The organism is Marseilla massiliensis (assembly GCF_016899955.1).
Lineage (GTDB): Bacteria > Bacteroidota > Bacteroidia > Bacteroidales > Bacteroidaceae > Prevotella > Prevotella intestinigallinarum.
In genome coordinates this window covers 1-107,909 of the sequence record NZ_JACJJL010000014.1, presented here as the reverse complement: position 1 = coordinate 107,909, position 107,909 = coordinate 1, and the positions used below count along the sequence as shown (strand labels likewise).

At 54.3% G+C, this 107,909-nt stretch carries 87 protein-coding genes; 47 read left to right on the top strand and 40 right to left on the bottom strand.

Annotated features, from left to right (window positions below; translation table 11 throughout):
• Positions 1–518: 518 nt before the first annotated feature.
• Positions 519–989: a hypothetical protein gene (locus H6B30_RS09555; RefSeq protein WP_205109978.1), complete on the top strand. Its 471-nt coding sequence runs from the start codon at positions 519–521 to the stop codon at positions 987–989.
• Between the two features lie 632 nt (positions 990–1,621).
• Here the strand turns inward: H6B30_RS09555 and H6B30_RS09550 are convergent.
• From H6B30_RS09550 to H6B30_RS09525, 6 genes are all read right to left on the bottom strand, one after another.
• Positions 1,622–2,467: an aldo/keto reductase gene (locus tag H6B30_RS09550; protein WP_205109976.1), complete on the bottom strand. Its 846-nt coding sequence runs from the start codon at positions 2,465–2,467 to the stop codon at positions 1,622–1,624.
• Positions 2,468–2,488: 21 nt separating this feature from the next.
• Entirely contained in the window at positions 2,489–3,181 is a 693-nt protein-coding gene (locus H6B30_RS09545) for a flavin reductase family protein (protein ID WP_239483839.1), read from the bottom strand.
• Positions 3,182–3,304: 123 nt separating this feature from the next.
• On the bottom strand, positions 3,305–3,538 hold the full coding sequence (locus H6B30_RS09540; protein ID WP_205109974.1) for a hypothetical protein: 234 nt from the start codon (positions 3,536–3,538) through the stop codon (positions 3,305–3,307).
• A 1-nt stretch (position 3,539) separates the two neighbouring features.
• Positions 3,540–5,411, bottom strand: a complete 1,872-nt coding sequence (locus tag H6B30_RS09535; RefSeq protein ID WP_205109973.1) for an alpha/beta hydrolase-fold protein — start codon at positions 5,409–5,411, stop codon at positions 3,540–3,542.
• A 284-nt stretch (positions 5,412–5,695) separates the two neighbouring features.
• Entirely contained in the window at positions 5,696–6,226 is a 531-nt protein-coding gene (locus H6B30_RS09530; protein ID WP_205109971.1) for a flavodoxin, read from the bottom strand.
• A 636-nt stretch (positions 6,227–6,862) separates the two neighbouring features.
• Positions 6,863–7,669, bottom strand: a complete 807-nt coding sequence (locus H6B30_RS09525; protein ID WP_205109969.1) for an AraC family transcriptional regulator — start codon at positions 7,667–7,669, stop codon at positions 6,863–6,865.
• A gap of 195 nt (positions 7,670–7,864) precedes the next feature.
• Here H6B30_RS09525 and H6B30_RS09520 point away from each other — a divergent pair, with 195 nt between their 5' ends.
• Positions 7,865–8,875 carry an aldo/keto reductase gene (locus tag H6B30_RS09520; protein WP_205109967.1) on the top strand — a complete coding sequence of 337 codons (1,011 nt, stop codon included), beginning with the start codon at positions 7,865–7,867 and terminating at the stop codon, positions 8,873–8,875.
• A gap of 94 nt (positions 8,876–8,969) precedes the next feature.
• Entirely contained in the window at positions 8,970–9,677 is a 708-nt protein-coding gene (locus tag H6B30_RS09515) for a dihydrofolate reductase family protein (RefSeq protein ID WP_205109965.1), read from the top strand.
• A gap of 581 nt (positions 9,678–10,258) precedes the next feature.
• Here H6B30_RS09515 and H6B30_RS09510 read toward each other — a convergent pair.
• On the bottom strand, positions 10,259–11,014 hold the full coding sequence (locus H6B30_RS09510; protein ID WP_205109963.1) for an inositol monophosphatase family protein: 756 nt from the start codon (positions 11,012–11,014) through the stop codon (positions 10,259–10,261).
• 878 nt (positions 11,015–11,892) lie between these two features.
• On the opposite strand from H6B30_RS09510, the gene H6B30_RS09505 reads away from it, so the two are divergent.
• From H6B30_RS09505 to H6B30_RS09495, 3 genes are all read left to right on the top strand, one after another.
• The gene (locus H6B30_RS09505; RefSeq protein ID WP_205109961.1) at positions 11,893–12,669 is read left to right on the top strand and encodes a dihydroorotate dehydrogenase electron transfer subunit; all 777 of its coding nucleotides are present in this window, start codon (positions 11,893–11,895) and stop codon (positions 12,667–12,669) included.
• On the top strand, positions 12,657–13,568 hold the full coding sequence (locus H6B30_RS09500) for a dihydroorotate dehydrogenase (protein WP_205109959.1): 912 nt from the start codon (positions 12,657–12,659) through the stop codon (positions 13,566–13,568). Before H6B30_RS09505 ends, H6B30_RS09500 begins: the two co-directional genes overlap by 13 nt.
• A gap of 527 nt (positions 13,569–14,095) precedes the next feature.
• On the top strand, positions 14,096–18,196 hold the full coding sequence (locus H6B30_RS09495; RefSeq protein WP_205109952.1) for an autotransporter-associated beta strand repeat-containing protein: 4,101 nt from the start codon (positions 14,096–14,098) through the stop codon (positions 18,194–18,196).
• A 329-nt stretch (positions 18,197–18,525) separates the two neighbouring features.
• Here the strand turns inward: H6B30_RS09495 and H6B30_RS09490 are convergent, their stop codons facing one another.
• Positions 18,526–19,404 (bottom strand): tetratricopeptide repeat protein, encoded by an 879-nt coding sequence (locus H6B30_RS09490; protein ID WP_205109950.1) that lies wholly within the window; start codon positions 19,402–19,404, stop codon positions 18,526–18,528.
• 156 nt (positions 19,405–19,560) lie between these two features.
• Here H6B30_RS09490 and H6B30_RS09485 point away from each other — a divergent pair, with 156 nt between their 5' ends.
• The gene (locus H6B30_RS09485; protein ID WP_205109948.1) at positions 19,561–20,148 is read left to right on the top strand and encodes a helix-turn-helix domain-containing protein; all 588 of its coding nucleotides are present in this window, start codon (positions 19,561–19,563) and stop codon (positions 20,146–20,148) included.
• Between the two features lie 435 nt (positions 20,149–20,583).
• Entirely contained in the window at positions 20,584–22,539 is a 1,956-nt protein-coding gene (locus H6B30_RS09480; protein WP_205109946.1) for a heavy metal translocating P-type ATPase, read from the top strand.
• Here H6B30_RS09480 and H6B30_RS09475 read toward each other — a convergent pair.
• The 3 genes from H6B30_RS09475 to H6B30_RS09465 are packed head-to-tail and all read right to left on the bottom strand — an operon-like array spanning position 22,508 to position 25,188.
• Positions 22,508–23,179, bottom strand: coding sequence for a hypothetical protein (locus H6B30_RS09475; RefSeq protein WP_205109944.1), 672 nt, complete (start codon positions 23,177–23,179; stop codon positions 22,508–22,510). The genes H6B30_RS09480 and H6B30_RS09475 overlap by 32 nt on opposite strands.
• Before the next feature lie 9 nt (positions 23,180–23,188).
• Positions 23,189–24,595, bottom strand: coding sequence for a C1 family peptidase (locus H6B30_RS09470; protein ID WP_205109942.1), 1,407 nt, complete (start codon positions 24,593–24,595; stop codon positions 23,189–23,191).
• A 44-nt stretch (positions 24,596–24,639) separates the two neighbouring features.
• Positions 24,640–25,188 (bottom strand): NUDIX hydrolase, encoded by a 549-nt coding sequence (locus tag H6B30_RS09465; protein ID WP_205109940.1) that lies wholly within the window; start codon positions 25,186–25,188, stop codon positions 24,640–24,642.
• Between the two features lie 201 nt (positions 25,189–25,389).
• Between H6B30_RS09465 and H6B30_RS09460 the strand changes: the two genes are divergently transcribed.
• A complete protein-coding gene (locus H6B30_RS09460) occupies positions 25,390–25,977 on the top strand; it encodes an outer membrane beta-barrel protein (protein ID WP_205109938.1) in 588 nt (195 codons plus the stop codon).
• Positions 25,978–26,379: 402 nt separating this feature from the next.
• On the opposite strand, the gene H6B30_RS09455 is transcribed toward H6B30_RS09460, so the two are convergent.
• Together H6B30_RS09455 and H6B30_RS09450 are read right to left on the bottom strand one after the other, a co-directional pair.
• On the bottom strand, positions 26,380–28,587 hold the full coding sequence (locus H6B30_RS09455; RefSeq protein ID WP_205109936.1) for a S8 family serine peptidase: 2,208 nt from the start codon (positions 28,585–28,587) through the stop codon (positions 26,380–26,382).
• 129 nt (positions 28,588–28,716) lie between these two features.
• Complete coding sequence (locus H6B30_RS09450; protein WP_205109934.1) at positions 28,717–29,124, bottom strand: hypothetical protein; 408 nt, start codon at positions 29,122–29,124, stop codon at positions 28,717–28,719.
• Positions 29,125–29,413: 289 nt separating this feature from the next.
• Between H6B30_RS09450 and H6B30_RS09445 the strand changes: the two genes are divergently transcribed.
• The 7 genes from H6B30_RS09445 (at position 29,414) to H6B30_RS09415 (ending at position 37,133) form a co-directional block, all read left to right on the top strand.
• On the top strand, positions 29,414–30,040 hold the full coding sequence (locus H6B30_RS09445) for an FKBP-type peptidyl-prolyl cis-trans isomerase (RefSeq protein WP_205109991.1): 627 nt from the start codon (positions 29,414–29,416) through the stop codon (positions 30,038–30,040).
• 154 nt (positions 30,041–30,194) lie between these two features.
• Positions 30,195–31,271, top strand: coding sequence for a chorismate synthase (gene aroC / locus H6B30_RS09440; protein WP_205109989.1), 1,077 nt, complete (start codon positions 30,195–30,197; stop codon positions 31,269–31,271).
• A 913-nt stretch (positions 31,272–32,184) separates the two neighbouring features.
• Positions 32,185–33,027, top strand: a complete 843-nt coding sequence (locus H6B30_RS09435) for a prephenate dehydratase (RefSeq protein ID WP_205109932.1) — start codon at positions 32,185–32,187, stop codon at positions 33,025–33,027.
• On the top strand, positions 33,008–34,204 hold the full coding sequence (locus H6B30_RS09430) for a pyridoxal phosphate-dependent aminotransferase (protein ID WP_205109930.1): 1,197 nt from the start codon (positions 33,008–33,010) through the stop codon (positions 34,202–34,204). Before H6B30_RS09435 ends, H6B30_RS09430 begins: the two co-directional genes overlap by 20 nt.
• 97 nt (positions 34,205–34,301) lie before the next feature.
• Positions 34,302–35,366 carry a bifunctional 3-deoxy-7-phosphoheptulonate synthase/chorismate mutase type II gene (locus H6B30_RS09425; protein WP_205109928.1) on the top strand — a complete coding sequence of 355 codons (1,065 nt, stop codon included), beginning with the start codon at positions 34,302–34,304 and terminating at the stop codon, positions 35,364–35,366.
• 135 nt (positions 35,367–35,501) lie between these two features.
• Entirely contained in the window at positions 35,502–36,293 is a 792-nt protein-coding gene (locus H6B30_RS09420; RefSeq protein WP_205109926.1) for a prephenate dehydrogenase/arogenate dehydrogenase family protein, read from the top strand.
• Between the two features lie 51 nt (positions 36,294–36,344).
• On the top strand, positions 36,345–37,133 hold the full coding sequence (locus H6B30_RS09415; RefSeq protein ID WP_205109924.1) for a DnaJ domain-containing protein: 789 nt from the start codon (positions 36,345–36,347) through the stop codon (positions 37,131–37,133).
• Positions 37,134–37,586: 453 nt separating this feature from the next.
• On the opposite strand, the gene H6B30_RS09410 is transcribed toward H6B30_RS09415, so the two are convergent.
• Positions 37,587–41,036 (bottom strand): DUF5689 domain-containing protein, encoded by a 3,450-nt coding sequence (locus H6B30_RS09410; RefSeq protein ID WP_205109922.1) that lies wholly within the window; start codon positions 41,034–41,036, stop codon positions 37,587–37,589.
• Positions 41,037–41,720: 684 nt separating this feature from the next.
• Here H6B30_RS09410 and ffh point away from each other — a divergent pair.
• The 9 genes from ffh to H6B30_RS09365 all read left to right on the top strand — a co-directional run bounded on the left by ffh (position 41,721) and on the right by H6B30_RS09365 (position 50,221).
• On the top strand, positions 41,721–43,067 hold the full coding sequence (gene ffh / locus H6B30_RS09405) for a signal recognition particle protein (protein WP_205109920.1): 1,347 nt from the start codon (positions 41,721–41,723) through the stop codon (positions 43,065–43,067).
• A gap of 14 nt (positions 43,068–43,081) precedes the next feature.
• Positions 43,082–43,960 (top strand): bifunctional methylenetetrahydrofolate dehydrogenase/methenyltetrahydrofolate cyclohydrolase FolD, encoded by an 879-nt coding sequence (folD, locus tag H6B30_RS09400; protein ID WP_205109918.1) that lies wholly within the window; start codon positions 43,082–43,084, stop codon positions 43,958–43,960.
• Positions 43,961–43,973: 13 nt separating this feature from the next.
• The gene (locus H6B30_RS09395) at positions 43,974–44,153 is read left to right on the top strand and encodes a tetratricopeptide repeat protein (protein ID WP_205109916.1); all 180 of its coding nucleotides are present in this window, start codon (positions 43,974–43,976) and stop codon (positions 44,151–44,153) included.
• Positions 44,154–44,193: 40 nt separating this feature from the next.
• Complete coding sequence (locus H6B30_RS09390; RefSeq protein ID WP_205109914.1) at positions 44,194–44,424, top strand: 4Fe-4S dicluster domain-containing protein; 231 nt, start codon at positions 44,194–44,196, stop codon at positions 44,422–44,424.
• A gap of 5 nt (positions 44,425–44,429) precedes the next feature.
• Complete coding sequence (locus tag H6B30_RS09385) at positions 44,430–45,512, top strand: 3-methyl-2-oxobutanoate dehydrogenase subunit VorB (protein ID WP_205109982.1); 1,083 nt, start codon at positions 44,430–44,432, stop codon at positions 45,510–45,512.
• A 12-nt stretch (positions 45,513–45,524) separates the two neighbouring features.
• Positions 45,525–46,283 (top strand): thiamine pyrophosphate-dependent enzyme, encoded by a 759-nt coding sequence (locus H6B30_RS09380; protein WP_205109912.1) that lies wholly within the window; start codon positions 45,525–45,527, stop codon positions 46,281–46,283.
• 48 nt (positions 46,284–46,331) lie between these two features.
• Positions 46,332–46,874: a 2-oxoacid:ferredoxin oxidoreductase subunit gamma family protein gene (locus tag H6B30_RS09375; protein WP_205109910.1), complete on the top strand. Its 543-nt coding sequence runs from the start codon at positions 46,332–46,334 to the stop codon at positions 46,872–46,874.
• Positions 46,875–47,908: 1,034 nt separating this feature from the next.
• On the top strand, positions 47,909–48,817 hold the full coding sequence (locus H6B30_RS09370; RefSeq protein WP_205109908.1) for a helix-turn-helix domain-containing protein: 909 nt from the start codon (positions 47,909–47,911) through the stop codon (positions 48,815–48,817).
• Between the two features lie 12 nt (positions 48,818–48,829).
• On the top strand, positions 48,830–50,221 hold the full coding sequence (locus H6B30_RS09365) for an aldo/keto reductase (protein ID WP_205109906.1): 1,392 nt from the start codon (positions 48,830–48,832) through the stop codon (positions 50,219–50,221).
• 636 nt (positions 50,222–50,857) lie between these two features.
• Here the strand turns inward: H6B30_RS09365 and cobC are convergent.
• The 4 genes from cobC to cobU form a co-directional block, all read right to left on the bottom strand.
• Positions 50,858–51,388 (bottom strand): alpha-ribazole phosphatase, encoded by a 531-nt coding sequence (cobC, locus tag H6B30_RS09360; protein ID WP_205109904.1) that lies wholly within the window; start codon positions 51,386–51,388, stop codon positions 50,858–50,860.
• Between the two features lie 23 nt (positions 51,389–51,411).
• Positions 51,412–52,209: an adenosylcobinamide-GDP ribazoletransferase gene (locus tag H6B30_RS09355; RefSeq protein ID WP_205109902.1), complete on the bottom strand. Its 798-nt coding sequence runs from the start codon at positions 52,207–52,209 to the stop codon at positions 51,412–51,414.
• A complete protein-coding gene (cobT, locus tag H6B30_RS09350; RefSeq protein ID WP_205109900.1) occupies positions 52,184–53,230 on the bottom strand; it encodes a nicotinate-nucleotide--dimethylbenzimidazole phosphoribosyltransferase in 1,047 nt (348 codons plus the stop codon). The genes H6B30_RS09355 and cobT overlap by 26 nt, the downstream gene beginning before the upstream one ends.
• 63 nt (positions 53,231–53,293) lie before the next feature.
• A complete protein-coding gene (gene cobU / locus H6B30_RS09345; protein ID WP_205109897.1) occupies positions 53,294–53,821 on the bottom strand; it encodes a bifunctional adenosylcobinamide kinase/adenosylcobinamide-phosphate guanylyltransferase in 528 nt (175 codons plus the stop codon).
• A gap of 201 nt (positions 53,822–54,022) precedes the next feature.
• Between cobU and H6B30_RS09340 the strand changes: the two genes are divergently transcribed.
• Together H6B30_RS09340 and H6B30_RS09335 are read left to right on the top strand one after the other, a co-directional pair.
• A complete protein-coding gene (locus H6B30_RS09340) occupies positions 54,023–55,171 on the top strand; it encodes an OmpA family protein (protein ID WP_205109895.1) in 1,149 nt (382 codons plus the stop codon).
• 349 nt (positions 55,172–55,520) lie between these two features.
• Positions 55,521–55,691, top strand: coding sequence for a hypothetical protein (locus H6B30_RS09335; RefSeq protein WP_205109893.1), 171 nt, complete (start codon positions 55,521–55,523; stop codon positions 55,689–55,691).
• Between the two features lie 127 nt (positions 55,692–55,818).
• On the opposite strand, the gene H6B30_RS09330 is transcribed toward H6B30_RS09335, so the two are convergent.
• From H6B30_RS09330 to H6B30_RS09315, 4 genes are all read right to left on the bottom strand, one after another.
• Positions 55,819–58,230: a glycoside hydrolase family 2 TIM barrel-domain containing protein gene (locus H6B30_RS09330; protein WP_205109891.1), complete on the bottom strand. Its 2,412-nt coding sequence runs from the start codon at positions 58,228–58,230 to the stop codon at positions 55,819–55,821.
• 220 nt (positions 58,231–58,450) lie between these two features.
• Positions 58,451–60,553, bottom strand: coding sequence for a TlpA family protein disulfide reductase (locus H6B30_RS09325; RefSeq protein ID WP_205109889.1), 2,103 nt, complete (start codon positions 60,551–60,553; stop codon positions 58,451–58,453).
• Positions 60,550–60,771 carry a hypothetical protein gene (locus H6B30_RS09320; RefSeq protein WP_205109887.1) on the bottom strand — a complete coding sequence of 74 codons (222 nt, stop codon included), beginning with the start codon at positions 60,769–60,771 and terminating at the stop codon, positions 60,550–60,552. Before H6B30_RS09320 ends, H6B30_RS09325 begins: the two co-directional genes overlap by 4 nt.
• Before the next feature lie 10 nt (positions 60,772–60,781).
• Positions 60,782–62,674 carry a TlpA family protein disulfide reductase gene (locus H6B30_RS09315; RefSeq protein ID WP_205109885.1) on the bottom strand — a complete coding sequence of 631 codons (1,893 nt, stop codon included), beginning with the start codon at positions 62,672–62,674 and terminating at the stop codon, positions 60,782–60,784.
• A gap of 968 nt (positions 62,675–63,642) precedes the next feature.
• Between H6B30_RS09315 and ilvD the strand changes: the two genes are divergently transcribed.
• The 5 genes from ilvD (at position 63,643) to ilvC (ending at position 70,015) form a co-directional block, all read left to right on the top strand.
• Positions 63,643–65,448: a dihydroxy-acid dehydratase gene (gene ilvD / locus H6B30_RS09310; RefSeq protein WP_205109883.1), complete on the top strand. Its 1,806-nt coding sequence runs from the start codon at positions 63,643–63,645 to the stop codon at positions 65,446–65,448.
• Positions 65,449–65,640: 192 nt separating this feature from the next.
• Positions 65,641–67,353: a biosynthetic-type acetolactate synthase large subunit gene (gene ilvB / locus H6B30_RS09305; protein WP_205109881.1), complete on the top strand. Its 1,713-nt coding sequence runs from the start codon at positions 65,641–65,643 to the stop codon at positions 67,351–67,353.
• A 6-nt stretch (positions 67,354–67,359) separates the two neighbouring features.
• Positions 67,360–67,923 (top strand): acetolactate synthase small subunit, encoded by a 564-nt coding sequence (ilvN, locus tag H6B30_RS09300; protein ID WP_205109879.1) that lies wholly within the window; start codon positions 67,360–67,362, stop codon positions 67,921–67,923.
• Between the two features lie 163 nt (positions 67,924–68,086).
• Positions 68,087–68,848, top strand: a complete 762-nt coding sequence (locus H6B30_RS09295; RefSeq protein WP_205109877.1) for an acyl-[acyl-carrier-protein] thioesterase — start codon at positions 68,087–68,089, stop codon at positions 68,846–68,848.
• Positions 68,849–68,965: 117 nt separating this feature from the next.
• On the top strand, positions 68,966–70,015 hold the full coding sequence (gene ilvC / locus H6B30_RS09290) for a ketol-acid reductoisomerase (RefSeq protein WP_205109875.1): 1,050 nt from the start codon (positions 68,966–68,968) through the stop codon (positions 70,013–70,015).
• Positions 70,016–70,156: 141 nt separating this feature from the next.
• Here the strand turns inward: ilvC and H6B30_RS09285 are convergent, their stop codons facing one another.
• The 3 genes from H6B30_RS09285 to H6B30_RS09275 all read right to left on the bottom strand — a co-directional run bounded on the left by H6B30_RS09285 (position 70,157) and on the right by H6B30_RS09275 (position 75,447).
• Positions 70,157–71,998, bottom strand: a complete 1,842-nt coding sequence (locus tag H6B30_RS09285; protein ID WP_205109873.1) for a rhamnogalacturonan lyase family protein — start codon at positions 71,996–71,998, stop codon at positions 70,157–70,159.
• Between the two features lie 804 nt (positions 71,999–72,802).
• Positions 72,803–74,005 (bottom strand): C1 family peptidase, encoded by a 1,203-nt coding sequence (locus H6B30_RS09280; RefSeq protein WP_205109871.1) that lies wholly within the window; start codon positions 74,003–74,005, stop codon positions 72,803–72,805.
• A 50-nt stretch (positions 74,006–74,055) separates the two neighbouring features.
• On the bottom strand, positions 74,056–75,447 hold the full coding sequence (locus tag H6B30_RS09275) for an aminopeptidase P family protein (protein WP_205109869.1): 1,392 nt from the start codon (positions 75,445–75,447) through the stop codon (positions 74,056–74,058).
• Between the two features lie 111 nt (positions 75,448–75,558).
• On the opposite strand from H6B30_RS09275, the gene H6B30_RS09270 reads away from it, so the two are divergent.
• Positions 75,559–76,407, top strand: a complete 849-nt coding sequence (locus H6B30_RS09270) for a patatin-like phospholipase family protein (RefSeq protein ID WP_205109867.1) — start codon at positions 75,559–75,561, stop codon at positions 76,405–76,407.
• Between the two features lie 3 nt (positions 76,408–76,410).
• Here the strand turns inward: H6B30_RS09270 and H6B30_RS09265 are convergent, their stop codons facing one another.
• The 5 genes from H6B30_RS09265 to pheS all read right to left on the bottom strand — a co-directional run bounded on the left by H6B30_RS09265 (position 76,411) and on the right by pheS (position 81,166).
• Positions 76,411–76,971, bottom strand: a complete 561-nt coding sequence (locus H6B30_RS09265) for a DUF805 domain-containing protein (protein ID WP_205109865.1) — start codon at positions 76,969–76,971, stop codon at positions 76,411–76,413.
• A gap of 130 nt (positions 76,972–77,101) precedes the next feature.
• Positions 77,102–77,776 (bottom strand): tRNA (guanosine(37)-N1)-methyltransferase TrmD, encoded by a 675-nt coding sequence (gene trmD, locus H6B30_RS09260; protein WP_205109863.1) that lies wholly within the window; start codon positions 77,774–77,776, stop codon positions 77,102–77,104.
• A 548-nt stretch (positions 77,777–78,324) separates the two neighbouring features.
• Positions 78,325–78,768 carry a (deoxy)nucleoside triphosphate pyrophosphohydrolase gene (locus tag H6B30_RS09255; RefSeq protein ID WP_239483827.1) on the bottom strand — a complete coding sequence of 148 codons (444 nt, stop codon included), beginning with the start codon at positions 78,766–78,768 and terminating at the stop codon, positions 78,325–78,327.
• A gap of 9 nt (positions 78,769–78,777) precedes the next feature.
• Positions 78,778–80,031: an MFS transporter gene (locus H6B30_RS09250; protein ID WP_205109861.1), complete on the bottom strand. Its 1,254-nt coding sequence runs from the start codon at positions 80,029–80,031 to the stop codon at positions 78,778–78,780.
• Positions 80,032–80,128: 97 nt separating this feature from the next.
• Positions 80,129–81,166: a phenylalanine--tRNA ligase subunit alpha gene (gene pheS / locus H6B30_RS09245; RefSeq protein WP_205109860.1), complete on the bottom strand. Its 1,038-nt coding sequence runs from the start codon at positions 81,164–81,166 to the stop codon at positions 80,129–80,131.
• A 234-nt stretch (positions 81,167–81,400) separates the two neighbouring features.
• Here pheS and H6B30_RS09240 point away from each other — a divergent pair, with 234 nt between their 5' ends.
• Genes H6B30_RS09240 through H6B30_RS09230 form a run of 3 tightly spaced genes read left to right on the top strand, consistent with a single transcriptional unit; the run spans position 81,401 to position 84,035 of the window.
• Positions 81,401–82,246, top strand: coding sequence for a DUF4348 domain-containing protein (locus tag H6B30_RS09240; RefSeq protein ID WP_205109858.1), 846 nt, complete (start codon positions 81,401–81,403; stop codon positions 82,244–82,246).
• Between the two features lie 17 nt (positions 82,247–82,263).
• Complete coding sequence (gene murB, locus H6B30_RS09235; protein WP_205109856.1) at positions 82,264–83,277, top strand: UDP-N-acetylmuramate dehydrogenase; 1,014 nt, start codon at positions 82,264–82,266, stop codon at positions 83,275–83,277.
• Positions 83,274–84,035, top strand: coding sequence for an MBL fold metallo-hydrolase (locus H6B30_RS09230; RefSeq protein WP_205109850.1), 762 nt, complete (start codon positions 83,274–83,276; stop codon positions 84,033–84,035). Before murB ends, H6B30_RS09230 begins: the two co-directional genes overlap by 4 nt.
• A gap of 648 nt (positions 84,036–84,683) precedes the next feature.
• Here H6B30_RS09230 and H6B30_RS09225 read toward each other — a convergent pair.
• From H6B30_RS09225 to H6B30_RS09215, 3 genes are read right to left on the bottom strand one after another with little or no spacing between them, the layout of a single operon-like run.
• Positions 84,684–84,944, bottom strand: coding sequence for a hypothetical protein (locus H6B30_RS09225; RefSeq protein WP_205109848.1), 261 nt, complete (start codon positions 84,942–84,944; stop codon positions 84,684–84,686).
• Between the two features lie 20 nt (positions 84,945–84,964).
• A complete protein-coding gene (locus tag H6B30_RS09220; protein WP_205109846.1) occupies positions 84,965–85,315 on the bottom strand; it encodes a phage holin family protein in 351 nt (116 codons plus the stop codon).
• Between the two features lie 43 nt (positions 85,316–85,358).
• Positions 85,359–85,571, bottom strand: coding sequence for a YtxH domain-containing protein (locus H6B30_RS09215; protein ID WP_205109844.1), 213 nt, complete (start codon positions 85,569–85,571; stop codon positions 85,359–85,361).
• Between the two features lie 222 nt (positions 85,572–85,793).
• On the opposite strand from H6B30_RS09215, the gene H6B30_RS09210 reads away from it, so the two are divergent.
• The 10 genes from H6B30_RS09210 (at position 85,794) to coaW (ending at position 95,652) form a co-directional block, all read left to right on the top strand.
• The gene (locus H6B30_RS09210) at positions 85,794–86,291 is read left to right on the top strand and encodes an SPOR domain-containing protein (RefSeq protein WP_205109842.1); all 498 of its coding nucleotides are present in this window, start codon (positions 85,794–85,796) and stop codon (positions 86,289–86,291) included.
• A 35-nt stretch (positions 86,292–86,326) separates the two neighbouring features.
• Complete coding sequence (gene ruvX, locus H6B30_RS09205; protein ID WP_205109840.1) at positions 86,327–86,755, top strand: Holliday junction resolvase RuvX; 429 nt, start codon at positions 86,327–86,329, stop codon at positions 86,753–86,755.
• 27 nt (positions 86,756–86,782) lie between these two features.
• A complete protein-coding gene (gene def, locus H6B30_RS09200; protein ID WP_205109838.1) occupies positions 86,783–87,346 on the top strand; it encodes a peptide deformylase in 564 nt (187 codons plus the stop codon).
• A gap of 9 nt (positions 87,347–87,355) precedes the next feature.
• A complete protein-coding gene (locus H6B30_RS09195) occupies positions 87,356–89,329 on the top strand; it encodes a tetratricopeptide repeat protein (protein WP_205109836.1) in 1,974 nt (657 codons plus the stop codon).
• 1,141 nt (positions 89,330–90,470) lie between these two features.
• Positions 90,471–92,432: a threonine--tRNA ligase gene (gene thrS, locus H6B30_RS09190; protein ID WP_205109834.1), complete on the top strand. Its 1,962-nt coding sequence runs from the start codon at positions 90,471–90,473 to the stop codon at positions 92,430–92,432.
• A gap of 142 nt (positions 92,433–92,574) precedes the next feature.
• Complete coding sequence (gene trxA, locus H6B30_RS09185; RefSeq protein ID WP_239483823.1) at positions 92,575–93,084, top strand: thioredoxin; 510 nt, start codon at positions 92,575–92,577, stop codon at positions 93,082–93,084.
• 164 nt (positions 93,085–93,248) lie between these two features.
• Complete coding sequence (gene infC / locus H6B30_RS09180) at positions 93,249–93,941, top strand: translation initiation factor IF-3 (RefSeq protein ID WP_205109830.1); 693 nt, start codon at positions 93,249–93,251, stop codon at positions 93,939–93,941.
• A gap of 92 nt (positions 93,942–94,033) precedes the next feature.
• Complete coding sequence (gene rpmI / locus H6B30_RS09175) at positions 94,034–94,231, top strand: 50S ribosomal protein L35 (RefSeq protein ID WP_205109828.1); 198 nt, start codon at positions 94,034–94,036, stop codon at positions 94,229–94,231.
• A 33-nt stretch (positions 94,232–94,264) separates the two neighbouring features.
• A complete protein-coding gene (rplT, locus tag H6B30_RS09170) occupies positions 94,265–94,609 on the top strand; it encodes a 50S ribosomal protein L20 (protein ID WP_205109826.1) in 345 nt (114 codons plus the stop codon).
• A gap of 200 nt (positions 94,610–94,809) precedes the next feature.
• Positions 94,810–95,652 carry a type II pantothenate kinase gene (gene coaW / locus H6B30_RS09165; protein WP_205109824.1) on the top strand — a complete coding sequence of 281 codons (843 nt, stop codon included), beginning with the start codon at positions 94,810–94,812 and terminating at the stop codon, positions 95,650–95,652.
• Positions 95,653–95,817: 165 nt separating this feature from the next.
• On the opposite strand, the gene H6B30_RS09160 is transcribed toward coaW, so the two are convergent.
• The 7 genes from H6B30_RS09160 to pyrB all read right to left on the bottom strand — a co-directional run bounded on the left by H6B30_RS09160 (position 95,818) and on the right by pyrB (position 104,679).
• Positions 95,818–95,991 (bottom strand): hypothetical protein, encoded by a 174-nt coding sequence (locus H6B30_RS09160; RefSeq protein ID WP_205109822.1) that lies wholly within the window; start codon positions 95,989–95,991, stop codon positions 95,818–95,820.
• Between the two features lie 386 nt (positions 95,992–96,377).
• Positions 96,378–98,528, bottom strand: a complete 2,151-nt coding sequence (locus H6B30_RS09155; RefSeq protein WP_205109820.1) for a Tex family protein — start codon at positions 98,526–98,528, stop codon at positions 96,378–96,380.
• 130 nt (positions 98,529–98,658) lie between these two features.
• Positions 98,659–100,425: a DUF4026 domain-containing protein gene (locus tag H6B30_RS09150; protein ID WP_205109819.1), complete on the bottom strand. Its 1,767-nt coding sequence runs from the start codon at positions 100,423–100,425 to the stop codon at positions 98,659–98,661.
• A gap of 15 nt (positions 100,426–100,440) precedes the next feature.
• On the bottom strand, positions 100,441–101,142 hold the full coding sequence (locus H6B30_RS09145; protein WP_205109816.1) for a DNA alkylation repair protein: 702 nt from the start codon (positions 101,140–101,142) through the stop codon (positions 100,441–100,443).
• A gap of 194 nt (positions 101,143–101,336) precedes the next feature.
• Entirely contained in the window at positions 101,337–102,617 is a 1,281-nt protein-coding gene (gene glyA, locus H6B30_RS09140) for a serine hydroxymethyltransferase (RefSeq protein ID WP_205109814.1), read from the bottom strand.
• A 658-nt stretch (positions 102,618–103,275) separates the two neighbouring features.
• Positions 103,276–103,731 carry an aspartate carbamoyltransferase regulatory subunit gene (gene pyrI, locus H6B30_RS09135; protein ID WP_205109812.1) on the bottom strand — a complete coding sequence of 152 codons (456 nt, stop codon included), beginning with the start codon at positions 103,729–103,731 and terminating at the stop codon, positions 103,276–103,278.
• Between the two features lie 3 nt (positions 103,732–103,734).
• Complete coding sequence (gene pyrB / locus H6B30_RS09130) at positions 103,735–104,679, bottom strand: aspartate carbamoyltransferase (RefSeq protein WP_205109810.1); 945 nt, start codon at positions 104,677–104,679, stop codon at positions 103,735–103,737.
• Between the two features lie 161 nt (positions 104,680–104,840).
• Here pyrB and H6B30_RS09125 point away from each other — a divergent pair, with 161 nt between their 5' ends.
• Entirely contained in the window at positions 104,841–107,153 is a 2,313-nt protein-coding gene (locus H6B30_RS09125) for a transglycosylase domain-containing protein (protein WP_205109808.1), read from the top strand.
• The last annotated feature ends 756 nt before the right edge of the window (positions 107,154–107,909 follow it).

Below are 107,909 nucleotides of genomic sequence, written 5' to 3'. Positions count from 1 at the left end.
TGAACACTATAAAGTTACAACAATTTTCGCTAATCACCAAATTTACAAATAGTTATAATTCATCGAACTCACGTTAATTAGAATATTGGTGATAAGGACTTTTTTTCTAACTCTCTGTTTTTCCAAAGCTACGACAAACATACATATAACTTTCAGACGTATTACAGCTTAGGGAAAATCTATAGATATGATTATAGTTATTATTAGTTTTTCTAAAGCGGTACTGCATGACCTTTTTGTGTACTATATGTTGATACTCTATGTAGCCATAAGTAAATGCAAGGCAAAAGAAAGGAAGTATCCACGATACAGGATAATTCCTAAATTAGTGGGGAGTAACCAAGTTGTCTGCCTCTTATGGAACATATAACACTATTTGCGCCACCTTTATAATTCCTCAAAAATGCGGAATTCTGCTACAGGGGGGAGGGTAAATTGTAGCTGTTATTATTATTTGAACTTACAGATATTAGACAAGGCAGATAAAGATAAGATTATTCAAATTAATATATGGTGGAATGAATATGTTAAAGACAAAAAACAAAATAAGTAAAGCTATACAATATATAATTGTTTGCATGATAATGGCAGGATGCACAGATAACTCCATTTCTTTTGACTTTAACAGAAATGCGGTATATACACAAGAAGGGAATGGTATATACAATTTGTTTGTAGAAGAAGAAGGATTAAATCTCATGGCATATAGTGTGGAATGGAGAGAAGGTTCAGAAGCAGCTAATGTATTCTATTTCAATCGACATAATCCATCTTACAAAGTTGTTAAGAGGAATACCCCAGAAATACCAATGATAAAGCTCAAACCTTTAACAACATACACAATAGAAAACCACTCAAATGGAGATATAAATCCCGGTGTTGTGTTTTTCAAAACCGATTCGTTAGGAAGACCATTGGTTAACACATACAAAGAATTGAATAGAGTCGATGAATATTCTTTGCATTGGAAGGAAATGAACGGCAATTAGAGTGGGGTAATACTCCAAATCAGGAGTTGAGTTTCTATGTCCTCATTACGGTTCAACGGAATCCGCTAAAAGTAGGAAGAATCGTATGAATATAGAGGAACAAGAGTCGGTTTTGGGGGGGACTGCTCTTGTTCCTTCTATGTAGTCTCACAGTTGGTTGGTGTTCAAAATATGTAACAAGGAAAATGTTACTATGATAAGATAATCTTTACGGCAATGGCTGTTCTATTGTCTTAATAACAGTCCTGCCCTCCTTATCAAGGAAATACCATCGCAGTGCATGAAACGGTTGTTCTTGATGTGTAACACCCCGATAGGTAATATGTAGTTTCCATCCGGAGAAGTCGGCTTTAGGAATATTGGAGAACAATGCCGACCTCCATTCGGTATTTATTCTCATCTGCCGTTTAATTTTGAATAGCTACTTAATGGAGCCCCCATGTGTGTATCATTACGTGATGCAGCAAAGAGGGTGCGCCCGATTGAGCGCACCCTCTTGCATTTTGTACTGATATTAATCATTCTTATTCCTGCAAATGAGAGCAAAGCGGTTTTGTTTGGTTATGCATCATTTGTCATGACAGGTGTTGGCGGTTGACTTTGCCTTGCCGTTGAATGCGCCTTTTGCGGTTTTATCCGTATGTCTCAATCAGGAATTTCACCAGCTTCGGGTCTCCGAAATCAACCGTTCCCGTATCGTGGCGGTTTAGTGCCGCAATGCTTTTCATTTCCTCGTCGGTCAGCGAAAAGTCAAATATGTCAATGTTCTGCCGCATACGCTCTATGTGCGTGCTCTTGGGTATGGCTATGATGCCACGCTGCATGAGCCATCGCAGTGCCACCTGTGCGGCGGTCTTGCCGTAGCCTTTGCCAATAGAGGCGAGCAGCTCACTGTTTACCACGCCTTCGGCACCCTCTCCGCCGAGCGGCCCCCATGCCATCATTTTGGTGTTGTGTTCGGCGAGCAGCGGCTCGATGCCTTGTTGCTGTACGAGCGGATTGCATTGCAACTGGTTCACCATAGGCTTGATGTCGGCATAGTGGGCGAAGTCGTAGAAGCGCCCCGCCTGGAAGTTGCTCACGCCGATGGCACGCACCTTGCCCGCACGGTAGGCTTTCTCCATGGCCCGCCACGAGCCGAACACGTCGCCGTAAGCCTGATGGATGAGCAGCAGGTCGATGTAGTCGGTCTGCAGCTTGCGCAGGCTCTCGTCTATGCTTGCCGCCGCTTTCTCCTCGCCGGCATTTGAAATCCATACTTTTGTCACCAGGAAAATGTCCTGCCGGGAAATTCCGCTCTTGCTTATGGCGTTGCCCACTCCTTCTTCGTTGAAATACGCCTGTGCCGTGTCAATCAGGCGGTAGCCCACGTTCAGGGCGTCGCCTACGCACCGTTCACATTCATCCGGGGCCACCTTGAACACTCCGTAGCCCAATAACGGCATTTCCACGCCGTTGCTAAGTTTGATTGTCTGCATTTTGTTGTTTTGTTGTTTGGTTCATTGAAACTTTTTGCCGGAATGCCATGCCTGGCCCACGCTGTCGCCCACGGCACGGTAAATCAGCGCCGACGAGTCGAAAATGATTGGCCGGAGCTTGCCCAAGTCCACCTTGCCGTCGGCATTGAGAATGCTCTCGTCGGCGCTCCAGTTCACCACCTCGCCGACCACGCGTGCGCCGCCATCGGCATTTTCGTCAATTTCAACCGCACGGCACTCCAGCGTGAGCTTGTATTCGTTGACGATTGGTGCATCCACATTGGGGCTGGGGGTCACGGTAAAGCCGGCTCGCTTCACTTTGTCGGGAACCTTGTTGCCGCTCACCAGTCCGAAATAGTCGGATTCGGCCATGTAGTCCTCGGTGGCAAAGCTCACCGTGAAGGCTTTCTTCCGCTTTATGTTCTCTGTGGTCTTGTGCGCTCCCAACTCAAAAGTGATTTTGTTGTAATCGCACTGTCCGCCCCATGCGGCCATCATCACGTCGGGCACTTGGTCCTCGTTGTAAGTGGCTATCATGATGCAGGGCTGCGGTGTCATTACCGGGTGCTGCGCTCCGAAATTGCGGCGCCCGGCCACTTCTTTTACATTTTCTTTTCCGTTCATGTCTATACTTGTGTTGTTTGGTTTGTTGTTTTCGTTGCATGCCATCACAACCGACAGCAAGGCTGCCGCCATCATCATAGATTTTCTCATATTTCATTTTTGTTGTAAGTTTTCATTATAATGGGTATTTGCATTCTTTTTGTTGAATGTCTGCAAACGTCAGCAGGTTCATTGTTTGTCGGCAACCGCCTGCTGCGCATTTAACATAAAATGTTAAAGGCGACAGCAGTAACAGCCTTGCTTAATTGTTTCATATTCAGCGCGTTGCAAAACGGGCCGTTCAGGCTTCCCAATCGGCACGTTTTGGCCTGCAAAACGGGCCATGTTGCAAAGCAATACAGGCCGTTTCGTCATGCGATGTCGCCCTTGCTGGAAATCGGCGTAGCGTACGCCGCTTTTTAGTTGCATATTTGTAAGCATGTGAATGGTGTAATCATCAATCTTCACATCAGTTGTTTGTTTGTGCTTCCCAAAAGCCTACGGCGTCTGCCAGCCATCCTTCGGCCACCGTACCGGTGCCCAGTCCGAAGCCGTGAGGAAGCCCCTCGTAGGCATGGAATTCTGTCGGAATGCCGAGCTCGGCAAGCCGTTGCAGCCTGTTTCGCATGGTGCGCCACGGGGCTATGCCGTCGTTGGTGCCTACACAGGCGTATGTGGGGGCGTCTTGCCGGCTTACTGAGCCATACCCCGTATACTGCATGACCACGGCCGATGCTTGCGGTATGTCGTTGCGTCCCGTCAGTTGGCGCAGGCCGTCGGCGTTGCCGAGTGCAGCCGCCATGCGGGCCCCCGCCGAACCGCCCCAGAGCGAATAGCCCGAGGCCCTCACTCCCAGTGCGTCGGCATTGTCGTGGATATAAGTGATGGCTCGTGCAAGGTCTTCGTAGGCATGGTCTGGGCGGTAGATGAGCGCAAAGGCGTTGTATCCGAGTTTGGAAAGTTCGAGGGCATGGGGAAAGCTGTCGTGCATGGCCCCGACGTAAGCGAATGCTCCGCCAGCGTTGCATATGGCGAAGGGGGCGCCATGATTCCCTCTGAAAAAGAACAGGCCTGTGTTGCGTTTCTGCGGGTCGGCCTGTTTTTCGGCCTCTGTGTAGATGTCGATAAATACGCTGTCGGCGTGCGACTTGAGGTAATTGCATATCTCGACTGTCTTGTCCGGGTCGATGTAGTTGTACCAGGCCATACGCAACTGCCCAAGGGTTTCGCCGCTCCAGTACCCATCGTCCACGGGGAAAACCAGCCGGCCCCAATCGCCGAAAGCCGGGTCGTCCATCACGTCGCTTATGCGGCTTGTGCTGGTAAACGCCTGCCCGGTTTCTGCCGGGAAGAAGAATGGCAGGGCGTTGTAAACAAACTCGACCACGGAATTATAGTCGTGGAGCCCTCCCTCCCTCTGATGGTAAGAGAAATTGTGCGGTGTGAACACGTCGGTAAGCTGCATGCAGGCCATGGCCTGGTTGTGGGTCTGGTAGAATCGCGCGTCACGCGTTCCCACGGCGTGCCATACATGGAAGCCGTTGTCTGTGCCGAAGGGTGAAGACCGTACGACAGTGGCAAGGAAACGCGCCGTCTGTTCGGGTGCCGTCTGCCCGCCGAAAGTCGCCACGTGCCAGCTGTCGCCGCTCATGGGCAGGAAGAAGCGTTGCAGGTCGAAGCAATGTTCGAATACATACCACGTCGTGACGCTGCCCAACGAGAATCCGCCGAAAGCCCGGTGGTCGCGCGAAGCCACGATGCCGGCCCTGTCGGTCGTTTCGGCGAATGTGGCAAACCGGCTCTCGACGACCGGAATCAGGTCGTTCTCATATTCATTGTGGAACACGGCAATTTCCTCGCACGACTCGCCCCAGCCTTTCGCCTGGTTGTCTTTGTCCCATGTTGGTGAAACGACTATCACCGGTTGGCAGTCGCCCTGCTGTATCATCCAGTCAAGTATGTTCTTCTGTGCTCCGCCCAAAGCTCCGAATGTGTCTTCGGCCGTGCCTGTCCAGCCGTGCATCAGGTAGACCACATTGTACTGCCGGCTTTCGTCATAGCCGTAAGGCAGGTAGACATAGGCCGGTTTCCTGGTGGCAGGACGGTCGTCACGGGTGTAGTCTTTCGATTCATACTCTATTCTCACAACCTGTCCCTGTTGGGTTGCCTCCGACAGGTATTGGCCGGGAACGGCCCTGGTCATGTCAATTCTGAAACTGTCGTTTGCAGATGTTGCGTTCCCATCTCCATCGGTCTGCATCACGGTCTTGTCCGTGCAGCCGCATAGCGCTGTGGTCATGGCGGCCATCATGACAGCAATGCTGGTCATTATCTTCATCATTCCATGTAATTATACGGTTGCAAATTTCGACAAAATTCTTGTGGTGCATGTTACAATAAATGCCGCCATTGCCTACAATTTTACGGATAGTTCGCCTCATACGCTTAGCCGTGCCTTATATATAGGCTGCCGTTTCACTGCTTGTAAAGTTGGCGGCATGGGCGTGCCGCATGCGTTTTGAGGTTGCGGCACGCCTGTGTTAATCGGCTTTTCTGTCAAAGTGAATGCAAGCAAACGCCATGCCTGCCTGCCAGCCATCTGTAGTTATCATTGCCTACACGCCATTAAAGCTTGCTCAGCCATTCGTTTATGCTTTCCTTTGCACGGGCCCGCTCATTCTGTGCCGTGGCTCCTCTCAGTGCAATCCCCTTCAGTAGGGTCGCCCCTTGGCATGCGGTTTTCAGTTTGTGTTCTGTTCCCGACAGCCCGCTGCCTTCATGTGTGCAGAAAGGTATTACGGTCTTGCCTTGCCAGCGGTGTTTTTCTATGAGTGTATACACGGGCATCGGCAAGTCGCCCCACCAGTTGGGATAACCTATGAAGATGGTGTCGTAATCCTCGACTGCGGCATCGCCCTTGACTGCCGGGCGCGCCTTGGCGGCCAATTCCCGCTTGGCCACCTCCGTGCATTGCGCGTAGTCTTCTGGATAAGGCGTTTCGGGGGTTATCTGGAAGATGTCTCCGCCTGTTTCGTCGACTATCATGTCGGCAATGATGCGGGTGTTTCCCTCGGCTATGTTTCCCACTGCGTAATTCTCGCCTGCGCGTGAGAAGAATGCCACAAGTGTTTTCTTTGCTTTCATGTTATGTTCCATTGTTCTGTTGGTTTGTTTGTTTGCTGTTGATGCCAATGCGGAAAACAGCTGGGAGAAGATGGGTATGACCACACGTCACGTAGTTACACATTATTATATTACGGCCGGTTTGGGCTGCAAAACCATCTGCTGCGTGGCCCAACCATACTCCCCCCGGGTGTTATGTCCGATACGGTTGCAAAGTTAATCCGATTTCGGCAAACTGTCGTTATACAAAACACGGACACGATTAACACATCCACAGATTCTTTTCCCGGTAGCAATCATACTGTCATGCAAAGGATGCAAAGTGCTCATACGCATTACAATAACACGTGGCTTGTTCAATGCTGTCTGCAAAAGCCTATAATGACATTTACCTTTGTGGCGGCATTCATTATGGCAAAGTGGAAGAAACGTATGATGAATATGTCGCTCTGGCGGCCTGATTAAAAAAGAGACAGGCAGTACTGCGTTGGGATGCATACAACAAAAGACAAGCGGCGTGGCATAAGAACGGTTGCCCATACCCTGCAATACTTCCGGCATGGTATACTACAATCAGGCTTCCCATTAGCCGCAACATTTCACAAGGGGGTGCAACAAGGTTGCAGGCATGGCGCCTAATTGGCACGGGGGACATTTGTAAAACGAACGTCAGCCCCTGTACTCCGTCGGACTCACGCCCAGATGTTGCTGTACATAACGGCTGAAATAGGCAGGCGAAGAGAACCCAAACATGTCGGAGATGCGCACGAAAGTAAGTGACTTGTCGCGCAACAGGCGTGAAATGTCGAGCACGGTGTAGAGGTTTATCCAGTAGTTGGCCGGATAGCCGCTAACCTTACGGGAAACTTCAGACAGGTATTTGGGCGTTACGCATAGCTTGTCGGCAAACCATTTCACTTCACGGTGTTCGCGGTAGGTTCCATTCTCAAGCATATTGAGGAACCGGCTCATTATCGCTGCGCTTTGCAGCGGTATGTTGTCAACTCCGTAAAGATGTGAGTGGAAATCGAAAAAGTCGATGATAAGCAGTTGCACTGAGGCTATAAGCAGGTCGCGACGGAAATGGTGGTCGGTCTGAGCAAGCCTTTCTTCCACCATTTCGAAGTCTTTGCGGCACAGTTCAAGCTGCCCTGCGTCCAGTTTCATTACTGGGTCGAGGAACAGGGCCAGCTGTCCTTTCATGCCATAGTTGCTCAGTGGCGTGGAGAGCTCAATGAACTCGGAGGCTACATATATCACTTTCACCCTGAAATCTTCCGCCGGGCGTATGCGATCAACCAGCTTTCCCTTGCGTACAATCATCAGGTTGCCCGCCTGCAGCTGTCGTTCCTCACCGTTGTATTTCAGCTTGCAACTGCCAGCCAGGCAAAGTGCATGGGCCAGGTAATTGCCATAAGCATCAGTGCCAAGTCCATCAAGGCTGTCCTTTATTATGATGTTATCGGTTTCTGCCATGTTTCCAACACTTTCATTTCTTTTGCAAAGATACATATTTCGGGCCGATAACCATTGTTTGGCCGGCTAAAAACGCGTGCATTCTTGCCCGTTGCAGGCAAAAACGGAAATAAGTGCATGGCTAACCGCAATCCTTGTAAAGCGGCTTTTCACCGGCCATTGTAATTTTGCAACGTCATAACAAACAAACTGAATATGGACTACAGAACATTAGGACAGAGCGGACTGAGAGTGTCCGCCATAGGCTTGGGATGCATGGGCATGAGCCATGCCTACGGTGCACCGGCAGACCGGCGCGACATGACCGAGTTGCTTGCCGATGCGGTGGATATGGGTTACACGTTTTTTGATACGGCAGAATCGTATGGAACGGTCGACAATCCACATGACAATGAGGAGTTGTTGGGTGAGGCCCTGAAGCCTTTTCGTGACAAAATCGCCATAGCTACCAAATTCGGCATCACGTTTGAGAATTTGGCTGCGCCCGGTGTACACGCTGTTGTCACCGATTCGCGCCCGGAGGTGATACGCCGTTCGGTTGAAGGGTCGCTGCGACGGCTGCAGACCGACCATATAGACCTGTACTACCAGCACCGTACAGACCCGCGGGTAGAGCCCGAGACGGTTGCGTCTGTCATGGCCGAACTGATCAAGGAAGGCAAGGTTCTGCATTGGGGCCTTTCGGAAGCAAGCGTTGAATACCTGCGCCGGGCACACAGCGTATGCCCAGTGACAGCTGTACAAAACCGCTATTCGATGATGGCACGGTGGAACGAGGCTCTTTTCCCTGTGCTCCAAGAGCTTGGCATAGGTTTCATTGCGTTCTCTCCGCTTGCCAACGGCTTGCTTTCGAGGTGCTATACGGCAACCGACCATTTCGATGTGGCAAACGATTACCGTGCTTACATGCCGCAGTTCCAGGAAGACAGTTTCGGGAAAAACAAGGCCCTGTTCTCTCTGCTCGACGAGCTGGCCGAGCGGAAGCACGCCACACCCGCGCAAATATCGCTTGCCTGGATGTTGTGCAAGAAGCCGTGGATAGTCCCGATTCCCGGCACACGCAAGCTGTGCAGGTTGAAGGAGAACATCGGAGCGGCAGACATCAGTCTCTCTGCCGAGGAGATAAAAGGCATTGACGAAGCCCTTGATGCCATGCACATGAGCGATGTGTTCAGCGGTTCGCTTGTAAAGAGCAGGGCTATATGAAAAGAGCTGTATTGTCGTTTGCTTGTTTGTTGCTGGGCTTGGCTGTAATGTATTGAAGGCATGACACAAGAAACTCATATAAAAAAGAATCAATATGCATCCCAAAGTAATCTGCCATATAATGTCGTCTGTTGACGGTCGGCTGCTGACCGACCGCTGGACGCTTCCCTTCGACGGCAAACCTAAAGGCGAGCTCCTTGGCGTTTATGCCGCCATAGGCCGCAATCTGGGCACCGATGCCTGGATGTTTGGAAAGAACACACTGACGGAAGGCTTCTTCCCAAGGAAGTTCCACGCTGCTGTTACCGACCCGTCGCCACGGCCCGAGGCATACGTTGCTCGCCGATTGTCTGGCCGTCTGTTTGTCGTGGCCGACCCCGAGGCCGACATCATGTATGACTCTTCAGACGTGAGGGGCGACAACATCGTGGCCATCTTGCCCGAGACGGCCCCTGCTGTTTATCTGGAGCACCTCAGGCGGCGCAATGTCTCGTATCTGTTTGCAGGCCCTGACGGTGGCGATTTGCCTCTGGCCATGCGTGAACTCGCCGAAGTGTTCGGGGTGAAATGCCTGTCGTTGCAAGGCGGGGGCATCATCGATGGGGCGTTTCTGCAATTCGGGCTGATAGACGAACTGAGCCTTGTGGTATATCCGGGCATCGACGGTTGGGCTCTGTCGCCATCCGTCTTCGAGTATATGGGGGCAGACACGATGCCTGCGCGGGGGCAAAGCCTCGAACTGCTGTCGGCTGAAACGTTGAATGACGGGGTGGTCTGGTTGCGGTATAAATTCCATAAGTGAATCCAAGCGCAAGCGGCCATCCGGCCGCCGGGGATGTGGCTTGGTTGCCGTTCGCGGCTTTCCAAATGCTTGCGTCTTGTTGCCGGCATGTTGTTGGCCGCATTGTCTCGGCTTTGCCCGCTACGCCTCAGGCAAAGGCTACTGCCTATCTGCGTGTCAGCATCATGGAGTCGCTTTGGCTGCAAAAGGCCGGTTTGTGCAGGAAAAGTAAATGATGGCAGGAAAGGCAGGCTTACATGTTATTGGCGCTGCCACGCATCATTGGTTGTGGCAGCCGCATCCGTCGCTGCCGGTGAGTGCGGCTGCCAAATCATTTCCGTATCTGCGCCGTTGCAAGGCCATTGCCACGGCGCGCGGCCTTGTCCAGTATGGCAAGCCATCGGGGCCGCCGGCATTCCCGCATCATGCCGCTTCCCGGTGGTGCCCCTCTGTAGGCTGTCATGCAGCGGGGCGTCGGTAGGTAGTTGCCACCATCGGCATGCCATGCCAAAAGCGCGGCCGCCAACTCTCGCCCGCAGCCTCTTGGAACACATTGCAGGGCGTTGCCGTGGCCAGAAAGCGAGCCTGTTGCCTTGGCAGTTTCATGCCAACAGCCTCAGCAACTCGTCGTGCACATTTCCGTTTGTGCCGGCCACTTGGCTTCCTTGCGCCGGGTCAAGGTTTTTGCCACGCCAATCAGACACGGTGCCTCCGGCTTCCAGTACAATCAGCATCCCCGCCGCATAATCCCAAGGATTCAGGTATGCCTCGAAATATCCGCCTTGCCGGCCACATGCGGTGTATGCCAGTTCCAGGGCGGCAGAGCCAATCCTTCTGATGTCCTGCGAGTTTTCATATACCCTTAGAAACCTTGCGAAGTTGTCTTTTGCCTGTTCACGTTTTGCTGTGCCTACGCCAATGATGGTTTCCGAGAGCTTTTGTGCGGATGAAACATGAATGGGCTTGCCGTTCAAGAAGCTCCCTTCGCCTTTTACTGCCGAGAACAGTTCTTCGTGAAACGGGTCGTATATAATGCCTGCCACAATCTCGTTTCGTTGGCAGAGAGCCAGCGAGACCACGCTGTGCTGATAGTCGTGCATCAGGTTTGTGGTGCCATCGACAGGGTCGAGAATCCAGTAGCTGTCGGTGTTCATCTGCTGCAAGCCCGTTTCCTCGCCAAGGAACTGAATGTCTGGGGCAAGTTTGTATAGCGCGTCTTTCAGAAATTCCTGTACTGTAATGTCCACTTGAGTGACGTAATCGGCAACGCCTTTCTCTCTTACATGGGCAACCATTTCCCTGTTTGTTATTATCCCCTTCGTCTCTCTGACCAAGGTGGCTATGTGTTGTATATCCATGTTTGCTTAAATATTGTGGTTTTATCGTTTCAGCAGCGTATATGTAATCAAACAAAAGTGCTCTGCTGCAAATATAGTTATTTTTTCCCTACCTTGTCACTTTATTGTGATTAATTCTGCTTAATACGGTTCTCTTAAAGTTAAATTGTCCGTTTTGCTGCCCCGGGTACTTTAACCCGGCAAGCAATATTGGCGCCATGCCCTTGGCAAGGGGGGCGTGGCCGGGTTTCGATGGAATGAATGTCTGCAAACAGCCATGCGCTCGGCGCCTGCCATCGGGCCCGCGCCTGCGCCAGCGTTGCTCTTGTTAAAGGCAACCATACGGGTTGCCACTGTCAACAGGCTGATAGCCAGTGGTTTGCAAAACAGGCCGTTTTGCATTGCGATATCTGCCGTTTTGCAAGTTGAAACGGGCCGTATTGCAATGCCAAACGGCCCGTTTCAAGTCCGACATGCCATGCTGCTGCCATGGCGTCCGGCTCAGACGCCATACACATTATACATATGTACATGGCCCGAGCGGCGGCCTTTGGCACCGTGAGCTTTGCTTGCGGGCAAATGGCGCTTGCCGGTTGCTGTCGCATTTGGCCAAATGTAGTGGCGTAGTCACTGCCGTTGGGCGCATTGTTCATTTTTTCGTTGGTCTTAGGGTTTTGTGTCCTTAAAAAGTTGTATCTTTGCAATGCGATAACAGCTTGGCTCATCCCGATGGCTGTGGCGTGGCTGTTTCAGAGTGTGGTTGTGCGCAACTGCATTCAGTTATGTTAGGGGTCTATTAATTGTTCCGCTTTGCCCCCGCTTCCAGGCAGGGGCGGCAGACAAGCTCCGTAAGTGTAACCATGGCAGGGGATTAATAGTCTCTGCCCGTAAAGACAGACATGAAGAAGTACGTTCTTGACCTTACGGTTAGCGCCGTAGAAAGGATTAATGAGAAGTATGTGCTCATACGGCTTGCCGACGACAAGCCGTTGCCGGACATGTTGCCCGGCCAGTTTGTCGAAGTCCGCGTTGACAATTCGCCAACGACGTTTCTTCGGCGTCCTATCTCCATCAGTTTCGTCGACCGCAGCCGCAACGAGCTATGGCTGCTTGTGGCAGCCATAGGCGACGGTACGCGCGCCATGGCCTCGCTGGCTGTGGGCAGCCGCCTCAATTGCCTGCTGCCGTTGGGCAACGGGTTTACCATGCCATCGTCGGCGTCAGAGCGGGTGTTGCTTGTCGGCGGCGGTGTCGGTGTCGCCCCTTTGCTCTATATGGGTGCCGAGATGCGCCGTTGCGGTTGCGAGCCCACCTTCTTGTTGGGTGCCCGCCGGTCGGCCGACCTCTTGCTGCTCGACCATTTCCGGCGTTACGGCCGCGTGTTTGTCACCACCGAGGATGGCTCGGCGGGCGAGCGGGGCTTTGTCACCAACCATTCTGTTTTGCAGTCAGAGCATTTCGACCGCATACAGACCTGCGGGCCGAAACCAATGATGGTGGCAGTGGCCCGCTATGCCGCGGCGGCGGGCATCGACTGCGAAGCCTCGCTTGAAAACATGATGGCGTGTGGCGTCGGCGCTTGTCTTTGTTGCGTAGAGAAGACCACCGAGGGCAATTTGTGTGTGTGCAAGGAAGGTCCGGTGTTTAATATCAATAAACTGTTATGGCTGAACTGAAAGTCAAGATAAACAACTTAGAGTTGAAAAACCCCGTGATGACCGCTTCGGGCACGTTCGGATACGGCATCGAGTTTGCCGACTTCATTCCGCTCGACGGCCTCGGGGGCATCATTGTAAAGGGAACCACGCTAAGGCCTCGCGAGGGAAATGACTATCCGCGCATGGCCGAGACGGCTTCGGGAATGCTCAATTGCGTGGGTCTGCAGAACAAAGGCGTCGATTATTTCTGTGAGCATATATATCCGCAAATAAAGGATATAGACACCAATATGATTGTCAACGTCAGCGGCTCGTCGCCCGACGACTATGCCGAGTGCGCCTCGCGCATCGACGCCCTCGACCGCATCCCGGCCATAGAGCTCAACATCTCGTGCCCCAATGTGCATGATGGCGGAATGGCTTTCGGCGTTACGTGCGCCGGTGCAGCCAGTGTGGTGCGTGCGGTGCGCCGCCGTTATTCGAAGACGCTCATCGTCAAGCTGTCGCCCAACGTCACCGACGTGGCCGACATTGCCCGTGCCTGCGAGGCCGAGGGAGCCGACAGTGTGTCGCTTATCAACACGCTCATGGGCATGTCCATCGACATTGAGCGGCGATGCTCGCGCCTTAGCATAGGCACCGGCGGCCTCAGCGGCCCGGCGGTCAAGCCAGTTGCCGTGCGCATGGTGTGGCAGGTGGCCCGTGCGGTGGGCATCCCGGTCATCGGCCTCGGGGGCATAATGACAGCTGCCGACGCCATAGAGTTCATCATGGCCGGGGCAACGGCGGTGCAGATTGGCACGGCCAATTTCATCGATCCTACAGTGACAATCAAGGTGCGCGACGGCATCGACAGCTGGCTTGATGCCCACGGGTGCAGGTCGGTGGCAGAAATCATCGGTGCCGCCTGCCACTGAAGCCCACCGCTGTTAGCTTTCAGATGTGTGCCCCCCTCGTCGCCTGCCCGCCGTTTGTTGCCGGCAGGCGATGGGGCGGGGTGTTTATCCCGGCTGTTTGCCCACGCCCTTGTTGCCTGATGATGTCGGGCAAACGGCATTGAAGCTTTTTCCGCCTTCACTCTTGGGCAGCATGATGTTGGCTTGATGGGTGTTTGGCCTATCAGCATCCGGCTGTAAGACGTTGCCAACTTGTTGGGTTGTACAGCTTGACATACCCGTGTCGAGGCCGTATTGTTGCCTTGTGCGCCGCTATGTCACCATTGTTTCCAGCGTTTGCTTGCCATGCCACTCGTGAAGCGCCATGCCGTGAGGTCGGATTTGTGGCCGCATGGCTTTTCAATGCCGTTTTTACGGCCCGGCCGGGTGCTGTTTGCATGCTTAGTTTTATGCTTTTTTTTCATTGAATTTTGATGCTGGTGTTTCACGGCCCGTGGTTTTTCATTACCTTTGTCACAATTATCAATTCGCTTAAAACTATATTATTCATGAACACAAAGACAACTAACCTGTTACTGGGCTTGTTGCTTACTGGCAGCAGCCTTAGTGTCAGTGCTCAGCAGTTGGCCTTTCCTGGTGCCCAGGGCTGGGGGCGTTTTGCCACCGGAGGGCGCGCGGGCGAGGTTTACCATGTTACAAACCTCAACGACAGTGGCACGGGTTCGCTGCGCGATGCCATCAGCAAGCCAAACCGAATCATCGTTTTCGACGTGTCGGGAGTTATCAACATTGACAGCCGTCTGGTTTTCAAAAACAATCTCTACGTGGCCGGACAGACTGCTCCGGGCGAGGGAATAACCGTCTATGGCAACGGAGTGTCGTTTTCGGGGGCCAGCAACATCATCGTGCGATACGTGAGATTCCGCATGGGCAGCGGCGGCGACTCCGGGAAAGACTGCGCCGGCATAGCCAACGGAACAAACATGATATTCGACCATTGTTCGTTTTCGTGGGGATTGGACGAGACGTTCTCCATCAATCCCGACGGCAAAGGAACCGACCCGAAGGACATAACCATATCGAATTGCATCATGGGCCAGGGTCTGCTGCAGCACTCGGCAGGCGGACTTATGCAGGCCGACAACATCACACTCTACCGTAATCTGTATTGCGACAACTCAACCCGGAACAACAAAGTGAAGGGAATACAGCAGTATGTCAACAATATTGTATACAACTGGTCTAACGGTTGCTACCTCATGGGAGGCGACTCGCAGGGCCAGTCGTATGTCAACGTCACCAACAACCTGTTCATCAACGGCCCGTCGGGTGGGGGCAACGCCATCACCAGCGGCAACTCAGACTTCCATATCTATGCCACCGACAACTGGCAGGACCGCAACCGCAACGGCGTTTACGACCCGTATGAGATTCCGCGCGACGAGTATACAGGCGGACCGACGTTTGAGGAAGAGCCGTTTGCTTACCCAGAGCTCGACACTTGGACTGCCAACGAGCTTGTAGACAAGCTGCTGCCCGATGTCGGTGCAACGCTTCCATACCGCGACATGGTAGACTTCTATATGGTTCACCAGGTCAAGTCGTTCGGAACGGAGGGCGCTTTGATTTCTACCGAAGAGCAGTTGCCGTTCGGGGTTCCGTCGTCTTGGACTCTCAAGGAGTTTGACAAGCCGGTTGATACCGACGGCGATGGCATGCCCGACGACTGGGAGCAGGCCAACGGCACAGACCCGTCGATGGACGACGCCATGGAGATTGCGGCCAACGGATACGCCAACATTGAGAACTACGTGAACAGTCTGACCAAGGACAACCGTCCGTTATTCCTCCGTACGCCTGTGATGGTGTCCGCGACAGAGTCGTCTTCAACGGGCATCACCATCGGTTGGTCTGACTATACCGAAGGCGAAGATGGCTTCATCGTTGAGCAGAAGGATGGCGAATCGTGGAAGGAGATAGCCCGTGTGGCAGCCGAAACAGAGACGTTTGCTGTCGATGGGCTCACCGCCGGGACGTCATATCAGTTCCGCTTGTGCGCCTTCAAGGGCGACCAGCGTTCCGATTACGCCGAGCTTGAGGCAAAGACAAAGCCAGAGCCTGTCGAGATGGTCGACTGCGAGACCTTTGTCGGCGACGAGAACAACTGGCTCATAGCCCCCGCCGAAGACTCTGTGGTCACACTTGAAGGCTCTGTCGAGAAGGAGGCCGTGGTAGTGCGCACCGATGCCGATGTGACTATCACAGGCGAAGGCTCGCTCGACGGCACGGCATCGCTCAACAAGACGTGGGCCGGCAAGCTCACCGTCGAGACGCTCAACGGCTACACCGGCCAGACAGTGCTGCACAACGGGGTGTTTTCTTTCAACACCCTGAAGGACGGAGGAGAGAAGAGTGCCATCGGAGCATCGTACGAATTCGCCCAGAACTGGATATGGGACGGCGGCGTGTGGAACTATACCGGGCCGTCGACCAGCACCAACCGCAGCGCCATGATATACAAAGACACAGAGTTCAACATTGAGAATGAATCTACGGTGGGCATGTCCGGCAGCATTGAAGGCGACGCAAACCTCACCATCAGCGGCAATGGCACGGTTGAACCGGCATCGCCCGACTTCTTCAAATACAACGGAAACACTGTGCTCAAAGACGGCGGCACGCTCAATCTCACCTATGTCAAGCAATTGGCAGACAAGGCCGTGTATCTCGACGAGGCCGATGCCATGCAGTCGCTTGTGATGGCCGGCGGCAACTTCAAGGTTGAAAACGGCAACGGGCTCAACCTTACTTACTGGTTCCCGATAGAGGTCAAGGAGGGCACATACTCCACTTTCGCCATCAACAAGAACGCAACGCTCAAGAACGATGTTACCGGTACCGGCACTCTCGAATACAGAATACCTTACGTTCGTGAGTATCTTGAGGGCGACTGGACAAAGTTCTACGGCACGCTTGTGGCCAACGGAGTGGGCACCGAGAAAGACGGCAGCCAGCTGATGTTCCAGAAAGGGTTCAAGGGAATGCCCAACACGAGGGTCTACCTCAAGGGCAATGCGCGCGTGGTTTGCTGGAATACCAACGACGAACAGTATATTGGCGGACTCAGCGGCGACAAGGGCACATATCTGAGCGCTTCGTCGAAGAACACCACCAACGCCAAGATGATATGGCATGTGGGCGGTGCCAACTCCGACGAGACCTTCAATGGTGTGATTGACAACAAGACCTCGGCCAACAAAGACGCCAACACGTCTATCGTCAAGGAAGGTTCTGGCATCTGGCGCCTCAATGGCAACAATGTGTACAAGGGCACGACGACGGTCAACGGAGGTTCGCTCGTGGTCAACGGCAAGAACTCCGGCACTGGCAATTACACCGTCAACGCCGATGCCACGCTTGCCGGCGAAGGCACGGTGGGCGGTGCTGTCACACTGAAAGAGGGGGCCATAATAGAGGGCGGCGACACTGTTGTCGACCGCAACATTGGTCTTACGCTCGACAAGGCTCTCACGCTCGAGGGCGGGGCCATCGTCAATGTGAAGGCAAACCGGACCGAGAGCAATACCATTTATACCGCAGGGGCGGTCAACCTGGGCGAGGGCGCCATACTTCAGATAAACGGTGGCGTCATCGATGAGGCTCCGTATGACAAGACTGAGTATCATGTGTTCACATCGAGCAACCTCAGCGTGAACGGTACGTTTGCCGAGATACAGCCGGCAACGCCCGGCGAAGGGCAGACATGGGACACGTCGTCTCTCTATACCGAAGGCATACTGCGTGTTGTTGGCGGTGAGGCCAACCCCAATCCGGGCGAGGGCGGCGAGGAGAACCCCGACGTACAGGAGTACCGCAAGTGGGATTTCACAGCATGGAGCGACGCCACGCAGACAAACCTTGAGGCCGAAGCAAGCCAGTATACCTCGGAGCCTTGGCCGGAGAAGGGCACCGAAACAGGATGGCGCCGCTATGAGAAAGACGGTGGGCCGACCGAGACCGACGGACTGAAAGCCCCGAACACCATCTATTGGTATGGCAGCAAGATTAGCGAACCAGCGGCACTCAAGGCCAACGGCGTTGTAATACCAGAGACCGAAGGGCTGCTTTTCAACAATGTGACCAGCCTCAACAACACCGTGGCCATAGCCATCGACTATCCCAATACGAGCATAGGCACGTACTCGGGAGGCTCATACCTGTGGCTCAACGGCAGCGACATACAGTTTACTATACCCGGTGTTCAGCCCGGACAGAAGATTCTGATGGAAGTAGAGTCGCACAAGAGCAGCGAGGGCCGTGGCGTAAAGCTCTCTGTAGACGGAGAGGAGATAGGCAGCTGTGAGCCCAAGGGCAAGACTTCGTTTGAGTGGACTGTGCCCCTCAACCTTGGCACTGAGCTTGTCGATGTGCTCGTGTCTACATCGGCTGGGTGCCACATCTACCTCATCGAGGTGGGCAACTCCGACCTCATCAGCACCGGCATTGCCAGTTTCGAGGCCGATGGCGGCGTGCTCAAGAGCAACGTTTACACCACCGGCGGTGTGCTCGTGCGCAAGGCGGGCGACACATTGAAGGGCTTGGCAAAAGGCGTTTATATCATTGGCGACAAGAAGTTTGTAGTCGACTGACGGCCTTGCCTCATTGACTGATGTACGGCGGCATCCGGCTTTAATCCGGGTGCCGCCGTTTTGTTTTGTCCGTTCGGTGGCGTGGAAAAACAGCCTTGGCATTTCCCTGCCAGCCCTCCCAAGCCACGTTGCCGTATGTTTTTTGCTATACATGAAGCCGCCTCACCCCATACACAAAAGGTTCCTGTAGGGGTGAGGCGGCAGTTGGTTGCGTCTTTCAGCTTGTCATAGCCGGACGAACCGCCGGGCAATGCTTTGCCAAAGGCAGCCTATGGCGCTGCCCACGGCGTGGTGGCGGTGGCGGCATTGCGGTTTTCGGCGCGGCCGTATTACAGTCCGAGCGGGTTGATGTTTCTGTAGGCTTGCCTTGTTCTTTGCTCAATGCCTTCGGCAGAATACTCACCGTTGACGGCTTCCATGTCCTTTGGTTCCAGTTCCATGGCGTGTTGTGCGTCTTCCTTGGCGCCAGCCATGTCGCCCTTCTCATATCTTAGCGCCCCCCGCTCCTTGAAGGCGTCGATGCAGAACGGGTTGGCGTCTATCACCCTTCCGTAGGCCTCGATGGCTGCGTCGGCGTTGCCCTTGGCCCGTTCTATTCTCGCTTTGAGCATCAGCACGTCTTCATTTGTGGCGTAGTCGGCCAAGAGACGCGTGCAGTCGCCGTCGGCACCGCTTGCATCGCCCATTTTCAGCAGTGTCTGTCCGCGCAGAAGGTAGGCCTCGGCCATGTCGTCTTTCAGCGTGATGGCTTTGGTAAGCATGGCTATTGCGTTTATCATGTCTTCCTGCCCGATGCAGGCTTGCGCGTAAAGATAGTGGGCCCGGGCGTTCTGGTTGTCAATGAGCAGGGCCCGTTCGCAGGCTTGCGCCATGGCCGTATAGTTTTCCATCATGTGCGCCACCTGCGCCATCTGTATGAATATGGCTGTGTTTTCTGGTTCGGCAGCTGCCAGAGTCTCCAGCTGCTCGTAGGCTTCGGCCAACTGGCCGGTGCGTATGAGCGATTGCGCCAGGTAGTCGCGCACCTCAAGGTCTTCGCGTATCTTGAGCGCTTCTTTGTAGCATTTCACTGCATAGTCGTGCTGTCCCATCTTGGCCGCCTTCACTCCGTCGTATTTGAACATGTCAAACTTGCGGGTCTCGTCGGCCTGTTGTTTCTGTTCGGGTGTCTCTTCGCTGCCACCGAATAAAGCTTTGAAAAAGTTCATGTCGTAAATAGTACCGTTGTTTTTTTATGGCAAAAATACGTATTTATTTTGAAAAGGCAATGCCATCAACTCTATTTTCGCGGCTTTTTGTTACTTTTGCAGTCAACAACGGCGCATGGCCCGGCGTTGCGGTGTGCCGTTAGCGTTTTTTTGTTTATGTCAGATACTACATTATATATAAAGAACATGGTGTGCGACAGGTGCCGCATGGCGGTAGCCAACCTGCTATCGGGCATGGGCGTCAGGCCCCTGTCGGTTGAGCTGGGGGTGGTGACAGTGGCCGGCAGCTTGCCCCCCGGGCTCCGCGCTGAGCTGTCGGAGGCGCTCGGCAGGCTTGGTTTTGAACTGCTTGGCGACCCTCGGGAGCAGACTGTCGACCGCATACGCACGGCCATCATCCATCTGGTGCATTATCGCGGCGGGCTGCCCGACGTGAACCTCTCGGCTTACCTGTCAGCTCGTTTGGGCTCCGACTACAGCGCTTTGAGCAAGCTTTTCTCCGAGGTGACGGGCGTTACCATCGAGCGCTACTTCATATTGCAGCGTGTGGAGCGGGTTAAGGAACTGCTGTTTTATGGCGAAAAGTCGCTGGCCGAGATTGCATTGGAGCTCAATTATTCGAGTGCCGCTTACCTGAGCACGCAGTTCAAGGCCGTCACGGGCATGACGCCGTCGCAGTTCAAGGCCAGCAAGGGAAGCGGTTTGCGGGCTATCGATGATGTGGGGCGTGGGCAGCAAGGCTGAGGCCGGGGCATGATGTCACACCGCAATGTGTAAGTTTTTTTGCCGTTAGTGCCCCGCCGGCGCAACAGCCTGTGCCCCAGTGGGTTGGCGGCAACATCGCAACGCTTTCCAAAACAGCCCGTCTGGATGGCCCGTATGGCCCGTTCGGTTGCGCCGTTCGGCCTGTTTTGAGTTGCAAAACGGCCCTTGTTGCAACGCAGCAAGGCAAATGTCAAATTTGTTTTGCATTCCCGCCTGTCTGTGGGGCGGCCTCCTTGCCCGCCAAAGGGGGCATTCCATAAACTTGTAATTCTTTTCCATCATTCCGTAACAAGGCAACGGTTTATTTTCATTAATTTCGCAACCAGAAAGCTGCCGCGCGCCCATTGCATTTGCTAAAAGCCGTGGGGCGATGGCGCTGGCAACTGTAATTGACAATATAACGAAAGGACTGAAATGGAAAAAAAGACAATTGCCGTTCTCGGCATGATGTGTGCCGGGTGTTCGGCCAACGTAGAGCGCAAGCTGCGTTCGCTCGACGGGGTGGCCTCGGCCGCCGTAAACCTGCCTTCGAGAACCGCCCTCGTTGAGTACGACCCGCAGCGCATCACGCTCGAACGTATGAAAGAAGAGCTTGGGGCCATTGGCTATGATATGGTGATTGAGGAAGACCGCAACGTAGAGGCCATCGAACGCCGGGGCTATGTGTTGCTGCGCCGCCGCGTGATTGCCTCGTGGCTGTTTGCCGTGGCCACCATGTGCCTGTCTATGAGGTGGGTGAGCGTTGGCGGAACCGACGCCGCCAACCAGCTGATGATGGTCATCTCGCTGCTCAACCTTGTATATTGCGGGCGCCAGTTCTACGCCACCGCATGGCGCCAGGCGCTGCACGCATCGGCCGGCATGGACACCCTTGTGGCCATGAGCACCTGCGTTTCGTTTCTGCTCAGCGTGTTCAACACTTTCTGGGGCGACGCTTTCTGGGGCTCGCGTGGCATAGAGTGGCATACGTATTATGACGCCTCGGTGATGATTGTCACCTTTGTGCTCTCGGGAAGGCTCATGGAAGAGCGTGCCAAGAAGGGCACGGCCTCGGCCATAAGGGCGCTGATGGGGCTTGCGCCGAAGACGGCCCACCTGGTAGACGGCGGCATTGTGGCCGACGCCCCCATTTCCGCGTTGCAGCCGGGCGACACCGTCGAGGTGCGCGCAGGCGAGAAAGTGTCTGTCGACGGCACCGTGGTCGGTGGCGAGGCACGCATCGACGAGAGCATGATAAGCGGCGAGCCGGAGCCCGTGGCCAAGGCTAAGGGAGCGCGGGTGCTGGCCGGAACGGTGGTGCGCGAGGGCTTGTTCCGATTCAAGGCCGAGGCCGTGGGGTCAAAGACGGTGCTTGCCAACATCATAAAGATGGTGCAGGAGGCCCAAGGTTCCAAGGCTCCGGTGCAGCGGGTTGTCGACCGCATTGCGCTCATATTTGTGCCGACGGTGCTGGCCATAGCCGTGGTTACGCTTGTGGTGTGGCTCGCCGTGGGTGGCATGGCCATGATGCCGCGTGCCATTCTCTCGGCCGTCTCGGTGCTGGTGATAGCCTGCCCGTGCGCCATGGGGCTTGCCACGCCAACCGCCCTGATGGTGGGCATAGGCAAGGCAGCCCGACTTGGCATACTGATAAAAGACGCCACGGCCCTGGAAAACCTGCGCAAGGTAGACGCGATGGTGGTCGACAAGACCGGCACACTGACCATCATATCTGATGGCGGATGTCAGCCCGATACCCGCGATGGCGGCGGTGGCGGCGAGGATGGTGGCCGAGTGTCGGCCGGCGCACACAGCTACGACCCGCAGCTGGAAAGCCGCGAGACGCTGAAACCCCACGCCCGCGAGGCCATCGAGGAACTTAAGGCAGAGGGAATAAGCATATACATGATGAGCGGCGACACCGAAGAGGCAGCCGCCTACTGGGCGGCAAAGGCCGGAATAGGGCACTATCGCAGCAAGGTGATGCCGCAAGACAAGGAAGACTTGGTAAGGAAATTGCAGTCGGAGGGCCGCAAGGTGGCCATGGTGGGCGACGGCATCAATGACAGCCAGGCCCTTGCTGCCGCCGATGTGAGCATTGCCATGGGCAAGGGAACGGACATTGCGATGGACGTTGCGCAGGTGACGCTCATGGGAACCGACCTGCGCCGCATACCCGAGGCCATAAGGCTGTCACGCAAGACGGTTGGCATGATTCGCCAAAACCTCTTTTGGGCGTTCATATATAATGTGGTTTGCATACCGCTGGCTGCCGGGGCGCTTTATGGCGTGGTCGATTTCCAGATCACACCGATGTGGGCCAGCGCGCTGATGGCCATGAGCAGCGTCAGCGTTGTGCTCAATAGCCTGCGCCTGAAGTACGTGGCGTAGGCATGAATCTGTGGGCGTCGGGCACCCGCTGGTGCCAAACGCTGACCCCGATGCTGAACGACCGGTTGACGTTGTAACGCACTTCAGCCCCTATCTTGTCGCCGAAGTCGCCCATGTAATACAGTGGCATGGGCATCTTCGGCGTCATTATCGACTTCTGTCCGAAGAGATACGCTTCCCAATGTTCGTTGAAGCGGTAGCCCAGCACGGCCGTAAGGCCTGCGTCGTTGAACTGGGCCGGGCCCCAGTTGAAGTGTGAGTAGTAGCCGCCGAAGGCCAGCGATAGCCTTGGGGCCAGTTCGGTGGCGTACATCATTGCCACGCTTTGGGCGAAACCCGAGCCCGCGTTGTCGCCCAGGCCCACCGTGGCCGACAGCGACAATGAGGCGTTAAGCCCGTTGTGCAGGCTCCAGTCGTTCCACCCTCCGAACGGTCCCCACAGCGTGTAGCGCGATATTGTGCCGCGCTCTGTCAGCTGTGGCAGTGCCAGGCTGTCCGTCGTGCTCATCGCCACGGCCTCGGGCTGGGCCTCCAAGCGATGCTCTGGTTGCGCGGGCAGCGGCTTTTCTATTGTCTCCTGCGCGCTTGCAGTGAGCGCGCAGGAGATAAGTGCAAGTGCAAAGAGTTTCTTTTTGCCCATAGTTTATGTTTATTTGTCTTCGGCAAAGAGCGGGTCTTCGGGCATTACCATTATGGGTTCTTGCTCGCTCAGCTTCAATATCTTTGCCGGAACGTACTTCTTGTTGACCACCAGGCGGAACATATATTCGCGGAACCATGTGTCCGACATTATCAGATACCCCTTTTGCTGGCTCCACTCAGCGCCCCAGCTGTTTTCCACCTTCCATTTCTTTGCCTTGCCGTTGCTGTCCAGGTCGACTGCGGTAAGGGTCATGGCGTGGGTCGATCCGCTGTCGTACGTGCTTATGCGGGCCGCCTTGTCCATGCCGAAAGTGGTGCCCATGAGCGATGCGTAGTCATAGTTGGCAGGGTCGGCATAGCCGCGTTTGCGGTCGAGGAACTTGCCCACGTCGTATGAACTGTACAGTTTGCGCCCGTCTTTGAGCGACGCTATGGCCATCTGCTCTATGTCGTCCATGGGCAGGTTGATGTATTTCCAGTTGTGGCCGTCGTATGTGTGGCGGTCATACTCAACCTCGTAGGTCTTGTAGTAGGGCCTGCGCGGGTCGTTCATCGCCATGATGAACGTGCCGTTGATGGGCCCGCCGACCACCTCTTTGTAGAATTCGAGTGGCGTGTATGTCTTTGCCTGTCCCACCGTGCGGCCTTCCTTGTTCTTGAAGGCATAGCTGAAGCTGGCTGGGGGCTCGCCTATTGTAAGCGAGAGTATATGGTATATGGTGCCGAGCATGCCCTTCTTGGCTGTCTCTATGTCTTTGGACGACTTCCCTTCGGCCACCATATTGCGCAGTTCCAGGCCGTATTCGCGCAGCTTTGAGGCCACTATAGACGCCATGCGGCTGGTGTTGTCGCTTGAAAAGGTCTCGGGCATCACTTCTTTCGGCACGAGCCCGTACTTGTCGGCAAGGTCTGCCACTCCGCAGAAGGTGCCTCCGTCGCTTATCGGGTTCTTGAAGAAGAACTGAACGCGCGTGTCGTCCATCGGCTTGTCGGCGTTGTCGACCACTCCTTGCAGGAAGAGGTTGGCTTTCTCCAGCTGGTCGTAGAAGAAGAGATAGGCCTGCGAGAACTCCACCCTTAGCGAGTCGGTGCGCTGGGCGAAGGCCGACCTGAGCACGTTCATGCCGCTGAACATCCAGCACCGGCCCGACTGTTGCTGGTCGGTGATGCTCTGTGCGGGCGTCTCAACGCTGAAGTAAGTGTCTATTGCGCCTGCATTGGCATGGTTGCGGGCCAGTGTCTCGATAGAGTTGGCGGCAATGGCGTTGGCCAATGCGCGGTCGCTTGTGGTCATTTTCTGGCTGCTGCGTATCTCGTCGAGCATTGACTTGGATATGCCTCCCGCCTTGTTCTGGGCGTTTGCCGGGGCAGCCAGAGCTATTGCCACGGCGAAGAATAGTTGCTTTTTGTTCATTGTCGTATAATAAATAATGTGGTTCGTTGGCATTGGCGGCGCTGTCATGGGTTTTCGGCGAAGTACCGCCACAGTGGCGCGGCCATGAGCGCTTGCTTTATTTCCCCCTGTTCGAGCATGCGGCGCATCTCTTCGCGGCTAACCAAGCATACTTCTATGTCTTCCGTCGGGTCAAGGTGCTGGCTTCCGATGCGCTCCACTCCGGTGGCCACGAAGCAGTGGGTGACGTTTGTCACGGTGCTGGCATTGGGCGAGACGACCATTGTTTCGCGCCACGTGCCGCCCCCGAAGCCCGTCTCCTCCATCAGTTCGCGGCGTGCGGCGGCCTCGGGCTGCTCGCCCTGCTCCATCACTCCGGCCACTATCTCGTGGCATGTCTGACCTATGCCGTGGCGGTATTGCCTGACAAGCACAAACATTCCTTCGGCTGTGATGGCGATGACGTTGATCCAGTCGGGGTATTCCAAAACATAATATTCATCGTTGACGGTGCCGTCGGGCAGTTCTACCGTGTCGCGCCGTGCCGTCAGCCACGGTCTGCGAATGATGTAGTCGCTCTTTATAGTGCGCCATTTCATGTCACGTTTGTCCATAAGTTGTTGTCGGTTATTGATTTTCAAAGTTAGTCAAATATCGCGAAACGGGCAAGCAAAACCGGCATTTTAAACATTCCTTAAAGCAATTGAAGCAATAAAAACATATTGTATGAAAAAATATTTAAATTAAATTTTGTCGATAAAAATAACTTGTTTATCTTTGCATCACACTTATACATTCAACAAATAGTTTAGATTATGAAGAAAGTAATGATGATGGTTGCGCTTTTGGTTGCAACAGTTGCAGCAAGCGCACAGGTTTATGTAGGAGGCGGAATCGGCATCGGTTCAAGCAAGGAAGCCCATGCCGAGGGCGTGGATGTTGATGCTAAGACAACGTTTTACATTACTCCTGAGATAGGTTATAACCTCAGCGACAACTTGGCAGTTGGTATAGGGCTGGGCTACAACCACTCTAAGAAAGGTGATTTCAAGACCAACGGTTTCTCCATCGAGCCTTATGCACGTTGGACTTTCGTCAAGTGGGAGCGCGCGAGCCTGTTCCTTGATGGCGGGATTGGCTATGCTACCAGCAAGCAGGAGACTTCGACAGACTTGGGCAACGGCAAGACTGCGTCTGTGGAGACCAAGAACAGCAGCTTCTACATTGGCATTCGTCCGGGTGTTAAGGTGAACCTGACTGGCAAGCTGGCCCTCATCACAAAGGTGGGATGGTTAGGCTACAAGTGCATCATGCCCGACGGTGATGGCATGAAGAATGGTTCTGAGTTCGGCTTTGAGCTCAACGGCGAGGATCTTTCGTTCGGTTTGCAGTACACATTCTGACGTAAGCAAGTTTATTTGATACGTGCCCGGGCTTTCAGTCCGGGCTTTTTTTATTTCAATGGTTACGTCGGCCGTGTGGGGTAGGGTGTGTTGTCGGGCGGTGAACGGGCGTGGCGTTTTCCTTGCACTGGCCGCATGTCCGTACTGTTCGCAAGTTTTGCAATGCCCGAACGGGCCGTATTGGACTGTAAAACGGCCCGTTCGGGCTTGCAATATGGCTCATTTGGCGCAGCAAAACGGTATGTTTTGCAACGTGTTGACAATCAGATGGTTGGCTGGCGCCTGCCGGACGGCAATGGCGACTTGCCTTTGCAAGTCAGTTGCAGCGCCCTACTGGTAAGGCGTCGGTGGGCTATGGTGCGTTGCCGTTGGCTGAGGTGGCAGCCGCGTCGGGCCCGTCGCTCATCGCCTTACAAGTATCGACCCGCTCACGCCTGGCTCTTCGCTGTTTGCCTGCAGGGCGTAAATGCCGTGGGGCAGTGAGGATACGTCGATGCTGAACGTGTTTGTCTGCCCGGCATCCAGCGTGTGCTCCATCACCGATTGGCCGTTGATGGCGAACAGCCGCAGGCTTATTCGTCTCGCCGGGGCTTTGTCGAGGCATAGCTTTAGCATTCCTTCGGGGGATATGGCTGCACGCAGGCGAGCAGGCGAATTGGTGGCCAGGCCTTCAATGTCGTCGATGCCGAGCAGGTAGAGCAGCCCGTGGTGAGTGTCAATCTCGCCGTGGCCGTATTGGTTGTTGGGATAGTCGAGCCCGTCCTCCGGGCGGCGGCACGTATGGCTGAGCACGTCTTTGACATCGGCCGGCGTCAGCCGTGGGCACGCCTGCAGCCACAGCGCTATTGCCCCGGCAACAACCGGGGTGGCCATAGATGTGCCGGTGTTTGAGTTCCAGGCGTAAGTGCGCCCATTGAAGCCGAAGCGGGCCACGTCGGAGCGTATGTCCGATGCCTCGGGATTGCTCTCTTCATAGTAGCTGCTGTATGCCGACACGATGTTGTCGCCCGGTGCCATGGCGTCGGGCTTGGTCAATCCGTCCATCGTGGGGCCCACAGAAGAGTAGTATGAGCGCACCCCGTCGTTGCGGCCGGGCTGGCTGTAGTCGAAGTATTGGCCTTGGTAGTTGGTGAATCCCGTGCGGTGGATGGTGGCCCCTACGGCCACAACAGCCCCGAAGCATGCCGGTGCGTGTATGTTGTGGCTCGTTTCGGCGTCGGCCGGGGCGCCCTCGGCCATGCCGTTGATAAACATCGCGGGCGAATAGCACCGCAGCGATGCGTCGGTTGCGGCCCCGCTCACCGTCACGGCCAGCACCCCGGCAGAGCTGAGCGGCGTGTCGCATGCGATAGCCACGTGGTAGATGCTGTCGCGGGTGGCCGTGGCCGCGGCGTAACGCTCTATGGTGGCCGTGCATCCATGGCTGCCGTTGCCGAGCCTGATGCTTACCACGGTGGCGGAGTCGGGCCGGCATTGCCATGAACCAACGGTGGTGGTGTCGTTGGCGGGGCTTCCGCAGGATATGAAATTGAGGCAGAACGGGCCGTTGGCCTCGACGAAGAAGCCGGCCTGGTTTTCTTGGCTGTATAGGCAGGAGCCGGCTTCGGGCCTGCCGGCAGGCTTGTCTACATAGTTGAGGTAGACCGACTCGTTGCCTGCCGAGGCCACGATGATGCGCCCCGGGCCGGTCAGTCGCTCGAGATATCGGCTGTAGAGGCTGTCCGAGCGGTTGTATTCCGGCACCGAGCCTTCGCTGAACGATGCCACGCAGGGCATCCCGCGTGTGGCTGCATAGTCGAAGATGTACTTGAAACCGAGCGCGTCGGTGGCCGATGTATACTTGTATGTGTCGTCGGGGGCAATCAGGTTGAGGTCGTTGCTTACGGCGTTGCTCACCAGGCAGAGGACGCTCTCGTATGCCATTCCGCGGTATGGCGAGTCGTAACCGCTGCCAGCCGCAATGCCGGCGGTGTGGGTGCCGTGCGTCTGTTGCAGCCCGTCGGTTGAGTGGCCTTTGCCAATGATGGCGTCGGTGCCCCTGTATTCGCGCCCCACGGGCAAGCGGCTTGTGTCCGTCTCGGGGTCAAGCTGGTCCCAGAATGCGCTTATGCGGTACTTGGTGGCGGTGGAGTCGTAGAACGTAGGGTGGGTAACGTCAAAGCCGATGTCCATCACTCCGACCACAACGCCGTCGCCGGTGTATGCCTGTGGCAGCCACAGGCCATCGTATACTGGCGTAGCCCCGACCAGCGTTGCCGTGGTGTCCATCGACGCGCGGCACGGTCGTGAAGCCTCGATGCGCCTTACGCAGGCAGCCGACGCAAGCGACTCGAGCCGGCCGACAGGCACGGTCACGATGTAAATGTCTTCACTCCTGTCGTAGACACGGCACCCGTTGGCTGCCAGTATGCTGTCGGCGGCAGTGGTGTCTATGCTCACAAAGGCCGTCATGAGCATTTGGCCCTCACCCGGGGCAGCCTTTTTCTTTGTTTTCGACATGGCTGCCGCCTCCCTCACATAGGCCGACATCTTGTCGGTCACAGCCAGTATGGCCACCGCCTGCAATGCTGCCCACCATGCGGCAAGCATTGCGATGAATATCTTTCTCATGCTTGTAATCTTGTGGTTGATGCTGCAAAAGAAGCAAAAAAAGCTGAGACCGGCAAGCAAAATGCAAAAAAGAGCCGCCACAATCCAGGCTGTGACGGCTCTCTTCGTTATTTCTTTTCACTGTGCGGCCTATTTTTCCAGTCCGCGGTTTGCCAGTGTTGTGTTGATCAATGTTTGGTACTTGTCAAACTGTTCGGGCGTCAGGACGTAGCTCATGTACTTCATGTCTTTCTCAACGGCGCTGTCCATGAGGGCCTTGCGGTTGGCTTTGTCGGCCTCGACCGCCGTCTTCAGGTCGCCGCGGAAAATGCGGTTGAGCGCCTCTACGCTGTTCATCTGGTCGAGGGTGAGCCCGAGTGTCTCGCCCAGTCGGCGCAGGTTGTAGCTGATGTCGTACGAGGCTGTGCTGTCGGCTTTGGCCATTGTGGCGCTCGTTGCGGCTGTGTTGGCTCCGGCTGCGTCCATTCCGTTCTTGTCTCCTGCAAATGTCATGGTCATGCTGAGCAGTGCCACGACTGTTAAATACAATCTTTTCATCTTTGTTACCCTTTCTTTTTTACTTAAATTACTACTTACTTAAACTCTGGCCGGTCAGTTTTCTGTGTTCTCTCTTTATCGATTTTCCACTGCAAAGATACGCCGAAATGCGGTCAAAGCAATGAAACTTGCTTATTGTGTGCGCAAACAGCCATTTTAATTGATACAAGTCAAATAAGTGAAAGGATAACGGTTTTTTAATGGTTTCGCATTAACAATGGTCTTTTGCGTTTGTTTTCGAAATAAAATGAGTAACTTTGCAAGCAGTATCAAACCACATATCAAGATAATGGACAAACCACAGAACAAGTACATTGCCGTTGCTTACAAGCTTTACACGGCAGAAAACGGAGAGAGCAATTTGGTGGAAGAGGCAACCGAAGAGCGCCCCTTCCAGTTTATCAGCGGTTTCGGGGTAACACTCGATGCCTTTGAGAAAGAGATAGCCGGGCTGGAACAAGGAGCCGAGTTTGACTTTGAACTGACCAAGGACGAGGCATACGGCGACTACGAAGAGGCCCACGTGCTCGACTTGGACCGCGAGATGTTTTGCATCAACGGCCATTTTGACCACGAGCATATATTCAAGGATGCAGTAGTTCCGCTGCAGAATGCCGACGGCAACCGCTTTTTCGGGCGCGTGCTCGACATCAGCGACGACAAGGTGAAGATGGACCTGAACCACCCGCTGGCCGGTCAGACGCTGCAGTTCAAGGGCCGTGTGCTCGAAAGCCGCGAGGCAACCAACGACGAGATACAGGCCATGATCAACCGCCTGAGCGGTGAGGGATGCGGTTGTGGCTGCGGCAGCTGTGGCGGAGACTGCGGAGACGGCTGTGGCGACGGTTGCGGCGAGCACGGCCATCACCATCATGGCGACAATGGCGGTTGCTGCGGAGGCCACTGCCACTCATGAGCCAAGGGCTTGTACGAATGTGACGGGGGTGGCCGTCGGCGGCCACTGCATGGCGAGGCCGGCCTTTAGGCAGGCCCTCTTGCCGTGAGTGACGGCCAGCATCCACCCCCGGCTGCCCTCAGTATCTTACATTTCACTTTTAAACATTACTATGATGCGCAATACTTTTGGCAATGTTTTCACGCTGACATCATTCGGCGAAAGCCATGGCGAGGCCGTGGGCGGTGTGATAGACGGCATGCCTGCCGGCATAGAGATAGACAAAGAGTTTATCCAGCATGAGCTTGAGCGCCGCCGCCCGGGGCAGAGCGCCCTGACAACGAGCCGCAAAGAGCCAGACCAAGTCGAGCTGCTCAGCGGGGTGTTTGAGGGCAAGTCGACCGGCGCCCCCATCGGTTTCGTGGTCAGGAACACCAATCACCACTCGCAAGACTATGAGAACTTGCGATGCCTGTTTAGGCCGTCGCATGCCGATTACACATATTATAATAAGTATGGGCTGCGTGACCATCGTGGCGGGGGGCGTTCGTCGGCCCGCATAACCATAAGCCGCTGCGTGGGCGGAGCCCTGGCTAAGCTGGCGCTGCGGCAGGTGGGAGTGAGCATTGCTGCCTATACGTCGCAGGTGGGCGACATCTGCACAGACCCCGACTACCGCCGTTACGACATTGCCGCCGCCGAGACCAATCCCGTGCGCTGCCCCGACAGCGAGGTGGCCGCGCAGATGGAGCAGCTCATAAGGAAGGTGAAGGCCGTCGGCGACACCATCGGCGGCGTTGTCACCTGCGTCATCAAAGGCTGTCCGCCGGGCCTGGGCGAACCCGAGTTTGGCAAGCTCCACGCTGCGCTTGGGGCGGCCATGCTTAGCATCAATGCCGTGAAAGGCTTTGAATATGGCGAAGGTTTTGCCGGTGTTACGGCGAGAGGCTCGCAGCAGAACGACGTGTTTGTCAACCGCGGCGGGCGCATTGCCACGGCAACCAATCACAGCGGCGGCATACAGGGCGGCATAAGCAATGGCGAGGACATTTACTTCAGGGTGGCGTTCAAGCCTGTGGCCACGGTGCTGATGGAGCAGCAGACCGTAGACATGGGCGGCGAGCCTACGCGGTTCACGGCCCGCGGGCGCCACGACTCGTGTGTTGTGCCGCGTGCGGTGCCCGTGGTCGAGGCCATGGCGGCCATGACGCTGCTCGACTATTACCTCATTGCCAAGACAGTGAGGCTGTAGCCTCGGCTTGAGGTGGGCCTCAGGCCCGTGAGGAATGGGCCGTAGCCATTTGTGCAGGGGCGCTTGCCGTTGTGGGCGTACACCGAATTTTGATTCAAAAAACATAGCAAAATGCTTGCTAATTTCGCAAAACGTTCGTATCTTTGCATACGTAATATCATGGATTTGGGAAAATCCAGATACGACATTAGTTAAGTCTAGTTTAGTTTTTGTGTTGGTTGAGGGCGGTCGGAAGGGCTGCCCTCATTTTTTGTGTGGCGTCTTCTGCGGCATGGCGGCAGCCCCGTCCCATGCCTCCGGGCGCGTTGCCGGCCCTGAAAGTTTACCGTAACATTGTTTTACATATGCCGTTTGGCTGAGGCAGCTGCATTGAACACCGTTGCGAAACAGGCCGTTCCGTATTGCCAAAAGGCCCGTATTGCATTGTGAAACGGGCCGTTCGGCACCTCGATACGGCCCGGATTGCAAGCCGCTGGCGCTCAGGTGGTTGGGCGGCAGGGCAATGGCGGTAATGCTTTATTACAAAAGTGCGTAGGCAGCAAGTGGCAGCCCCATTACCTGCCACTGTTGTTGCAGCATGCCCCGGCGGTGAAGGCAGCCTTTGGCATGGCGTCTGATAAAATGTGAAGTCGACAATAAAAAACTTTCGATTTATTTGTATAGTTCGCAAAAATGTTATACTTTTGCAGGCAGATAAACTACAAACGAATAGTCATGAGTAAGTTGAACGCAACTTTTTACTACTTTTTTTATTTTTACTTTGCAAGGAATTGTGAAGCGGGAAGTTGCGTGTAAATTTCAACTTATGGCAAGATAAAACCAATGAAGGTTTACAGTCAGAATCCCGCTCCATCGACGATGAGGCGGGATTTCTCGTAAGATACGTAATGAAACAAAACATCATAGACACAAAATGAAGAGAGTAGCAATACAAGGATTCGTAGGGTCGTTCCACGACATAGCGGCTCATCAGTACTTCAACGGCGAACAACTGCAGCTTGTTTGCTGCGCAACGTTCGAAGAAGTGTTTGATAACTTGGCCAAAGACCCCACGATGATTGGCATGACGGCAATAGAAAACACCATCGCCGGCAGCCTGCTGCACAACTACGAGCTGTTGCGCGAATCAGGGCTAACGGTGGTTGGCGAGCACAAGCTGCACATTTCGCACTGCATCTGTTGCCTGCCAGACGACTCGTGGGAGACGATAAGCGAGGTCCACTCGCACCCGGTGGCCCTCATGCAGTGCCGCCAGTTCCTGTCGGGCCATGCCGACCTGAAGGTGGTTGAGTGTGAAGACACGGCCGGCGCGGCCAAGGACATCGCCGTGGCAGCACGTCGCGGGTGTGCCGCTATATGCAGTTCGTCGGCTGCCCACATATATGGCATGAAGGTGTTGGAAGACCATATCGAGGACAACAAGCACAACTTCACGCGCTTCCTCGTGTCGTGCAATCCCGGCAAGGCCGATTTCCTGCGCCCGCTCGAGAAGGCCAACAAGGCCAGCCTTGTCTTTGCGCTGCCCCACGAGGAAGGTTCGCTGTCGCAGGTGCTTAGCATCTTGTCGTTCTACAAGATAAACCTGACCAAGATTCAGTCGCTTCCCATCATCGGGCACGAATGGGAGTATCTGTTCTACGTGGATGTCACGTATGACAACCTGACGCGATACAGGCAGAGCATCGATGCGATAACGCCGTTGACAAGGGAACTAAAAATATTGGGAGAGTATCAAGATGGAAAGCAATCAGCATAAAGGCATACAGCCGGCCGAGCGGCTCGGGCACGTAAGCGAATATTATTTCAGCCGCAAGTTGAAAGAGGTGGCGCGCCTCAACGCCGAGGGGAAAGACATAATAAGCCTCGCGATAGGCAGCCCCGACATGCCTCCGTCGGAGCAGACGGTGGCCAAGCTGTGCGAGGTGGCGCGCCAGCCGGGCGCCCACGGCTACCAGCCCACGATGGGTACGCCCGAGCTCCGGCGGGCCATGGCGGGCTTCTACCGCCGCTGGTATGGCGTGGAGCTCGACCCCGAGACCGAAATACTGCCGCTGATAGGCAGCAAGGAGGGCATACTCCACGTTACCCTGGCCTTCGTCAACCCCGGCGACGAGGTGCTTGTGCCCAACCCCGGCTATCCCACTTACACCTCGCTGAGCAAGATTCTCGGGGCGAAGGTGGTGAATTACGACCTCAACGAGGCCGACGGGTGGCAGCCCGACTTCGACAGTCTGGAGCGCATGGATCTCAGCCGGGTAAGGCTCATGTGGACAAACTATCCCAACATGCCCACCGGGGGCAACGCCCGCATGCAGACATACGAGCGGCTCGTGAGGTTCGCTCGCGAGCATTCGATAGTCGTGGTCAACGACAACCCGTATTCCTTCATACTCAACGACCACCCCATGTCGCTTCTGCAGGTGCCGGGGGCAAAGGAATGCTGCATCGAGTTCAACTCTATGTCGAAGAGCCACAACATGCCCGGGTGGCGCGTGGGGCAGTGCTCGTCGAACGCAACGTTCATAAGCTGGATCCTGAAGGTGAAGAGCAACATCGACAGCGGAACGTTCAGGGGCATCCAGCTGGCCGCCGCCGAGGCTTACGCCAACGATGCCGAGTGGCACAGGCAGGCTAACGTCGAGACTTACAGGCGCCGCCGTGTGTATGCCGAGAAGATAATGGCGGCGCTGGGGTGCACGTTCGACAGTTCGCAGGTGGGCATGTTCCTGTGGGGGCGCATACCCGATGTGTACCAGGATGCCGAGGAGCTAACCGAGATGGTGCTGCATGAGGCGCGTGTGTTCATCACGCCAGGCTTCATATTCGGCTCAAACGGAAGGCGGTACATACGCATATCGCTTTGCGCCAAAGACGAGAAGCTGCAGGAAGCGCTGTGCAGAATAGAGCAGATGGTGGCCGGGCGGCCACGCTGAGCCGGCACCGTAACAGGGCGATGGGCGCATGGATGCGGCATGGCCCGGGTGGCAGTGCCGAAAAGGATAAAACAAACAATAAAATGAAATAACGACTATGGAACTTGAATTAGAACCGTTGAGACTCCCCAGCGACACCGAGCGGCCCTTCGTCATTGCCGGCCCGTGTTCGGCTGAGACAGAAGAACAAGTGATGGAAACGGCCAGGCTGCTGGCCATGAAGGGATGCCGCATGTTTCGGGCGGGGGTGTGGAAGCCCCGCACAAAGCCCGGAGGGTTTGAAGGCAACGGCGAGAAGGCCCTGCCGTGGCTCGTGCGCGTAAAGCAGGAGACGGGCATGCTCGTGGCCACCGAAGTGGCTACGCCGGAGCATATCGAGCTTGCCTTGAAGTACGGGATAGACATTCTGTGGGTCGGGGCGCGCACTTCGGCCAACCCGTTTGCCATGCAGGCCATGGCCGACGCGCTCAAGGGCGTAGACATCCCCGTCTTTGTGAAGAACCCGGTAAACCCCGACCTGGAGCTGTGGATAGGCGCGATGGAGCGCATCAACCAAGCCGGGATAAAGCGGATGGCCGCTGTTCACCGCGGATTTTCGAGCTATGACAAGAAGATATACCGCAACCTGCCCATGTGGCAGATTCCAATCGAACTGCACCGGCGCATACCCGAGCTACCCATGATATGCGACCCGAGCCATATAGGCGGCCGCCGCGAGTTGATAGCGCCGCTGTGCCAGCAGGCTCTCGACCTCGGTTTCGACGGCCTTCTCATCGAAAGCCACTGCGATCCCGACAAGGCTTGGAGCGACGCCAAGCAGCAGGTGACGCCCGATGTGCTCGACTACATACTCAGCTTGCTTGTCGTTCGCAGCGAGACAAACACGACAGAGGGCATCGCTGTGCTGCGTAAGCAGATCGACGAGATAGACAACCAGCTCATGGAACTGCTTGCCAAGCGCATGCGTGTGTGCCGCGAGATAGGCCAGTATAAGAAAGAGCACAACATGACGGTGCTTCAGTCGGCACGCTATAGCGAGATTCTTGACAAGCGCGGGGCACAGGGCTCGCTGTGCGGCATGAGCCCCGAGTTTGCAACAAATGTGTTTGAGCTTATCCATGGCGAGTCGGTAAGGCAGCAGATGGAGATAATTAACAAGTAGGCAGCGCCCATGCAGGGGCTCCGGTTGGTGTGTTCCGATGGTGCACCGTGGCGTGGCTGTTATCGCGCCGGTGCGCGCCCGGGCCATGCCGGGGCTGTATTGTGGCGTTGCATCAATCATTAATATATAAGTAATATGAGGATTCTGGTTATGGGAGCCGGCAAGATGGGGAGCTTTTTCCTTGATTTGCTGAGCTTCGACCACGAGATGGCGGTGTATGAAAAAGACCCGGTTAGGATGCGGTTTACTTACAACTGCCGCAGGTTTACGTCGTTGGACGAGATAAAGGAGTTTCGCCCGGAGCTCTTGATAAATGCCGTGACGGTGAAATACACCATTTCTGCCTTCAAGGAAGTGATGCCGTATCTGCCCGACGACTGCATCGTGAGCGACATAGCCTCGGTGAAGACCGGGCTGAAGGAGTTTTACCAGCAGTGTGGCCACCCCTATGTCTCAACTCACCCGATGTTCGGTCCCACCTTTGCCAACCTGCAGCAGCTGAGCGAAGAGAACGCCATCGTGATCAGCGAGGGCGACTACATGGGCCGCATTTTCTTCAAAGACCTGTACAGGAGGTTCGACCTGAGTGTCTATGAATACACTTTCGATGAGCACGACCGTACCGTTGCCTATTCGCTGAGCATACCATTTGTGAGCACATTCGTCTTTGCTGCCGTCATGAAGCACCAGGACGCGCCGGGAACGACGTTCAAGCGCCACATGAAGATAGCCAAAGGCGTGCTCGGCGAGGATGACTATCTGTTGCAGGAAATACTGTTCAACCCATACACCGGTTGCCAGGTGGAGCGGATAATGGATGAGATGCGCGAGCTGCTGGGCATCATCGAGCACAAGGATGCCAAGGCGATGAAGGCCTATCTCACAAAGATTCGTAATAATGTGAAAAAGGATTTAGACCTGAATTGACCGCAATGCCGTTGGCATGGATTTTGTATTGTAAGATGAAAAAGAACATATATGGCAGCAGGTAAATGGATTGGCAGCTTCCTTGGATGGATGGCTGGCGGCCCGCTCGGAGCATTGGCGGGCCTGGTGATAGGGGCAATGTTTGATTACGGCATGGATTCCGTAAACACGCCCGATACGGGAGGCGGTGCCACGGGCGGCTCACCTTATGGCAGCGGGCGTGTTTACGAGGGCCAGCGCAACAGTTTCCTGTTTGCCATGTTGGTGCTCGTGTCTTATGTAATCAAGGCCGACGGGCGCGTGATGCATTCGGAGATGGAGTTTGTGAGGCGCTTCTTGCGCAGCAACTTCGGCGAAGGGGCGCTCAGGCAGGGCGAGGAGATACTCGGAAAACTGTTTGAAGAGCATAAGCGGGTGGGCAACGTGGCTTTCCGCAACACCGTGGCCGACTGCTGTGCTCAGATGTCTGCCAACATGGACTACGCCCAGAGGCTCCAGCTTCTGAACCTGCTCGTGCTGCTGGCAAAGGCCGACGGCACTGTGGTGGGCGAGGAGGTAGAGGCCATCAGGGAGTGTGCCGCGTGGCTGCGTATGGCCTCTTCGGATGTCGACTCCATGCTCAACCTCGGCGGCGACAGCCTTGAGGCTGCCTACAAGGTGCTCGGGGTGCCGCCCACAGCCACCGACGACGAGGTGCGCAAGGCCTATCGCAAGCTGGCCCTTGAGCATCATCCCGATCGCGTGGCGGCCTTGGGCGAAGACATCAGGAGAGCCGCTGAAAAGAAATTCCAGGAAATCAATGAAGCCAAAGAGCGCATATACAAGGCCCGGGGGATGTAAACCCCGGGTCTTTTTTGTTGCCCCGTGCCCATGGGGGATGTTGTTTTGCAATGGGAGAATGCATTTTGCATATACTTGAATATAGCTGACTAAAAAGTGCTGTGGCCGCCGCCGGTTTGCTGCATGTGTCGTTCTGCATCGCCGTTTGGCTCGTTTTGCGCTGCAAGACGGGTCGTTTCACAGTCTGAAACGGCACGTTTGGCAACCGGGAACGGCCGATGTTGCAACCCATTGGATGCCAGAAGGTTATGCAAGGCCGGCATTGCTGTTGCCTTTTACATAATAATGTTAACGCCAAAGCGGCCGTCATGCTGTTGCGGTTAGTGTGGGCTTGCCGGATGGATCAGGGCCGTGTGAAAACAAAAACTCCCGGTGTGACCATGCTGTCACACCGGGAGCGTTGTTTGGCCTGTGGCCTTCAATCTTCACGACCGAAGGCAGCAAGCGTATGTTTTAGTCAATCTTCACCTTGTTGACGGTGATGCCAGTCAGGGCAGTGCGCTTGATTACGTATATGCCTGCCGGCAGTCCGTTGGCAGCTTCGGCCGGTGTCACGTTGGCCTTGCTGCGTACCAGGCGTCCGTTGATGTCGAAAATCTCGATGTCTCCCGGCTCTGTGCCTATGCTTCCAATGCCGTCTGCAATGGTGTTGTTGACCGTTAAGGGCACATATATGTCTGCTGCGCCGCGAGAAGCCAGCTTGACATAAGCCTCATGCACGCCTACGTCTTTAGAGTTGAACGACACTGTGAACGAGCCGCCCGTTGCAGGCAGGGTGGCCGTAGACACCTTGAACTTGCTCTTGTTGGGGCCTCCAACAGTCAGCTTGATAGGCTCCACGAGGTTGGTTGCCGTCACTTCCACAGCGTCGGACACGGCGTCTTCGCCTTGTACGGCCACAAAGGCCAGGTTTTGCATCGAAGTCCTGATGGTGCCGAGGTCGGTTCGGCCATAGCTAACGTCGTCTATGTAATAGGTGGCAGAGTTGTTACGCCCGCGCGTGCTCTTGAAGCGGAAGGCCATGAAGAACTCGTCGGCTATGTTCTGCCCGGTCAGGTCGATGTGGAACTCTTGCCACTCGCCGCTTTGGTCGGCCAGGTAAGGCATGTTGAACCCGTCTACCGGACCCACATACATGTCACCATCGGCAAGGTCGATGTAGCATAGCTCGAGCTGGTCTGTCTGGTTGTCTCTCAGATAGTCGCCCCTGACCCTGAACGTGAACATCTTGGTTGCAGAGTTGGTGAAGTCGAGCGGCGGTGTGACAAGCATCATCTCGCAGTCTTCCTCGTTGCCTTCGAGCACGTTGCTGTCGTAAGCAGTGACCTTTGCGGCGCGCTCTCCGGCCCACTCATCCTCTGCCGGGAACTCATAGCCCCACCATGCACGCTTGCCCTTCATGGCCAGGTTCTTCCATCCGCTGATAGACAGCGGCTTGTTCTTGGTCACTCCGTCGAATTGCTCATTGAGCAGTTTTACGGGGTTGGAAGCGTCGAGCGGCAGGTCGTCGCCCTCTTTGCCGGGTTCGGGCTCGGTGCTTTCTACGGCCTTGCCCTTGAGCTTCACGCGCACGGTGTCTATGGCGAGGCTGTATATCACAATCTCGTTCTCATAGTCGCCGACGGCTTTCGGGGCGAAAGTAACCTTCACTTCGGCCTTTCCGTCTTTCATTAGCATCGACGTGCCGAGTATGAACGAGCCAGCGTCTTTCATCTTGAGGTATGCATAGTCGGGCAGGTAGGCAGTGGTGACCGCTATAGTCTGTTCTTGCCTTTCGCCAACCTTGGCTTCAAACTGTGGCACCTCGGCCGGCTCGACAGTGACCCTTGGCGGGTTCTGCTCGTCGGTGGCATAGGCCGAAAGGCTGATGGCCTGGTAAACGTCGGGCATCTGCGGACAGTCGATGAGCAGCCTTGCGCTGTGCTTGCCTATGGCAACGGGGTTGTAGGAAACCACTACGTCGGTCTCGCTCGTGCCTGCCGGTATCGTTGTTTCAGACAGGCTGAACAGCTTGCGGTCGGTGCCGGTTACCTCAAGGGTGGTAGGTGCCGGCATGTTGACGGCGCTGATGTGTACAGTGCCAACCACAGTGGACTTTCCGATGAAGCCGGCCGCCATGTCAAACTTGTTGGGCGACACCGTGAGCGAGGGCTCGGCAACCACGGCGGGTGCTATGTCGGCTGCGCTTCGCGGCGCTATGAGCACGGCACCGGTCGACGTTGACAGGCCCGTTATGTTGACAGTGCCTGTAGGCACGGGCGTGCCTATTAGCGAAGTGCCGTCGAATATGCGTATCTTGCCTTCGCCGGTAGCGTCGGTAACGGTAGGTTGCGCCATTCCTTCTTCAAAGGTTGCGCCTTCGTCCACGCCGGTTATGGTGGCGTTCTCCACCCTCACAAGCCTGTTGACGTAATCCTTCGGGCTGGCTTTGAGCGCAGCCAAGGTGACTGTTGTGGGATCAGCCGTGTTGCCTTCGGACACAACCTGGCCCAGCGTGGATGATGTGGGGATGAACGACATGGCGCCGAACACCGACGTGATGTTGCCGATGAACCCGGTGAGCTTGTCGCCCTCTTTGTATGTAGCCTGCAGATACTGGTAGTCGTCTCTTACGAGCATGCCTCCCGTTGCGTCCTGGAGGTAATACTCCGGCATGCCGTTGCCCTTGTTGACGAAGGTAACCACGGCCTCGCCGGTGTAGCGGTAGGTGAGGTAGTCGTCGGGGTTTTCGGCGGCAAACTCACTCAGTGTGGCTATTGGCTTTACGGGCATGGTAATCCATGTGGCTTCCATCTCTACGGCATCACGGCCCGGTGTGCTGAAGGTTATGGTGGCCTTGCCGTTCTCTGTCACCGGCGTCAGCGTGAACGTCACGTCCTTTCCCTGCTCGGTCTGGGCCTCTGCGGCTGTTACAGTGGTGACAGACGGCTTCAGTTCGTCGCCCGTTACGGCGATGGTTATGTCGCCCTGCAGCTTGTCGCCCCTTACGTTGACTACAGCTGTCTGCGGGTCGCCGCTGTAGACATAGCTGAAGTTGAGCGCGCTCTCGCTCAGTGTTATTGACGGAGCGTCGTCGTCGGGCTCGTCGTTGCCGGTGAACAGGCCGGCGTAAGTGTCGGCCACGCGCAATGCACCGACCAGAAGCGTGGGCGCTGTGCCTTTCGACGACGTTCCCTGGCGGAGCTCAATGCCCTGCAGTCCGTAATTGGACACGCCCGAGCCCGACTTGTTCGGGTCGATGGCGGCGTCGGCCTGGGCCGGCTCTTCGGTGTAGCTGGCCGGGTTGACAAACAGCGACACACCGTCTTGCCGCTCGCCTGCAGCTCCAATCTCATACTTTACCACAATTAGGTAAGTCTGCCCTGTGCTGAAAGTTTGCCCGGCAAATGTCGGGTCGGCGGCTCCACGCTCCACTCCGAGGCGGTATTTGCCTTCTTCGTCGGCCTTGTCTATGTAGAGCCTTCCGAGCTCGGTGCCGGTCTTTCCGTCGGCCACGGGAGAGCTTTTCGTGCGTACCACGAGCGACATGACGTAAATCGGGCCGGTTGGTTCCTTCGACACGTTGATGAGCGCCGAGTAGTACAGGTTGCCCTCCTTGACGCCGTCGTCGTTCGGGTCGAAGCGTGCCACGAGGTCTTCTGCCGTTTTCTCCGGCCCGAGCTCAATGCTCTTGCCCTTCACCCCGCCCGGGTAACCGGCGTAGTCGAGCGTCTTGTCTACAACTTGTATCGGCGAGTCGGGGTTGGTTCCATACTTTACCCATGGGCCTTGGCCGTATAGTGCCCCCACCGGGTAGTTGAAATTGTCTTGCCACGATAGCTGTGCACCGACGTCGGCGGGCACTGCAAACAGCATGGTCAGCAGCAGTGTGGCATAAGCTAACGTTTTGTTTAGTTTTCTCATAAACTAGTTTTAAAATGAAAGATAAGTAAGAAGAAGACCTCTCACCATGAAGTCTCGTTTGCAAATATAGTGATTTTATGATATGAAAACAAATATTTTGAGTATAAAATGAATCATTTTCTCATGTTTTATACAATTGTGCCTGCGTTTCGTGTTGACTGTGCCGCCACGGCCGTTGTTGGCGCACGTAGATTTTGCAGGCCGTCAATGCCTGTGCCACCACGGCGCCGTTGGGGCGGGCCGGCTTTGTCTTTGTCTGTCAATATCAGTCGTTTAGCATCGCAAAACAGGTCGTTTCGCCATGCAAAATGGCCTGTTTTACAACATGAAACAGGCCGTTTTATAATGCGTTGACAGCCAAGCTGTTATGTTGCCGCTCACCCGTGGCCGCCTTTGCCGTGCGAGACAGCGCCGCCGCCCCGCCCGCCGCTCCCACCCGGGCAATCGGCTTGCGGGTCGGCTCCGCCGTGTTGCACACCTCAAATGTTTGTGCGCAATTTGGCTCCCCGGCGTTTTAAAATACTTTAAAACATCTTTTCCAAATTTGCTTTTCTTGATAATATAGATTATCTTTGCATAAGATAGGTTGCGTTCGGCGTGCACTGACATCCAGACATTGCAGCCGTTTGCGCGATAATTGCAGGGCATAATGCATTAAGACAACAGATTATACATAATCATAATATGTTTGAGAACTTAAGCGACAGACTTGAACGCTCATTCAAGATACTGAAGGGCGAAGGGAAGATAACCGAAATCAACGTGGCGGAGACACTGAAGGATGTTCGCCGCGCACTGCTCGATGCTGACGTAAACTATAAGGTTGCAAAGACATTTACCGACACCGTCAAGCAGAAGGCTCTCGGCATGAACGTGCTGACGGTCGTGAAGCCTGGCCAGCTCATGGTTAAGATAGTCCACGACGAACTGGCCGAGCTCATGGGAGGCAAGGCCTCTGACTTGCACCTCGATGGCAAACCGGCAATAATACTCATGTCCGGACTGCAGGGCTCGGGCAAGACAACTTTCAGCGGCAAGCTGGCCAACATGCTGAAGGCAAAGAACCGCAAGAACCCATTGCTCGTGGCATGCGACGTTTACCGTCCGGCAGCCATCGAACAGCTGGGTGTCGTTGGGCAGACAGTGGGCGTGCCGGTGTATTCGGAGCCCGGAAACAAGGATGTGGTGGCCATTGCCAACAATGCCATCCGCGAGGCGCGGGCCAAGGGCAACGACGTGGTAATCATCGACACCGCGGGCCGTCTGGCCATCGATGAGCAGATGATGGACGAGATAGCTGCGCTCAAGCAGGCCGTAAACCCCGACGAGACGCTCTTCGTGGTGGACGCGATGACCGGACAGGATGCGGTGAACACAGCCAAGGAATTCAACGACAGGCTCGACTTCGACGGCGTGGTGCTCACCAAGCTCGACGGCGACACCAGGGGCGGAGCTGCACTGTCGATACGCACCGTGGTGACGAAGCCAATCAAGTTTGTGGGTACCGGCGAGAAGATGGAGGCCATTGATGTGTTCCATCCCGACCGAATGGCCGACCGCATACTTGGCATGGGCGACATCGTGAGCCTTGTTGAGCGTGCCCAGGAGCAGTTCGACGAGAAGCAGGCCAAGGAACTCGAGAAGAAGATACGCAAGAACCAGTTTGACTTCAGCGACTTCCTCAACCAGATACAGCAAATAAAGAAGATGGGCAACCTTAAGGACTTGGCTGCCATGATACCCGGCCTCGGCTCGAAGATAAAGGACATCGACATCGACGACAGTGTGCTCAAGAGCATCGAGGCCATAATCAACAGCATGACGCCAAAGGAGCGCTCAAACCCGAAAATCATCAACCAAAGCCGCAGGATGCGCATAGCCAAGGGGTCGGGCACTACATTGCAGGACGTCAACAGGCTCATGAAGCAGTTCGACCAGATGCGCACGATGATGAAGCTCGTCACCGGCACGTCTAACAGCAAGATGATGCAGATGGCCAACGCCATGCGTCAGATGAAAGGAAAACTATGATAACCCAAAACGATATGCAACTAATTGACGGAAAGGCTACTGCAGCCAAGATTAAGGAAGAGATAGCAGAAGAGGTCGCCCGCATCGTCGCCAACGGCGGAAAGCGCCCGCATCTCGCGGCCGTACTCGTGGGGCACGACGGCGGTTCGGAGACTTATGTCAAGAACAAGGTCATAGCTTGCGAGGCTTGCGGGTTCAAGTCGTCGCTCATACGCTTTGAGGACAGCGTGACGGAAGCGGAGCTGCTGGAGTGTGTGGCAGGGCTCAATGCCGACCCGGACGTTGACGGCTTCATAGTGCAATTGCCCCTGCCGAAGCACATCGACGAGCAGAAGATTATAGAAGCAATCGACTATCGCAAGGACGTCGATGGCTTCCATCCAATCAACGTGGGGCGCATGGCCATCGGGTTGCCGTGTTTCATCTCTGCCACACCGCTCGGAATATTGACACTCTTGCGCCGTTATGACATTGAGACCAGCGGCAAGAAGTGCGTCATTCTGGGGCGGAGCAACATCGTTGGCAAGCCTATGGCGCAGCTTATGATGCAGAAGCAGTATGGCGACGCAACCGTGACGGTGTGCCACAGCCATTCGGCCAACCTGAAGGATGAGTGCCGCGAGGCCGACATTATAATAGCCGCAATAGGCCGCCCAGACTTCGTCACGGCCGACATGGTGAAGGACGGCGCCGTAGTCATTGACGTTGGCACCACACGTGTGCCCGACCCGACACGCAAGAGCGGCTTCCGCCTCAATGGCGACGTCAAGTTCAGCGAGGTGGCGCCTAAGTGCTCGTTCATCACTCCGGTGCCCGGTGGGGTGGGGCCGATGACGATTTGCTCGCTCATGAAGAACACATTGGCCGCAGGAAAGAAAGAATACTATAAATAAGGAGAACCTAAACATGACCGCAGAAGAATATTACAAGCTCGGCAATCGCTACCGGCAGGAGGGTAACTGGCAACTGGCCATCAACAATTACGTGGCCGCCGTGGAGCAGGATCCCGAAAGTCCGGCCGCCGAAGCAAAGAGAATGCTCGACGACATATTGAACTTTTACAATAAGGATGCCTATAATCCTTAGTCAGATAGCTTAAACCAGATTAAAGAAAGGAGAATACTTTATGGGTAAAATCAGAGGCGCTATTGTAGTAAACACAGACAGATGCAAGGGATGCGGGCTCTGTGTGGAATCCTGTCCGCAGGATGTCATTGCGCGAGGAAAGAGAGTTAACGTCCACGGATACCCATTTGTGGAGGTAGTGAAAGGCGATGCTTGTATAGGATGCGCGTCATGCGCCATAGTATGTCCTGACGGATGCATCACTGTTTACAGGAAAAAAATGGAGGAATGAAAGCTATGGCAGACAGAGAAGTGACACTGATGAAAGGCAACGAGGCGATAGCCCGTGCCGCTATTCGTTGTGGAGTTGACGGATATTTCGGCTATCCTATCACACCGCAGAGTGAGGTCATCGAGACATTGGCTCTCGAAAAACCCTGGGAGACCACCGGCATGGTGGTGCTGCAGGCAGAGAGCGAGGTGGCGTCAATCAACATGTTATACGGCGCCGCCGGTGCCGGCAAGCGGGCCATGACGTCGTCGTCAAGCCCAGGTGTGGCCCTGATGCAGGAGGGCATTGCCTACATGGCAGGTGCTGAGCTTCCCGGCGTCATAGTCAACGTACAGCGCGGAGGCCCCGGCCTCGGCACCATCCAGCCGTCGCAGAGCGACTATTTCCAGGCCACACGTGGCGGTGGCAACGGTGATTACTACGTGATAGTGCTTGCACCAAACTCTGTTCAGGAGATGGCCGACTTCGTTGACCTTGCCTTTGAGCTTGCTTTCAAGTACCGTATACCGGCAATGATACTGAGCGACGGCGTCATTGGGCAGATGATGGAGAAGGTTGTGCTGCCTCCGTTCAAGCCTCGCCGCACGGAAGAGGAAATAATGAAGGAGTGCCCATGGGCCACGTTTGGCTGCATAGGTGGCAGGAAGCCTAACATAATAACGTCTTTGGAGCTGCAGCCCGAAGCAATGGAGGCCCACAACATCCACCTGCAGAAGAAGTATGATGAGATACGCCGGACAGAAGTTCGCTATGAGACACAGCAGTGCGATGACGCAGACTACATCATCGTGGCGTTCGGCAGCGCGGCCCGCATAGCCCAGAAGGCCATCGAGATTGCCCGCGAAGAGGGCATAAAGGTTGGTCTTTTCCGCCCGATAACGCTGTGGCCTTTCCCGTCAGAGCAGGTAGATGCCGTGGCAAGGGGCAAGAAGGGCGTGCTCGTGGCCGAGATAAATGCCGGCCAGATGGTAGAGGACGTGCGCCTGGCCATAAACGGCAAAGAGCCCGTTGAGCATTTCGGACGCTTGGGCGGCATTGTGCCCGATCCGGATGAGATAGTGAATGCACTGAAGACAAAACTTATGTAAGGAGGCTATAAGATGGAAAATATAATTTCGCCTGACAATCTTGTCTATAAGAAACCGACGTTGATGAACGATGTCCCGATGCATTATTGCCCGGGATGCAGCCACGGTGTGGTTCACAAGCTGGTGGCTGAAGTGATAGAAGAGATGGGCATGAGCGACAAGGCCATTGGCGTCAGCCCTGTGGGGTGTGCTGTGTTTGCCTATCGCTACATTGACATTGACTGGCAGGAGGCTGCCCACGGGCGTGCTCCAGCCGTAGCGACAGGCATCAAGAGGCTGTGGCCCGACCGTCTGGTGTTTACATACCAGGGCGACGGCGACCTTGCCTGCATAGGCACAGCCGAGACGGTGCACGCGCTGAACCGTGGCGAGAACATCACCATAATATTCATAAACAATGCCATATACGGCATGACCGGAGGCCAGATGGCGCCCACGACGCTGCTCGGCCAGAAGACCAGTACCTGCCCATACGGGCGTGAGGCGTCGCTGCATGGCTATCCGTTGAAAATCACCGAGATGGCTGCGATGATGGAAGGGACATGCTATGTGACCCGCCAGAGCGTGGATACGGTGGCTTCAATACGCAAGGCGAAAAAAGCGATACGCAAGGCTTTCCAGGCCTCGATGGAAGGAAAGGGAAGCTGCCTTGTTGAAATTGTCGCTACATGTAACAGCGGTTGGAAGCTCACCCCGGTGCAGGCCAACAAGTGGATGGAAGAGAACATGTTCCCGTTCTACCAGAAAGGCGACCTCAAGGATACTATCTGATGGTGTTTGCTCCTAACTATTATCAATGTTTTTTAAAGCAGACTTATTATGAAGAAAGAGATTATAATATCGGGCTTTGGCGGACAGGGCGTGCTGTCGATGGGTAAAATCCTTGCTTATTCGGGCCTGATGGAGGACAAGGAGGTTACGTGGATGCCGGCATACGGTCCGGAGCAGCGCGGTGGCACAGCCAATGTGACGGTCATTGTGAGCGACGACAAGATTTCATCGCCTATATTGAGCACTTACGATGTTGCCATTGTGCTCAACCAACCGTCGCTCGAGAAGTTTGAACCGAAGCTGAAGCCCGGTGGAATACTGATATACGACGGTTATGGCATCATCAATCCGCCGACGCGGAAAGACATCACCGTGTACAGGATTGACGCCATGGACAAGGCTGCCGAGATGAAGAATGCCAAGATATTCAACATGATTGTGTTGGGCGGATTCCTAAAGGTGTGCCCCATCATCAGCAACGATGGCATAGAGAAGGCCCTGAAGAAGACTCTGCCCGAGCGTCACCACGGTCTCATTCCGCTTAACATGCAGGCTCTCGAAGAGGGTGGCAAGATTATAAAGCAGATGTGACGATGACTCAATATGGCTGTCATGCAGCCTGCACAGACTGTTGCATGGTTGCTTGCCGGCATTGATTTAATGCACAATACCGCGGCCGCAAGTGCTCATTGAAGCGCTTGCGGCCGTATTTTTTTCCCAATACGGTGGTTTGCGCCCACCGTGGTCACACCCGATAGGCGTGCGAATTGGTTGCAGTATTTGGCTTTGGTGTGGCGGCTTGCGTCGAGATGAACCGGCAGGGAAGATGCCGCGTGCAGGCATTGAGCATTTGAATGGCTTGATATAAATATTCAGACAGCCACCCAGCGGTCTGTGGGCTTATTGTGGTATGGTGTGTTTGCCTGGTTTTCCCCGTCTTGCCATTGCCGTTGGTGCGGCAGCCAGCCCATGCCATCCCACCCCCGTCGGCCGTCTCCGCCAAGCCGTTCGGGCGTTTAACGTCCGGGCGGCGGGCATTATTCTTGGCGTAGCAGCCGTTGTATAGGTGCCGCCCCGCAACCTCCATGCCACGGTGATGGCGGATGTTTCTGTAAATGTTGTTTCCTTATCGGCCTTGTGGCGCAACCGGCTGAGCCATAGTGGCTTGCCGGCACCATGCCGTCGATGGTGCCGAATGGGCTGTTTCGCAATGCAGTATGGCCTGTCTTGCATTGCCAAACGGCCAGTTTTGCGTTGCCAAACGGCCAGTGTTTCGCAACCATGTCGTTTTGTATTGTTTCCCGAAGCTTATTTTCCCCCTCACCGCAAAGCGTTTCCGATAGGATGCCACACTGTATGTGATCCGGTTCAACGGCATAGCCTGCGTTGCGGAAAGTGGCGGGGTGGGCCAGCCACGCCACATTCTTGCTGCGCAGGCTGGGTTCGACTTGGCCTGAATGCGTATGCGTTCGCAATCATAAATGCAGTGTTCCGATTCGTATAACATTTTTTCTTTTTTGGTTAATGGGCTGCAGCCGAAATTGAATTACATTTGCACAGGCTTACAGTTTCACGCCCGTATAGTGTGGGCGTTGCTGCCGCCATGTTTTAAAACGTGAAACATCATGCAAGCAAAAAGCGACGATATAATTACGGTAAACACCGTCGGAGAATATGCCGACCTGTTTGGTTGCCCTCAGGCGCGGCATCCCCTGTTCTGCACATGCCGACTGTCGGATGTCAGGGATTACGTCCCGGTAGGCAAACCTGTACGGTTGAACCTTTATTCTGTAGCGATAAAGGACGGCACAACCTGCAATGCACGTTACGGGTGGCGCAGCTACGACTTTTCCAGTGGGGCAATCAACTTCTTTGCCCCGGGCCAGATGCACTGTTGGGACGAACATACCGCCAACTCCGGCAGGTGGGGGTGGCTGCTGGCATTCCATCCCGACTTCGTGCGGAAATATCCGTTGGGTGAAAAGATACTTCGCTTGAGGTATTTCTCTTACGAAGTGGACGAGGCGTTGCACATCTCTGACAGTGAGCGGAAAACGGTGGAAGGCATCATGGATGGCATTGAAGGCGAATACCTGCAAGGCGTAGACCGGCACACGCAGGACATCATAGTTGCGCAGCTCGACGTGCTGTTCTGCTATGCCGAGCGTTTCTACGACCGCCAGTTCCGTATGCGCAGCAACGCCGAACCCGACATACTGGTGCGTGTGCAGCGCATGTTTCGGCAGCATCTCGACGAGCGTCGTGGCGAGTTCCTGTCCGTCAGCGCCGTCGCCAGCGAACTCAACATGTCGCCCCATTACCTCAGCGACCTGTTGAGAAGCCAGACGGGGATGAACACCAAGCAGCACATTCATGCTTATTTGGTTGATTGCGCCAAGGTGTTGCTGGCCAACACGCAGTTGTCGGTGAGCGAGGTGGCATATAGGTTGGGCTTTGAATACCCGCAGCACTTCAACCGGCTGTTCAAGAGGAAGACCGGTATAACGCCTTCGGAATACAGGAAACTTACATGAAAACATACGGCTATGACAAACATCGAGACAAATGGGCGCATTTCACGTCGCACGTTCCTGAAGCAGCTGGGGTTGGCGGGGGTATTGGCAGGAGCCCCCTCGTGTGTGCGGAAGGGTGATGGCGACAGGCCTGGCCACGGCCCTATGACTTGCCGGACAGACCCAAAGACCGGACGGGCTGTATCAGTTTTGGGATATGGATGCATGAGGTGGCCGCCCGCTGCCGAGCCTTCGGCCGACGGTTGCCCCATAGACCAAGACACTGTAAACCGCCTTGTGGACTATGCCATGGGGCATGGCGTCAACTATTTCGACACGGCTCCCATCTATTGCCAGGGGTGGTCGGAGCGGGTAACGGGCATTGCGTTGAAGCGCCATCCGCGCGACAGCTATCTCGTGGCCACCAAGATGTCTGCCTCTGACGACCTTTCGCCAGAGAACATGACGGCAATGTACCGCCGTTCTCTTGCCGACCTGCAGGTTGACTACATCGACCATTACCTTTTGCACGCCATTGGTGGCGGGGGCATGGACATGTTCGAACGGCGCTTTGTGGCCAACGGCATGCTCGACTTTCTGCTGGCAGAGCGCGAGCATGGGCGCATCCGACATCTCGGGTGGTCGTTTCACGGCGATATCGACGTGTTCAAACGGGTGTTGGACATGCACGACACCATTCATTGGGACTTTGTTCAGATACAGCTAAACTATGTAGACTGGCGGCATGCGGCGGCATACAACTCCGACTGGCAGGCTGCTTTGGGCGACAACGCCAACGCTGAGTATTTGTATGGCGAGCTGGCCCGGCGCAACATACCGGTCTTTGTGATGGAACCTTTGCTCGGGGGCAGGCTGGCAAATGTAGACCAGAACGTGCTGGCCGACATGAAACAAAAGCGCCCCGGGCACACCGCCGCTTCGTGGGCAATGCGCTTTGCAGGTTCGCTGCCGGGCGTCCTGACCGTATTGAGCGGCATGACATACATGGAACACCTAAAAGACAATCTGTCTACCTGTTCGCCTCTCGAGCCGCTATCGGTAGAAGAGCAGGGCTTTTTAGAGGATGTTGCGGTGCGGATGGCCGGAAACCGTTACATACCATGCACCGATTGCAAGTATTGCATGCCCTGTCCTTACGGCATAGACATACCGGCTATATTCCTGCATTACAACAAATGCGTCAACAACGGGATGCTGCCCGAGAGCAGCCGGCACGACGGATATGGGCAGGCACGCCGCGCTTTCCTCATTGGCTACGACCGCAGTGTGCCCCGCCTACGCCAGGCCGCCCATTGCATCGGCTGCGGCCGGTGTGCCTCTAAATGCCCGCAGGGCATCGACATACCGTCGCAGATGCAGTCTGTCGACAGGTTTGTAGAGAGGCTGCGGCGGGATGAGCCATGAGGTGTGGCGTTGGTTAGTCGGCCGGATGCACAGTCTCAGCCGTGGGCGGTCGGGCCATTGTCAGGCTTGGCGGCCGTGGACAGCAGTAGGTCTACATGTTTCGTCGATGTCTTCAGTTGGTCTTTCGTGTTGGAAAATTATGGTGGTGCCTCTTCACAGCCCCAATCCGACAGGGCAATGCCCCGCCGTTTGACGGCTTTGGTCTGCCCAACTATGCCGCATATTGCGGCCTTTTCCGCGTCTGGAATGTGGCGTAAATGCTTTTCGCGGACCATCGTAGTGCAGCCGGCCTATGACGCCTGCAAGCCTGTCTGCTGCTGGTCGGAGGCGTATCCTGCCCATTTGCAAGGCTCTTGACCATAGAAAAGCCATGCGCGGCAGCCGCCACGGACGATTGTTTTGTAATGATTTGTCTCTGAGTTTGCCACGTTGCGCAATCCGTTGAGGTTTAGTTGGTTGGCCCGCTACAGCAGTCTGCTGTCGCAATTTGTGCCGTTTGGGCGTGCAATATGTGCCGTTTTGGCCAACAATACAGGCCGTTCGGGAATGCCGAACGGCCTGTATTGCCTCGCCATGGCGTTTTGTAAATAAATCGATAGTGCTGTAGCCCGGCCTTCACCCGGCCGTGCCCTTTGGCTAAATCTCTATGCGCTCTATGCCGCCGCAGTCTACAAGATGCTCGAAGCAGCCTTCGGCAGGGAACAGTCCGCCGTAGATGCCGGCGCAAATCAGCACCCCGCCGTGTGCAAACACAGCCACCCTGCTGTAGTCTTTGCGGCGCAGTTCGTCGAGGAAGTCGGCCACTCGGCTGTACAGTTCAGGAAAGCTTTCGCCCCCGGTCGGTGCCAAGTGCATGTAGTCATCATACCATTTTTGCAGGTTTTCGTCTTTTATCTCGTCAAACTTCTGCATCTCCCATTCGCCCATGTTCATTTCCTTTAGGCGCGGGTCGGTGGTGGCGTCGGCGTGGCCGCAGTAAGCCGCCAGTTTGGTGGCGCGCGTCAGCGGCGACGAGTATGCCCGGTCGAACGGTTCAAACCTTGCGAGGTTGGCCTTTGTCACGGCGGCCTCTTCTTCAAAAGTGTCGGCCACGGGCACGTCGGTCCATCCGTAGCACGTGCCTTTTTCCACACCCACGTGGGTGTGCCTGATTAGTATCACTTCCATCTGTCGGTTCTATGTTATGTTGTTCAGTATTGGCTGTAGCAGCAGCTCACGGTGATGTATACCGTCAGTTCTACGAGAAGGAACATCGCCCCGCAGCAATCGCCGGTGTATCCGCGCAGTCGGTGCCATATAAGCAGGTAGAGAGCGTACATCACCAGGCACGGCATGAATATGACATACTGCCAGTCGGTGTAGCCCCTGGTTAGGTAGATGAATGCCGCCATGGGCAGCAATCCCTGCAGGGCCATGCCCACTCCGGCCTTGATGCCGGGGCGCCGGTATACGGTCTTGGCCTTCGACTCTTCTTCGGTGCGTGCGTAAGGCATCATCATTATCACCTGCCCGGCCACCATCTTGGCAAAAGGGTCGGCAGCGAATACCGTGAGCGCCGCCACCATGGGTGGCAATGAGAGGAGCGAGGCCACAAGCAACAGTTCGTAGACCACCAGGCCCACCACACCGTAAGTGCCTGTCCGCGAGTCTTTCATTATGGCGAGTATGCGGTTGCGATCGGTGCCTCCGCCGCCGAAACCGTCGAAAAAGTCACACAACCCGTCTTCGTGCAGCGCGCCTGTAAGCAGCAGCCGTATGGCCACGGCCAGCAATATTGCCACGGAATACGGCATTGCATGGTGACCGAAGAATATGACGGCAGCCGTGATGCCGCCGGTGAGCCACCCCACCAATGGCCAGTACTCAACCACGGCGCGGTAGCACTGGCGCGGAGGCTGGTGGATTCGCCACAGCGGCAGGCGCGTGAAGAAGATCAAGGCAGCCCAAAGGTTGTCGTACCATTTAGAAGTATTTAGTGATATTTGCATGTTCAAAGTCGTTCATTTCGTTCATCATTCTAACCGCACTGTCTATTATCGGGAAAGCGCAGAGCGCCCCTGTGCCTTCGCCGAGCCTCATGCCGAGCTGCAGCAGGGGCTCGGCGTGCAGCAGCTGCAGCAGCCTGCGATGGCCGTTCTCGTCGCCCTGGTGCCCGAATATCATGTAGTCGCGGGCTTCCGGAACCAGTTTTGTGGCGGCAAGGGCGCAGGCCGACATTATGAATCCGTCGACCATCACAACCAGGCGGCGTTCGGCGGCGCCGAGCATGAGCCCCACGGCGGCAACCATCTCGAAGCCTCCGAAGTATCGAATGCAGTCGGTCACGCCGGCGTCGGGTTTCCATCGGTGGTAGCGCCCGGTGGCCTCGGCCAGCACTTTGCGCTTGTGCGCCAGTCCGGGGCTGTCGAGTCCGGCCCCGGCCCCTATGCATTCGTCGAGCGCAACGCCCCCGAGCTCGCTCATCCATACGCTCGATGCCGAAGTGTTGCCTATCCCCATCTCGCCTATGCAGATGATGTCGGAGCCCTCGTCAAGGCACATCGCGGCCAGTTCGTCGCCGGTTTCGACAGCCTTGTCCATCTGTTCCAAGCTCATGGCCGGGCCGTAAAGGAAATCGGCCGTGCCGCGGGCAATCTTCCTGTCGGTTATCGCGGGGTATCCTCCGAGGTCATGGTCGACGCCCATGTCTACAATGTGCAGTTTGAACCCGTGCTGCCTGCAAAACATGTTAACGCCTCCGCCGCCCTTGGTGAAGTTGACCATCTGCTGCCATGTCACCTCGCGCGGCGACACGCTCACGCCTTCGCGCTCTATGCCATGGTCGGCGCCGAGCAGTATGTGTTGCGGTTTGTGCAGTGTGGGGTGCAGCGTTTGCTCTATCAGGCATATCTGCATGGCAATGCTTTCCAGCCTGCCAAGCGAACCTTTGGGCTTGTTCAGGTTGTCAATCTTGTGGCGTATGGAGTCTTCAATGCGCCTGTCAGGCCTCTCGATGTTAAACTTTCTCATGTCTGTATATGTTTTTTTGCATTGACTTGCCGGCCGCGCAAACTTGTTTGGCGCGCCTTGCTCTCATTTTATCCTTACAGGTATGCCGCTCACCATGAGCACCACTTCGTCGGCTTTCGACGCGACATACTGGTTCATCCAGCCCTCCAGGTCGGTGAAACGCCGCTGTATGGCGTTCTCGCTCACGCCGCCCCAGCCAATCTCGTTGGTCACGAAGATAAACGTCGCGTCTTGCCGCGTGAGCCGGTCAAACTCGTCTTTCAGGGCGCCCAGGGCCTCGTCGACCGACGGTTGCTCCCATTCGGCCCTGTCGCGGCGGAAAAAGAAGTTGGTGCACCACAGCGTGATGCAGTCTACCACGGCCACCCTGCCGCTGAGGTCGTGGCGGCTCAGGTGCTTCTCTTCCTCAATGTTGGTCCATTCCTGGCCGCGCCTCTGCTTGTGTTTGGCCACCCTCTGGCGGAACTCGTCGTCCCAGATGTGCGCCGTCGCCATGTAAACGGGCGTCGGGCTGAGGCTCAGCGCCAGGCTTTCTGCATATCGGCTCTTGCCGGAACGCTGCCCTCCGGTTATCATTATAATCTTAGTCATTGCGTAGGCAAAGTTACAATAAAAATCCGAAAGGGCCGAATAGCCAACCATCGATATAGCTTATAAATAGTTCTAAATGGTGGTATTTGTCTTAAAACGGATTTTTTGGGGCCTAAACATTTGGCGCAATCGACTTTTTAAACTAATATTGCATGTGGCAAGGGATACAATACCCTGCATTAATAGATAAAAATTATAGGTATGAAAAAGTTATTATTAATGTTTGCTGCAGTCGCATTGACTGCACAAACTACATCTGCTCAGACAGTCGAAGACAGCAAGTTTTTTGACAATTGGTATTTGGGAGTCAACACAGGTCTAAACGCTAAGACCACACACACGGCCATATTCAAGAACCTCAACCCTTCGGCCGGTTTGCGCATAGGGCGCTATTTTACGCCGGTATTTGGTTTTGCAATCGAAGGCGAGGCTTATTTCAACAATAAAGCGAGCATGCAGCGCCCGCTCGGTACGTTTGTCAAGGGCACCAATGTGTCGTTGTTGGGAACCACAAACTTCAGCAATTGGTTTGGCGGTTACACCGGCGAGCCGCGCTTGTTTGAGGTAATCGGTGTCTATGGACTGGGCTGGGGCCACGTCTTCAGCACAGAGAGTGCCGACGTTTACGAGCGCAATGCGTTCACCTCAAAGCTGGGATTGGACTTCGCCTTCAACCTCGGTGCACGCAAGGACTGGCAGGTTTACATTGAGCCGAACATCACTTATGCGCTTGATAACGGCATGAAGACACAGTTCAATGTAGACCGTTCTGCCTTGGGAGTGCTCGTTGGAGTGAACTACAAGTTTGCCAACAGCAACGGGACACATAATTTCAAGATTGCAGAATTGCGCGACCAGGCTGAGATTGACGGTCTGAACGACAGGATAAACAGGTTGCGCGCCGCCAATGAAGAGAAGGAAGGCGTCATCGCCAACGACCGCAACACCATAGCAGACCTGCAGGCTCAGCTCGCAGCAGCCAAGCAGCAGAAGCCTACGGTGGTTGTGAAGAAAGACGAGAACGTTCTCCAGCCTACTGTCATTTTCCGCCAGGGAAAGAGCAATATCGATGCCGCACAATACGCAAGTGTGTCGATGGTGGCTACATATATGAAGAACCACAAGGACGCAAGGATACTTATCAAGGGATATGCTTCGCCGGAAGGCAGCAAGGAACTGAACCAGAAGCTCTCTGAAGCACGTGCAAATGCTGTCAAGGACGCGCTTGTCAAGCGTTACGGCGTGGCTGCCTCACGCATCAGCGTAAGGGGCATGGGAGCCACAGACGAGCTATTCGACGAGGTAGATTTCAACAGAGTGGTTACTTTTACGGATATTAGCAAGCAATAGTTAGAGCCGTAGCGGCAAATAGTTTTGTCCGCCGAATAAAGAAAAGGGTAAATTTTTGTTTTGGGATACGCCCCCGTCGGCCTGATGGCCGGCGGGGTTTTTCATGCCCGTTTTGGGCGTTTGGGACTTAGTGGCTGTGGGGAGTGTAGGGCGGGGTGCTCTCTTCGGTCGAGGCAGGCGTGCCGTTTCACCTGCCAATCGCTTTGCTGCCATGTTGCGTTTGGTGGGACATTGCAGAACTGTATAAATCGTAATAAGGATTAATGAGCGTGAAATAATGCTATCAGATGCTCGTCTTAAACCATAAAATGACTATATTTGCCAATGAGGATGTGGTCTCGCATCTGCAGTGTTAACTAAACAGGGTCCGATAGAGACGGAGGGCCTGATGGAGGAACAGACTATGAAGCCAAGAAGAAAATCGTACAATGAAGAGTTCTATGAGCTGGACAATCACTACAACGAGGATTTCGACGAGCGTTATCAGTCCATGGTCAACATCTCCGGATGGTACGCATGACCATGTTGGTCGTCATTCTGTTTTGAATTAAAACATCCCGCTTACACGGTCAATTGACTCGGTGAGCGGGATGTTCCTTTTGGTGTTGGTTGCCTGTCGAGGTGTCTTGGCTTGGCAGGCATTGCCGTCAGATAGTCTTGATGTCTATCGATTTGGTTATGTTATGCTTCTTGTCGGTCACTGTAAGTGTCAATTTCCCGGCCTGTTTTGTGCTGCGCACGATGACCACCAGCTGTCCGTTGAAGAGCTTCATCTGCGGTTTGGTGAACGGCTCGAGCGATGTTGCGTCGCCATTGCAGGCTGCCTGGAACACGCCATCGCCTTCGACGGTGAACGTCAGTTGGCTGTCGGACGTCGGACATGGCGTCCCCTCCTTGTCAGCCATGGTGACAGTGACGAATGCCATGTCTTCTCCGTCTGCCTTGAGTGTTGGCGTTTGGCTTGCCGTCTGGCATTCGGCGCTCAGCAATAGCTGCGCCGGCTTTCCGGCGGTACGTCGGCTTTGCTCTCCTATTTTGTTTCCGTTGGCGTCGTAAGTGACGACTTTGATTTCTCCCGGCTCATATTTCACGTTGTTCCAGCGCAGGCGGTAGCGGTCAAGGCGGCCTTCCTTGTTCTTCCTAATGCGCCCCTGGCTCTTGCCGTTGACAAACAGTTCGCCCTCAACGCCGTCGGTGTAGCAGTATACCGGCGTAACTTTTCCCTCGCGGCCGGGCCACGTCCAGTGGGGCAGCAGATGCGTTGTGTGCTCCTCCTTGTTCCATTTGCTGCGGTAGAGATAGTAACGGTCTTTGGGCAGTCCGGCCAAGTCGCATATCCCGAAGTAGCTGCTGCGGCTGGGCCAATACTCGTCATAGGGCGTAGGTTCGCCCAGATAGTCGTATCCTGTCCACACAAACTCGCCGATGACTTGGTCATAATCGTCTTGCCAACGCCAGTCGTCGTCGGGCAGGTTGCTCCATGAGCAGTGCTCAACGTCGTAGCCCGAGCATTGCCCGTCGGCGTACTTCTTTCCTGCGGCAATGTCAACGGGGAACTTGTAGACGCCCCGCGAGCTTACCGTCGACGCCGTCTCCGAGCCGAGCAGGAAGCCCTGCGGCAACTCTTTCAGTCCTTTTTCATACTTGTGAAGGCGGTAGTTGAATCCCGGAACGTCCATCACCCCGGCGAAACCAGTCTTCATTGCGTTGTCCACACGGTCCATTCCCTGCGTCACCGTGCGCGTGGGGTCGAGTTTGTGGCACAGGTCCTGCAACCTCTTGGCCGTCTCGGCACCTCCCCTCATGCCCTGTTCGGGTATTTCGTTGCCAATGCTCCACATTATGATAGACGGGTGGTTGCGATGGTTGAGGATAAGGTTGGTAATGTCTTTCTCGGCCCATTCGTCGAAGAAGCGGCAGTAGCCATTCTTGCATTTGGGGTATTTCCACATGTCGAAGCTCTCGGCCATGACCATCATCCCGAGCGAGTCGCACACGTCCATCTGCATTGTCGAAGGCATGTTGTGTGCCGTACGTATTGCGTCGCAGCCCATTTCCTTCATCATTTTTATCTGTCTTATCAGCGCGGCCTTGTTTATTGCGGCACCGAGCGGGCCCAAGTCGTGGTGCAGGCACACTCCCTTTATTTTCCGTGTCTGCCCGTTGAGTTGGAATCCGCCTTCCTTTGTGACGCTCACGGTGCGTATACCGAAGTTCATTGTCTGCTCGTCCATCAGCCTGTTGCCTTTATACAGGCGCGTGGTGAGCTTGTAGAGGTATGGCGATTCGGGCGACCACAGCTCCGGTTTGTCCACGTCCAGCTGGGTCTTCACCGTTCCGTCGGCCTCGATGTCGCATCTGCTTGCAGCTGCCACGTAGCCTTTGCGGTCGTAAAGTGTTATCTCCACCCCGGCCTTGTCGGTGGCGTCGATGCCTTCAACCTTTGTGTCTACGTCTATGTATGCCTTCTTTCCGTCTATCTTGGCAGTCCTTGCGAACGTTGCCCAGGTGGCAATCCGCTCCTTGCCGGTCAGTATCAGTGTGACAGGACGGTAGATTCCACCCCCGGGATACCATCGGCTGCTCTCCTCAAGGTTGTTCAGGTCGACCTCCATCTGGTTGTCGCCGGCCTTGATGTATGGCGTTATGTCAATCTTGAACGCATTATATCCATACGGCCAAAAGCCGGCTTTCTGTCCGTTGATGGTCACTGTCGGCTCGGCCATCGCCCCGTCGAACACCAGCTCGGCCTTGCTGTAGCCCTCGGGTATGGCCAGTGTGCGCTTGTAATGGCCTTCGCCAATCCACGGCAGCGCGCCCGACCGGCCCGACTTCTCCGTTGCCACCTTCTCGTTGTTTTGCTCAATTGCCACCGTCTGCAAGTCCCATTTCTTGTCGAACGGGCCGCTGATGGCCCAGTCGTGGGGCACGCTAACGGTTTGCCACTCGGCCTTGTCGCGTGAGAACTGCCATCCATCGGTCAGCGTAATCTCCCTCCGCGTCTGCGCTACGGCGGCTGTTGCCACGGCCAGCGCAATGGTCAGAATCTTGTCTCTCATTATGTTTTGATTATTAGAATGTTCTATTTTGCAAAGTTACTAATAAAAATCTAACCTTCGGTATTGTGTGTGTGAAAAAGCTTTCATAATGGTGGTGGCAGTCGAAAATGGGTTGCGGGCGAGCCCGCAGCCTTGTGGCTGCAGGCCATGGTGGGCCCAGGTGGCCGCCAATGCCATGGTAGCGGCAGTGGCGGGGCACGGCTTGCGCAACGGCATTAGGTCATGGCCGTTGGGCCGTTGGGCGGTTTTCCATAATCCGGTTCACCTTTTCCACCATTCCGGGGCCGTAGTGGCAGCTGTCAACTATGCGCCCTTTGTTGTCTAATATTATCGCAGTCGGCATTGCGTTCACGTGGTTCAGAGCCGCAAAGTTGCCCCCGAAGATGTTGGTCAAGCGCTCCATGCCGTTGCGTCTTATGTACCACCGCCATATGTCGCCATTGAACCCGAACGTGAAGGCATGGCACACTATGTTCAGGCCCTTGCCGCCATAGCGGTCGTAAAGCTGCCTGACGATTTCGGCTCCGCGCCGTCCGTCCCTGTTTTGTGGATAGTACAGGTAAAGCAAAGTATACCCGTCGCCGCGAAATTCAGCCGTGTTGCGTTTGTTGCCGTCGGTGTCCCAGCATTCAGTGTCGGCCAGTTTTGTGCCGGGTTTCAGCTTTTCGTTGTCATTAAAGTATTTCGCTGCCGGCTGCATAAGCAGGTTTGATGCGTAGCGCCCGGTCGAATCTACATAGAGTGCCAGCTCGTCTTGGCTCATCCTGAAATAATAATTGTACAGCAGGAACAGGTGTACGGCATTGTCGCTGTTGGCCTTTATTGTTGCCATTACATAATTGTCGAGCCGCCGCATCAGTCGGGCAAAGCCCGCACTGTCGGTCACTGTCAACCTGCCGTCGATGGTTGTGGAGTATTTTATGGCCTCGGTGTCGAATGCTTTCAGCGAGTCTTGCACCGCCATCAGTTTCATGTTGGTCTCAGAGGCAGATGTTATGCCGCGCCTCATGTCTACGTTTATCGTCACGGTGTCGGCAAAGGCATAGTAAGTATTGCTGCCGTCGGTGATGCAGACGAGCGAGTTTCTCACCCTGTCCTTGCAGAAACGGAACCCCCGCTTATCGGTTGGCACGGCGAAAGTCTTGTCGGGTGCCAATCCGCCGACGAATATCTTTGAGTCCTCATCTGCCGCAGTTCCGATGATTCTGACGGCGATTGTGGGTTCATCATTGCACATTTGCGGGTATCCCATGAACTCGGAGACAACCATAAACACTTCCGGCGGGCATAACCTTTTGCCAAGCCTTGAGCGCGTTGACATTGCGAGGTCAGAGCTTTGCGACCTGTATGGCTTCTCCGTTTTTTGCTCCGTTTTCCTTCTGAAGGCCGACACTGTTCTCATAAGAGCCTTGTCCCTCTGACTGTTGCCGGTTTCTTCCATCGACCAAACATTTCGCTTTATCGAGTCATATTGTTCGGTTGTAAGCGTGCCGTCAAACTTTTCGGCGAGCCTCCTCATCACGAACGCTATGGCATCACACTGCTTGTAGTTGCCTTTGGCCATGCTTTTTCGGAACTTCTCTGCCAGCATCTTCACCTGGCTTACGGCTATGTCGCCGGTCATGGTGTCTATCCTCTCTGTTTCATCCACGTCGTATACCTTTTGTTCCGAGCCGCTTTCGTTGAAGTCGATATAGCTGTTTGCCTGCCAGTCTTTTCCGGTCAGTTTGGCAATATAGCCGTCGATGGTGCAGAAACGCCTCGACTCCATGTCTGTGAATAGCTGCGGTTTCCAGGCAAACATATAGTTGGTGCGCACACTGTCGCTGCCGCAGAAAGTCATTGTGGCATAGTTGCACAGATTGTCGAGCGGATATGAATATGCCGTCACCCCGCCAATGCTGTCGGAGTAGGCGTAGGTCAATCCATCGATCTCACGCGAGTTGATGCCCGAAGGGTCGGCATCGTGAGTCAACGCCTGCGACGCAAGGCCGGCATTTCGTTTCAATGCCCGTTCCAGGCGCCCTATGCACTTCGGCAACAATGGGGCGGCAGCAGTGTCGCCCACTTCGTAAAGATATTTAAAATAAAGCGTTTTGCAGTCTTGAATGTGCGGAGCCTGGCGGTTGCCGGCCTTTTGCTGGTTATAGAGCTTGGCATTGAAGAAAGCATTGGCGTTGTCGGTCCGGCGCGTCTGCAGTTCGTCCGAGCGTTCAAGCCTTGCTATTTCCTTGTCTATGTCGTCGATGGCGCGTTGTGTCTGGGCTGCGCCCATGGTGCAAACGGAGGCCAGTGCCATTGTCATGCAGATCTTTGCTTTCATTGTTCCGTGTCGTTTCTGGTTGTTGTCATGTTGTTTTTGGCATTGTCATTGTCGGGTGCAAGCAAATAGTCGAGCAGTTTCCTGCTGATGATTTCCTGCAGCCGGGCGTCGGTGCGTATCATCTTCTCCACCTGGGCCGTATAGACCGAATCGCCCACGCGGTCGAGTTCCTTTTCAGGAAATAGGTCGATGGAGGCGGAAAAGCCATCCGCCTGCATCCCGGCGTGTTCATTTCCTGAGTTCGCGTGCCATTCTCTTGATTTCCCGCAGGGCATACTCCCCGTGATATAATTGTGGCGGCTCCATGTTGGCTATGAGTCCGTCGGGGGTCACTATTTCCTTGTGTGGTATGCCGTTGAACTTGAACAGTGCCATGAACCGTAGCCAGTCGTCGTATGGTATGCGGTAAGATTCTTCGCCGTTCAGGTATTTTGCAGTGAACTCCTTGTAAGACTTGTCTGATGTCTGGCGCTCGTTGGTGATGAACACCAGCTCTACGCCGGGCATGGCCGCTATGGAGTCGCGAAGCCTCCGGGATGCTTCTATCTCGGCAACGCACGGCCCGCACGTGGTGGCCCAGAAGTCTACAATGACCGTTTTGCCTCGATATGGCTTCACGATAGCGTTGAACGCGTCGGCGGCGCGGCCATTGGGCAGGGCGTATGTGGCCTTGGCCCTACTGTCCAGCCGGCGCTGCAGACTGTCGAGCCGCTCCCTAAGAAATGGCGAAACGAGCAGTTGCCTGCGGCTGTCTATGAGCGTTGAGCCTCGCTCCGGGTCTTTGTCATACACCGCCCTTGTGTAATATTCCTCGTTGAGCCATATTAGTTGGAGCAGCTTCGATGGGTGGCCGAGACCGAATATGGCTTCATCTATGGCCATGCGCCTGCTGTCGTCTGCCCATTCCAGCCTGTTGGCGGGTTTTCCCGGGATGCGTTTGTATGCTATTGGTTTGCAGTATTCGTAACGGTTTTGCAGGAAATAGAGTTCAAAGGGCAGCGAGAAACAGGTGAGATCTTCCAGCCCCATGTGGCGCATGAAGGCATAGTTGGCCGGGTTCATGTTGCTTGTGGCGGTGGTGTCCGTGTCGTTCTCCTTAAACCAAGATATGAACATGCAGCACCTCATGCGCGTAATCGTGCGTAGCAGGTGAGCCTCTTCCGTGTCGAGGCCGTATTTGCCAATCAGGTAGTTGGCAAAGGCCATCCGTTGCTCCGTGCCGCTTACGATGGCTTTAGAATAGTCGGCAAAGGTCAGCGAGTCGGCCAATGTATTCATGTGGTGGTAGTCGAGCGACATGTCGGGGCTGTAGTTTGACAGCAGAGTGAGCAGCCTCTGGTGGCGCGTGCCGTCGGCATAGCTCACGGTGTTGTCCTCGTTGATGGTCACGTCGATGGTGTCGCCAGCGCAGAGGTAGAAGTAGTATTTGCTGTTGTCATTGTTCAGATAGTCGAGCGTTGGGCATTCTACCGGCAGCGTGGCCGTAAACGTGCCGTCGTAGGCCACTTCAAACACCTTCGGTGTCTCCGTGTGCATGATGGCGTTGTAGCCGTAGTGGTTTATTATGGTGGGGTGCTTGCCGGCGAAGCGGCCGCGCACAACGCCCGTGCCGCGGCGGAAAAAAGCAGCCTCGTCGGCAATCTGCAGGGCGGTGTCGGGCGTTATGGCAGTGGCATCCTTGCCCAGCGGCTTCTCTCCCCGCTCGTGTATGCCCCATATCTTATAGTCGTTAGGCCCCTCTATCATGTCGATGTAGCGTGTGGACAGAGGCAGCGGATTGAACGAAACCTTGAAGTCGGCCTCGCCAGACTTGGGCATCGTGAACCTCTTGCTTAGCCCGATGCCTATTCCGCAGCGCGTGGCATACCGCCGCCCCGCGTCGTCTACCAGTACCGTAGAGCGCGACAGGCGAATCCACCAGCCCGGTTTGTATTTGGCGTGAAACGAAACCACGGTGGCCGTGTCGCTCAGTTCGATGCGCGTCACGGTAAGTGTGTTGTCGGTGCTGTTTGCCATGCACTCAGGGTTATCTATCACCCGTGGCCTCTTTGCCATAGCTGAGAGTGTGCAGAGAGCGGCCGCCGCCACGGCCATTGTCTTGTAGAAGTTGTTTGATTTCATTGTTTGTTTGTTTTAAGTTGCGCGCTATTGGTTCGCTTTAGGTGCCTCGTCGTTGTGTGTTGGCGTGGTTACCATGTTTTTGTTGTTTGCTTTTGATTTTGCAAATATACTTCTTTTATCATAAAATCCACGTCTGATGATGAGTTTTTTTTGGGCATAGCCCACCCCTAATGCGGTATGCCTGGGGCAGTATTAACGCCTGCGTGAGCAACGTTTATGTATTGGCGGCTTTGTTTCGCCGCAAATGCGCGAGTATTGGCCGCATAAATGTAAGTTCCTGTAAATCAGTTGTAATGCTTAGCTTTGAGTGCCGACAAGTCCAGATGCGGATTTTGTTGTTGGTCGAAACATGGATGTAAACTCAACGATTTGTCGCATTCAGGCATGCAGAACAAGCCGGATGACAGTTCAAGACCTGTGGTTAAGCAATGCAGTATGGCACGTATTGCAATGCCGAACATGCCGTTTCATAAAGATTCCACTGCGGTTTTGCTCTTTTCGGTGGTTGCCGTCGCCTCTCCGGCCATGGTTTCCAGTCTGTTTGCCCGATTTGTTTTGTCATGCATTCAGAAAAATGTAGCACTCACGATACGTAGTCTTAAGTTTCCGGTTCATCCCCCTGCATGCTTGCCCTCATCCATCCGGCCGAGCGAACTTGCCAACGTCGTTTCCCCGTGCTTTAATTTTTAACTCATAATTTTTAATTCTTGAATGTTCTTCTTTTGCCCCATTGTCTTCCCATTCCCTTGAATCTTCCTCCTTAATTCTTAATACTTAATACTTACTTTCCCCTTCTCTTATTTTATATATTAGAAGATGTAGTATGATTGCATTTTGTTATCAATATGCGGTATATGGTTATAAATTTGCAGTAATATGGCATTTAATTGAATATTTTTTTGCATATTAAAATATAAAAGGCTAACTTTGCATCAAACTACGGTAGAAATTAAAAACATACACGAAATATGAAGCATAAGTTGAGAAGCGCAGTGTGTACCGAGGGTCGCCGCATGGCCGGCGCGCGTGCCCTGTGGGTGGCTTCGGGCATGAAGCGCGAGCAGTTCGGGCGTCCCATCATAGCCATAGTCAACTCATTCACGCAGTTTGTGCCCGGTCATACGCATTTGCACGAGATAGGCCAGATAGTAAAAAGCGAGATTGAGTCCATGGGATGCTACGCCGCCGAGTTCAACACGATAGCCATCGACGACGGGATAGCCATGGGCCACGACGGCATGCTGTACTCATTGCCCAGCCGCGACATCATAGCCGATTCAGTGGAGTATATGGTCAACGCCCATAAAGCGGATGCGATGATTTGCATCTCCAACTGCGACAAGGTGACGCCGGGCATGCTCATGGCTGCGATGAGGCTCAACATACCCACCGTGTTCTGTTCGGGCGGCCCCATGGAGGCCGGGCGCTGGCGCGGCGAGAATGCCGACCTGATAACGGCAATGGTGAAAGGCGCCGACCCGTCGGTTAGCGACGATGAGGTGGCCGAGCTTGAGGGTTGCGCCTGTCCGGGCTGCGGCAGTTGCTCGGGCATGTTCACCGCCAACTCAATGAACTCGCTCACCGAGGCCATCGGACTGGCCCTGCCCGGCAACGGCACCATACTGGCCACCCATAAAAACAGGATTCAGCTGTTCCGCGACGCCGCCCGGCAGGTTGTAAAAAACGCCATGGCATACTACGAGGATGGCGACGAGAGCGTGTTGCCGCGCAACATAGCCACGCGCCAGGCATTCCTCAATGCCATGTCGCTCGACATAGCCATGGGCGGAAGCACCAACACAGTGCTCCATCTGCTGGCCGTGGCGCAAGAGGCCGGCGCCGACTTCACCATGACCGACATCGACGAGCTTAGCCGCCGAGTGCCTTGCCTTTGCAAGTTGGCGCCCAACACCCAGAAATACAGCGTCCAGGAGTGTGGCCGCGCGGGCGGCATACTCGGCATAATGAACGAACTGGCTAAGGGAGGACTGATAGACGGCAATGTAAACCGCGTTGACAGACACACCCTTGGCGAGCAGATGAAACGTTACGACATCACCAACGGCACGCCCGACGCCGAGGCAGAGCGCATCTACGGCAGCGCCCCGGGGCACAGGTTCTCTACGGTCATGGGCAGCCAGGACGCCCGCTGGGAGTCGTTGGATGCCGACCGGGCCTGCGGTTGCATTCGCGACATAGAGCATGCATATACAAAGGACGGCGGACTGGCAGTGCTTTTCGGCAATATCGCGCAGGATGGCTGCGTGGTGAAGACCGCCGGCGTCGACGAGAAGATATGGCGGTTCTCGGGCCCGGCCCGCGTGTTCGACTCACAGGAAGATGCCTGCGAGGGAATACTCGGTGGACGGGTGAAGAGCGGCGACTGCGTGGTCATCACCCACGAAGGGCCCAAGGGCGGCCCGGGCATGCAGGAAATGCTCTATCCAACGTCGTATATCAAGAGCATGCACCTCGGCACTGAGTGTGCGCTCATTACCGACGGGCGCTTCTCGGGCGGCACCAGCGGCCTCAGCATAGGCCATATCTCGCCCGAGGCTGCCGCCGGCGGCAACATCGGCAAGATTGTAGACGGCGACATCATCGACATCGACATACCCAACCGAAGCATCAACGTAAGGCTGACCGAGGCAGAGCTGGCCGCAAGGCCGCAGCGCCCCATGACGCGCCGGCGCACGGTGTCGAAGGCCCTGAAGGCTTATGCGCAGAGCGTCAGCTCGGCCGACAAGGGCGGAGTGAGGATTATCGAAGATTGAAAACGGCAGTGGCCGGTTCATGGCTGGGCGACAGTGGCTGTTGGCCTGGGCCGTGCAGCAGTGAGTGATGCGCCGTGGCTGTGGCCGGGCGCATTGCCATTATTGGGCAGAACCGGCCGGGCGCATGGCCGTCGTGGCTTCAACAGGCAGCCAACGGCTGTTTTCTTTGTCTGATTTCTAAATAAAAGGATTATGCAAAACGAAATTATATCAGGTGCGGAAATAATGATTAGGGCGCTCAGGGAAGAGGGCGTGAAGACCATCTTTGGTTATCCCGGAGGGTCTATCATGCCAGTGTTCGACGTGCTCTATGATTACACACGAGGAGAGAACAAGGCATTCGACCATATCCTGGTGCGCCACGAACAGGCTGCAACGCATGCCGCCGAAGGCTTTGCCAGGGTGAGCGGCGAAGTAGGGGTGTGCATAGTGACAAGCGGTCCGGGCGCAACCAATACGCTCACCGGCGTGGCTGACGCCATGCTCGACTCAACACCGATGGTGGTAATTGCCGGACAGGTGAGCATTGCGGCCCTCGGCACCGATGCTTTCCAGGAGGTTGACCTCGTGGGACTGGCGCAGCCAATATCAAAATGGAGCTATCAGATAAGGCGTCCGGAAGACATTGCGTGGGCAGTGAGCCGCGCTTTCTATATCGCACGGTCGGGACGGCCCGGCCCGGTGGTGCTCGACTTCCCAAAGAATGCACAGGTTGACATGGCCGAATGGAAGCCGGCGCACGTGGATTTTGTGAGAAGCTATGTGCCTTACCCAACGCCCGACGAACACGCCATAGCCGAGGCGGCTGCACTGATCAATGCTGCCGAGCGACCGTTGGCATTGGTGGGGCAGGGCGTAGAGCTGGGCAACGCCCATAACGAACTGCTTGAGTTTATCGAGAAAGCGGGCATACCGGCAGCCCGTACGCTGCTCGGCTTGTCGGCGTTGCCCACGGGCCATCCGCTCAATGTGGGCATGCTTGGCATGCACGGCAACTATGCGCCAAACGTGAAAGAGCAGGAGTGTGATGTGCTTATTGCCATTGGCATGCGCTTTAGCGACAGGGTGACAGGACTGACGTCTACTTATGCTAGGCAGGCAAAGGTGATTCACCTCGACATCGACCGCTCGGAAATAGACAAATGTGTCAAGACCGACGTGGCTGTGATAGGCGACTGCAAGGTCACACTGCCTGCCATAACGAGATTGCTCAAGAAAAACGACCACCACGCATGGCGCGAGTCGTTCGACCGACTCTACGACATGGAGTATGAGAAGGTGATAAGCAAGGCAATACACCCGGCTGACGGCCCTCTGCTCATGGGCGAAGTGGTCAACGCGGTGGCCGAGGCTACGGGCGGCGATGCCGTGCTGGTGACCGACGTTGGGCAGAACCAGATGTTTGCAAGCCGGTATTTCCGGTACAACCGTAAGCGCTCCATTGTTACGAGCGGCGGACTCGGCACCATGGGATTCGGGCTGCCGGCTGCCGTGGGGGCTGCTTTCGGGGCACCGGAACGCACCGTTTGTGTGTTCACTGGCGACGGAGGGTTCCAGATGAGCATACAGGAACTGGGCACGATCATGGAGAATCGGGTGCCGGTGAAGATGATATTGATGAACAACAATTACCTTGGCAACGTGCGGCAGTGGCAGGATATGTTCTTCGAAGGGAAGAGGTCGTTCACCAAGATGCTCAACCCTGTATACGAAAAAGTGGCCGATGCTTACGGCATAGCATATTCGCTGGTGACAGACAGGGCCGCATTGGACGGCGAGGTGGCCAGGATGCTTGCCACGCCTGGCCCATATCTGCTTGAATGCGCAATAAAGGAAGAAGACAACGTGCTGCCGATGACGCCTCCGGGAAAGAGTGTTGACGAGATGTTGTTGGAAATAAAATGATTAGATATGGAAGGAAAGAAACTGTATACATTGCTGGTCTACTCCGAAAACATTGCCGGTATACTTAACCAGATAACGGCCGTCTTCACGCGAAGGCAGGTGAACATAGAGAGCCTTAACGTCTCGGCATCGAGCATTGAGGGCCTGCATAAGTACACGATAACCGCATGGAGCGACCAAGATCAGATAGAGAAGATAACCAAACAGATAGAAAAGAAGATTGATGTAGTAAAGGCTAAGTACTACACCGACGACGAGTTGTTTATCAGGGAGACCGGTTTGTACAAGCTGTCTACGGATACCGTGCTCGGAAACCCGGACGTTTCGCGCACCATACGCAAGCATGGGGCAAACATAGCCGAGGTGAATCCTACTTACGTTATTGTGATGTTGAACGGCATGACCGAAGACATCATGAGCTTGTTTCACGCCCTCAACGATTTCGGGTGTGTGTTGCAGTACACCCGCTCGGGGCGCATCGCCGTGACACGCAGCACCCAGGAGGAGGTGAGCACATACCTCGAGGAGCGTGAACTGAGGCGTGGGGCCGGCAACAATGCCGGGGCCTGACGTCCGGCCCGGCGCTGTTGACGGTTGATGAGGCCCTTTACGCCACGGGCAGCACGTAGCTGTCAGCGGGTGGGGTGGCTGCAACGGTGGCGCTGGGGTGGGGCGGCCACGGCACAGCTCGATTATTACAATGACATGATTATACAACATTGACTATATTGATATGGATAAAATAGGCAAGTATCTCTTTTTGGCGGAGCCGTTCCATTGTGACTTTTCGCACCGCCTTTTTATGTCTCACCTTGGCAATCACATGCTGAATGCAGCGGATTTCCATTCAACTGAACGTGGCTTCGGCATGACTTACCTCAACCCAATACACAAGACGTGGGTGCTATCGCGCCTTGCCGTGGAGATGGAGGAGATGCCGGTGCAGTACACCAAGTTCTTCGTTGAGACCTGGGTTGAGGGTGCCATGAAGTATTTTACGAACAGAAACTTCCGCGTTGTGGGCGAAGACGGGCGCGTGTTTGGCTATGGCCGCAGCGTTTGGGCTATGATAGACACAGACACAAGGCAGCCCCAGGACATACTGGCGATACACGACGGGGCGATAAAAGGATGGATAGAGACAGGCAAGGAGTGCCCCATCGAAAAGAGTTCACGCGTCAAGATGTCTGCCGATGCGTCGATTGTGCGAACCATCGATACCGGTTACAGCGACGTAGACGTAAACGGTCACGTCAACTCGGTGAAGTACATAGAGCACGTTTTAGACCTGTTTGACATAGAATGGCACAGAACCCACAGGCTGAAACGCTTCGAGATAGCATACGTGGCGGAAAGCCACGGGGGCGACAAACTGTCGTTTTACCGCGAGGAAACAGCAGAAGGTGAGTTTTGCGTGCGCATCGTGAAATCACCGGCCGACGCCTCGGGTGATGTCGAAGTATGCAGAAGCAAAGTTAAATTTATAAATATATGAAACTATTCTTGGTGGTTTCGTTTTAATTTTATACTTTTGCAGACCAAAGATAAGCAATATATCAAATCATAATAACCAGCGGCTTATGATGAGCTGCGCACAAAAACGTTTTATACTATGGCAGAAATGAATTTTGGTGGCGTTATCGAAACGGTTGTCACAAACAAGGAATTTTCGTTGGAGAAGGCACGTGAAGTATTGAAGGACGAGACAATAGCCGTCATCGGCTACGGCATCCAGGGCCCCGGACAGGCATGCAACTTGCGTGACAATGGATTCAACGTCATTGTTGGACAGCGTGAAGGCAAGACCTACGACAAGGCTGTTGCCGACGGATGGGTTCCGGGTCAGACGCTATTCTCTATCGAGGAAGCTGCAGAGAAAGGCACTATCATATGCATGCTGCTTTCAGACGCAGGCCAGATACAGGTGTGGCCAACAATCAAGAAATACCTTACGGCCGGCAAGACCCTCTATTATTCTCATGGCTTTGCCATTACTTGGAACGACCGTACGGGTGTTGTTCCTCCGTCAGACATCGATGTCATAATGGTGGCCCCCAAGGGTTCGGGCACCTCTTTGCGCACAATGTTCCTCGAAGGGCGCGGACTCAACTGCTCATACGCTGTCTATCAGGATGCCAGCGGCAAGGCCGAGGAGAAGACGATAGCCTTCGGCATAGGCATCGGGGCGGGCTATCTGTTCAAGACCACGTTCCAGCGCGAGGCCACGAGCGACCTTACCGGCGAGCGCGGTTCGCTGATGGGAGCCATCGAGGGGTTGCTCGAGGCGCAGTATGAGGTGCTCCGTGAGAACGGCCATTCGCCTTCGGAAGCATTTAACGAGACCGTCGAAGAGCTTACACAGAGCCTTATGCCACTGTTTGCACAGAAAGGAATGGACTGGATGTATGCCAATTGTTCGACCACGGCCCAGCGTGGTGCGCTCGACTGGGCGCCACGGTTCCGCGATGCCATCAAGCCTGTGATGCAGTGGCTTTACTATTCCGTGAAGACCGGAAACGAGGCTCAGATATCTATCGACAGCAATTCGAAGCCCGACTACCGTGACGGATTGAACAAAGAACTTGAGGCAATGCGCAACATGGAGATGTGGCGTGCGGCCGAGACTGTGCGCAAGTTGCGCCCAGAAAACGGCGAATGTTGATGTTAGGTGCCGTGACTTGTCTTGCGGCACTGTTGTGAATAAACTATGAAGGCTCGTTCCTTGTGGTTGTTTCCACGCGGAACGAGCCTCTTTATTGTGCATGCATGCCAGGCTGATGCATCGCGACAGCCGGCCAGCCTGTCATTCGCCGAGATAGAAAGATGGCACCGGGGCTTGTGGGTATCCCATGCTCGCGTGGGCAATGTAGCTGCGGTAAATCCTGTCTTGCATCAATGTCACACGTCGGTCTTTGGCCGGTATGTTTGTATGGTAGATGCGTAGCTCGCCCGGCATGGCGGTTATCAGTTCTTCGCGCCAGTCGCCTTCGATGTCGGCCACGGCAATCACACCGCCTTCTATCCCGTCGGTCAGTGTCTCGCCCTGCCATTTGCAAACACCCATCTCCATTCTCCTGCGCCGCGGGCCTGCGGCGTTGACGGCCTTCGGCCTGTATCTCATGGTTTCGCGAAGCAAGTCGCCGTCCCACCATATCCAGTTGCTGCAACCGGGAATGTCGCCCTGCGGCACATCTATCCGCTTGCCGTCGGCCGTGAGCAGGTATTTGTCGGTGCTGCCGCCCTTACGGTCTTCTGATGCAATGCATTCCAGTCCGGGGTGGCCCGGGTCGAAATCTACTACCATGCCATTGCCCACGTGGTAAGTGGTTTGGCCGATGCCCCATTGCAGCTTGCCTGTGGCGGCGTCGACAACCGACACCCCGCGTCCGTCTTCTTTCTTCGGTTCGCTCACCATGTAGACCTGCAGGGGTAGGTCGGCGCGCAGCCGGCAGAGATATGCCTTGTCGCTATGGCCGAGTCCCGACGACCACAGTGCCGTGCCATTGTCGTCGAGCATGCACGAGCCGAGCAGTATCTCGTCGCGCCCGTCGGCATCGACATCGCCGGAAACCATGCTGTGTGCCCCCATGCTTCTTATCACGGGGTTCTCCTCATCGCCGTCCCAGCGCCAGGCGCGCACGAGCTTTCCGTCTTTGAGCATCCACGCGTCGACCACCATTAGCTTGTATGTGCCGCGTGCAGCCAACAGAAACGGCGTCTTGCCGTCGAGGTAGGCAACTCCCATTTGGTTGCGGTTTTGCCGCACAAGGTTGCCATACCTGTCGTTGCGCTCAGGCCAGTCAACGCGGTCGATGGTCTTGCCGGTCATGCCGTCTACCACGGTCAGGTATTCGCTGCCGCCACACACGCGCCCTTGTTCGTTCTTTACATAGTCATCGCCGGCGCTTTTGAAAGCCACCTCGGCCTTTCCGTCGCCATTGAAGTCGAATGCCACGAAGGGCGAATACCACACCCCCGGCTCGATGCCCTGCCCAAGGTCGATTGTCCACAGGTGGCGCCCGGTGCTGAGGTATGCCGATATGCGGTATGTCTTTCCGGTCTTGTCGCCGGGCATTCCCGGGTCGACGTTTGAATTTGGCGTGCGCACAATGAAGTCGTATGTGCCGTCTCCGTCCAAGTCGGCTATGGCCAGTTTGCCAGGTGTCTCGCCGTCGGCAATAGGTATCGAGGTGTATTGTTTCATTCCGTTGGCGCTCGCCTTTACGCGGTTTGATGTGGCTTTGCCGTTTGTGGTGCCTTCGCTGTCGGTGGCCTCCACCCAGTAAGTGGCTTCGCCTGCAGGCGACTTGTCGGTGAAATCACATGTCTTAGTGATGGGCTTTCGGTTGAGCCGCTTTGTCTTGCCTGATGATTCGCGGTATACATTGAAGGCCACTGTGGGGGCGTCGGTGTCGAGCAGGCGCCAGCTCAGGTAGACGCTTTTGCCGTCAGTCGCCGGTGTGGCGGTTAGCCCGCGGTTCAGATGTTCAGTGACGCGTTCTGTTGCGAAGCCTTCGGTTAATGGTTTCGCTTCATGGCGAGGGTCGAGCACTTCGTAGTAATAATGACTCTCGCGTGGGTCTTGTGCGTAAGTTGCGCATGCGGCACACCCCATCAGCAGCAGAGAAAAAAGTCTTTTGTCCATCGATTCTTTTGTTTTTGTTTTGTTTCAGGTTGAGTTTCTTTCTTGGCCCGTCTCCTGCTTGTGCTTTTGTACCATTCACGCAGTGCATAGGTGTGTTTCGTTTACCGATGTAAATATGGCGCAAGCGGGCGGATTGCAAGTTTGCTTGAGCATTCCCGATTGTAGCTTTTGCTTGTGCAAAGATAGTGAATAATTCTATCAGTCAGTCAGGTTTTAAATTAAAAATACACCAGTCTGCCATTATTTTCTTTCAGAATCATTGCTTATGGTAGTGATGATGCCCGTGTGTTTCCTTTGATAATGTTTTTTTACAATATGTTAGTTGCGCTTCCGGATATTGTGTTCGTGGCGCCCATACGGCCTGTACTGCATTTGAAAACGGGCCGTTTGGTGGTGTGACATGCCCCGTTTTGCAATGTAAAACAGGCCGTTTTGTAACCCGCTGCCGGCCAGGGTGTTGCTGGGCGTCGCTAATGTCTGGATATTGTTTTACACGATGTGTATGCCGGCAGTGTTGCATGTTGCCAGCAGAACCTTGCTGTACGGTAGCCCGAAGTGCTTCGGACGTAGGCCATGATGCCTCGATTTGCCTGCCGTGTTGGCGCTATGCCAATGCTTTATGCCAATGTCTGCCAGTCATTGGGCTGTGTTATGCCCTTGCCGGTAAGTTCTGTCAGCCAGCCGGCATGGCCTCACGCCATTGGTGGGCCGCCATCTTGCATGCTGCTGCCGGCAAAACGAAAAGCCCCGCAACGAGCGTTGGTGCATCGTTGCGGGGCTTGTGCATCATTGCACGGCATCGTTTCAGATTCCGAGCTTCTTGCGTATGTCTTTAGGTATGGCGTTCTTGTTTACCATGAAGTCCATGGTCTTGTAGGCAACAAATGCCTTGGTCATGTACCATGTGCCTTTGTAGTCGCCGAATTCTCCCCAAGAGTTTTTCACCATATAGTATTCCTTGCCGTTCTGGTCCTTTGCAATGCCGTAGATGTGCATGCCGTGGTCGTCGGTGGTCTCCCAGTTGTCGTAAGCCTGCTGGCGCATTTCCTGTGTCGGAACAATCTCGGGGGCGTTTACACCGAGCGAGTCGAACTTCTCGTTCTTCTGTGCCGTGGTCAGCTTAAGCCATCTTGCAGCGTCGCTGCCGGCCATGTTTTGCACTTTCTTTGTGTCGTAAGCAATGCCGAGGCCCTTGCGTGTGAATCCGTCTTCCGACACGTCGCCACCCCACATGATGGTGTATCCTTCGTTGATTGCGTTGTCAATGATGCGCATCATGTCGTCCATCGGTACGTTGTAGCTGGGCTTCCAGCGCCAGTTGTCCTGCACCTCTACCACGAAAGTCTTCCAGAAGGGGTGGTGTGTGAAGCTGCTAATGCTTACATAGTCGTCCCAATTGAGGCCGAGACTCTGCGCGAACGACTGCGGTGTGTACTTTTTGCCCTCGTAAGTAAACTCTTTCGGGCATTCGCCAAGGTAAGCATCGAGTATGCCTTGCAGTCCCTTCTTCCACGCCGGGGTCAGTTTCTTGGCGTTGCTCTTGGCAATTCCTTCAACGTAAGGGGTCATTACGCTGAAAAACTCGTTGAAGTTGTTGAGCGAATCGCCCTGTGGCGTGCCCGGGGCGGGCATTGCGTTCTCGGGGCAGAGGCCGTAGTTGATGGCGCAGTAGAGCGGGTCATACGACGAACCGCCCTGTGAGAACGATATGTCTCCGTGCATTCTGACAGCGGCGATGGCCCTGTCCATGTAAGTCTTGCTTGCCACGAAGTTCTCGCACAGGTCGTATGTCTTGCCTGTATTCCTCAGAATCTCGCTCTCGAAGAACGACAGCGTGGAGTAAGCCCAGCACGTGCCGCTGCGGCTTTGGTCCTTGATACTGGTTATTTTGTTCTCTTTAACAACGGTGAACACCGGTTTGTTCTTGTTCACAGAGTCTTTCTTTTCCTCTGCGTGTGCGCCCGCTACAACCACGGCAGCAAGCGCTAAGGTCAATAAATGCTTCATGTGATGTTGATGTTGTGATTTAATTTCTGGTCTGTCTGTCACTTGTGGCTTCACTTTGCCATGAACTCTTCTACATCGGCAGGATGGTATGGTATCCTGTTCTTGCCCAGGAAGCGGCATCCGTCCTTGGTTATGAGCAGGTCGTCTTCTATTCGTATGCCTCCGAAATCCTTGTAAGTGTCGAGCAGTTCGAAGTTGAGGTATTCCTCGCAATGGCCTTTCGAGCGCCAGTCGTCTATCAACGCGGGTATGAAATAGATGCCGGGCTCGTCTGTCACGACAAAGTTCTCTTCCAGGCGGCGGCCTAGCCGCAGGCAGTTGGTGCCAAATTGCGTCGAGGGTTGCGTCTCTTCGTCGAAGCCAACGTACTGTTGTCCGAGCCCCTCCATGTCGTGTACGTCCATGCCCATCATGTGGCCGAGGCCGTGGGGCAGGAACATGGCGTGGGCACCGGCCCTTACTGCCTCTTCGGTGTCGCCCTTCATGAGCCCTAATTCCTTGAGCCTTTCGGTCATGAGGCGGCAGATGTCCATGTGCACATCATACCATCTGACCCCGGGCCTTGCCACCTTGAGCGCGTAATCGTGGCACTCTTCCACAATCTTGTATATGTCGAGCTGCCGTTGGGTGAACTTGCCGGTCACGGGATATGTGCGCGTGTGGTCAGAGCAATAGTCGTCGAGCTCGCATCCGGCGTCGCATAGCGCGAGGCGTCCGGCTTCGAGCGGCGCTGCCGAAGGGCATCCGTGCATTATCTCGCCGTGCTGGCTGAAGATGGTTGCGAAGCTCACCTTGGATGCCAGCGACCTGGCCGTGCCGTCCACTATGCCGCCAACGAACCGTTCGGTAACGCCGGGCTTGGCCGTGAGCATGGCCTTGGTGTGCATCTGGTAGCCCACTTCGCATGCCCGCTCTATGGCTTCCACCTCTTGGGCTTCTTTCGTTGAGCGCATCTTGACGACAGCCTTGATGAGCTCCAACGATGCTGCTTCCCTCTGCTGACTGGGGTGGGTGCCGAGCAGGTCCATTATTTGTATCATGGTGTCGAAGCGGTATGGTGGCAGGAAATGCACTTTCCTGTGCAGCCGTAGTGCCTCGTTGCAAATGCTTTTCAGCTCCTTCATGGGGCCGGATTTGGCAACCCCGACTTGCGAGGCCAAGTTGCTTACACTATCGACGGAGCCAAACCACACGATGTCCTCAATGTCAATGTCATCGCCAATGAGAGTCTCCGTGTCGTTGTCAACGTCGATTACGCCGACAAGTCCGTCTCGGTGTTGCCCGAAGAAGTAAAGAAACGATGAGTCTTGCCTGAAAGGTGAATAGGCGTTGGCAGGGTAGTTGGCGGGTGCTTCATTGTTGCCAAACAATAGAATCACACCATTTCCGACCAGCTTTTTAAGCTCGGCTCGGCGCCTAATGTAAGTTTCTTTGCCAAACATAGCTTTGTTTAATTTTGTTGTTTGTATTGCATTATTAATGCAAAGGTACACAATTATTTATAGAAAAGAAGTATCTTTGCATAAAAAATTGTATTTAAGGTAAACATATCTATGCAAATCATTAGGAATACGGGGCTTGTACTTGAGGGTGGAGGCATGAGGGGTGTCTTTACCAGTGGTGTGCTTGATGCTTTTATGAAGCACGAGTTGTATTTCAATTACGTTGTGGCTGTTTCGGCAGGGGCGTGCAACGGCTTGTCGTACATGAGCCGACAGCCCCGTCGGGCGCGCATTTCAAACATAGACATGCTTGCCAAGTACGATTACATAGGGCTGCGCCACCTGTTCACCCAGGGCAGCATCTTTGACCCGGAACTGCTTTACGAGCGTTTTCCCAATGAGATTGTGCCTTACGATTATGACACTTATTTCAGCAATCCGGCCACGTTTGAAATGGTGACGACCAACTGCCTGACCGGCAAGTCGGAATATCTGAGCGAGCGTTCCGGCGACCGCAAGAGGCTGATCGACATCGTCAGGGCGAGCAGCAGCCTGCCTTATGTGAGCAAGATAGTGGATGTTGACGGTGTGCCGATGCTCGACGGGGGCATAATAGACAGCATTCCGGTGATGAGGGCAGTGGATATGGGCTTCAGGAAGAACGTGGTGGTGGCCACGCGCAACCGGGGCTTCCGCAACAACGGGCGCGACCGCAAGATACCGAGGTTCATCTACCGCAACTATCCCCGCCTGCGTGTGGCTTTGAGCCACCGCATCGAGGCATACAACGCACAGTTGGAGATGGTGGAGAGGATGGAAGACGAGGGCTCCATCGTGTGCATACGCCCGCAGAGACCCATGGAGGTGGGACGTATAGAGAAGGATATTAAAAAACTGGAAGCCCTCTATGAAGAAGGCTTCCGGTTGGGTGAGGAGTTCTGCGAACGGGAGTTTGCCTGAGTCTTACTTCCATTCGGGAACGTATTCCGGTATGTTTTCTTCCGGCTCTTCTACCTTGTATTTGGGCGACGGGCCGTATTTGTTGTCGTGAATCTGGCTGTCTTGGCAGAGGAATATGAGCATTATTATTCCGTATGCGAACATGAGCGCGCCGATTGTGATTAGCGTGGGGTTGAGTAGTGTCCTCAATAGCAGGGTGGCAAACTCGGAGTCTTGCACGGCTGTGGTGAAGTCGTTGCCTTGTATCATGTAGTAAAGCCATGACAGGAATACGATAACGAAGATGACACTCAGGATGATGTAGCCACCCAACCACCATCCGCTGCGGCCGGTGTCGTGCAGCCTTCTGAATACGAGCGGTATCGTGGCGGCGTTTATCGCCAATGGTATTATGCTGCCGATAATGGGGATAAACATGCATATCATCTTGATAATTGCCAGTATAAGGTATGTCCACCAGAATTCAGACCGGCGTGAGCGACCTTTTACTTGTACAATTTTGCTCCATGCCTCCTCCAATGCCTCAGTGAGCGTGAGTTGTGGCAGATACGTTATTCCATTCATGTAAGTATGGTTTTGGTCAGGGCTTTGGTCTTGATTCTGGCTTTTGCAGTCGTGGCAAGCCCTTTTGCCCACATCGGCAAAGCCGTTTTTAGGTTTTCTTTGCGTATGCTGTCGCCATGCTGTGCCGGCTTTATTTGAGAAGGTCGGGGCGCAGGCGGCGTGTCCGTTCCATTGCCTGGTCCATCTCCCATTCCTTTATCTTGGCCTCGTTTCCGCTCAACAGAATGTCGGGCACCTTCCATCCCTTGTAGTCGGCCGGCCGTGTGTAGATGGGTGCAGAGAGCATATCGTCTTGGAAACAGTCGGACAGGGCGCTCTGCTCGTCGCCGATCACCCCCGGCACCACGCGCACGATGGCGTCGGCCATGACCGCCGCGGCCAGTTCGCCGCCCGTGAGCACATAGTCGCCGATGCTTATCTCGCGCGTTATCAGGTGGTCGCGCACACGCTGGTCTATGCCTTTGTAGTGGCCGCAGAGTATGATTATGTTCTCCAGCATCGACAAGTCGTTGGCCACGTGCTGGTTGAACTGCTCGCCGTCGGGCGAGGTGAATATCACTTCGTCGTAGTTACGCTCGGCCTTCAGGGCTGAGATGGCCCGGTCGATTGGCTCGCACTGCATCACCATTCCGGCGAAGCCGCCATAGGGATAGTCGTCCACGCGGCGCCATTTGTCGGTGGTATAGTCGCGAAGGTTGTGGAGGTGTATTTCGGCAAGGCCTTTTTTCTGGGCCCGTGCCAGTATCGATTCGTTGACAAAGCCCTCGAGCATCTCGGGCAATACGGTGATAATGTCTATTCTCATGGCTACAAAATTACTGAATTTTGTTAAAATGTAGAGGTTATTATGGTTAATAAAATAAAAAACAACGATGCTCTGCTGATTGTCGAAGGCGCGTTGTCGTAGGCCGCAGGGCGTTAGGCTGAGTTGCGGCAGGCCGGTGGATGGGTGATTACGGCGTAAATCTTTTTGGTCGGAAAAGGCCTCGCCGTGATGTTCCGCTATAGCGCCGTAATGGCAGTAAGTATGGTTGTGAGGGCTGTTTCGGCCACGGTCGTAGACGCCTTTGGCGGTGGATTGGCAGCCGAAAGGGCCGTTTGGCCGGGCGGTATGTGCTGTTTTGTGTTGTCAAAAGGCCCTTTTCGCATCGCTGTTTGTGCCCTTTGGTGGGGTGAAATGGGCCGTATGGTGAGAGTGAATCCATCTACTGGCGATGCCGATGTGGCCCGCCCGGCGTGTAATGATAAGCAAATCAGCGTGTTGTCTGTTTCAAATGAGAATCGCGTATTTGCCGCCGGCATTGTCCGCATCGGCAAATACGCGATTCTCACGAGGCTTGTTGTAATTAATTTTCATGCCTTTTGGCCATGCCTCTCTGCCGCCACTTCAGGCCATGCCAGCCTTATCAGTTCGGCGTCGGCAGCCGTCCAGTCGAGCGACAGCATCTCGTCGGCTTTCAGCCAGCAGTAGTCTGTGTGCTCAAGCAGTTTGAAAGAGTCGTCGGCCGGGGCCTCACACAAGTAGGCAACCAGGGTGAGACTGAAGTCGGGATAAGAGTATTCAACCGTTGCCAAGGCCTCGCCTGCGCAAACGTCCCAATCCATTTCCTCCTTTATTTCGCGCCTCAGCGCATCGCGGTCTGATTCGTCCGGCTCAACCTTCCCGCCCGGAAACTCCCATTTCTCAGATATGTATGCATACTTGCTCCTGCACCTTCTCATACAGAGGTAGCGGTCGCCGCGCTTCACCACGGCAGCCACCACGCGCGAGTGCTTCATTTCTGTTGCCCTTTTCATAGCGGTTGTTTATCTAAGTTTGTTCATGTTGTAGTGGGGTGTTACCTTTTTCACGAAGAAAACCATGGATATCACGCATAGCACAGCCCCCGAAAGGTAGACCATGTAGAACGTGAACGCATGTGCGATGAATCCGCTCGACAGTATGCCGATGCCTATGCCTACGTCCCATGCGGTGAGGTATGTGCTCGTGGCAGTGGCCCTCTGGTTGTTTGGGGCCAGGTTGACGTATAGCGAGTTCATGGCCGGGAACATCACGCCGAAGCCAATGCCGAGCATCACCGGCACGGTGAAGAACACTGCCGTGGCCAGGGGCATGTCGGCCATGGCCATGAACCGGCACGAGCCGAGGCAGAAGAAAGCCACTATCACAGGGTAGTATCCGTAGTGGATGCACTGCGTTATGTAGCCTTTGTCGACCAGCCGGCCGGCAAACAGGCGCGACACGCCCATGCCGATGGCCATGAGCGTGAAGAAGAAACCGCTCGGGGCAGTTATGTGTATCTCGCCGGCATACATGGCAACAAAGTTGGTTGTGGCGCCGTAAGGTATCGACAGCAGCAGCAACGATATGCTCACGGGTATGCCTTTCAGCAGTATGAAGCGGTCGAGCGACACCTTTCTCTTTGGTGCCGACATGCTTTCGGGCAAGGGGGCGCCCGATTTCTCAGCCTCCATGCGCTTGCGCATAGACTCCGGCATGCGTGCCTTGACGGCGCATGCGCACATCAGTCCGCACAAGCTTACTATCATGGCTGTGAGGAAAATGCCCGTGTAGCTGATGTGGCTGTGCATGAACAGGCCCGTCATTGGGCCCAGGGCCATGGCCGTGTTGTTGGTCAGGCCGTAGTATCCCAGCCCTTCGCCGCGCCTGCTGCTTGGCATTATGTCGACGCAGAGCGTGTTGCCGCCTACGGTGACGCTGCCAAACGCCACACCATGGAGTGCTCGGAGCAAGACGAACCACGCCAGGGTGGCTGCCAGCATGTAGCCCAGGAACATGCAGACACACGTGAAATAGCACAGTATGTATATCGGCTTGCGCGGGAACTTGTCCATCAGGAAGCCTGAGAAGGGGCGTATGCACAGCCCGCTCACCGTATAGCAGCTCAAAATGAGGCCGAGCATGGCTTCCGGGCAGTGGTAATTCTCCTGGAGGTAGAAGGGCAGTATAGGTATGAGCAGCCAGAAACCGAAGAACAGCAGGAAGTTGGCTGCAAGGATGCATATATAGCTTCGGGTGAACAGTTTGTCTCGTTTCATGCCTTGGTCTGTTTGTTGTGTAAAACAATCGGGAGCGACACGCAAGGCTGCACTGCCGGCATGCCTTCCGCATCGCTCCCGTTTGTGTGTCGGCAATTTAGTTTGCCGATTCGAATTCTTTGAGGAATCGCACGTCGTTCTCAGAGAACATGCGCAGGTCGCTCACCTGATATTTCAGGTTGGTGACGCGCTCCACTCCCATGCCGAAGGCGTATCCGCTGTACACCTTGCTGTCGATGCCGCACTGTTCCAGCACGTTGGGGTCTACCATTCCGCATCCGAGTATCTCGACCCATCCCGTGTGCTTGCAGAATCCGCATCCCTTGCCGCCGCAGATGTGGCACGATATGTCCATCTCGGCGCTTGGCTCGGTGAACGGGAAGTAGCTTGGGCGCAGGCGTATCTTTGTGTCTGCCCCGAACATCTCGCGCGCAAACGTCAGCAACACTTGCTTGAGGTCGGTGAAGGAAACGTTTTTGTCGATGTAAAGTCCTTCTACCTGATGGAAGAAACAGTGGGCGCGGGCGGTGATGGCCTCGTTCCGGTAAACACGCCCGGGGCATATCACGCGTATGGGGGGCTCGGTGGTCTCCATCACACGTGCCTGCACAGAGCTCGTGTGGCTTCGCAGTATGATGTTTTTCGTTACGTCGTTGGGGTTCTGCTCAACGAAAAAGGTGTCTTGCATGTCGCGAGCGGGGTGGTCGGCGGCAAAGTTCATCTTGGTGAACACGTGCAGGTCGTCCTCCACTTCGGGCCCGTCGGCCAGGATGAAACCCATTCGCGAGAATATGTCGATAATCTCGTTGGTCACGATTGTAAGCGGATGGCGTGTGCCGAGGCTTATCGGATAGGGCGAGCGCGTCAGGTCTACGTCGTCGTTCAGGCCGTCTTCCTGGCTGAACTGCTCTTTGAGGGCGTTGATGCGCTCAGTGGCTGTTTGCTTGAGTTCGTTAAGTTTCATGCCCACTTCCTTCTTCTGGTCGGCGGGCACATTGCGGAAGTCTGCCATTAAGGCATTGATTTCGCCTTTCTTGCTGAGGTATTTCAGCCTCAGTGCTTCTATTTCGCCAGCGTTGCTGGCGCTGATGCCTTTCACTTCGTTTAGAAGTTGCTCAATCTTTTCAAGTATCATGATGGTATATGTTTGTCACTTGGCTTTGCTTTGTGAGCCATGGCTTAAGGCTGGTATGGCCCGGCCGTAGCGTGGCCAACATCAGCCCGCCGGCCTGTGGCAGCCACTTGGCATGACCGTTTCGGGCTAATTTTTGCTGCAAAGGTAATATTTTTGTGTCAAAACAGAGCAAGATATCAAAATAAAGTTGTACTTTTGCCGAAATTTGAGAGGCGGATATATTCCGGTTTATAGATGAAAAGGTTTTTGATTGCGGTTTTCGCAATGGTCTTGTTGATGTTTTCCTGTAAAGGAAACAAGACTGCCAAGGATGCCGATGAGGTGGTGCCTGATTCTTCAGACAGCTTCGTTGTGGACACCGTCCCGGTGGACACGATGGAGCAACTGATATCCGAGACACCCATGCCAAAGGCAGCCGACGAGTTGTTTGATGATTTTTTCTTCAATTTCGCAGCCAACCGAAAGCTGCAGATGGGGCGCATCAAGTTTCCGTTGCCGGTGATAAAAGGCGACCAGACAGACTACATCCAGAAAGAGGATTGGCGGATGGATCATTTCTTTATGCGCCAAGGGTACTATACTCTCATCTTCGACAACATGAAGCAGATGGCTGTTGTGAAGGACACTTCTATCGATCATGTGGTCGTCGAGAAGGTGTTCTTCCCCAAAAAGCAGGTCAAGCAGTATGTCTTCGACAGGGTGGGGGGATTGTGGATGCTCTGTTCCATACATTACAAGCCTCTGTATGAGAACACCAACGCTTCGTTCCTGAAGTTCTACCAGCGTTTCTCGCGCGACTCGGCGTTCCAGATTGCGAGCCTGAAAGACCCGGTCAAGTTCACAGGACCCGACCCCGACGACGACTTCAGTCAGATTGAGGGAGTGATAACTGCGGACACCTGGCCCGCGTTCGCTTCTGAAATGCCGTCTAAAATGATTTATAACATCATTTACGGGCAGACATATACAGAGAGCGACCACAAGATATTTGTTATCAGGGGCATATCCAACGGCCTCGAGGTAGAGATGACTTTCGAGCGCAAGGGCGGCAAATGGCTGTTGGTTGAGCTCTCAACATGATAAACGTTTGACTTGAGATGAAGGATATAAGAAACTACGACTTAACGCCACACAACACATTTGGAATAAAAGCCTCGTGCAGCCGGTTTGTCGAGTTCGGCTCTGTCGACGAGCTGCGGGATGTAATTGCCGGCCTAACCAAGGCCGACGACCCGTTGCTTGTGCTTGGCGGCGGGAGCAATCTGCTGCTTACGGCCGACTACCCCGGTACGGTGTTGCATTCTGCCATCAGGGGCATCGTTCCGTCGGACGACGGTGACAGCGTGCTCGTGAGGGTAGGAAGTGGCGAAGACTGGGATGGATTTGTCGGCACATGCGTGGCCAACGGATGGTACGGGGCCGAGAACCTGTCGCTCATCCCGGGCGAAGTTGGGGCAAGCGCTGTGCAGAATATCGGTGCATACGGCGTCGAAGCGAAAGACTTGATATATGAGGTTGAGGCTGTGTCGTTGGCCGACGGCAGCCTCGAACGCTTCAATAATGCCGATTGCGAATATGCCTACAGGCACAGCCGCTTTAAGGGCGAGTGGGCCGGACGGTATGTCATAACCCATGTCACTTACCGTTTGGGCAAGCAGTTCAGGCCCCACCTTGATTATGGCAACATCAGGGCGGAACTGCAAAAGCGAGGCATCGTTGTGCCAACAGCCGGGCAACTGCGGCAGGTAGTGATAGACATACGCAATGCAAAGCTGCCCGACCCGAAGGTGACAGGCAATGCCGGCAGCTTCTTCATGAACCCCGTGGTAGACCGCCAGTGCTATGACGGGCTTGCGGCACTATACCCCGGCATGCCTCATTACACCGTAGACAGCAACCACGAAAAGATTCCTGCAGGCTGGCTGATAGAGCAGTGCGGATGGAAAGGCAAGGCCTTGGGCAGGGCAGGCGTGCATGGCAGGCAGGCACTGGTGCTCGTCAACCTTGGCGGGGCGTCAGGCTCAGATGTCGTCAGGTTGTGCGAGACCATACGCCACGACGTTAACGAGAAGTTTGGCATTATGCTTAAACCGGAGGTGAACATCAGATGAGGCTTACGTTTCTTGGTACAGGAGGCAGTTTCGGCACGCCAATGATAGGGTGCCAGTGCGCAGTGTGCAGGAGCAACAACCCCAAAGACCACCGCCTGCGGAGCTCGGCGCTGGTAGAATCCGATACCACGAGGCTGCTCATCGACTGCGGGCCGGACTTCAGGCAGCAGGCCCTGAACATGCCTTTCAGAAAGATAGACGGCGTGCTGCTAACGCATTCGCACTATGATCACGTAGGTGGGATAGACGATTTGCGGCCTTTCTGCAAGTTTGGCGACATAGACATATATGCAGACCGCATCACAGCTGCCAACCTGAAGAGGGCTATACCATATTGCTTCGACAAGGAGAAGTATCCCGGGGTGCCAAACATAAACCTCATTGTGATAGAGCCGCACAAGCCGCTGCGCATTGGCGACATTGACATAATGCCGGTTGAAGTGATGCACGACAAGCTGCCGATACTTGGCTACCGCTTCGGCCGGATGGCGTATATAACAGACATGAAGACCATCGGCGATGGTGAGCTTGCCTATCTGGACGGGGTGGAGGTGCTGGTTGTCAATGCTTTGCGTTTTGAACGCCCGCATCACTCACACCAATTGGTTGACGATGCAATATGTTTTGCGCGCCGTATCGGTGCCCGCCACACTTATTTCATGCACTCTTGCCACCATATCGGCCTGCATGATGAGGTCTGTCACTTGTTGCCGGAAGGCTTTGAGATGGCGTATGACGGCCAAGTAATCGATATTTAAAGTTAAATAATGATAAATCTTTGGTGCCTTTGCACCATAAAATATTGTGCATTGCAATAATATTCTTATCTTTGCACTGTGTTTTTCATAGTATTAGATTTAAGGTTAACAAATGGTTGGGAGTACAGCGGTACTCCTTTTTTTGTGCCTTGTCGTTGTTGAGGCTGTGTTGCTGTGCTGATACAACATAATGCGGGTTGGTTGTAAGCAGCTTTGTTAAAATGCGTCAGGCTGCAGAAATATGTAACTTAGTGGATTATTGTTTGTTGAATATTTTTGTTTCCTGGGCTATTGTATACAACCGAATGTGTGTCAGCGAGTTGCAATGCTTGCCGTCTTTAAGTTCGGTTTGGCCCGTTTCATGTTGCAAAACGGGCCGTATGGCAGTGCCGAACAAGCCGTTTCACGCCGCACGGTGTGCATAGCGGCGCGACAACTAGGCTTTTGTAAATATAAGTTCACACGGGTTTGCCTTTCATTCCCCTTATGTATTTATGGGTGGCCAATGCAGATTGCCTTGGAATAATGTATGGTGTGCGCGTGAAAGACACGAAGAATGCTTACCCATGCCGATGCGTTTGGCGGTGCCTGTCTGCAGTTCCGCCAAGCCAGTTCCGCTAACTTAGCCTTGCGGCATGCATGTCTTCGTCAGCGTTTTTTCTTGCTTTTAAACAGCCCTCCGTATTTGCTCATGAGTTTTCTCACCAGCATGAACGTGTCGAAAGCCGTTATGCTGTTTGTTATGATGCTGGCTATGAGCTCACCTTTCGTGTTGGCTTTCTTGGGTGTAAACAGGCTGTTCCACAATAGCCCTATCTGTTCGCCCTTCTTGTGTATTTCGCTCTGCAGCTCATCTTTGCGGGCCTGGATGTCGTCCAGCGTATAGTAAGCTTTGTTGTTTATCGGCATTTCTGTTCCTTTTTAGTTAATCACTTGCTCAAGAGTATGCCCGTGATGAATCTGATCAGTGGGCGGGTTATCAGTGGTTTGCGCAAGGCGAAGATGATGATGAGCAATGCCAGCAGCATTGCCGCAACGATGGCAAAGGCGCAGGCTGTGCCCGTGACAGGCGAAATCCAGTATACCATTGCGAAAGACAGGTAGAAAAGCACGGCAAACACAAGCACAAACATTATTATTGTCAGTGACAACGCCGTGATAAGCCGCACCAACTTGTCGATTACATCGAACTTCAGGTATTCTTTCTGAAGCCCGATGTAATCTTTAAGTGTCTCAATGAGCCGTGCCAACGACTCAACGTTTTTGTCGCTTGATAACATTCTTTGGTTTTGTCAGTTCTTTGCTGATTGTTCACTCGCGCCCTTATACCTGCGGAGCAGCGTCCTGTATGTCGTCAACGAGGTCGCAAACTTCCTTGCGGCTCAGCTTGATGTTGTGCCTGTTGAGGAAATCGTCAACGGCGTCAGTTATTTTTTCGCGTGTGTCTTTGCCTTTTTCCGGGGCTAACAAAAGTCCTAACACGGCTCCGGCGATGGCTCCGCCGAGGAATGCGCTGATATAACCTAAACTCTTCATAGTCGTTATGTTTTAAATTAGACAATAATTTTTTCGTATCGCAAATATAGAAAAGATTTTCCGAGTAAAACAATTTTTATCATCATTTTTTGTTAAATGGCAGCGATTTCCTGCATTTAACAAACTTTATGTCGGGTTTTTCTTCGCTTTTGCATGATATTTAGTAATTTCGCACAAATATTTCTATACAATTTCGAAAGTTTAATTTTAATAATGGTGAAGATGAAGAAGTACATGGTGTTATGCGCAGGTTTATGCGCCGCAATGGCTTTCACTAGCTGCAAATCGAGCGAGAGTGCTTACAAGAAGGCATACGAGAAGGCTAAGGCCCAGGAGACTGCACAGCAGACCACACCTGAAACGGCTCAGACAGAGGCCAATGTGGTGGCTCCGCTTGTGGACAGACCCGCAACAGACACCCAGGTTGTAGATAATGTGGACAACGTGCAGGTGCGCCAGGAAAGGGTGTCACTGGTCAACGGGTCTGGCTTGAAGCATTTCAGTGTCGTGGTTGGCTCGTTCTCACTAAAGGCAAATGCAGACGGACTCCAGCAGAAGTTGAGGGAGGCTGGATATGATGCGCAGGTGGTGAAGAACGAGGATCGCAATATGTATCGTGTTGTTGCAGCCACTTTTGACAGCAAGGCCGATGCAGCGGCAAGCCGCAATGAGTTCAGGGCAAAGTACCCCGACGCATGGTTGCTCTACAATGCGCAATAATAATATAATGTGAACGCAATCGATAAACGAAGCCTGTGGCAAGGATACTTTCTATCGATTACGGGAAAAAACGGACAGGATTGGCGGTTACCGACCCTCTGCAGATTGTGCCGGGAGGGTTGGCAACCGTTCCAACGTCTGGCCTGTTTGACTATCTGCGCGACTATGTGGGGCGCGAGTCGGTTGAGCGCATCGTCATCGGTGAGCCCATGCAGCCCAACGGCATGCCCAGCGAGAACCTGGAGCGGGTGAGGCAGTTTGTGGCCAGATGGCGCAAGGCAATGCCCGACATCCCCATAGAGTATTACGATGAACGCTTTACTTCGGTGCTTGCGCATAGGGCGATGATAGACGGCGGCCTCGGAAAGAAGGCCCGCCGGAACAAAGAGCTGGTTGACGAGATAAGCGCAACGATCATCCTCAGCGATTATCTGTCATCAAGGCGAGGGCCTGCCGGAAGGTAGGTGAGTTTCTTATTAAAGAGAGAAAAGATGATATTACCGATATATATTTACGGGCAGCCGGTATTGAGAAAGGTTGCCGAGGACATCCCGGCGGATATGCCGGGAGTGGATGAACTGGTTCAGGATATGTTTGAAACCCTCACTGCATCCGAGGGAGTGGGGCTTGCGGCACCTCAGATAGGCAAGGCCATACGTGTCGTTGTAATCGACCTTGACGTTCTTTCGGACGACCTGCCGGAATACAAGGGTTTCCGCAAGGCTTACATCAATCCTCATATAGAGGAATACGACGACTCGGAGACTGAGACGATGGAGGAAGGTTGCCTCAGCCTGCCGGCCATACACGAGCGCGTGACGCGCCCAACGCGAATCAGGGTGCGCTACCTCGACGAGCAGATGCAGCCCCACGACGAGTGGATTGAGGGCTACCTCGCCCGCGTGATGCAGCACGAATTTGACCATCTTGACGGCAAAATGTTCATTGACCGCATCTCGCCTCTGCGCAAGCAGCTCATCAAGAGCAAGCTGCGCGCCTTGCTTCAAGGGCGTTATCGCTGCGGTTACAAGACAAAGGCTGCGGTGAAGAAGTAAGTTGGAAATATGTATCGAAAGGTTGTTTTCTTCATAACGATGCTGCTGTTGCCGCTTGCCGGCAGGGCACAATTCAACACAGACAGGCTCGTAACGATAGGGCGCAGCGCGCTCTATTATGAAGACTATGTGCTTTCGATACAGTATTTCAACCAGGCTATAATGGCCAAGCCCTACTTGTATGAGCCTTGGTTCTACCGTGCCGTGGCAAAATTTTACCTCGACGACTTCGTTGGGGCAGAGCAAGACTGTACCCAAGCCATCGACCGCAACCCGTATGTGGTCAACACTTACGAGCTGAGGGGCATTGCGCGGATACGCCAGGAGAAGTTTTCTGATGCCATTGACGACTACACCAAGGCTCTGAAATACGACCCGGAGAACCGTAGCATGTGGCACAACAGGGTGCTCTGCAGAATCCAGAACAAGGAATACGAACGCGCATTGGCCGAACTTGACACCATGGCGGTGCACTGGAGCAAGTACGCCCCGGCCTATTCGATGAAGGCCGAGGTGTATATGCTGCAGAAAGACACGGCCAAAGCGATAGCCGCATTGGACAAGAGTCTGGAGATAGACCCCTACGACGGGTCTACATGGACCATGCGGTCGATAATCAGCCTGGCCCGCAAGGAGTGGAAAGATGCCGAGGGCTATCTCGACAAAGCCATACACCTGTTGCCCAAGCAAGCCGGCAACTATATCAACCGTGCCCTTGCGCGGGTCAACCAAAACAACCTTCGAGGTGCGATGGCCGACTACGACACAGCCCTCGACATTGATCCCAACAACTTTCTCGGCCATTACAACCGGGGATTGCTGCGTTCGCAAGTGGGTGACGACAACCGTGCCATCACCGACTTCGACTTTGTCTTGAAGCTCGAACCCGACAACCTCATGGCACTGTTCAACCGCGCCCTGCTTCTTGACCGCACGGGAGACCTGCGCGGGGCCATACGCGATTACTCGAAAGTCATCGACCAATACCCCAATTTCTGGACCGGACTGCAATACCGTGCAGCCTGTTACAGGAGGCTGGGCATGACCAAACAGGCCGAGGCCGACGAATTCAGGGTGTACAAGGCACAGCTTTACAAGAGCCTTTACGGCATACAGCCAAGGCTCAACAAAGAGCAGTTGCGCAAGCGCAGCGACGAAGACATGGATAAGTACAACCAGCTTGTGGTGGCCGACGAGCAGGAAATGGAGCACAAGTATGAAAGCGACTACCGCGGCCGCGTGCAAGACAGGCAGGTCGAAGTGGCCTTCCTGCCCATGTTCGGGTTGTCGTTCGACCGTTACCATAGCGACGTGACGCTCTACATCCCATTCGACAGGCAAGTCGATGCGTTCAACCAGCAGGCGGGCAAAGCGCGGCGGGTATACGTCAACTGCAATCAGGCAGCACTCGACGAGCCACATTCCAAAGCCCTTTTCAGCTACATCGACTCTCTCTCGAGCGGTATCGGAGGCACCGGCGGGCGCATCGGGGCCCAGTCGGCCTTGCTCTTGAGGGCCGTTGCTTATTCGGCCACGCAGAACTTTGAAGACGCCATAGGCGACTTGTCGGAGTTCATACAGAATGACACCGCTTCTTCGCTGGGCTACTGGCAGCGTGCCGTGTGCCAGACCAAGGTGAATGAGTTCAACGCTTCGCTCGGCACCGACATGGCAATGAAGTATGCCAATGTCATAGCCGACCTTGAGCGTGCCATCAAGCTCAACCCCCAGTGTGCCTACCTTTATTATAACCGGGGCAACGTTTATGCCGCGCGAAAGGACTATGCCCGGGCCATCGAGGACTATACCAAGGCCATCAGCCTTGACCAGAAGCTCGCCGAGGCTTACTACAACCGCGGTCTGGCAGAGCTGTTCAGCCAGCGCACCGATGCAGGCATAGCCGACCTGAGCAAGGCCGGTGAGCTTGGACTGTATAACGCTTACAGCATAATAAAGAGATACGCCAAGGGCGACAAGAAATGACGGATTCGAGCATGGCTTTGTAGAGGGCGTTTAGAAATGCCATGCCCCGGCGTTAGCCGCATCCAATCGCTTCTCCATGCGTCATTTCCATCCACTTCTTTGCATCATGGCGGCGTGCTTGCCAGGCAAGGAGCATTGGAATCTCAATTCTGCGGAATGTAAACCTGCGTGGTGTTGCGTAGTTTTCAAACCACGGTCGAAGCGTCAACAAATATTTACAAATATAGTTTTGAAAACCACCAAGGGCAGTTCTGGCTGGCCGTATGGGCCGTTTGGTACTCTGATATGGTCTGTTTGAACTATCAAAACGGGCAGTTTTGCACCCTCTTTCTTTTTGTTTCTTAACCTGCTGTACCCCAGTGCTTTAAACCATTTTGGCCGTCCTATGAAATATTCATACAAATAGTGGAGCGTTTATCCGGGCATCCGGCAATCGGGCATTGGCATGGCTGGCCCGTGGGTTTGGTTGTCACAGTGTCGGCCCTTTAGGGGGATGGTATGCAAGTCCGATTGTGCCGGTATGCGGCAGCGTGTAAGTATGCCGTTCGGGCTATGCCCATTGGCTCGTTATATACGCTCTGTCAGCTGTGGGCAGCTTGCCTGCCTATGCCTTATTTGGCGCAATTGCCACAGCTCAGATTGCTCTGCCATGGCCGGTTGTTTGGTCGTCTGGCCAACGGTGTGAACTGTTGCTGCGAGGTGTCTGTACTATATGGCATGGCTTTGGCCTGGCATATAAAGCCAAGGCAAATGCCCGAGAGCATGTGCGGCGTATTCCCTGGGCGCGGGGGCAGTCGTGGCGTCGGCAACAGTGGGGCATTTTGATGGCATGTAGGCAATGTAAAGGCTGATTTCCGGCTATAAACTCTCAGCCATATTGCATATACTTCACACGTTGAAATACGTACATGCACAGGCGTGGCTCGGCTGTCTTCAGGCCATGGCAATGCGTCGTGGTGGCATTGGCGGCGGCTCTGAGCTGTGTTTTCCCGGTCAATGCCACTTGCCTTGCGTAATGTGCAAATGGGCTCCGGCGGGCCGCAATCGCTGTCGGCGGGCAAAAAAATCCTGTTAAACGTGCACTTATTCCGAATTTAATGGTTAATTTTGCGCATTGAAAGTAAGGTTAAACAATACGACTATGATAAAGATCACATTTCCGGACGGTTCCGTGCGCGAGTACGAACAGGGCGTGACCGGACTTCAGATTGCTGAGAGCATCTCGCCGGCATTGGCACGCGACGTGCTGGCTTGCGGCGTCAACGGCGAGACAGTAGAACTTAACAGGCCGATAAACGCCGATTCCACCGTTCAGCTTTACAAGTGGGAGGACGATGAGGGCAAGCACGCCTTCTGGCATACTTCGGCCCACCTGCTGGCCGAGGCGTTGCAGGAGCTTTATCCCGGCATACAGTTTGGTTTCGGTCCGGCTGTGGAGAACGGCTTCTTCTATGACGTCTTGTTGAAGGACGGCGAGGCCATCAAGGAAGGAGACTTCCCGAAGATTGAGGACAAAATGCGCGAACTGGCTTCAAAGAAAGAGCCTGTGGTGCGCAAGGAAGTGTCGAAGGCCGACGCTCTGAAGGAGTTTGCCGCCGACGGGCAGACTTATAAGTGCGAACATATCGAGCAGGATCTTGAGGACGGTTCGATAACTACATATACCCAAGGTGCATTCACCGACCTGTGCAAAGGCCCCCATTTGCTCAACACCGGGCTTATAAAGGCTATCAAACTCACCAGCGTGGCCGGTGCTTTCTGGCGTGGCGACGCCACAAGAGAGCAGATGCAGCGTCTTTACGGCATCACGTTCCCGAAGAAAAAGATGCTTGACGAATATCTGGTAATGCTGGAAGAGGCCAAGAAACGCGACCATAGGAAGATTGGAAAGGAAATGGAGCTGTTCATGTTCTCTGAGCGCGTGGGCAAGGGACTGCCCATCTGGCTGCCCAAAGGCACAGAATTGCGCCTCCGCATGCAGGATATGCTGCGCAAGATACAGTCGCGCTATGGCTACAAGGAGGTGATAACACCGCATATCGGTAGCAAGAACCTCTATGTGACCAGCGGCCACTACGCCCACTACGGCAAGGATTCGTTCCAGCCCATACATACGCCTGAGGAGGGAGAAGAGTATATGCTCAAGCCAATGAACTGCCCCCACCACTGTGAGGTGTTTGCGTGGAAGCCGCGTTCTTACCGTGACCTGCCGTTGCGCATAGCCGAGTTTGGCACCGTTTACCGTTATGAGCAGAGCGGAGAGCTGCATGGCCTCACCCGCGTGCGTTCGTTTACGCAGGACGATGCCCATATCTTCTGCCGGCCAGACCAGGTGAAAAACGAGTTCCTCCGCGTGATGGACATCATACACACTGTGTTCTCCATCTTCCATTTCGACAACTTCGAGGCCCAAATATCTCTTCGCGACCCCAACGACCGCGAGAAATACATAGGTTCGGATGAGGTATGGGAGAAAGGCGAGCAGGCCATCATCGAGGCTTGCAAGGAAAAAGGCCTCAAGGCAAAGATTGAGTATGGCGAGGCAGCATTCTACGGCCCGAAGCTCGACTTCATGGTGAAAGACGCCATAGGCCGCCGCTGGCAGCTCGGCACAATACAGATAGACTATAACCTGCCTGAGCGTTTCAAGCTCGAATATACCGACGAGGACAACACCAAGAAGACCCCGGTGATGATTCACCGCGCCCCGTTTGGCTCGATGGAGCGCTTCTGCGCTGTGCTCATCGAGCATACCGCAGGTCACTTCCCGCTGTGGCTGACACCCGACCAGGTGGCAATCCTGCCAATATCCGAGAAGTACAACGACTACGCTGCGCGCGTTGCCCGCGAGCTCGATGCCGTCGGTGTGCGTGCAACCATTGACAGCCGCAACGAGAAAATCGGCCGCAAAGTGCGTGACAACGAGCTCAAGCGCATACCGTACATGGTCATCGTCGGCGAGAAGGAGCAGGCCGACGGCACTGTAAGCGTGCGCAAGCAGGGCTCTGAGGAGCGTGGCGTGATGACCATTGTCGAGTTTGCAGGCAAGGTTAACGCCGAGGTGGCCGAGCTGCTCAAGGCTACCGACGTAAGGCCGGAGTAAGAGGCATGAAACCATTTTTGTAAGACGATAGTGGTTGTCGCCTGTTGCAGGATTGTTCATTATCCCGTGGCAGGCGGCAATCGTTTTCATACGTCGTGCCGGCAACGGCTTGGCCAGACGTGTAACACATTAATAAATGATTATGACAAAATTAAAAACATTCATTGCCTGCATGCTGGCTGTTGTGGCCATACCGGGCTGTGGCGGGCAAGGCAACAAGGGAAAACTTCCCGCCAAGGCAGCCGATACAGTGCAGGTGGCATCCGATGTTAAGGCAGAGGGTGCTGTGACATATCTGAACACGGCAGACTTTATCAGTAAGGTGTACGATTTCAAGAGCCACCCAGACAAGTGGAAGTATGAAGGCGACACCCCCGCCGTCATCGACTTTTATGCCACTTGGTGCGGCCCTTGCAAGCAGCTGTCGCCTCTGTTGGAGGAACTGGCCGCTGAATATGCCGGAAAGGTGAAGGTGTACAAGGTCGATGTAGACAAGGAGCCCGAGCTGGCAGCAGCCTTTCACGTGCAGAGCATCCCAATGCTTCTGTGGATTCCGGCAAATGGTGAGCCTTTTGTTTCAATGGGCCTTATGCCGAAAGAGGAGCTGAAAAAGGGCTTCGACGAGCGCCTTTTGGGAAAAACGGCGCAGTGACTGGCTTTTGTTGACAATATTGCTCGGCTCATAAAGCCGGATTTGGGCGTTAATAATGCAAATTGCTTGGTTTCCAGTTGAAAAGTGAAAATAAAAGGGCAGAAATGTTTTGCCGTTTGTATTAAAAATCGTAACTTTGCACCCGATTTCCATAAAATAGTTGAATGAAGAATGACAATATAAAAAATCAGTATCGTGTAAATGAACAGATACGAGTGCGTGAGGTCCGTATCGTCAGCGATGGCGGCTCGACAGTAATGCCAACCCGCCAGGCCATGGATATGGCTCGCGAACAAGGAGTGGATCTCGTTGAGATATCTCCCAATGCCAATCCGCCCGTTTGTCGCCTCATCGACTATTCTAAGTTCCTCTACCAGCAGAAGAAGCGTGCCAAGGAACTGAAGGCGAAGCAGGCTAAGGTGGAGGTTAAGGAGATTCGTTTCGGGCCTCAGACCGATGAGCATGACTATCAATTCAAGCTCAAGCATGCCAAGGAATTCCTCGAAGATGGCAACAAGGTGCGTGCATACGTGTTCTTCAGGGGGCGTTCAATCCTGTTTAAGGAACAGGGAGAAGTGCTGTTGCTCAGGTTTGCCAATGACCTGGAAGAGGTCGGCAAGGTAGAGCACATGCCATCGCTTGAAGGAAAGAAGATGTTCATATACATCGCCCCGAAGAAGACCGGTTCTGCTAAGAAGAGCCAACAGGCCATGGATAGGGAGAAGAAAGCGGCCGCCGGCAAAGAAACGGCAGCCGAAACAACTGCAGAGGCTGACGAGACACCGGCCAATGGCGGGTTGCTTGCCAACGCGAAGATAAGCCCCGATGCCCTTAAAAAGCTGCAGGGTGGCGAGTGACATTCGTGACAAGGATGAAAGAAGAAGTGCGTAACGCCCGGTATATGCGTTGCCACTGTAATAAATAACAATCATAATTAAACATTAAAAAAATGCCAAAAGTAAAGACAAATTCCGGTGCTAAGAAGAGATTTCGTTTCACCGGGTCGGGTAAGATTAAGAGACATCATGCTTACCACAGCCACATTCTGACTAAGAAGACCAAGAAGCAAAAGCGTAATTTGGTTCACCAGACACTTGTGGACACTGATAACATGAAGCAGGTTCGTGATCTGCTGTGCCTCCGTTAAATCCTAATTGTCGAACGTTTAAAGTAGAAAATTATGCCAAGATCAGTAAATCACGTTGCTTCGAGAGCAAGGAGAAAGAGAATTTTAAAGCTTACACGCGGCTATTTTGGAGCACGCAAGAATGTCTGGACTGTAGCAAAGAACACCTGGGAGAAGGGTCTTACATACGCATATCGTGACCGTCGCGCCAAGAAGCGCAATTTCCGTTCATTGTGGATTCAGCGTATCAACGCTGCTGCCCGTCTGGAGGGAATGAGCTATTCTGTGCTGATGGGTGCGCTCAACAAGGCCGGTATCGAAATCAACCGTAAGGTGCTTGCTGACCTCGCAGTCAATAATCCTGAGGCATTCAAGGCTATTGTGCAGAAGGTTAAGTAATCAGCATTGTACAAGTAAACTCATTCACGCGATGAATATTGGGCCGCAGTCTCCTCTACGACGGAGACTGCGGCTTTTGTTTTTCCTCTTTCTGCCGCCATCTTGTGCCATGTCGGCTTTGTGCTGAAGTATGGCATGTGGTGTGAGAGGTTTGAAATGAGGTTTTAGTATATCGTTAAACCAACAGACATTATTTTTCAATGGGAATGGTAATTGGCATAGATGTCGGCATAAGCACAACAAAGATAGTTGGCATTTGTAATGGGCGAGTGGTTTCACCGATGAGAATCAAGGCCACCGACCCGGTTTCGTCGCTTTACGGAGCGTTCGGCAAATATCTTTATGATAACAAGATTCAGATGTCAGACGTAGACCATGTGATGCTAACAGGCGTGGGGGCGGCTTACATCAGCAAGCCTGTTTATGGGTTGCCGACAGCCAAGGCCGGTGAGTTTGTGGCCGACGGACTCGGTGCTTGCCATGAGTCGGGCAAAGACCGAATCATAGTTGTGAGCATGGGTACAGGCACATCGCTTGTCAGATGCGACGGTGACAAAATAGAGCACATCGGCGGCATTGGCATTGGCGGGGGCACATTGCAGGGGCTTTCGCGCCTTTTGCTTAAGACAGACGACATACGTACGGTTTCCGAGATGGCTGTGAGGGGCAACATATCCAGCATTAATTTGCGCATCGGCGACATTAGTGCCAGGCCGTTGCCCGGACTTCCCATGTCGGCCGTGGCCTCTCTTTTCGGCAATGCCCGCAGCGATGCTTCGCGTGAGGACATTGCCATCGGCCTGATATGGACCGTTTTGCAGTCTGTGGGTCAGTCGGCAGTATTGGCTTCGATAGGCAGCAACATTCGTGAATATGTGATGATAGGCAATCTTACGCTGTTGCCACAGTGCAGGGTTGTGTTTCCTCCGATTGAGAAATTATACGGAGTGAAGTTCATCATACCCGAGTATTCTGAATTCTGTACGGCCATCGGTGCTGCATTGTGCCATTTCGACCAGCGTTTCCATGTAGAGAAGTTGTAGCGTCTGTGTGCTGGCATGCCTCTGCTAAAGTGCCTTTCGGCGGCTCAATGCAATGGTGTGTGGCCGTGACGGATTATGGCAGTGCCGCAAGGGGCGTATGTATGGAAACTATTTACGTGTAATTTTTTATTGCAGCAGTGCAGATTCTGCGTAACAAATTGATGTTCAGTTGGTTGCCATTGTTGCCGTTTCGTGCTGCAAAATAGGCCGTTTGGGATTGTCGTTTGTGCTGTTTGGCTTTCCGTTTTGGGGTGTTTGGGGCAGCAATGGCAGTGGTAGTGAAATATATCGATGCCTTTTGTAAGCAATTGTCATGGCTTTAGGTCTTGATTTTGTCATTGCCGTTGACATGTTACATTGTGCGGCTGCCAATGCCGAAGCTGTCATTTTGCAAAAGGCATGAAACTACTTCCAATGCCAAAGTACGTGACAGTGGGAGTCGTTTCATGCCTTTTGTTTTTCATTCTTGGATGTTACAGAATGCTACATGACGTCTCATGGCAATAAATCTGCTTGCGGCAGTTGTGCATTCTGACGTAAAGTATTGCCAAAAGCATATCTTTCGGCCTTGGACAACGGGCGCTGTTCGTATGCCTGCAGGGCAGAACTGTCTGACCGTGAACGGCATGAGAGCGTCAAAGCCTGCAAAGGATGTCTTGTCGGCCTGTTGTTGCGTATTGTCGGTTATGCCGGAAATGGGTCTGTGGCTTGTCGTTGCCTGCAAGTCATTTCTGCCTTATTCCCTTCATAGACAGTGATATCCGTTCTCTCTTCCGGTCCACTTCAATTACCCTTACCCTGACATGTTCGTGCAGCTTCACCACTTCTGTAGGGTCAGAGACATAGCGGTCGGCCATTTGCGAAATGTGAACCAGACCGTCGTGGTGGACACCTATGTCGACAAAAGCCCCAAAGTTGGTGATGTTTGTCACTATTCCCGGCAGTTCCATTCCTTCAGCTAGGTTGTCAATTGACGTCACATTGGGGTCAAATTCAAATTCCTCGGCTTGTCCGCGCGGGTCGCGTCCCGGTTTGTCAAGTTCGTTCATGATGTCGGTCAGTGTAGGCATGCCCACACTTTGCGTCACGTAATGCTTGATGTCGATGTTCTTCCGCCTTTCTGGCGACGCAATGAGTTCAGCCACGGTACACCCGGCGTCGGCGGCCATTTTTTCCACAATCCGATAGCTCTCGGGGTGTACTGCTGTGTTGTCAAGCGGGTTTGGGGCTTCCGGTATGCGCAGGAAGCCTGCACATTGTTCAAAAGCGGCAGGCCCGAGCCGTGACACCTTCATCAGTTCGGCTCGCGATTTAAACGGGCCGTGGGCCTTTCGGTAGTCTACAATGTTGTGTGCCAGTGTCGGGCCGAGTCCGCTCACGTAGGTAAGCAGGTGCTGGCTGGCGGTGTTGAGGTTGACACCAACGGAGTTTACGCAGCTTTCAACCGTCTGGTCGAGGCTTTTCTTTAGCTTCGTCTGGTCTACGTCGTGCTGGTATTGGCCGACGCCGATGCTCTTCGGGTCTATTTTCACAAGCTCGGCGAGCGGATCCATGAGCCTGCGGCCTATAGACACGGCCCCACGCACGGTGACATCCTTGTCTGGAAACTCATCGCGCGCCACCTTGGATGCCGAATATACCGAGGCTCCGTCTTCGCTAACGGTGTATATCCTGATGCTTTCCGACAGTCCGGCCGACCTGATGAAGGCTTCCGTTTCGCGTCCGGCGGTTCCGTTGCCTATGGCAATGGCTTCCGGCCGGTATTGTCTCACCATGTCTCTCACCCGTGTCTCGGCTTCACTGCGGCGGTTGGCGGGCGGGTGGGGGAATATAGCCTCGTGGTGCAGCAGGTTACCCTGGGCGTCAAGGCACACCACCTTGCACCCGGTTCTGAAGCCGGGGTCAATTCCCATGACCAGCTTTGGCCCTAAGGGGGCGGCAAGCAGCAGTTGGCGCAGGTTCATTGCAAACACCCTTATGGCCTCATCGTCGGCTTGTTCCTTTGAGATTGCGGCGAATTCCGTCTCGATGGCCGGCTTCACCAGGCGTTTCAGGGCGTCGTCTACTGCATCTGCCACGAGTTTAGAGCAGCGTGATGTGCCTTTTACAAACATCTTCCTTATCCTCTGTTTGCTCTCTTCGTCGTCGGCAGATATGCTTATGCGCAGTATGCCTTCCGCCTCGCCTCGGCGCATTGCCAGCAACCTGTGGGCCGGGCAACGCCGCAGTGGCTCGCTGAAGTCGAAGTAGTCGGAGTATTTTGCAGCCTCGTCGGAGTCGGCTTTGGCCTTTACTGCCTTGGATGTTATCACCGCTTCGCGCCTGAACGCATTCCTGACAAGGCTTCGGGTGCGTTCGTCTTCGCTGACGCCCTCGGCAATTATGTCTTGTGCTCCTTTCAGCGCGTCGGCCGTATCTTTCACTTCTCCGCGCACAAAGCGCCGTGCCGCGGCCTCGATGTCGCTCTCGCGCTGCAGCGATATTATTGCCGCCAGTGGTTCAAGGCCGCGCTCCCGGGCCACCTGTGCCTTGGTGCGGCGCTTAGGCTTGTATGGCAAGTAAATATCTTCCAGTTCGGCCGCGTTCCAGCATTCGCTTATCCGTTTGTCCAGTTCGGCGGTCATCTTGCCTTGTTCGCTTATGGTTTTGGTTATTGTTTCCTTCCTTTTGGCCATTTCCGTCAGTTTTCCGGCCATGTCGGCAATGGCAGCTATCTGCACTTCGTCCATGCCGCCAGTGCGCTCTTTGCGGTATCTGCTTATGAAAGGTATGGTGCATCCTTCGGCAATAAGGCCAAGCACGTTTTCCACGTGGCGCCTGTCTATGCCGAGGTTGCGTGCAATGATGTCGCTGAAAATGTCTGTGTTGGTTTCCATTGTTTGTTTCTGTAGTGTTTGGATTATGGCGTACACTGTGGGCAGACGGCCGCTGCGCCAATGCCGTGTGCCGGGCATGGCAGCAGGAAGTCTTTGCCTTTGTCGGCCGTATGCCCACATGTGAGCGCCGTCATTCTATTCCGAGCTCGCGTTTTATGGATGGTTCGGCATCAAGAATATATATGTTACCCGGGTTGATGTTGGATTGTTCTGTTTCTACCATCCATGATATGAGCTTTACGTCATGTTCGTCTACAAAGCGAAGCCTGTCGCCTTGTTCGTAAGGCAAAGCCAGTGGTGTATCGTCAATCTCCACTTCAAAGTTGTGCCTGTCGGTGTAGCTGATGAGTCTTGTCCACACTGTTTCTACCTCGCCTTCATCGTTTGTCAGGTCAAACTTGAACCAAACCTTTTCCGGAGTGCGCTTGGCCACGTGCTCGGGCAGCCAGAAGTATTCGTTTGAGTAGTCGTGCGCGAACTTGCGTTCTTCCTCGCAGTGCAGCAATCGCAGGTCGTCGGCCCTGTCGTTTGTTAGGAAGTCGTCTTTCATCCAGAGCGGTTGGTATGCGTCTGCTGCCATGGCGTCTTCGTTTTCGTAGGCGAATATGACGCAAGAGTTGGCGTTCATCTTTTTTAGCCTTGTCCTTATCGACCCTGGGGTTGCCTTGTCTTTCTGTCCGTCCTTTATGGCCTCGTTCCATGGCAGCAGCCTGATGTATAGCGGCACGTTGCCCGTCATGATGGCAAACGGCACATCCGGCCGCATTGTCTGTCGTGTTTCGGGGGCTTGGTGCCACAACATGTATGAAGCAACAGCCTCTATCAGTTTGCGGTGGCATGCAGAGTGGTTGGCGTCGCTGTGCATAATCTCAATGTCCGGCAGCCCGAAGCGTGCCAGACCGTTGGTGTACAGCCAAGTGTCGGAGCCTTGTTCGTTGCTTTCTGAAGCTATGCTGTAGGCGAAACTTGCATGTGGTCCTGATGACGATCGTGCGGTGCTGACCACATACGACTCCGACAAGGCTTGCTGGCTTGACAGGTCATAAATGGCGAGGAGCTTTGGTACGAGTGCTGTGGCAATCTTTAGCTGCAGGTGGAGCCATGCCAGTGGGTTGGCTGTTCCGAAGCGGATGTCGATGCCGTAGCCCGGCCTTTCTTGGCCAATCAGCTCCAGGTCTTGTTTGTTGAAGTAGGAGCTGATGAACATGCCAGAGGCGTTGAACGCCTCGAGCCGGTCGATTTCCATGTCGAACGGCTCTCCGCAGAACTGCCCGTGAACATGCTCAATCGTGTTTGTTTCCGTGTTTTGTGAAACGTCTTCAAACTCGAGGCTTTCCAATCCGGCAATGTCGCCCATGCGGTTTCTGAACGCCTGCATGTCGGCCGTGAAGTCGTCGACACGCGACACGGCTATCATCACCGAGCGTTTTTTGATGTATGGAGGTTCGCGTAGGGTGGGATGCTCAAGAAATTCGACGGTTTTCTTGCAATTCTCGATGGCTTCCGGCACGTCGCTCCAAAACTCTTGGGTTTCCGGGTCGTCGGGTATCAGCGTCATGACATGCTCAAAGAAAGGTATGGCTTCGGCTTCCATGTTCAGTCCCATGCGTGTGTATCCGTTGCGGCACCACCAGTTTGGGTCGTCCTTGCCCTCTTCGGCAGTGTCGGCCAGTATGCTGAGTGCCCGCCTGTCAAGGTCGTCGGGGTTGAGTTCGCTTTCTGTATACCCGCTGCGAATCATGCCCGCCAGGTTTGACAGCGTGCGTGCTTGCAGTCCGACAATCTTGTATGTACGTTCCTCGTCGGGCAGGTCGTCAATCATCCGTACCACTTCTTCTTCGCGATCATCGTCGCACATCTGTTGAATCAGCTTTATTCTATCTTCTTCTCTGTTCATGGCTAAAGTATGGATTTATTTCTTCATGAGGGTTGCTTTTTCACTCTTGCCAAATCGTTCGATTGCGTAACGCAGCATGGTGCGGGGCATTCGCTTGAGGTTTGCATAGACATAGTCATACAGCCGGGCTGGGTCTCGCTTGCCGGCTTCGCGCAACATCCACCCGCACGCCTTGTGTATGAGCTCGTGTTTGTGGTTCATAAGCATGTCGCAGAGCCGGTAGGTGTCGTCGAGTTCGCCTTTGCGTATGAACGCAAATGTGGAAACTATGGCCATGCGCACCTCCCATGGTGACTGGCTTTTGGCCAGAATGTAGAGCTGGTCGCGAGGTTTGTCCATCAGATATTCGCCTACAACAGTTTTGACCGACAGGTCTACAAGGTCCCAGTTGTTTATTCTGTCAGTGTGGCTCAGGTAGAAGTCAAACAGCTCTTTCCTTGTGCTGTCGTCGGCCTTGTTGGCTTTTGCCACCATTATTAGCAGCGCGGCCAGCCTTACCTCGTGCCATTCAGAGTTGAGCAATGCCTCGACGTCGGCCATGGATATGTCACGATGGGCTTTTGCCACCTGTCTTGTGTCTGGCACGGCCGTGCCGATGAAGAGGTCGCCTTCGCCGTATTCTCCCGGCCCGGTCTTGAAAAAGCGGGGCAGCACCTGCCTTTTTTCCTCGGTTGAAAGTGCCGTTAACTCTTCAATTATGGTTGTTGTTATGTCCATAAGTGCAAATATAGCATTTTTGGAGCTTAAAATGAAATTTTGATTGCGGTTTTTCTTGGTGTGGAACAAATTTGGTTCTGTAAGTAATAACGCATGATGGCCGACCATTAACGGTCGGCCATCGAGGTTGCTATGGTCTGGGCAAGCCTGCCGTGCGCACGGCTTCCAGGCCGGATAAAAATCCTTTTGTCAAATTAATATGCAAAGAGCGGATAGTTCTTCATTGTCTCATTGACACGGGCGCGAACGCTGCTGATTACGTTTTCGTCTTCGGGGGCGTTGAGAACCTCCTCAATCAGTTCTGCTATGAGCACCATGAGGTCTTCCTTTGCGCCGCGTGTGGTGATGGCAGGTGTGCCAAGACGGATGCCGCTGGTTTGGAAAGCGCTGCGTGTGTCAAACGGCACCATGTTCTTGTTTACAGTGATGTCGGCGGCCACAAGGGCGTTTTCTGCCACCTTGCCGGTCAGTTCGGGATATTTCGAGCGCAGGTCTACGAGCATGGAGTGGTTGTCTGTGCCTCCGCTCACGATGGTGAAGCCACGCTTGATAAGCTCGTCGGCAAGCACCTTGGCGTTTTTCTGCACCTGCTTTGCCCATTCCTTGAACTCTGGCTGCAGTGCTTCGCCGAAGGCAACGGCCTTGGCTGCTATGACGTGCTCGAGCGGGCCGCCCTGCTGTCCGGGGAATACGGCCGAGTTGAGTATCTGGCTCATCATCTTCGTTGCGCCCTTTGGTGTCTTCAGGCCCCATGGGTTTTCAAAGTCCTTGCCCATGAGTATGATGCCGCCGCGCGGACCACGGAGGGTCTTGTGAGTTGTAGAGGTCACGATGTGGGCATACTTCACCGGGTTGTCCAGCAGTCCGGCAGCTATCAGTCCGGCCGGGTGGGCCATGTCGATCATGAGCAGTGCACCCACTTTGTCGGCTATCTCGCGCATGCGCTTGTAGTCCCATTCGCGGCTGTATGCAGAGCCTCCGCCGATGATGAGCTTCGGTTTGTGCTCGATGGCCAGCTGTTCCATCTCGTCGTAGTCAACGCGGCCGGTCTCGCGGTTGAGGTTGTAGCCTACCGGATTGTATAGTATGCCCGATGTGTTTACGGCCGAACCGTGTGACAGGTGGCCGCCCTGGGCGAGGTTGAGACCGAGGAATGTGTCGCCGGGCTTGAGCACGGCCAGCAGCACAGCGGCGTTGGCTTGGGCTCCGGAGTGTGGCTGTACGTTGGCATATTCTGCCCCGAACAGCTTGCACACGCGGTCGATGGCCAGTTGTTCCACCTTGTCTACCACTTCGCAGCCTCCGTAATAGCGCTTGCCTGGGTAGCCCTCAGCGTACTTGTTTGTGAGGTAAGAGCCCATGGCTTCCATTACCTCGTCACTGACGAAATTCTCTGACGCGATAAGCTCCATGCCTTTCAGTTGGCGCTGGTGCTCCCTTTCGATAAGGTCGAAGACCTCCTGATCTCTTTTCATGTCTTATTAGTGTTTGTTGATGACAGTCATGCTGTGTCGGCCGCCGGCATTCGGCATTGCCCGCCTTTAGGCGGCCGTGTTGCAAAGGTACACAATAATTTTGGTATTACACAGCGTTTTGCACTTAAAAACTTCCATTTTTCGCAGCTGTCTGCATTGTGCTAAAGTGTTAAGAGTTTTTGACGGCTTGCGCCAATGGCTTTTTGTGGGGCCTGGCCACCCGCCAGCCACTGATTTTGCTTGATGGTTATGCCGAGAGGTCCGTGCCGGAATAATGACTGTGGCACGGCGGGTGAGGGGAGTTGTTGTGGCTGCTTGCCATTCGATGATGGCCGGCCGACAGCCTGATGCTTAACCATGTCGTTGGCCGAACGGCCCGTTTGAGTATGCCAAACGGGCCGTTCGGCGTGATGGTTTGTGCCGTTTTGCAATGCAAAACAACCGTTTCGGTAAGTTCATGACTGTCAGGCTGTTGTAATTTATTCGGTTGATAGCCGTGGCAGGCGTGGCAACCTGCAGACTGCGCCCGCAATGTTTGCAATATGGGCGGTCGCTTGATGGCATCTGCCTATGATGCCAAAGCGCCGCCAACAAATGATGGTTGGCGGCGCTTCGTGGATTTTCGTTTTCTGTAGTTATGCTGTGATGATGGCGCGGCTCATACGAGTTCAACCTTGTCGATGTCCTGTTCCATTTCGCAGTAGTGGCATTTTAGTATGCCGTTCTTTTTGTCAACCACATGGAAAAGCGTCTGCATGGGCTCGTTGTTGGTTATGCATTTGGGATTGTTGCATTTCACTATGCCACGCAGTTCGTCGGGTGTGGTGGCTGTCTTTTTGTCAACCACCTCATAGTCTTTTATGATGTTGAGCACTATGTTGGGGGCCACAACCGAGAGGCGTGATATCTCCTCGTCGGTGAAAAATTTGTCTTCCACCTTTATTATGCCTTTGCGCCCGAGCTTCTTTGACAGATAGTTGTAGCCTATTGTTACAGGCGTGGCTATTTCTTCGAGCTTAAGCAGGTTGACCACCTGGTATGTCTTGTCGGTTGGTATGTGGTCGATGACGGTGCCGTTTTTGATGGCGGCCACGAGCATTTCGTTCTTGTTCATGTGTCAGATGATTGTTTTGTCGTTTTTAACTTCGTCTAAAGAAATTCCCAGCACGTCGCAGAAGATGGCCTCGCGGGCATAAAGACCGTTGCCGGCCTGTTGTATGTAGTAGGCGTGCGGGTTTGAGTCAACGTCGTAGTTTATTTCGTTCACTCTGGGCAGCGGGTGCAGTATCTTCATGTTTGGCTTGGCCTTGGCCAGCATGTCGTTTCTTAATATGTACACGTTTTTCACACGTTCGTACTCCATGAGGTCAGAGAAGCGCTCTTTCTGCACTCGTGTCATGTAAAGGATGTCGGCGTCGGCAATAGTGTCTTCGGTGAATTCGGTGTGCTCTTCATATTTTATGCCGTGCTCCTTGCAGTAAAGCTTGTATTCTGCGGGCATGGCCAGCTCTTTTGGGGCTACGAAGTGGAACGTGGGAGAGAAATGGCGCATGGCCATGATGAGCGAGTGGACGGTGCGCCCGTACTTAAGGTCGCCCACGAGGTATATGTTCAGGCCTTCGAGCGTTCCTTGGGTCTTGTATATGGAGTACAGGTCGAGCATGCACTGCGACGGGTGCTGGTGGGCCCCGTCGCCGGCGTTGACAATGGGCACCGGCGACACTTCGCTGGCATACTGGGCGGCCCCTTCGATGTAGTGGCGCATCACGATGACGTCTGCATAGTTTGCCACCATCATTATGGTGTCTTTGAGCGTCTCGCCTTTAGTGCCACTGGTCACCTTTGGGTCGGCAAATCCTATGACGCGCGCCCCGAGGCGGTTGGCCGCTGTTTCGAAGCTCAGGCGGGTGCGGGTTGAGGGCTCGAAGAACAGCGTTGCCACAACTTTGCCTTTCAGCAGTTCCCTGTTGGGGTGTTTCTCAAATTCGTGCGCCATATCAATCATGTAGAGTATCTTCTCTTTCGTGATGTCGGCGATAGTGACAAAATTATGCTTTTCCATCAGTGCTGTAATATGTTTTAAGTTCATTTTCGACCGCTAAGGTACACATAATTTCCGATAATTGGATATATACGGCATAGAAAATCAACCATATTTTTTTTGTATGTGAAGTAAAATCCTTACTTTTGCATGAAGGTAATTAATTATGACTACGTTTTGAGATGAGAAAGTTCTTTGTTCGCTTCCTTTGGACCGTGTTGGTGCTTGTGGTGCTTTTCGCAGCTGTAGCTTTTACCGCCATAGCCAAGGGGTGGATAGGCTATATGCCGCCGGTAGAGGATTTGCAAAATCCCATCGATCGTTTTGCCACGCAGGTGTATTCTGCCGATGGTAAGATAATGGGTACATGGAATTATAATAAGGAGAACAGGATTTGCGTGGACTTTTCTCAGTTGTCGCCATCTCTTGTACAGGCGCTCATCGCCACAGAGGATGTTCGATTCTACGACCATTCGGGCATCGACTTCTATGCTTTGGGAAGAGCGGTCGTCAAGCGCGGCATACTGGGGCAGGTGAATGCCGGCGGCGGTTCCACCATAACGCAGCAACTGGCCAAGCAGCTTTACTCGGGCACGGCCCACAGTGTCACCGAGCGTATGTTGCAGAAGCCGATAGAGTGGGTCATTGCCGTGCAGCTTGAACGGAACTACACGAAGGATGAAATCATCGCGTTGTATCTCAACTATTTCGACTTCCTTCACAACGCCGTGGGAATAAAGACCGCGGCCAACACTTACTTCGGGAAGGAGCCACGCAACCTTACTGTAACGGAGTCGGCCATGCTCATAGGCCTGTGCAAGAACCCGTCTTATTATAACCCTGTGCGCAACCCGGAGAGGTGCCGCGAACGGCGCAACGTGGTGCTAATGCAGATGATGAAAGCCGGCTTCCTAACCCAGGCGCAGTATGACCAGTATTCTGCCGAGCCCTTGAAGCTCAATTTCCATGTGGCCGACCATAAGGACGGTATAGCAACCTACTTCCGGGAGTTCCTGCGCCTGTACATGACGATGGAGAAACCGCGCCGGGCCGACTACCCGTCGTGGAACATGGTTAAGTTTTACCAGGACTCTGTGAACTGGGCTACCGACCCCTTGTGTGGGTGGTGCCATAAGAATACGAAGAAAGACGGCACGCCATACAACGTTTATGCCGACGGGCTGAAGGTGTTTACCACCATCGACTCCAGAATGCAGGAGTATGCCGAGAAGGCTGTGCGCGACCATGTGGTGAAGTTCTTGCAGCCGGCCTTCGACCGCGAGAACCGCGGAAAGAAAACCGCTCCGTTCTCCGGGAAACTGACAAGCAGCCAAGTAAACCAGATATTGATGCGGTCGGTGAGGCAAAGTGAGCGCTATCGGGTGATGAAAGCCGATGGGGCTTCGGAGGCAGACATAAGGAAGGCGTTCCGCACACCTACGGAAATGACAGTCTTTACTTACCATGGCGAGATTGACACAACGATGACGCCGCTCGATTCTATACGATATTACAAGTCGTTCCTGCGCACCGGGTTCATGAGCATGAGCCCGGTCGACGGGGCTGTCAAGGCTTATGTCGGTGGAATGGATTTCATACATTTTAAATATGATATGTGCATGGAAGGGCGCAGGCAGGTAGGGTCGACCATAAAGCCGTTCCTTTATTCGCTGGCAATGGAAAACGGATTCTCACCATGCGACATGGCGCCAAATGTGCAACAGACGTATATCGTGGCCGGGCAGAGGTGGACACCGAGGAATGCCAGCCGCAGGCGGTACGGGCAGATGGTTACGCTAAAGTGGGGGCTTGCTCAGTCCAACAATTGGATTTCAGCGTATCTTATGAGCAAGCTCAACCCGCAGGCTTTTGTAGACTTGCTGCATGAGTATGGCGTGAACAACCCCGACATACATCCGTCGATGGCCTTGTGCCTTGGCCCATGTGACATATCTGTAGCCGAGATGGTGAGCGCATATACGGCTTTCGTCAACCATGGCATACGTTGCGCGCCTTTGTTTGTCACAAAGATTGAAGACAATGAGGGCAATGTCATAGCCCGATTCCAGCCGAGGATGAATGAGGTTATAAGCGCCGAGAGCGCCAACAAGATGCTGTATATGCTCAAGGGGGTGGTCGACGGCGGCACGGCAGGCAGGTTGCGCTTCCGTTATAATATGAAAGGTGAAATTGGTGGTAAGACCGGAACTACCAACAACAACAGCGACGCGTGGTTCATCGGGGTTACTCCCGAACTTGTCAGTGGTGTGTGGGTTGGCGGCGACGACCGCGACATTCACTTCGACTCTATGCGCATGGGGCAGGGTGCCACGATGGCACTCCCAATCTGGGCTTATTATATGCGCAGCGTGTTTGCCGACACTGACCTTGGGTATAGTGAGAGTGCTGTGTTTGATTTGCCGAAAGACTACAATCCGTGTGGGGCTGTCGCCGACTCGGTTGAGGTCGATGGTATCGATGAAATATATGAGTAACGCTTGTCGGCATGACATCTGTCGGCCTTGAGCCGACCACAGTGCCTTGCTTCTGACGGCGTATCATCGCAACCTGCGTTGCCGGTTTGCCTGAAAGGGCTGCCGGCAACGCAGGTTGCCGTTTTCACGTCTGTCGCTGGTCTCTTTTTGCATGCGCCAGGTGGCATATATTTTGCGCTTTGTCGTTTAGTTGTCGAAGCTGTATCTTTTCCTTTGCTTTGTTTGTTTATCCTGTTTGCAACTGAACTCAGCACCCAGGTTCGGGTTGTCTCCTAATTCTGTTGGCAGTTTCTTGCCGTTCGTATGTGCTTGTTTGGCTAATGCAGGCATGTTGCTTATGTTTCACCGTCTTGCGCGTCTCGGTTCCCCATGCCAGTTGTTCTGCTGCGCCATATTGTTGCTGGTGTATTTTGTTTTCGCTTATTATATTTATATTGTATGCGTCCCACTGTGCTTGATGTTTGTCAAGTGAAATATAAAAAAACGTTTTCCGGAGGCAAAAAAAACCGCGAATGTTTTGTGGTTTGTGAAAAAGTGCCTACCTTTGCATCCGCTTTCAGGGAACAACCCCTGATGAGCGGCGAGAGAAAGAGTTCTTTGACAGGTTGAGACAGACAGAGGATATGTAGAGCAGTACAAGGCGAGAGCCGGGGCTGTGCATTTAGCCAGCCCTGTGTACGGAACAGACCCTTCGGGCTTTACGTCCGTTGAGGTTTTAAGATAAAAGTCAATTATACAATGTAGAGTTTGATCCTG

Excerpts from the sequence above, each read along its gene's own strand:
- H6B30_RS09555 (WP_205109978.1), top strand. The coding sequence starts at position 519 with ATGAATATGTTAAAGACAAAAAACAAAATAAGTAAAGCTATACAATAT.
- H6B30_RS09550 (WP_205109976.1), bottom strand. The coding sequence starts at position 2,467 with ATGCAGACAATCAAACTTAGCAACGGCGTGGAAATGCCGTTATTGGGC.
- H6B30_RS09545 (WP_239483839.1), bottom strand. The coding sequence starts at position 3,181 with ATGAGAAAATCTATGATGATGGCGGCAGCCTTGCTGTCGGTTGTGATG.
- H6B30_RS09535 (WP_205109973.1), bottom strand. The coding sequence starts at position 5,411 with ATGATGAAGATAATGACCAGCATTGCTGTCATGATGGCCGCCATGACC.
- H6B30_RS09530 (WP_205109971.1), bottom strand. The coding sequence starts at position 6,226 with ATGGAACATAACATGAAAGCAAAGAAAACACTTGTGGCATTCTTCTCA.
- H6B30_RS09525 (WP_205109969.1), bottom strand. The coding sequence starts at position 7,669 with ATGGCAGAAACCGATAACATCATAATAAAGGACAGCCTTGATGGACTT.
- H6B30_RS09520 (WP_205109967.1), top strand. The coding sequence starts at position 7,865 with ATGGACTACAGAACATTAGGACAGAGCGGACTGAGAGTGTCCGCCATA.
- H6B30_RS09515 (WP_205109965.1), top strand. The coding sequence starts at position 8,970 with ATGCATCCCAAAGTAATCTGCCATATAATGTCGTCTGTTGACGGTCGG.
- H6B30_RS09510 (WP_205109963.1), bottom strand. The coding sequence starts at position 11,014 with ATGGATATACAACACATAGCCACCTTGGTCAGAGAGACGAAGGGGATA.
- H6B30_RS09505 (WP_205109961.1), top strand. The coding sequence starts at position 11,893 with ATGAAGAAGTACGTTCTTGACCTTACGGTTAGCGCCGTAGAAAGGATT.
- H6B30_RS09500 (WP_205109959.1), top strand. The coding sequence starts at position 12,657 with ATGGCTGAACTGAAAGTCAAGATAAACAACTTAGAGTTGAAAAACCCC.
- H6B30_RS09495 (WP_205109952.1), top strand. The coding sequence starts at position 14,096 with ATGAACACAAAGACAACTAACCTGTTACTGGGCTTGTTGCTTACTGGC.
- H6B30_RS09490 (WP_205109950.1), bottom strand. The coding sequence starts at position 19,404 with ATGAACTTTTTCAAAGCTTTATTCGGTGGCAGCGAAGAGACACCCGAA.
- H6B30_RS09485 (WP_205109948.1), top strand. The coding sequence starts at position 19,561 with ATGTCAGATACTACATTATATATAAAGAACATGGTGTGCGACAGGTGC.
- H6B30_RS09480 (WP_205109946.1), top strand. The coding sequence starts at position 20,584 with ATGGAAAAAAAGACAATTGCCGTTCTCGGCATGATGTGTGCCGGGTGT.
- H6B30_RS09475 (WP_205109944.1), bottom strand. The coding sequence starts at position 23,179 with ATGGGCAAAAAGAAACTCTTTGCACTTGCACTTATCTCCTGCGCGCTC.
- H6B30_RS09470 (WP_205109942.1), bottom strand. The coding sequence starts at position 24,595 with ATGAACAAAAAGCAACTATTCTTCGCCGTGGCAATAGCTCTGGCTGCC.
- H6B30_RS09465 (WP_205109940.1), bottom strand. The coding sequence starts at position 25,188 with ATGGACAAACGTGACATGAAATGGCGCACTATAAAGAGCGACTACATC.
- H6B30_RS09460 (WP_205109938.1), top strand. The coding sequence starts at position 25,390 with ATGAAGAAAGTAATGATGATGGTTGCGCTTTTGGTTGCAACAGTTGCA.
- H6B30_RS09455 (WP_205109936.1), bottom strand. The coding sequence starts at position 28,587 with ATGAGAAAGATATTCATCGCAATGCTTGCCGCATGGTGGGCAGCATTG.
- H6B30_RS09450 (WP_205109934.1), bottom strand. The coding sequence starts at position 29,124 with ATGAAAAGATTGTATTTAACAGTCGTGGCACTGCTCAGCATGACCATG.
- H6B30_RS09445 (WP_205109991.1), top strand. The coding sequence starts at position 29,414 with ATGGACAAACCACAGAACAAGTACATTGCCGTTGCTTACAAGCTTTAC.
- aroC (WP_205109989.1), top strand. The coding sequence starts at position 30,195 with ATGCGCAATACTTTTGGCAATGTTTTCACGCTGACATCATTCGGCGAA.
- H6B30_RS09435 (WP_205109932.1), top strand. The coding sequence starts at position 32,185 with ATGAAGAGAGTAGCAATACAAGGATTCGTAGGGTCGTTCCACGACATA.
- H6B30_RS09430 (WP_205109930.1), top strand. The coding sequence starts at position 33,008 with ATGGAAAGCAATCAGCATAAAGGCATACAGCCGGCCGAGCGGCTCGGG.
- H6B30_RS09425 (WP_205109928.1), top strand. The coding sequence starts at position 34,302 with ATGGAACTTGAATTAGAACCGTTGAGACTCCCCAGCGACACCGAGCGG.
- H6B30_RS09420 (WP_205109926.1), top strand. The coding sequence starts at position 35,502 with ATGAGGATTCTGGTTATGGGAGCCGGCAAGATGGGGAGCTTTTTCCTT.
- H6B30_RS09415 (WP_205109924.1), top strand. The coding sequence starts at position 36,345 with ATGGCAGCAGGTAAATGGATTGGCAGCTTCCTTGGATGGATGGCTGGC.
- H6B30_RS09410 (WP_205109922.1), bottom strand. The coding sequence starts at position 41,036 with ATGAGAAAACTAAACAAAACGTTAGCTTATGCCACACTGCTGCTGACC.
- ffh (WP_205109920.1), top strand. The coding sequence starts at position 41,721 with ATGTTTGAGAACTTAAGCGACAGACTTGAACGCTCATTCAAGATACTG.
- folD (WP_205109918.1), top strand. The coding sequence starts at position 43,082 with ATGCAACTAATTGACGGAAAGGCTACTGCAGCCAAGATTAAGGAAGAG.
- H6B30_RS09395 (WP_205109916.1), top strand. The coding sequence starts at position 43,974 with ATGACCGCAGAAGAATATTACAAGCTCGGCAATCGCTACCGGCAGGAG.
- H6B30_RS09390 (WP_205109914.1), top strand. The coding sequence starts at position 44,194 with ATGGGTAAAATCAGAGGCGCTATTGTAGTAAACACAGACAGATGCAAG.
- H6B30_RS09385 (WP_205109982.1), top strand. The coding sequence starts at position 44,430 with ATGGCAGACAGAGAAGTGACACTGATGAAAGGCAACGAGGCGATAGCC.
- H6B30_RS09380 (WP_205109912.1), top strand. The coding sequence starts at position 45,525 with ATGGAAAATATAATTTCGCCTGACAATCTTGTCTATAAGAAACCGACG.
- H6B30_RS09375 (WP_205109910.1), top strand. The coding sequence starts at position 46,332 with ATGAAGAAAGAGATTATAATATCGGGCTTTGGCGGACAGGGCGTGCTG.
- H6B30_RS09370 (WP_205109908.1), top strand. The coding sequence starts at position 47,909 with ATGCAAGCAAAAAGCGACGATATAATTACGGTAAACACCGTCGGAGAA.
- H6B30_RS09365 (WP_205109906.1), top strand. The coding sequence starts at position 48,830 with ATGACAAACATCGAGACAAATGGGCGCATTTCACGTCGCACGTTCCTG.
- cobC (WP_205109904.1), bottom strand. The coding sequence starts at position 51,388 with ATGGAAGTGATACTAATCAGGCACACCCACGTGGGTGTGGAAAAAGGC.
- H6B30_RS09355 (WP_205109902.1), bottom strand. The coding sequence starts at position 52,209 with ATGCAAATATCACTAAATACTTCTAAATGGTACGACAACCTTTGGGCT.
- cobT (WP_205109900.1), bottom strand. The coding sequence starts at position 53,230 with ATGAGAAAGTTTAACATCGAGAGGCCTGACAGGCGCATTGAAGACTCC.
- cobU (WP_205109897.1), bottom strand. The coding sequence starts at position 53,821 with ATGACTAAGATTATAATGATAACCGGAGGGCAGCGTTCCGGCAAGAGC.
- H6B30_RS09340 (WP_205109895.1), top strand. The coding sequence starts at position 54,023 with ATGAAAAAGTTATTATTAATGTTTGCTGCAGTCGCATTGACTGCACAA.
- H6B30_RS09330 (WP_205109891.1), bottom strand. The coding sequence starts at position 58,230 with ATGAGAGACAAGATTCTGACCATTGCGCTGGCCGTGGCAACAGCCGCC.
- H6B30_RS09325 (WP_205109889.1), bottom strand. The coding sequence starts at position 60,553 with ATGAAAGCAAAGATCTGCATGACAATGGCACTGGCCTCCGTTTGCACC.
- H6B30_RS09320 (WP_205109887.1), bottom strand. The coding sequence starts at position 60,771 with ATGCAGGCGGATGGCTTTTCCGCCTCCATCGACCTATTTCCTGAAAAG.
- H6B30_RS09315 (WP_205109885.1), bottom strand. The coding sequence starts at position 62,674 with ATGAAATCAAACAACTTCTACAAGACAATGGCCGTGGCGGCGGCCGCT.
- ilvD (WP_205109883.1), top strand. The coding sequence starts at position 63,643 with ATGAAGCATAAGTTGAGAAGCGCAGTGTGTACCGAGGGTCGCCGCATG.
- ilvB (WP_205109881.1), top strand. The coding sequence starts at position 65,641 with ATGCAAAACGAAATTATATCAGGTGCGGAAATAATGATTAGGGCGCTC.
- ilvN (WP_205109879.1), top strand. The coding sequence starts at position 67,360 with ATGGAAGGAAAGAAACTGTATACATTGCTGGTCTACTCCGAAAACATT.
- H6B30_RS09295 (WP_205109877.1), top strand. The coding sequence starts at position 68,087 with ATGGATAAAATAGGCAAGTATCTCTTTTTGGCGGAGCCGTTCCATTGT.
- ilvC (WP_205109875.1), top strand. The coding sequence starts at position 68,966 with ATGGCAGAAATGAATTTTGGTGGCGTTATCGAAACGGTTGTCACAAAC.
- H6B30_RS09285 (WP_205109873.1), bottom strand. The coding sequence starts at position 71,998 with ATGGACAAAAGACTTTTTTCTCTGCTGCTGATGGGGTGTGCCGCATGC.
- H6B30_RS09280 (WP_205109871.1), bottom strand. The coding sequence starts at position 74,005 with ATGAAGCATTTATTGACCTTAGCGCTTGCTGCCGTGGTTGTAGCGGGC.
- H6B30_RS09275 (WP_205109869.1), bottom strand. The coding sequence starts at position 75,447 with ATGTTTGGCAAAGAAACTTACATTAGGCGCCGAGCCGAGCTTAAAAAG.
- H6B30_RS09270 (WP_205109867.1), top strand. The coding sequence starts at position 75,559 with ATGCAAATCATTAGGAATACGGGGCTTGTACTTGAGGGTGGAGGCATG.
- H6B30_RS09265 (WP_205109865.1), bottom strand. The coding sequence starts at position 76,971 with ATGAATGGAATAACGTATCTGCCACAACTCACGCTCACTGAGGCATTG.
- trmD (WP_205109863.1), bottom strand. The coding sequence starts at position 77,776 with ATGAGAATAGACATTATCACCGTATTGCCCGAGATGCTCGAGGGCTTT.
- H6B30_RS09255 (WP_239483827.1), bottom strand. The coding sequence starts at position 78,768 with ATGAAAAGGGCAACAGAAATGAAGCACTCGCGCGTGGTGGCTGCCGTG.
- H6B30_RS09250 (WP_205109861.1), bottom strand. The coding sequence starts at position 80,031 with ATGAAACGAGACAAACTGTTCACCCGAAGCTATATATGCATCCTTGCA.
- pheS (WP_205109860.1), bottom strand. The coding sequence starts at position 81,166 with ATGATACTTGAAAAGATTGAGCAACTTCTAAACGAAGTGAAAGGCATC.
- H6B30_RS09240 (WP_205109858.1), top strand. The coding sequence starts at position 81,401 with ATGAAAAGGTTTTTGATTGCGGTTTTCGCAATGGTCTTGTTGATGTTT.
- murB (WP_205109856.1), top strand. The coding sequence starts at position 82,264 with ATGAAGGATATAAGAAACTACGACTTAACGCCACACAACACATTTGGA.
- H6B30_RS09230 (WP_205109850.1), top strand. The coding sequence starts at position 83,274 with ATGAGGCTTACGTTTCTTGGTACAGGAGGCAGTTTCGGCACGCCAATG.
- H6B30_RS09225 (WP_205109848.1), bottom strand. The coding sequence starts at position 84,944 with ATGCCGATAAACAACAAAGCTTACTATACGCTGGACGACATCCAGGCC.
- H6B30_RS09220 (WP_205109846.1), bottom strand. The coding sequence starts at position 85,315 with ATGTTATCAAGCGACAAAAACGTTGAGTCGTTGGCACGGCTCATTGAG.
- H6B30_RS09215 (WP_205109844.1), bottom strand. The coding sequence starts at position 85,571 with ATGAAGAGTTTAGGTTATATCAGCGCATTCCTCGGCGGAGCCATCGCC.
- H6B30_RS09210 (WP_205109842.1), top strand. The coding sequence starts at position 85,794 with ATGAAGAAGTACATGGTGTTATGCGCAGGTTTATGCGCCGCAATGGCT.
- def (WP_205109838.1), top strand. The coding sequence starts at position 86,783 with ATGATATTACCGATATATATTTACGGGCAGCCGGTATTGAGAAAGGTT.
- H6B30_RS09195 (WP_205109836.1), top strand. The coding sequence starts at position 87,356 with ATGTATCGAAAGGTTGTTTTCTTCATAACGATGCTGCTGTTGCCGCTT.
- thrS (WP_205109834.1), top strand. The coding sequence starts at position 90,471 with ATGATAAAGATCACATTTCCGGACGGTTCCGTGCGCGAGTACGAACAG.
- trxA (WP_239483823.1), top strand. The coding sequence starts at position 92,575 with ATGACAAAATTAAAAACATTCATTGCCTGCATGCTGGCTGTTGTGGCC.
- infC (WP_205109830.1), top strand. The coding sequence starts at position 93,249 with ATGAAGAATGACAATATAAAAAATCAGTATCGTGTAAATGAACAGATA.
- rpmI (WP_205109828.1), top strand. The coding sequence starts at position 94,034 with ATGCCAAAAGTAAAGACAAATTCCGGTGCTAAGAAGAGATTTCGTTTC.
- rplT (WP_205109826.1), top strand. The coding sequence starts at position 94,265 with ATGCCAAGATCAGTAAATCACGTTGCTTCGAGAGCAAGGAGAAAGAGA.
- coaW (WP_205109824.1), top strand. The coding sequence starts at position 94,810 with ATGGGAATGGTAATTGGCATAGATGTCGGCATAAGCACAACAAAGATA.
- H6B30_RS09160 (WP_205109822.1), bottom strand. The coding sequence starts at position 95,991 with ATGACAAAATCAAGACCTAAAGCCATGACAATTGCTTACAAAAGGCAT.
- H6B30_RS09155 (WP_205109820.1), bottom strand. The coding sequence starts at position 98,528 with ATGGAAACCAACACAGACATTTTCAGCGACATCATTGCACGCAACCTC.
- H6B30_RS09150 (WP_205109819.1), bottom strand. The coding sequence starts at position 100,425 with ATGAACAGAGAAGAAGATAGAATAAAGCTGATTCAACAGATGTGCGAC.
- H6B30_RS09145 (WP_205109816.1), bottom strand. The coding sequence starts at position 101,142 with ATGGACATAACAACAACCATAATTGAAGAGTTAACGGCACTTTCAACC.
- glyA (WP_205109814.1), bottom strand. The coding sequence starts at position 102,617 with ATGAAAAGAGATCAGGAGGTCTTCGACCTTATCGAAAGGGAGCACCAG.
- pyrI (WP_205109812.1), bottom strand. The coding sequence starts at position 103,731 with ATGAACAAGAACGAAATGCTCGTGGCCGCCATCAAAAACGGCACCGTC.
- pyrB (WP_205109810.1), bottom strand. The coding sequence starts at position 104,679 with ATGGAAAAGCATAATTTTGTCACTATCGCCGACATCACGAAAGAGAAG.
- H6B30_RS09125 (WP_205109808.1), top strand. The coding sequence starts at position 104,841 with ATGAGAAAGTTCTTTGTTCGCTTCCTTTGGACCGTGTTGGTGCTTGTG.